This is a genomic window from Enterobacter cloacae complex sp. P42RS, assembly GCF_014930595.1.
GTDB lineage: Bacteria > Pseudomonadota > Gammaproteobacteria > Enterobacterales > Enterobacteriaceae > Enterobacter > Enterobacter bugandensis.
Genome location: NZ_JADBRK010000013.1, coordinates 1 through 115,343, shown reverse-complemented (window position 1 = coordinate 115,343; position 115,343 = coordinate 1). Strand labels below are relative to the sequence as shown.

Annotated in this window: 108 protein-coding genes and 1 pseudogene (1 of these 109 running past the window's edge); 70 read left to right on the top strand and 39 right to left on the bottom strand. The window is 56.0% G+C overall.

Translation table 11 applies throughout. The annotated features are described in order from the left end of the window. Both tag and IM314_RS15905 read left to right on the top strand, forming a co-directional pair. Positions 1–88 carry the 3' portion of a DNA-3-methyladenine glycosylase I gene (gene tag / locus IM314_RS15910; protein ID WP_047363377.1) on the top strand. The gene continues 494 nt to the left of window position 1, outside the view, so the window shows 88 of its 582 coding nt (coding positions 495–582); its start codon lies off the left edge, out of view; its stop codon occupies positions 86–88. Further along, on the top strand, positions 66–512 hold the full coding sequence (locus IM314_RS15905; RefSeq protein WP_193359159.1) for an N-acetyltransferase: 447 nt from the start codon (positions 66–68) through the stop codon (positions 510–512). Before tag ends, IM314_RS15905 begins: the two co-directional genes overlap by 23 nt. Here IM314_RS15905 and IM314_RS15900 read toward each other — a convergent pair. Continuing rightward, positions 475–2,754 (bottom strand): molybdopterin guanine dinucleotide-containing S/N-oxide reductase, encoded by a 2,280-nt coding sequence (locus IM314_RS15900; protein ID WP_060572559.1) that lies wholly within the window; start codon positions 2,752–2,754, stop codon positions 475–477. The genes IM314_RS15905 and IM314_RS15900 overlap by 38 nt on opposite strands. A 211-nt stretch (positions 2,755–2,965) precedes the next feature. Between IM314_RS15900 and IM314_RS15895 the strand changes: the two genes are divergently transcribed. The 6 genes from IM314_RS15895 (at position 2,966) to ghrB (ending at position 9,019) form a co-directional block, all read left to right on the top strand. After that, positions 2,966–3,628 carry an OmpA family lipoprotein gene (locus tag IM314_RS15895; RefSeq protein ID WP_041911604.1) on the top strand — a complete coding sequence of 221 codons (663 nt, stop codon included), beginning with the start codon at positions 2,966–2,968 and terminating at the stop codon, positions 3,626–3,628. Between the two features lie 179 nt (positions 3,629–3,807). After that, positions 3,808–4,824, top strand: coding sequence for a LacI family DNA-binding transcriptional regulator (locus IM314_RS15890; RefSeq protein ID WP_028015084.1), 1,017 nt, complete (start codon positions 3,808–3,810; stop codon positions 4,822–4,824). A 104-nt stretch (positions 4,825–4,928) separates the two neighbouring features. Beyond that, a complete protein-coding gene (locus tag IM314_RS15885) occupies positions 4,929–5,678 on the top strand; it encodes a sugar phosphate isomerase/epimerase (RefSeq protein ID WP_193359160.1) in 750 nt (249 codons plus the stop codon). A gap of 3 nt (positions 5,679–5,681) precedes the next feature. After that, the gene (locus tag IM314_RS15880; RefSeq protein ID WP_028015082.1) at positions 5,682–6,620 is read left to right on the top strand and encodes a sugar kinase; all 939 of its coding nucleotides are present in this window, start codon (positions 5,682–5,684) and stop codon (positions 6,618–6,620) included. 117 nt (positions 6,621–6,737) lie between these two features. Beyond that, positions 6,738–8,018: an MFS transporter gene (locus IM314_RS15875; protein WP_028015081.1), complete on the top strand. Its 1,281-nt coding sequence runs from the start codon at positions 6,738–6,740 to the stop codon at positions 8,016–8,018. A 26-nt stretch (positions 8,019–8,044) separates the two neighbouring features. Next, positions 8,045–9,019, top strand: a complete 975-nt coding sequence (ghrB, locus tag IM314_RS15870; protein ID WP_193359161.1) for a glyoxylate/hydroxypyruvate reductase GhrB — start codon at positions 8,045–8,047, stop codon at positions 9,017–9,019. Positions 9,020–9,077: 58 nt separating this feature from the next. Here the strand turns inward: ghrB and cspA are convergent, their stop codons facing one another. Both cspA and IM314_RS15860 read right to left on the bottom strand, forming a co-directional pair. Next, a complete protein-coding gene (cspA, locus tag IM314_RS15865) occupies positions 9,078–9,290 on the bottom strand; it encodes an RNA chaperone/antiterminator CspA (RefSeq protein ID WP_003860775.1) in 213 nt (70 codons plus the stop codon). Positions 9,291–9,536: 246 nt separating this feature from the next. Further along, complete coding sequence (locus IM314_RS15860; RefSeq protein ID WP_041911609.1) at positions 9,537–10,247, bottom strand: DUF3053 domain-containing protein; 711 nt, start codon at positions 10,245–10,247, stop codon at positions 9,537–9,539. 331 nt (positions 10,248–10,578) lie between these two features. Here IM314_RS15860 and IM314_RS15855 point away from each other — a divergent pair, with 331 nt between their 5' ends. Continuing rightward, the gene (locus IM314_RS15855) at positions 10,579–10,866 is read left to right on the top strand and encodes an HTH-type transcriptional regulator (RefSeq protein ID WP_028015078.1); all 288 of its coding nucleotides are present in this window, start codon (positions 10,579–10,581) and stop codon (positions 10,864–10,866) included. Positions 10,867–10,904: 38 nt separating this feature from the next. Here IM314_RS15855 and IM314_RS15850 read toward each other — a convergent pair whose 3' ends face one another. Next, positions 10,905–12,524 (bottom strand): ABC-F family ATP-binding cassette domain-containing protein, encoded by a 1,620-nt coding sequence (locus IM314_RS15850; RefSeq protein ID WP_193359162.1) that lies wholly within the window; start codon positions 12,522–12,524, stop codon positions 10,905–10,907. Between the two features lie 838 nt (positions 12,525–13,362). On the opposite strand from IM314_RS15850, the pseudogene IM314_RS22075 reads away from it, so the two are divergent. Both IM314_RS22075 and IM314_RS15840 read left to right on the top strand, forming a co-directional pair. Beyond that, a pseudogene (locus IM314_RS22075) lies at positions 13,363–13,545 on the top strand (hypothetical protein); the annotation flags it as partial. Continuing rightward, complete coding sequence (locus IM314_RS15840; RefSeq protein ID WP_286088285.1) at positions 13,473–13,883, top strand: hypothetical protein; 411 nt, start codon at positions 13,473–13,475, stop codon at positions 13,881–13,883. The pseudogene IM314_RS22075 and the gene IM314_RS15840, both read left to right, overlap by 73 nt. A gap of 93 nt (positions 13,884–13,976) precedes the next feature. On the opposite strand, the gene glyS is transcribed toward IM314_RS15840, so the two are convergent. The 3 genes from glyS to IM314_RS15825 form a co-directional block, all read right to left on the bottom strand. Then, the gene (glyS, locus tag IM314_RS15835) at positions 13,977–16,046 is read right to left on the bottom strand and encodes a glycine--tRNA ligase subunit beta (RefSeq protein WP_028015075.1); all 2,070 of its coding nucleotides are present in this window, start codon (positions 16,044–16,046) and stop codon (positions 13,977–13,979) included. 9 nt (positions 16,047–16,055) lie between these two features. After that, the gene (gene glyQ, locus IM314_RS15830; protein ID WP_003860141.1) at positions 16,056–16,967 is read right to left on the bottom strand and encodes a glycine--tRNA ligase subunit alpha; all 912 of its coding nucleotides are present in this window, start codon (positions 16,965–16,967) and stop codon (positions 16,056–16,058) included. A gap of 160 nt (positions 16,968–17,127) precedes the next feature. Next, a complete protein-coding gene (locus IM314_RS15825) occupies positions 17,128–17,433 on the bottom strand; it encodes a YsaB family lipoprotein (protein WP_060572020.1) in 306 nt (101 codons plus the stop codon). A 182-nt stretch (positions 17,434–17,615) separates the two neighbouring features. On the opposite strand from IM314_RS15825, the gene IM314_RS15820 reads away from it, so the two are divergent. Beyond that, entirely contained in the window at positions 17,616–18,611 is a 996-nt protein-coding gene (locus IM314_RS15820) for an acyltransferase (protein WP_060572019.1), read from the top strand. On the opposite strand, the gene IM314_RS15815 is transcribed toward IM314_RS15820, so the two are convergent. From IM314_RS15815 to xylA, 4 genes are all read right to left on the bottom strand, one after another. After that, a complete protein-coding gene (locus tag IM314_RS15815) occupies positions 18,604–19,524 on the bottom strand; it encodes a GlxA family transcriptional regulator (protein ID WP_045260023.1) in 921 nt (306 codons plus the stop codon). The genes IM314_RS15820 and IM314_RS15815 overlap by 8 nt on opposite strands. After that, positions 19,524–20,063 carry an isochorismatase family protein gene (locus IM314_RS15810; RefSeq protein ID WP_045630278.1) on the bottom strand — a complete coding sequence of 180 codons (540 nt, stop codon included), beginning with the start codon at positions 20,061–20,063 and terminating at the stop codon, positions 19,524–19,526. The genes IM314_RS15815 and IM314_RS15810 overlap by 1 nt, the downstream gene beginning before the upstream one ends. A gap of 103 nt (positions 20,064–20,166) precedes the next feature. Beyond that, positions 20,167–21,621 carry a xylulokinase gene (xylB, locus tag IM314_RS15805; RefSeq protein ID WP_193359163.1) on the bottom strand — a complete coding sequence of 485 codons (1,455 nt, stop codon included), beginning with the start codon at positions 21,619–21,621 and terminating at the stop codon, positions 20,167–20,169. 61 nt (positions 21,622–21,682) lie between these two features. Beyond that, on the bottom strand, positions 21,683–23,005 hold the full coding sequence (gene xylA, locus IM314_RS15800) for a xylose isomerase (protein ID WP_088204493.1): 1,323 nt from the start codon (positions 23,003–23,005) through the stop codon (positions 21,683–21,685). A 371-nt stretch (positions 23,006–23,376) separates the two neighbouring features. Between xylA and xylF the strand changes: the two genes are divergently transcribed. The 4 genes from xylF (at position 23,377) to xylR (ending at position 28,354) form a co-directional block, all read left to right on the top strand. Next, complete coding sequence (gene xylF, locus IM314_RS15795; RefSeq protein WP_041911619.1) at positions 23,377–24,369, top strand: D-xylose ABC transporter substrate-binding protein; 993 nt, start codon at positions 23,377–23,379, stop codon at positions 24,367–24,369. Between the two features lie 72 nt (positions 24,370–24,441). Next, positions 24,442–25,983 (top strand): xylose ABC transporter ATP-binding protein, encoded by a 1,542-nt coding sequence (locus IM314_RS15790; protein ID WP_193359164.1) that lies wholly within the window; start codon positions 24,442–24,444, stop codon positions 25,981–25,983. Next, a complete protein-coding gene (gene xylH, locus IM314_RS15785; RefSeq protein WP_193359165.1) occupies positions 25,961–27,142 on the top strand; it encodes a xylose ABC transporter permease XylH in 1,182 nt (393 codons plus the stop codon). Before IM314_RS15790 ends, xylH begins: the two co-directional genes overlap by 23 nt. A 33-nt stretch (positions 27,143–27,175) precedes the next feature. Next, the gene (gene xylR / locus IM314_RS15780; RefSeq protein WP_041911622.1) at positions 27,176–28,354 is read left to right on the top strand and encodes a D-xylose utilization transcriptional activator XylR; all 1,179 of its coding nucleotides are present in this window, start codon (positions 27,176–27,178) and stop codon (positions 28,352–28,354) included. Between the two features lie 38 nt (positions 28,355–28,392). Here the strand turns inward: xylR and IM314_RS15775 are convergent, their stop codons facing one another. Further along, positions 28,393–29,217, bottom strand: a complete 825-nt coding sequence (locus tag IM314_RS15775; RefSeq protein ID WP_045630274.1) for a protein bax — start codon at positions 29,215–29,217, stop codon at positions 28,393–28,395. 314 nt (positions 29,218–29,531) lie between these two features. On the opposite strand from IM314_RS15775, the gene IM314_RS15770 reads away from it, so the two are divergent. Further along, on the top strand, positions 29,532–31,562 hold the full coding sequence (locus IM314_RS15770) for an alpha-amylase (protein WP_193359166.1): 2,031 nt from the start codon (positions 29,532–29,534) through the stop codon (positions 31,560–31,562). Between the two features lie 201 nt (positions 31,563–31,763). After that, complete coding sequence (gene avtA / locus IM314_RS15765; RefSeq protein ID WP_045260029.1) at positions 31,764–33,020, top strand: valine--pyruvate transaminase; 1,257 nt, start codon at positions 31,764–31,766, stop codon at positions 33,018–33,020. 4 nt (positions 33,021–33,024) lie between these two features. Here the strand turns inward: avtA and yiaJ are convergent, their stop codons facing one another. Then, positions 33,025–33,843 carry an IclR family transcriptional regulator YiaJ gene (gene yiaJ, locus IM314_RS15760; RefSeq protein WP_041911625.1) on the bottom strand — a complete coding sequence of 273 codons (819 nt, stop codon included), beginning with the start codon at positions 33,841–33,843 and terminating at the stop codon, positions 33,025–33,027. A 224-nt stretch (positions 33,844–34,067) separates the two neighbouring features. Here yiaJ and yiaK point away from each other — a divergent pair, with 224 nt between their 5' ends. The 8 genes from yiaK (at position 34,068) to araD (ending at position 41,643) form a co-directional block, all read left to right on the top strand. Beyond that, positions 34,068–35,066, top strand: a complete 999-nt coding sequence (yiaK, locus tag IM314_RS15755; protein WP_193359167.1) for a 3-dehydro-L-gulonate 2-dehydrogenase — start codon at positions 34,068–34,070, stop codon at positions 35,064–35,066. Between the two features lie 10 nt (positions 35,067–35,076). After that, complete coding sequence (locus IM314_RS15750; RefSeq protein WP_041911627.1) at positions 35,077–35,544, top strand: YhcH/YjgK/YiaL family protein; 468 nt, start codon at positions 35,077–35,079, stop codon at positions 35,542–35,544. Positions 35,545–35,570: 26 nt separating this feature from the next. Then, positions 35,571–36,497, top strand: a complete 927-nt coding sequence (locus tag IM314_RS15745) for a DUF4862 family protein (protein ID WP_045260032.1) — start codon at positions 35,571–35,573, stop codon at positions 36,495–36,497. A 42-nt stretch (positions 36,498–36,539) separates the two neighbouring features. Further along, a complete protein-coding gene (locus IM314_RS15740) occupies positions 36,540–37,859 on the top strand; it encodes an MFS transporter (RefSeq protein WP_193359168.1) in 1,320 nt (439 codons plus the stop codon). A 76-nt stretch (positions 37,860–37,935) separates the two neighbouring features. Continuing rightward, positions 37,936–39,441, top strand: a complete 1,506-nt coding sequence (locus IM314_RS15735; RefSeq protein WP_193359169.1) for an FGGY-family carbohydrate kinase — start codon at positions 37,936–37,938, stop codon at positions 39,439–39,441. Next, positions 39,438–40,091 (top strand): 3-keto-L-gulonate-6-phosphate decarboxylase UlaD, encoded by a 654-nt coding sequence (ulaD, locus tag IM314_RS15730; RefSeq protein ID WP_063437280.1) that lies wholly within the window; start codon positions 39,438–39,440, stop codon positions 40,089–40,091. Before IM314_RS15735 ends, ulaD begins: the two co-directional genes overlap by 4 nt. A 2-nt stretch (positions 40,092–40,093) precedes the next feature. Next, a complete protein-coding gene (locus IM314_RS15725) occupies positions 40,094–40,954 on the top strand; it encodes an L-ribulose-5-phosphate 3-epimerase (protein WP_060572011.1) in 861 nt (286 codons plus the stop codon). Then, positions 40,948–41,643 carry an L-ribulose-5-phosphate 4-epimerase gene (gene araD, locus IM314_RS15720; protein ID WP_041911632.1) on the top strand — a complete coding sequence of 232 codons (696 nt, stop codon included), beginning with the start codon at positions 40,948–40,950 and terminating at the stop codon, positions 41,641–41,643. The genes IM314_RS15725 and araD overlap by 7 nt, the downstream gene beginning before the upstream one ends. Here araD and IM314_RS15715 read toward each other — a convergent pair whose 3' ends face one another. After that, positions 41,644–42,462, bottom strand: coding sequence for an AraC family transcriptional regulator (locus tag IM314_RS15715; protein WP_045260037.1), 819 nt, complete (start codon positions 42,460–42,462; stop codon positions 41,644–41,646). 225 nt (positions 42,463–42,687) lie between these two features. Here IM314_RS15715 and IM314_RS15710 point away from each other — a divergent pair, with 225 nt between their 5' ends. From IM314_RS15710 to IM314_RS15700, 3 genes are all read left to right on the top strand, one after another. Beyond that, positions 42,688–44,088 carry an MFS transporter gene (locus IM314_RS15710; protein WP_193359170.1) on the top strand — a complete coding sequence of 467 codons (1,401 nt, stop codon included), beginning with the start codon at positions 42,688–42,690 and terminating at the stop codon, positions 44,086–44,088. 10 nt (positions 44,089–44,098) lie between these two features. Beyond that, on the top strand, positions 44,099–46,048 hold the full coding sequence (locus tag IM314_RS15705) for a glycoside hydrolase family 127 protein (protein WP_193359171.1): 1,950 nt from the start codon (positions 44,099–44,101) through the stop codon (positions 46,046–46,048). Between the two features lie 206 nt (positions 46,049–46,254). After that, the gene (locus IM314_RS15700) at positions 46,255–47,331 is read left to right on the top strand and encodes a type I restriction endonuclease (protein WP_060572008.1); all 1,077 of its coding nucleotides are present in this window, start codon (positions 46,255–46,257) and stop codon (positions 47,329–47,331) included. 3 nt (positions 47,332–47,334) lie between these two features. Here the strand turns inward: IM314_RS15700 and IM314_RS15695 are convergent, their stop codons facing one another. The 3 genes from IM314_RS15695 to IM314_RS15685 form a co-directional block, all read right to left on the bottom strand. Further along, on the bottom strand, positions 47,335–47,742 hold the full coding sequence (locus tag IM314_RS15695) for a type II toxin-antitoxin system HicB family antitoxin (RefSeq protein WP_193359172.1): 408 nt from the start codon (positions 47,740–47,742) through the stop codon (positions 47,335–47,337). Positions 47,743–47,756: 14 nt separating this feature from the next. Further along, positions 47,757–47,942 (bottom strand): type II toxin-antitoxin system HicA family toxin, encoded by a 186-nt coding sequence (locus IM314_RS15690; protein ID WP_041911637.1) that lies wholly within the window; start codon positions 47,940–47,942, stop codon positions 47,757–47,759. A gap of 209 nt (positions 47,943–48,151) precedes the next feature. Then, positions 48,152–48,892 carry a MipA/OmpV family protein gene (locus tag IM314_RS15685; RefSeq protein ID WP_045630265.1) on the bottom strand — a complete coding sequence of 247 codons (741 nt, stop codon included), beginning with the start codon at positions 48,890–48,892 and terminating at the stop codon, positions 48,152–48,154. A gap of 117 nt (positions 48,893–49,009) precedes the next feature. Between IM314_RS15685 and IM314_RS15680 the strand changes: the two genes are divergently transcribed. Continuing rightward, positions 49,010–49,975 (top strand): LysR family transcriptional regulator, encoded by a 966-nt coding sequence (locus IM314_RS15680; protein WP_193359173.1) that lies wholly within the window; start codon positions 49,010–49,012, stop codon positions 49,973–49,975. Here IM314_RS15680 and aldB read toward each other — a convergent pair. Further along, on the bottom strand, positions 49,972–51,510 hold the full coding sequence (aldB, locus tag IM314_RS15675; RefSeq protein ID WP_041911639.1) for an aldehyde dehydrogenase AldB: 1,539 nt from the start codon (positions 51,508–51,510) through the stop codon (positions 49,972–49,974). The genes IM314_RS15680 and aldB overlap by 4 nt on opposite strands. Positions 51,511–51,675: 165 nt before the next feature. Between aldB and IM314_RS15670 the strand changes: the two genes are divergently transcribed. Beyond that, positions 51,676–52,560, top strand: coding sequence for an ROK family protein (locus tag IM314_RS15670; RefSeq protein ID WP_041911640.1), 885 nt, complete (start codon positions 51,676–51,678; stop codon positions 52,558–52,560). A 3-nt stretch (positions 52,561–52,563) separates the two neighbouring features. On the opposite strand, the gene selB is transcribed toward IM314_RS15670, so the two are convergent. The 5 genes from selB to IM314_RS15645 all read right to left on the bottom strand — a co-directional run bounded on the left by selB (position 52,564) and on the right by IM314_RS15645 (position 58,082). Beyond that, on the bottom strand, positions 52,564–54,402 hold the full coding sequence (selB, locus tag IM314_RS15665; protein WP_193359174.1) for a selenocysteine-specific translation elongation factor: 1,839 nt from the start codon (positions 54,400–54,402) through the stop codon (positions 52,564–52,566). Further along, entirely contained in the window at positions 54,399–55,784 is a 1,386-nt protein-coding gene (selA, locus tag IM314_RS15660; protein ID WP_193359175.1) for an L-seryl-tRNA(Sec) selenium transferase, read from the bottom strand. The genes selB and selA overlap by 4 nt, the downstream gene beginning before the upstream one ends. A 103-nt stretch (positions 55,785–55,887) precedes the next feature. Continuing rightward, positions 55,888–56,496, bottom strand: a complete 609-nt coding sequence (locus IM314_RS15655) for a glutathione S-transferase (RefSeq protein WP_045630259.1) — start codon at positions 56,494–56,496, stop codon at positions 55,888–55,890. Positions 56,497–56,586: 90 nt separating this feature from the next. Continuing rightward, on the bottom strand, positions 56,587–57,723 hold the full coding sequence (locus IM314_RS15650) for an HlyD family secretion protein (RefSeq protein ID WP_048958477.1): 1,137 nt from the start codon (positions 57,721–57,723) through the stop codon (positions 56,587–56,589). Positions 57,724–57,725: 2 nt separating this feature from the next. After that, positions 57,726–58,082 carry a DUF3302 domain-containing protein gene (locus IM314_RS15645; protein WP_062935823.1) on the bottom strand — a complete coding sequence of 119 codons (357 nt, stop codon included), beginning with the start codon at positions 58,080–58,082 and terminating at the stop codon, positions 57,726–57,728. Between the two features lie 634 nt (positions 58,083–58,716). On the opposite strand from IM314_RS15645, the gene IM314_RS15640 reads away from it, so the two are divergent. From IM314_RS15640 to trmL, 9 genes are all read left to right on the top strand, one after another. Further along, entirely contained in the window at positions 58,717–60,624 is a 1,908-nt protein-coding gene (locus IM314_RS15640) for a PTS mannitol transporter subunit IICBA (protein ID WP_028015047.1), read from the top strand. A gap of 102 nt (positions 60,625–60,726) precedes the next feature. Then, a complete protein-coding gene (gene mtlD, locus IM314_RS15635; RefSeq protein WP_032644949.1) occupies positions 60,727–61,875 on the top strand; it encodes a mannitol-1-phosphate 5-dehydrogenase in 1,149 nt (382 codons plus the stop codon). Next, positions 61,872–62,462: a mannitol operon repressor MtlR gene (gene mtlR, locus IM314_RS15630; RefSeq protein ID WP_041911645.1), complete on the top strand. Its 591-nt coding sequence runs from the start codon at positions 61,872–61,874 to the stop codon at positions 62,460–62,462. Before mtlD ends, mtlR begins: the two co-directional genes overlap by 4 nt. A gap of 57 nt (positions 62,463–62,519) precedes the next feature. Continuing rightward, positions 62,520–62,882, top strand: coding sequence for a YibL family ribosome-associated protein (locus IM314_RS15625; protein WP_015572767.1), 363 nt, complete (start codon positions 62,520–62,522; stop codon positions 62,880–62,882). Positions 62,883–63,153: 271 nt separating this feature from the next. Beyond that, positions 63,154–64,809 (top strand): L-lactate permease, encoded by a 1,656-nt coding sequence (gene lldP, locus IM314_RS15620; RefSeq protein ID WP_041911646.1) that lies wholly within the window; start codon positions 63,154–63,156, stop codon positions 64,807–64,809. Beyond that, the gene (gene lldR / locus IM314_RS15615; RefSeq protein ID WP_047363328.1) at positions 64,806–65,579 is read left to right on the top strand and encodes a transcriptional regulator LldR; all 774 of its coding nucleotides are present in this window, start codon (positions 64,806–64,808) and stop codon (positions 65,577–65,579) included. The genes lldP and lldR overlap by 4 nt, the downstream gene beginning before the upstream one ends. Then, a complete protein-coding gene (gene lldD, locus IM314_RS15610) occupies positions 65,576–66,763 on the top strand; it encodes an FMN-dependent L-lactate dehydrogenase LldD (RefSeq protein ID WP_047363326.1) in 1,188 nt (395 codons plus the stop codon). Before lldR ends, lldD begins: the two co-directional genes overlap by 4 nt. A gap of 181 nt (positions 66,764–66,944) precedes the next feature. Then, the gene (locus tag IM314_RS15605) at positions 66,945–68,285 is read left to right on the top strand and encodes an aromatic acid/H+ symport family MFS transporter (protein WP_193359176.1); all 1,341 of its coding nucleotides are present in this window, start codon (positions 66,945–66,947) and stop codon (positions 68,283–68,285) included. Positions 68,286–68,330: 45 nt separating this feature from the next. Continuing rightward, positions 68,331–68,804: a tRNA (uridine(34)/cytosine(34)/5-carboxymethylaminomethyluridine(34)-2'-O)-methyltransferase TrmL gene (gene trmL, locus IM314_RS15600; RefSeq protein WP_028015039.1), complete on the top strand. Its 474-nt coding sequence runs from the start codon at positions 68,331–68,333 to the stop codon at positions 68,802–68,804. Here the strand turns inward: trmL and cysE are convergent. The 5 genes from cysE to IM314_RS15575 form a co-directional block, all read right to left on the bottom strand. Beyond that, positions 68,801–69,622 (bottom strand): serine O-acetyltransferase, encoded by an 822-nt coding sequence (gene cysE, locus IM314_RS15595; RefSeq protein WP_008502718.1) that lies wholly within the window; start codon positions 69,620–69,622, stop codon positions 68,801–68,803. The two genes, trmL and cysE, sit on opposite strands and share 4 nt — an antisense overlap. A gap of 74 nt (positions 69,623–69,696) precedes the next feature. Beyond that, positions 69,697–70,716 carry an NAD(P)H-dependent glycerol-3-phosphate dehydrogenase gene (gene gpsA / locus IM314_RS15590; RefSeq protein ID WP_045630251.1) on the bottom strand — a complete coding sequence of 340 codons (1,020 nt, stop codon included), beginning with the start codon at positions 70,714–70,716 and terminating at the stop codon, positions 69,697–69,699. Further along, positions 70,716–71,183 (bottom strand): protein-export chaperone SecB, encoded by a 468-nt coding sequence (gene secB / locus IM314_RS15585; RefSeq protein WP_003860835.1) that lies wholly within the window; start codon positions 71,181–71,183, stop codon positions 70,716–70,718. Before secB ends, gpsA begins: the two co-directional genes overlap by 1 nt. Positions 71,184–71,215: 32 nt before the next feature. Next, entirely contained in the window at positions 71,216–71,467 is a 252-nt protein-coding gene (grxC, locus tag IM314_RS15580; protein WP_028015037.1) for a glutaredoxin 3, read from the bottom strand. Positions 71,468–71,478: 11 nt separating this feature from the next. Beyond that, positions 71,479–71,910, bottom strand: coding sequence for a rhodanese-like domain-containing protein (locus IM314_RS15575; RefSeq protein WP_014882007.1), 432 nt, complete (start codon positions 71,908–71,910; stop codon positions 71,479–71,481). 246 nt (positions 71,911–72,156) lie between these two features. Here IM314_RS15575 and gpmM point away from each other — a divergent pair, with 246 nt between their 5' ends. The 5 genes from gpmM to IM314_RS15550 are packed head-to-tail and all read left to right on the top strand — an operon-like array spanning position 72,157 to position 78,104. Then, positions 72,157–73,701 (top strand): 2,3-bisphosphoglycerate-independent phosphoglycerate mutase, encoded by a 1,545-nt coding sequence (gpmM, locus tag IM314_RS15570; RefSeq protein WP_048958487.1) that lies wholly within the window; start codon positions 72,157–72,159, stop codon positions 73,699–73,701. A 33-nt stretch (positions 73,702–73,734) separates the two neighbouring features. Then, the gene (envC, locus tag IM314_RS15565; RefSeq protein ID WP_231940812.1) at positions 73,735–74,994 is read left to right on the top strand and encodes a murein hydrolase activator EnvC; all 1,260 of its coding nucleotides are present in this window, start codon (positions 73,735–73,737) and stop codon (positions 74,992–74,994) included. A 3-nt stretch (positions 74,995–74,997) separates the two neighbouring features. Continuing rightward, the gene (locus tag IM314_RS15560) at positions 74,998–75,948 is read left to right on the top strand and encodes a divergent polysaccharide deacetylase family protein (RefSeq protein ID WP_047363321.1); all 951 of its coding nucleotides are present in this window, start codon (positions 74,998–75,000) and stop codon (positions 75,946–75,948) included. 20 nt (positions 75,949–75,968) lie between these two features. Beyond that, positions 75,969–77,174 carry a glycosyltransferase gene (locus tag IM314_RS15555; protein WP_193359177.1) on the top strand — a complete coding sequence of 402 codons (1,206 nt, stop codon included), beginning with the start codon at positions 75,969–75,971 and terminating at the stop codon, positions 77,172–77,174. Positions 77,175–77,189: 15 nt separating this feature from the next. Next, positions 77,190–78,104, top strand: a complete 915-nt coding sequence (locus tag IM314_RS15550; RefSeq protein WP_045260055.1) for a hypothetical protein — start codon at positions 77,190–77,192, stop codon at positions 78,102–78,104. A gap of 26 nt (positions 78,105–78,130) precedes the next feature. Here the strand turns inward: IM314_RS15550 and tdh are convergent, their stop codons facing one another. Further along, complete coding sequence (tdh, locus tag IM314_RS15545; protein ID WP_006812404.1) at positions 78,131–79,159, bottom strand: L-threonine 3-dehydrogenase; 1,029 nt, start codon at positions 79,157–79,159, stop codon at positions 78,131–78,133. A gap of 9 nt (positions 79,160–79,168) precedes the next feature. Beyond that, entirely contained in the window at positions 79,169–80,365 is a 1,197-nt protein-coding gene (kbl, locus tag IM314_RS15540; RefSeq protein WP_045260056.1) for a glycine C-acetyltransferase, read from the bottom strand. Positions 80,366–80,580: 215 nt separating this feature from the next. Here kbl and rfaD point away from each other — a divergent pair, with 215 nt between their 5' ends. The 6 genes from rfaD to IM314_RS15510 are packed head-to-tail and all read left to right on the top strand — an operon-like array spanning position 80,581 to position 86,769. Then, complete coding sequence (rfaD, locus tag IM314_RS15535; protein ID WP_041911658.1) at positions 80,581–81,513, top strand: ADP-glyceromanno-heptose 6-epimerase; 933 nt, start codon at positions 80,581–80,583, stop codon at positions 81,511–81,513. 2 nt (positions 81,514–81,515) lie between these two features. Further along, on the top strand, positions 81,516–82,562 hold the full coding sequence (gene rfaF / locus IM314_RS15530; protein ID WP_193359178.1) for an ADP-heptose--LPS heptosyltransferase RfaF: 1,047 nt from the start codon (positions 81,516–81,518) through the stop codon (positions 82,560–82,562). A gap of 3 nt (positions 82,563–82,565) precedes the next feature. Further along, positions 82,566–83,549: a lipopolysaccharide heptosyltransferase RfaC gene (gene rfaC / locus IM314_RS15525; RefSeq protein WP_047366919.1), complete on the top strand. Its 984-nt coding sequence runs from the start codon at positions 82,566–82,568 to the stop codon at positions 83,547–83,549. A gap of 3 nt (positions 83,550–83,552) precedes the next feature. Continuing rightward, positions 83,553–84,653 (top strand): glycosyltransferase family 9 protein, encoded by a 1,101-nt coding sequence (locus IM314_RS15520; protein ID WP_193359179.1) that lies wholly within the window; start codon positions 83,553–83,555, stop codon positions 84,651–84,653. A 5-nt stretch (positions 84,654–84,658) separates the two neighbouring features. Continuing rightward, positions 84,659–85,567: a glycosyltransferase family 2 protein gene (locus IM314_RS15515; protein WP_047363312.1), complete on the top strand. Its 909-nt coding sequence runs from the start codon at positions 84,659–84,661 to the stop codon at positions 85,565–85,567. Continuing rightward, entirely contained in the window at positions 85,555–86,769 is a 1,215-nt protein-coding gene (locus tag IM314_RS15510) for an O-antigen ligase (RefSeq protein ID WP_047363310.1), read from the top strand. Before IM314_RS15515 ends, IM314_RS15510 begins: the two co-directional genes overlap by 13 nt. Positions 86,770–86,793: 24 nt before the next feature. On the opposite strand, the gene IM314_RS15505 is transcribed toward IM314_RS15510, so the two are convergent. After that, a complete protein-coding gene (locus IM314_RS15505) occupies positions 86,794–87,750 on the bottom strand; it encodes a polysaccharide deacetylase family protein (RefSeq protein WP_193359183.1) in 957 nt (318 codons plus the stop codon). Positions 87,751–87,900: 150 nt separating this feature from the next. Between IM314_RS15505 and rfaQ the strand changes: the two genes are divergently transcribed. The 7 genes from rfaQ (at position 87,901) to coaD (ending at position 94,793) form a co-directional block, all read left to right on the top strand. Beyond that, complete coding sequence (gene rfaQ / locus IM314_RS15500) at positions 87,901–88,971, top strand: putative lipopolysaccharide heptosyltransferase III (protein WP_049001246.1); 1,071 nt, start codon at positions 87,901–87,903, stop codon at positions 88,969–88,971. Then, a complete protein-coding gene (locus IM314_RS15495) occupies positions 88,968–90,095 on the top strand; it encodes a glycosyltransferase family 4 protein (RefSeq protein ID WP_153656967.1) in 1,128 nt (375 codons plus the stop codon). The genes rfaQ and IM314_RS15495 overlap by 4 nt, the downstream gene beginning before the upstream one ends. Positions 90,096–90,097: 2 nt before the next feature. Next, complete coding sequence (locus tag IM314_RS15490; protein WP_041911667.1) at positions 90,098–91,198, top strand: glycosyltransferase; 1,101 nt, start codon at positions 90,098–90,100, stop codon at positions 91,196–91,198. A gap of 11 nt (positions 91,199–91,209) precedes the next feature. Beyond that, positions 91,210–92,199: a glycosyltransferase gene (locus tag IM314_RS15485; protein ID WP_193359180.1), complete on the top strand. Its 990-nt coding sequence runs from the start codon at positions 91,210–91,212 to the stop codon at positions 92,197–92,199. Positions 92,200–92,265: 66 nt separating this feature from the next. Continuing rightward, the gene (gene waaA, locus IM314_RS15480; protein ID WP_028015020.1) at positions 92,266–93,540 is read left to right on the top strand and encodes a lipid IV(A) 3-deoxy-D-manno-octulosonic acid transferase; all 1,275 of its coding nucleotides are present in this window, start codon (positions 92,266–92,268) and stop codon (positions 93,538–93,540) included. After that, positions 93,540–94,310, top strand: coding sequence for a glycosyltransferase family 2 protein (locus tag IM314_RS15475; RefSeq protein ID WP_193359181.1), 771 nt, complete (start codon positions 93,540–93,542; stop codon positions 94,308–94,310). The genes waaA and IM314_RS15475 overlap by 1 nt, the downstream gene beginning before the upstream one ends. 3 nt (positions 94,311–94,313) lie before the next feature. Further along, a complete protein-coding gene (gene coaD / locus IM314_RS15470) occupies positions 94,314–94,793 on the top strand; it encodes a pantetheine-phosphate adenylyltransferase (RefSeq protein WP_045260067.1) in 480 nt (159 codons plus the stop codon). Between the two features lie 2 nt (positions 94,794–94,795). On the opposite strand, the gene mutM is transcribed toward coaD, so the two are convergent. The 4 genes from mutM to radC form a co-directional block, all read right to left on the bottom strand. Next, positions 94,796–95,605: a bifunctional DNA-formamidopyrimidine glycosylase/DNA-(apurinic or apyrimidinic site) lyase gene (gene mutM, locus IM314_RS15465; RefSeq protein ID WP_028015018.1), complete on the bottom strand. Its 810-nt coding sequence runs from the start codon at positions 95,603–95,605 to the stop codon at positions 94,796–94,798. 72 nt (positions 95,606–95,677) lie between these two features. Then, positions 95,678–95,845 (bottom strand): 50S ribosomal protein L33, encoded by a 168-nt coding sequence (gene rpmG, locus IM314_RS15460; protein ID WP_003024094.1) that lies wholly within the window; start codon positions 95,843–95,845, stop codon positions 95,678–95,680. A 22-nt stretch (positions 95,846–95,867) separates the two neighbouring features. Then, positions 95,868–96,104 (bottom strand): 50S ribosomal protein L28, encoded by a 237-nt coding sequence (gene rpmB / locus IM314_RS15455; protein WP_002436699.1) that lies wholly within the window; start codon positions 96,102–96,104, stop codon positions 95,868–95,870. Positions 96,105–96,322: 218 nt separating this feature from the next. Beyond that, the gene (gene radC / locus IM314_RS15450) at positions 96,323–96,988 is read right to left on the bottom strand and encodes a DNA repair protein RadC (RefSeq protein WP_059353792.1); all 666 of its coding nucleotides are present in this window, start codon (positions 96,986–96,988) and stop codon (positions 96,323–96,325) included. Positions 96,989–97,161: 173 nt separating this feature from the next. Between radC and coaBC the strand changes: the two genes are divergently transcribed. From coaBC to slmA, 3 genes are all read left to right on the top strand, one after another. Beyond that, positions 97,162–98,373 carry a bifunctional phosphopantothenoylcysteine decarboxylase/phosphopantothenate--cysteine ligase CoaBC gene (gene coaBC, locus IM314_RS15445; protein ID WP_028015016.1) on the top strand — a complete coding sequence of 404 codons (1,212 nt, stop codon included), beginning with the start codon at positions 97,162–97,164 and terminating at the stop codon, positions 98,371–98,373. Beyond that, on the top strand, positions 98,351–98,809 hold the full coding sequence (gene dut, locus IM314_RS15440) for a dUTP diphosphatase (RefSeq protein ID WP_015570042.1): 459 nt from the start codon (positions 98,351–98,353) through the stop codon (positions 98,807–98,809). The genes coaBC and dut overlap by 23 nt, the downstream gene beginning before the upstream one ends. Positions 98,810–98,927: 118 nt before the next feature. Then, positions 98,928–99,524, top strand: a complete 597-nt coding sequence (gene slmA, locus IM314_RS15435) for a nucleoid occlusion factor SlmA (RefSeq protein WP_028015015.1) — start codon at positions 98,928–98,930, stop codon at positions 99,522–99,524. 41 nt (positions 99,525–99,565) lie between these two features. Here slmA and pyrE read toward each other — a convergent pair whose 3' ends face one another. Next, the gene (gene pyrE / locus IM314_RS15430) at positions 99,566–100,207 is read right to left on the bottom strand and encodes an orotate phosphoribosyltransferase (protein WP_041911672.1); all 642 of its coding nucleotides are present in this window, start codon (positions 100,205–100,207) and stop codon (positions 99,566–99,568) included. Positions 100,208–100,275: 68 nt separating this feature from the next. Continuing rightward, the gene (rph, locus tag IM314_RS15425) at positions 100,276–100,992 is read right to left on the bottom strand and encodes a ribonuclease PH (RefSeq protein WP_047366908.1); all 717 of its coding nucleotides are present in this window, start codon (positions 100,990–100,992) and stop codon (positions 100,276–100,278) included. Between the two features lie 125 nt (positions 100,993–101,117). Between rph and IM314_RS15420 the strand changes: the two genes are divergently transcribed. Next, entirely contained in the window at positions 101,118–101,981 is an 864-nt protein-coding gene (locus IM314_RS15420) for a YicC/YloC family endoribonuclease (protein ID WP_008502687.1), read from the top strand. 207 nt (positions 101,982–102,188) lie between these two features. After that, positions 102,189–102,806 (top strand): trimeric intracellular cation channel family protein, encoded by a 618-nt coding sequence (locus IM314_RS15415; protein ID WP_023334014.1) that lies wholly within the window; start codon positions 102,189–102,191, stop codon positions 102,804–102,806. 2 nt (positions 102,807–102,808) lie between these two features. Here the strand turns inward: IM314_RS15415 and ligB are convergent, their stop codons facing one another. Then, complete coding sequence (gene ligB, locus IM314_RS15410) at positions 102,809–104,479, bottom strand: NAD-dependent DNA ligase LigB (RefSeq protein ID WP_193359182.1); 1,671 nt, start codon at positions 104,477–104,479, stop codon at positions 102,809–102,811. Between the two features lie 251 nt (positions 104,480–104,730). On the opposite strand from ligB, the gene gmk reads away from it, so the two are divergent. The 5 genes from gmk to recG are packed head-to-tail and all read left to right on the top strand — an operon-like array spanning position 104,731 to position 110,597. After that, complete coding sequence (gene gmk / locus IM314_RS15405; RefSeq protein WP_010426438.1) at positions 104,731–105,354, top strand: guanylate kinase; 624 nt, start codon at positions 104,731–104,733, stop codon at positions 105,352–105,354. A gap of 54 nt (positions 105,355–105,408) precedes the next feature. Beyond that, entirely contained in the window at positions 105,409–105,684 is a 276-nt protein-coding gene (rpoZ, locus tag IM314_RS15400) for a DNA-directed RNA polymerase subunit omega (RefSeq protein ID WP_000135058.1), read from the top strand. Between the two features lie 19 nt (positions 105,685–105,703). Next, positions 105,704–107,818, top strand: a complete 2,115-nt coding sequence (gene spoT, locus IM314_RS15395) for a bifunctional GTP diphosphokinase/guanosine-3',5'-bis pyrophosphate 3'-pyrophosphohydrolase (protein WP_045630233.1) — start codon at positions 105,704–105,706, stop codon at positions 107,816–107,818. A gap of 4 nt (positions 107,819–107,822) precedes the next feature. Further along, positions 107,823–108,512, top strand: a complete 690-nt coding sequence (gene trmH, locus IM314_RS15390) for a tRNA (guanosine(18)-2'-O)-methyltransferase TrmH (RefSeq protein WP_041911675.1) — start codon at positions 107,823–107,825, stop codon at positions 108,510–108,512. A 3-nt stretch (positions 108,513–108,515) separates the two neighbouring features. Further along, positions 108,516–110,597: an ATP-dependent DNA helicase RecG gene (gene recG / locus IM314_RS15385; protein WP_041911676.1), complete on the top strand. Its 2,082-nt coding sequence runs from the start codon at positions 108,516–108,518 to the stop codon at positions 110,595–110,597. A gap of 2 nt (positions 110,598–110,599) precedes the next feature. Here the strand turns inward: recG and gltS are convergent, their stop codons facing one another. Then, on the bottom strand, positions 110,600–111,802 hold the full coding sequence (gltS, locus tag IM314_RS15380) for a sodium/glutamate symporter (protein ID WP_045630230.1): 1,203 nt from the start codon (positions 111,800–111,802) through the stop codon (positions 110,600–110,602). 225 nt (positions 111,803–112,027) lie between these two features. Between gltS and xanP the strand changes: the two genes are divergently transcribed. Continuing rightward, positions 112,028–113,419 (top strand): xanthine/proton symporter XanP, encoded by a 1,392-nt coding sequence (gene xanP / locus IM314_RS15375; protein WP_014881972.1) that lies wholly within the window; start codon positions 112,028–112,030, stop codon positions 113,417–113,419. A 119-nt stretch (positions 113,420–113,538) separates the two neighbouring features. Then, positions 113,539–115,227, top strand: coding sequence for an AsmA family protein (locus IM314_RS15370; RefSeq protein ID WP_047366904.1), 1,689 nt, complete (start codon positions 113,539–113,541; stop codon positions 115,225–115,227). The last annotated feature ends 116 nt before the right edge of the window (positions 115,228–115,343 follow it).

Here is a 115,343-nt window from a genome sequence, read left to right as displayed (position 1 = left end):
TATGCAAGCCTGCGGGCTGGTCAATGACCATATTACGGGCTGCATCTGCCACCCGGAGGGCAACCATGATCCGCAAATGGCACAGTGAGAATACCGCTCAGCTCCTGAGACTGTGGCTTGAGAGCACCACCGAGGCGCATCCGTTTATCGACGCCGCCTACTGGAAAGCGAACGAAGCGCTGGTGCGGGATGAATACCTTCCCGCCGCCGAAACCTGGGTCTGGGAGGAGAACGGCACGCCGCGCGGTTTTATCAGCGTCATACAGTCGCAGTTTGTGGGGGCGCTGTTCGTTACGCCAGCGTATATCGGAAAAGGCATCGGGCGCGCGCTGCTGAACCATGTTCAACAGCGCTTCCCGCACTTAACCCTGGAGGTGTATCAGAAAAACGTCCGGGCGGTGAATTTCTATCATGCTCAGGGCTTTCGCATTGAAGACTGCGCCTGGCAGGATGATACCCAGCACCCGACGTGGATCATGAGCTGGCAGGCGGATCAAACGCCGTTAAGGTAAGCTCGGGCCCTTCATATTTCTCGACCCAGGCCAGCGCCGTGTTCCCTGCGCAACCATTCCCCAGCTTCGAGCTGGGGAGATCTTTGGTCAGCACGTTAACCGCCCCGTTTTTACAGATCCCACCTTCGGTGGGCTCAAGGTCGGGCCAGGCTCCCTGATGAATACAGATCACGCCTGGCTTAATCCCGTCGCTGACCACCGCCCCTGCCAGCACCTGTCCACGCTGGTTCCAGACGCGCACCACGTCACCGTCCGCAATCCCACGCGCTTTGGCGTCTAAAGTATTCAGCGTAATTGGCTCCCGCCCGGCGACCGCATACTGCTCGCGCAGAGAGGTGTAGTTAAGCTGACTGTGCAGACGATGCGCCGGATGGGCAGACAGCACCTGCAGCTGCTCCGGCTGAGCGTTGCCGTGCCACTCGTCCGGCTCCAGCCACGAAGGGTGTGGCGGACAATCGACATATCCAAAGCTGGCGATGCGCTCGCTGTAGATCACAATCTTGCCGCTCTCGGTTTTCAGCGGATGGTTTTCCGGGTCGCGACGGAAATCGGCGAAACGGACAAATCGGGCGTTCTGTTCGCTTTCCGGCATTTCGAGAATCTGGTTCGCCTCCCAGAATTCAGCAAATGGCGGAAGCGTCACGCCCTGCGCCGCACCGCGCTGTCCGGCGATCTGGTAGAAACTCTCCAGCCACTGCAGGTCATTTTTCCCTTCGGTAAAGCGTTCGCGACCGCCCGCTTCCCAGAGCTCGCTCAGTTCAGCAAACACGTCAAAATCATCACGCGCTTCATCACGCGGGGCCACCACGCGCTTCATCGGCACCATATGCTGGTTGCTGTAATCGCCGGTCATGGTGAGATCGTTACGCTCAAACGACGTGGTCGCCGGCAGCACGATATCGGCATGTTTGGCCGAGGCGGTCCAGAAGCACTCGGAAATCACCACCAGCTCCGGCTTTTGCCAGGCGCGGATCAAGCGATTGGTATCCTGATGGTGCGTGAAGTTTGCCCCGCCCGCCCACCAGACAAACTTAATGTCCGGGAAGTGGCGGTCCAGACCGTTATGCTGATAAAAACCGCCCGGGTTTTCCAGGGCTTCAACGATTCGTGCCACCGGGATTTTATCCACGGCATCCACGCCGCCCTGCACCGAGCCTTGCAGGGACGCCAGCACCGCCGCTTTACGCGTTGGGTTACCGCCGTTCGCAAAGTGATAAGAAAGACCAAAACCGCCGCCCGGCGTACCGATCTGCCCAAGCATCGCGGCAAGGGTCACCAGCATCCAGTGTTTCTGCTCGCCGAACTGCTGGCGCTGCATCCCCCAGCCGGACATTAACATCGTGGTATTTTTATGGAACAGTGCCGCCAGTTCGCGGATTTTAGCGGCTGGAACGCCACAAATTTCCGCGGCCCACTCTGCCGTTTTCACTACCCCATCAGATTGGCCCGTCAGGTAGTCGGCGAATTTGTCGAAGCCGGAGGTGCACCGGGCGAGGAAATCGCGGTCGTGCCAGCCGTTCTCCACCAGCGTATGGGCGATACCCAGCATCATCGCCACGTCGGTGCCCATATGCGGAGCAATCCACTCGGCGCTGTCGCCGAAGAAGTCCATGGTTTCAGAACGCATCGGATCAATGCAGATGATGCGTTTGCCGCTTTTGCGCAGCGCGTCGAAATACCCCATCCCCTGCTCGTCGCTGGCATTCCAGGCAATTTTCAGCGTGTTCAGCGGGTTGGCGCTCCACAGCACCACCACGTCGGTGTGCTGCAGCACCAGCGGCCAGCTGGTCTGCTGCTGGTACACTTCGTTTCCTCCCACGACGTACGGCATGATCGCCTGCGCCGCGCCGGTCGAATAGTCTCCCAGATGACCGGTATAGCCCCCGGCCAGGCTCATGTAGCGCTGCAGTAGGGTCGAGGCCTTGTGCAGCACGCCGTTCGAGCGCCAGCCATAGGAGCCGGCAAAAATGGACGATGGGCCATAGCTGTCGCGAATGCGCTTATGCTGCGTATGGATCAGCGCCAGCGCATCGTCCCAGCTCACGCGAACAAACTCATCCTGACCACGGATCCCCTGCGGCTTATCCGGCGAGGCCAGAAAACCTTTGCGCACCATCGGCCAGCGCACGCGCGTTTTGCTGTGCACCTGATCGCGTACGACGGTCTGTAACGAATTGGGATGTTGTGTTGGCAGTGCCCCACGGGACGACAGAACATTTTCGCCATCGGTTTCGACCAGCATCGGCCCCCAGTGGGCGGCGGTCAGAATGGTTTTTGTTGAGGTGCTCAAGCGTGCGCTCCTGGTTGCGTGCAGGTTTACGGCCTTCTCGTTGAGGCCGTTTATGGTTTGTCACAAATTTCAGAGTTATACCCGGAATTTTCTCCGTATCTGGACGTCATAATCAACTGCCACGCTCGCCGTGGCAAAGAATAAAAAGGATTAAGGAAAGAAGATGAAAAAACGCGTACTCGTTATTGCCGCTCTGGTGAGCGGTGCACTGGCTGTTTCTGGCTGCACAACCAACCCTTACACCGGTGAGCGCGAAGCGGGTAAATCCGGCATCGGCGCAGGTATCGGCTCGCTGGTCGGCGCAGGCGTTGGGGCGCTCTCCTCCTCCAAGAAAGACCGCGGCAAAGGTGCGCTGATTGGCGCAGCGGCAGGCGCGGCGCTGGGCGGCGGCGTCGGTTATTACATGGACGTGCAGGAAGCGAAACTGCGCGACAAAATGAAGGGAACCGGCGTGAGCGTCACCCGCAGCGGCGATAACATCATCCTGAACATGCCGAACAACGTGACCTTTGACAGCAGCAGCGCCACGCTGAAACCTGCGGGCGCGAACACCCTGACCGGCGTGGCGATGGTGCTGAAAGAGTACAACAAGACCGCCGTGAACGTGATTGGCTACACCGACAGCACCGGCAGCCAGGATCTGAACATGCGTCTGTCTCAGCAGCGTGCCGATTCCGTGGCCAGCTCCCTGATAACCCAGGGCGTTGAAGCAAACCGCATCCGCACCAGCGGCATGGGCCCTGCCAATCCTATCGCCAGCAACAGCACGGCGGAAGGTAAAGCGCAAAACCGTCGCGTAGAGATTACGTTGAGTCCTGTGCAGTAGGTAAAAGCAAAACGGCAACCCCGTTGCCGTTTTTAGTGTCTGCGCCCTCTCCCGTGGGAGAGGGTTGGGGTGAGGGCATCAGACCGCAACCTCCGGTAAGCGCACCGCCACCCGGCAAAATGCTTGATTCGCCAGATTTTCCCGCTAAGGTATTCACACTAAATTCAGGGAAATCTGCGATGAGCAAACCAGCCCGGGCCACCATCAGCGACGTGGCGAAAGCCGCCAAAACCGGTAAAACCAGCATTTCGCGCTACCTTAACGGCGAGAAACACCTGCTGTCCGACGCATTGCTGGCGCGTATTGAACAGGCCATTGCCGATCTCGACTATCGTCCCAGCCTGATGGCGCGCGGGCTCAAACGCGGTCGCACCCGCTTGATCGGCCTTATTATCGCCGATATCACCAACCCCTACTCCGTCAACGTCCTCAGCGGTATCGAGGCCGCCTGCCGCGAGAAGGGCTTCACGCCGCTGGTCTGTAATACCAACAACGAAGTCGACCAGGAGCTGCACTACCTCGATCTGCTGCGCAGCTACCAGGTGGAAGGGATAGTGGTTAACGCAGTAGGCATGCGTGAAGAGGGCCTGAACCGCCTGCAGCAGTCCTCCCTGCCAATGGTCCTCATCGACCGTAAAATCCCGGAATTCGCCTGCGATGTCGTCGGGCTGGATAACACCCAGGCAGCCACAACCGCGACCGAGCACCTGATCGAACAGGGCTTCGAAGCGATTCTTTTTCTGAGCGAACCGCTGGGCATGGTAAATACCCGACGCGACCGCCTGGCGGCATTTCGCGCCACGCTTGCGCGTTATCCCGGTGCGATCGCCGAAAATGCCGAAACGCCGCTTCACGAAGCCGACCAGATCGACAATACCCTGCGCCAGTTCCATACCCGCCATCGCGGGATGCGCAAAGCCGTTATTTCCGCCAACGGGGCGCTGACGCTTCAGGTCGCCCGCTCGCTCAAGCGCATTGGCCTGCACTGGGGCAGCGATATCGGTCTGCTGGGCTTTGATGAGCTGGAGTGGGCGGAGCTGGCTGGCGTAGGTATTACGACCCTTAAACAACCCACCTGGCAGATTGGCTATGCCGCTGTAGAACAAGTGATTCGTCGTATTGAAGGCACCCGCGATGCCGTACGCGAGCAGGTCTTCTCCGGCGAGCTGATCGTTCGCGGCTCCACCGCCCGTTAATTCCCCCCTTGTGATAGCGATCATAAATTCGACATCCTGATCTTTTCTTTGGAACCGGTTCCATCTAGCGTAATAGTATTGATATGTTGCGATGGAGTCCGAAGATGGGCAGGAAAATCATGGTGGTCATCGCCGCGTATGGCGCGGAACAGGTGCGACAGGCAGGCGGTCAGCGGGCGATGCTCCCCGTTATTGCAGCCGCAGGGGCAGACGGCGTGGAGATCCGCCGCGAACTGTTTAACAGCGAAGAGCTGCTGGCGCTGCCTGCACTGAGCGAATCCATCGAGCTAATGGGTCTGCTGGCGTGCTACTCCGCACCCGCCGCCCTGTTTATGGCCGACGGCACCCTTAACCCGGACCTGCCCCGCTATCTCTCTGAGGCCAACACCCTTAACGCCCTGTGGCTGAAGGTTTCCCTGGGCCATTTCAGCGACACACAGCCTCTCGACGCCCTGCGCGCCCTGCTGAATGCCAGCGGTATGGCGCTTGTTGTGGAGAACGATCAGACCGACTGCGGGCAGCTCGCGCTCATGCGGCGCTTCCAGGCCTCCTGTCGGGAAATGGCGTTGCCCGTCACGCTGACCTTCGACATGGGCAACTGGCTGTGGGTCGGCGACTCCCCCGAAGAGGCCGCACGTCACCTGGCCCCTGCGGTGAGCTATATCCACGTTAAAGCCGCCGTTCCGCATAAAGATAACTTCCGCGCCGTGGCGCCGGACCGCGCAGACGCGCGCTGGCTGGATCTGCTCGGCCAGCTGCCTGCAGATGCTCCGCGCGGTATTGAGTTCCCGCTGGAAGGGGCGGATTTAACCGCCGTTACCCGTCATTACGTCAACCTGCTGCGCGAGGAGTAAATCATGCACAAAACGCTGGATGCCATCACGATCGGCGAGGCTATGGCGATGTTTGTCGCGACCGAAACGGGCGAACTGAGCGCGGTAGAGCACTTTATCAAACGCGTAGCGGGCGCAGAGCTGAACGTCGCGACCGGCCTGGCGCGTCTCGGTCTGAACGTCGGCTGGGTCAGCCGCGTGGGGGATGACAGCTTTGGCCATTTCGTTCTCGACTCGCTGAAAAAAGAGAATATTGATGCCGCAGGCGTCACCCTGGACGGACGCTTTCCTACCGGCTTTCAGCTTAAATCGAAGGTCGAAAATGGAACCGATCCCATTGTGGAGTATTTCCGCAAAGGTTCGGCGGCAAGCCATCTCTCAACGGAAGATTACCACGCCGGCTATTTTGCCTCCGCGCGCCATCTGCACCTGAGCGGCGTGGCGGCGGCGCTCTCTGACAGTTCCTATGAACTGCTGGACCATGCGGCAACGACCATGAAGTCGCTGGGCAAAACGATCTCTTTCGATCCGAATTTGCGCCCGGTGCTGTGGAAAAGCGAAGCGGAAATGGTCGAGAAGCTGAACCGCCTGGCGTTCCAGGCGGACTGGGTTCTGCCGGGCCTGAAAGAGGGGATGATTCTGACGGGTGAAAATACGCCGGAAGGCATTGCTGATTTCTATTTGAATCAAGGGGTAAAAGCGGTGGTGCTGAAGACCGGTGCCGATGGTGCATGGTTCAAAACGGCCGACGGCGAACAGGGCGCGGTCGCGGCGGTGAAGGTTGAGAACGTTGTCGACACCGTCGGCGCGGGCGATGGCTTTGCCGTAGGCGTCATTAGCGCCCTGCTGGAAGGCAAACCGCTGCAGCAGGCCGTCGCGCGGGGCAATAAGATTGGCTCGCTGGCGATTCAGGTGCAGGGCGACAGCGAAGGATTGCCAACGCGAGCAGAGCTCGGCGTTTAAATTCCCTCTCCCTGTGGGAGAGGGCCAGGGTGAGGGCAGCATGCCACACCAAATAATTAAGCCACCGCGTACCCTACAGACAACGGCGGTAACAACCTCAACAACAGAGGCAAGCCTATGAACAGTTCGACCAATGCAGTAAAACGCTGGTGGTACATCATGCCAATCGTGTTTATCACGTACAGCCTGGCGTACCTCGATCGTGCCAACTTCAGTTTCGCATCCGCAGCGGGGATCACCGAAGACCTCGGCATCACCAAAGGTATTTCATCCCTGCTGGGTGCCCTTTTCTTCCTGGGCTACTTCTTCTTCCAGATCCCCGGCGCGATTTACGCGGAACGCCGCAGCGTGCGTAAGCTGATCTTCATCTGTCTGATCCTGTGGGGCGCCTGCGCGTCACTGACCGGCGTGGTGAATAATATTCCTGCTCTGGCGGCCATTCGCTTTATCCTCGGCGTCGTTGAGGCAGCGGTCATGCCGGCGATGCTGATTTACATAAGCAACTGGTTTACCAAATCTGAACGTTCACGCGCGAATACCTTCCTGATCCTCGGTAACCCGGTCACCGTACTGTGGATGTCGGTCGTCTCCGGCTACCTGATCCAGTCCTTCGGCTGGCGCGAGATGTTTATCATCGAAGGGGTACCCGCAATTATCTGGGCATTCTGCTGGTGGGTGCTGGTAAAAGATAAGCCTGCCCAGGCGAAGTGGCTTTCCGAAGATGAAAAAGCCGCGCTGCAGGCGCAGCTGGATAAAGAGCAGCAGGGGCTGAAGGCGGTACGCAACTACGGCGAAGCGTTCCGCTCCCGCAACGTTATCCTGCTCTGCGCGCAGTACTTTACCTGGAGTATCGGCGTGTACGGGTTTGTGCTGTGGCTGCCGTCGATTATCCGCAGCGGCGGCGAGAACCTTGGCATGGTGGAAGTGGGCTGGCTCTCTTCCGTACCGTATCTCGCGGCGACCATCGCGATGATCGTTGTCTCCTGGGCGTCGGACAAGCTGCAAAACCGCAAGCTGTTTGTCTGGCCGCTGCTGCTGATTGCCGCTTTCGCCTTCATCGGCTCGTGGGCGGTGGGCGCGAATCACTTCTGGGCCTCTTATACCCTGCTGGTGATTGCCGGTGCCGCCATGTACGCCCCGTACGGTCCGTTTTTTGCCATCATCCCGGAAATGCTGCCGCGTAACGTCGCGGGCGGTGCAATGGCATTGATTAACAGTATGGGCGCGCTGGGGTCGTTCTGCGGATCCTGGTTCGTCGGCTATCTGAACGGTGTGACCGGCAGCCCATCCGCGTCGTACATCTTTATGGGGGTAGCGCTTTTCGCCTCCGTGTGGCTTACTTTGATTGTTAAGCCTGCTAATAATCAACAGCACCTCGTCGGCGCACGCCACGCCTGAATCCTTAAAAATCAACGGAGATTAGCATGAAGCCGTCCGTCATTTTGTATAAAGCTCTGCCGGAAGATCTGCAGAAACGCCTGGAAGAACACTTCACCGTTACGCAGGTGAAGAACCTGAGCCCGGAGACCGTGGCGCAGCACGCCGATGCGTTCGCCAGCGCCGAAGGCCTGCTGGGTTCAAGCGAAAAAGTGGATGTCGCCCTGCTGGAGAAAATGCCGAAGCTTCGTGCTACCTCAACCGTTTCCGTGGGTTATGACAATTTCGACGTGGATGCCCTGAACGCCCGTAAAATCCTGCTGATGCACACGCCGCATGCCCTGACGGAAACCGTGGCAGATACGCTGATGGCGCTGGTGCTCAGCACGGCCCGTCGCGTGGTGGAAGTGGCCGAGCGTGTGAAAGCCGGCGAATGGACTAAAAGCATTGGGCCGGACTGGTTCGGCGTGGATGTGCATGGCAAAACGCTGGGCATCGTGGGTATGGGGCGTATCGGGCTGGCGCTGGCGCAGCGCGCGCATTTCGGCTTCAACATGCCGATTCTGTATAACGCGCGCCGTCATCACAGTGAAGCAGAAGAACGCTTCAACGCGCGTTACTGCGAGCTGGATACGCTGCTGCAGGAAGCCGATTTTGTTTGCCTGATCCTGCCGCTGACGGATGAAACGCGCCATCTGATTGGCAAATCCGCGTTTGAAAAAATGAAGAAGTCCGCCATCTTCATCAACGCGGGTCGCGGCCCGGTGGTGGATGAGCAGGCGCTGATTGAAGCGCTGCAAAGCGGCGAGATCCACGCCGCGGGTCTGGACGTGTTTGAGCAGGAGCCGCTTCCGGTGGATTCCCCGCTGCTGAGCATGCCAAACGTCGTCGCCCTGCCACACATCGGCTCTGCTACCCACGAGACGCGCTACAATATGGCGGCGACGGCAGTAGATAACCTGATAGCCGCGCTTGCTGGAAAAGTAGACAGGAACTGCGTTAACCTGCAGATCCAACAGTAGAAACGAAAAAACCCGCCAGAAGGCGGGTTTTTGAATTTTGTGCTACTGGGTTGGAAGCTTACAGGCTTACAACGTTACCAGCTGCTGGGCCTTTAGCGCCGCTTTCGATGGTGAAGGAAACTTTCTGACCTTCGTCCAGAGATTTGTAGCCATCGTTCTGGATAGCAGAGAAGTGTACGAACACGTCTTTAGAGCCATCGTCAGGAGTGATGAAGCCGAAACCTTTATCAGCGTTGAACCATTTAACCAGACCAGTCATTTTAGCAGACATAGAAATTACCTTATTAACAAATATATTGTGCCTTCCGGCTTGATGGATTGCGTTACAGATTTTTAAGCGATGAAGGAAGGGTCACTACGAAGGGTATCTATGGATAACAATCTGGACTGCTTTACTAAACTGCTTTAGGTCTGTGTAACAAACCGACGAGAACAGTTATACCGATGTGGTAGAGGAATGACAAGCGTTATTTTCTGAATGCCGAAAAAAACCCCGACTGAGGCGGGGTTTTTCGGTTTATTCTGTGGCAGCGACTGCTGCGCTCCACGCCTGGCTAAAGGCCTGGTGCTGGGCGGCCAGCGGCCCAATCAGCGTATTGTACTGACTTGCCTGCTGCGAGGTTGGGAACTGAATGCCGTTGGCAACAAAGCTCACCTGTGTCCCCTGCTGCGAGATGAAATCCCCGACCTGAACCAGCTGCTGAGTGAAGACCTGCGCGGCCGGAATCAGCGGTTGTATCGCTTCAGACGGTTTCGTCACTACTTTCTCATACACTTTATCGAAGACCGGTTTGAGATCCTCGCCCTGCTTCAGCGCAGAACGTGACGCGTCAGCCTGCATTTTCGCATTTTGCAGCTGCTGGCTCAGCACGCCGAGCGCACCGTTGGACTGGCGCAGCGGCTCGCGCTGAGTCATATAATCCTGGGGAACACGGATGGCGTTCACGCTATCCACTACCGGGCGGATACCGGAGTCCATCGCCTGGCTCACCTGCTGTGAATACCCATAAAGAATGGCGTAATCGGACACAAATGGGCCAAACTGTTTTTTCTGATCCGCAGTCAGCGTCGGCAACCGCTCGCCGCTGCGCATCACTGTATTCTGCAGAAAATCGATAAACGCTTTGCGCTGATCGCCTTCTTTATCAAAACACCCACTCAGGCTAACAACCATCAACAACGCCGCAATAGGCGCAAACCAGCGAGAGCAGGACTTTCCTGTCGCCATTTTATTACTCCTTTCACCCAAAAAAGCGCACACCGGCACACGCGTGCCCGACGCTGACAAGGATAGTCCAGGTCAGCCTTGCAAGATACTCTTTTCATGTAAAACGACTATTGCCGATTTATTTCTTACTATTTACAAAAAAATACCTGGCGAAGCCGACATATGGTTAATCAGGGAATTAGCATAATTATCCAGATAGCTGAATCGCGTAAAGCGATCGTTACCGCACGATTAATCACAGCCGTGACGATCCTTGGTTTGTATTAGGGACTATTCTTAATTGGCTCTCTGATGTTCTTGATCACGATGTGAGATTTAAGAGGAGTTCTCAATGGAATATAAAGATCCTGAGTTTGAGCTGCTGAGCAGTCTGGAACAGATCGTTTTTAAAGATGTACCGCAGGCCATTACCCTGCAACAAAAATCCAACCCCTTTACAGAATATGAGCAATTGCGCAAAGGGACAGGACTGAAAACTGAAGAATTCGCCAGAGCGATGGGTGTCAGCGTAGCTATGGTGCTGGAGTGGGAGTCAAAACGAGAGAAACCCACCCCAACCGAGTTAAAGCTGATGCGCCTGATTCAGGCCAACCCTGCACTCAGCAAACAGATAGCGTAGTAAAGTTTGAACGCCCCCGCCTCTGCGGGGGCTTGTGTTTATAGGCTCTCGAAACGCCAGCCCGTCTCTTCGCACACCATCTCGTGCGTCAGCGTTAACCCTTTTAAAAACGCATCATCGTGTGACACCACCAGCAGCGCGCCGGGGAAACCAGCCAGCGCCGCTTCAATAGCCTGCACTGAAGCCAGATCCAGATGGTTGGTCGGTTCATCCAGCAACAGGAGCTGCGTGGCCTCCCCGCGCCAAAGCACGCAGGCCAGCGCAGCCTTCAGACGCTCACCGCCGCTCAGTTCCGCCAGCGGGAGCGAGACTTTGTCGGCCCCCAGCTGAAGCTGGGCTAAACGGGTGCGTAACATACCCTCTTCCAGGGGCGTATTGCCCAGGTTGAGGTGCATCATGACCGACTGCGACAGATCGAGCCGGGAAAGATGCTGATCGAGATAAGCACAGCTGACCGACACCTTGCAGGTTCCTGAGCGTGGACTAATGTCGCCGAGGATGGCTTTCAACAGCGTCGATTTCCCGCAGCCGTTCGGACCTTTTAGCGCCACGCGCATTGGCCCGTCCATCCGCCAGCTAAGCGGAGGAACAGGCACATGCGGAAGCACCAGATCTTCCAGCACCAGCACCTGTTTACCTTCCGGGATCTGACTCCCCGGCAGGGTAAACATCACCGGGTTATCTTCTTCAACCCGCTCACGCGCCTTGTTTACCGCGGCATTCAGGGCTTCATTTTGCTCGCTGTGCTGTTTTTTCCAGGCGCCGATACGTTCCTTTGCCGCGCCTTTGTATTTGACGCGTTCAAACGACGCGATATTCAGGGTATCGACGGTGCGTAATGTTTTCGCCGAGCGCCGCTGGCTGTCGTCATGCTCTTTTTGCATACGTGCGCGGGTGCGTTTGCGCTCCGTGGCCGCATGTTCCAGCGCCGCGCGGGCCGCCTGCTGTTCGGCATCGCGCTGGGTTTGATAATCCGCATAATTCCCACCGTAGCTGCGCAGCCCACCGCTGCTTAGCTCAAGAATACGCGGCACCTGCGCCAGCAGTTCACGGTCATGGGAGGCGACGAGCACGCCGCCCTGATAACGGGCAAGCTGGTCGTAGAACCACGCCCGTCCTTGTCGATCCAGATGGTTAGTCGGTTCGTCCAGCAGCAGGAAATCCGCTTCAGCCGTAAATGCCCCGCACAGCAGCGCGCGAATACGCTCGCCGCCGCTGAGCTCACCGGCTGGCTTATCTGGATCAAACGGCGGAAGTTTCGCCCTGGCAAACGCCTCGCCAAGACGTTCAGCTAAATCCCAGAATCCATCAAGCATTTCCAGATCGTCAGGCTGGTAATCGCCGCTGTCGATACGCGCTCGCGCCGCGAAGATGGCCTCGTACCCGAGCAGCTCAGCCAGCGTCGTGTGCGGCAAAATGTCCTGCTGCTGAGCCACATAGACATGTGTTCCGGTACGTTCAATATGCCCGCTTGCAGGCTCATCAAGCCCCGCCAGCAGACGCAGCAGACGCGTTTTCCCGCTGCCGTTACGGCCAACCAGAGCGCACAGAGACGGCTCCAGAGAAAAACTCAGCGGACCAAAAAGGGTATCGCCCGTCGCAAACTGACAGGTGACCTGATGCAAAATAAAAGAAGGGGACTGCGCAAAATGAGCCATAAGCACTCCTGAATGAAATCAAAACATCCCCTGCCCACGCGGTGGCGTTTAGCAAGGATCGAAATTCATCAGTCGTGTTTGTTCATTTTTGGGGGGCGCTCCAGAGCGAGAAATTTAACGGAGATAAGGATAGCGGTAATGGGTTGACCATTTCAAGGTTAAATTTTGGACGATTTGTACTCCCTCTCCCTTTGGGCTGAGGGATCCCCACCAAATATTGCTTGCACAGACGGCCCCCTCTCCCTTGAGGGAGAGGGCTGGGGTGAGGGGAAGCATACGACTCTGGTGGTCATTCCGTTCACTTTATGTTCCTTGCTACTCTGTAACGACAATACCCGTGAACGTGCCAGGGTGGCTCAGTCGCCACCACCCTGGCTACCCGGGCTCCCGGCGGTAAATCGCCGCTACGCGGTACCTTCGGCTTATTCCTTCCGGCTTATCGGGGACGGGCGGAGGTAACATCCCTGTAAAGCCCGCCCTCTCGGCGCATCCATGCGCCTCGCCCCGGCCGGAAGGCAAACGCCTCAGCGATTTACAGCCGGACCATAGCGTCGCTGTAAGACCTCTGCCCGCAGTATGCTTTTCATTGCGGTAATTTTGCGAGTCTCTTTCCAGAAATGGTAATATCCTCAGTGGCATAGCTCAAATCTATTGCCGCCTGTTTTGATGAGCAGTAAGTTCTCTTTGCACCTGCAAAATCAGGTGCCGGGTTTAGCATCCTGGCTTATCTTATCGGCGGCACATTATGTGCAGCATGCTTTGCTACATCTCAATGGTGGGCTGAGCAGGGGCATCGAAAGATGCGCCGGTATCCGATAAGGCCGGTAATGCTAACTCTGTTCAGTCCACCACCAGCGAAGTTAGCATTTCTGGTGGTGGAAGCTTTATCACTTATCGGAGGCTGCCAATATGGCTACTACCCCAACCCAAGCTCATTCTTTATTCACCCTGCCCTTCAACCACGCCACCGACTTCACCGAACTGGCGGATAACTGCGAACGTTTTACCGACGCACTGGTAGATTGCGAAGAACCCGCCCCAAAAATGGCGCTTTACGGCAGACTTTATGCCTGTCTGAATCTTCTGCAACCCACGCTTCTGGAACCTGTTCCGGACGCTTTAAAAGCCAGCCTGACCGTGAAGGAACTCCCGTCACGCGTTCCGGCTTTCGAACCCGAATGCGATCAGCTGGGGCGCTACTGTCAGGAGCTTACGCAGATGCTGATGAACGGCTCACTGTCGCGACAATCTGAAATCGTGATGGAAGATTTGCTGTGCGAGCTGGTCAGCTACTTTGCTGATACGCTGAAGGCACCGCGCTGGCTGCAGACAGACGAAGGCACAATCGCGATCGGCTAAACCTGCCGGATGGCGCTGCGCTTATCCGGTCTACAAAAGACCCATAAAAAAACCCGCCGAAGCGGGTTTTTAGCATTTGTTACAACGGGCACATTACTGCAACAGCGAAATATCCGCCACGCGCAGGAACAGCTCGCGCAGTTTTTCGAGCATGGAGAGACGGTTAATACGCAGTTCTTTATCTTCTACGTTCACCATCACTTTCTCGAAGAAGGCGTCGATCACGTCACGCAGCTCCGCCAGCTCAACCAGCGCTTCCTGGTAACGACCTTCCGCGAAGTACGGCTCGAGCTTGTCGCGCAGCACCACAACCTGCATCGCCAGAGCGATCTCTTCCGGCTCTTTCAGCGTCGCGGCGTTTACGCGCTCGTTCAGCGTCTCGTCGGATTTCGCGAGGATGTTGGATACACGCTTGTTGGCCGCCGCCAGGGCAGATGCCGCTTCCAGCGTACGGAAGTGGGAAACCGCCTTCATACGCGCATCGAAATCAGCAGGACGGGTTGGACGACGCGCCAGCACCGCCTGAATGGTGTCGACGGTGTAACCTTCGTCCTGATACCACGCGCGGAAACGGCCGAGCATAAAGTCGATCACGTCATCCACAACGTTCGCGTTGGTCAGCTTGTCGCCGTACAGACGCACCGCTTCTTCGGTCAGGGTCTGCAGATCAAGGTTCAGGTTCTTCTCAACGATGATGCGCAGCACGCCCAGCGCGGCACGACGCAGCGCAAACGGGTCTTTATCGCCTTTCGGATGCTGGCCGATGCCGAAGATACCCGCCAGGGTGTCCATCTTATCGGCAATCGCTACAGCGCAGGCAACCGGGTTGGACGGCAGATCGTCGCCCGCAAAGCGCGGCTGATACTGCTCGTTCAGAGCTACGGCCACGTCTTCCGCTTCGCCATCGTGACGCGCGTAGTGCATGCCCATTACGCCCTGGGTGTCGGTGAATTCGAACACCATGTTGGTCATCAGGTCGCATTTGGAGAGCAGGCCCGCGCGGGTCGCGTGGTTAACGTCGGCACCGATTTCACGGGCGATCCAGCCGGACAGCTCCGCGATACGGTCGGTTTTGTCGCGCAGCGTACCCAGCTGCTGCTGGAACAGCACGGTCTGCAGGCGCGGCAGGTTATCTTCCAGACGCTTTTTACGGTCGGTATTGAAGAAGAACTCGGCATCCGCCAGACGCGGGCGCACCACTTTCTCGTTACCGGAGATAATCTGGCTCGGATCTTTCGATTCGATGTTCGCCACGAAGATGAAGTTTGGCAGCAGCTTGCCGTCGTTGGCGTAAACCGGGAAGTACTTCTGGTCACCCTTCATGGTATAAACCAGCGCTTCTGCCGGAACGGCCAGGAATTTCTCTTCGAATTTTGCGGTCAGCACAACCGGCCATTCCACCAGAGAAGTGACCTCTTCCAGCAGGCTGTCGCTCAGGTCGGCATTACCGCCAATCTTACGCGCCGCTTCTTCCGCGTCCGCTTTAATTTTGGCTTTACGCTGTTCGTAGTCGGCAATCACTTTACCGCGTTCCAGCAGGATCTGCGGATACTGGTCGGCATTGTCGATGGTGAACTCTGGCTCGCCCATAAAGCGGTGGCCGCGGATCACGCGATCGGACGCCACGCCCAGAATGGTCGCCGGAATAACGGTGTCGCCCAGCAGCAGGGTCACGGTGTGTACCGGACGCACGAAGTGTACGTCAGACGCGCCCCAGCGCATCAGCTTAGGAATCGGCAGCTTCGCCAGAGAAGTGGCGATCATGTTTGGCAGCAGCGCTTCCGCGCTTTCGCCTTTCACGTGGGCACGATACAGCAGCCATTCGCCTTTATCCGTGGTCAGACGCTCGGCCTGATCAACGGTGATGCCGCAGCCGCGCGCCCAGCCTTCGGCAGCCTTGCTTGGCTTGCCTTCCGCGTCAAACGCCTGGGCAATCGCCGGGCCACGTTTTTCAACTTCACGATCCGGCTGAGACGCCGCCAGATTTGCCACTTTCAGCGCCAGACGACGCGGCGCGGCAAACCACTCAATTTTACCGTGCGCCAGGCCAGCGTTATCCAGCTCGGCGGTCACGTTCGCAGCAAAAGATTCAGCCAGGCTGCGCAGGGCTTTTGGTGGCAGCTCTTCGGTGCCGATTTCCACCAGGAAAGTTTTCTCAGACATGGCCGCCTCTTATTTGTTTCGGTTGCACATCGGGAAGCCAAGGGCTTCACGGGACGCGTAGTAAGCTTCTGCAACGGCTTTGGTCAGGGTACGAATACGCAGAATGTAGCGCTGACGTTCAGTTACGGAGATCGCTTTGCGGGCGTCCAGCAGGTTGAAGCTGTGGGCGGCCTTCAGAATACGCTCGTAAGCAGGCAGCGGCAGCGGAGTTTCCAGCGCCAGCAGCTGCTGAGCCTCTTTCTCGTACTGCTCGAAGCAGGTGAACAGGAAGTCCACGTCCGCGTATTCGAAGTTATAGGTGGATTGCTCCACTTCGTTCTGATGGAACACGTCGCCGTAGGTGGTTTTACCCAGCGGGCCGTCGCTCCAGACCAGGTCGTAAACGCTGTCTACGCCCTGAATGTACATGGCCAGACGTTCCAGACCGTAGGTGATTTCACCGGTGATCGGCTTACATTCCAGACCACCGACCTGCTGGAAGTAGGTGAACTGGGTCACTTCCATGCCGTTCAGCCACACTTCCCAACCGAGACCCCAGGCACCCAGCGTTGGGTTTTCCCAGTTGTCTTCCACGAAACGGATGTCGTGGATGGTTGGATCCATACCCAGCTCTTTCAGCGACCCGAGATACAGTTCCTGAATGTTGTCGGGTGATGGCTTAATCACCACCTGGAACTGATAGTAATGCTGCAGACGGTTCGGGTTTTCACCGTAACGACCATCGGTCGGACGACGGGAAGGCTGCACATACGCGGTCGCCATTGGCTCTGGGCCCAACGCGCGCAGGCTGGTCATCGGGTGTGAAGTGCCGGCGCCGACTTCCATGTCCAAAGGTTGAACAATGGTACAGCCCTGACGAGCCCAGTAATCCTGTAAGGTCAGGATCAGGCCCTGGAAGGTCTTGGTATCAAACTTTTGCATAGTATTTCGTGCTGGATACGTGTGGTTTTAAATGGAAGGGACCAGTATACCCGCTGGCTGCAAGATATACAGTACGAAACGGGGTTGTTTAGGGAAAATTGGGAAATAAGCCTTCCGGCCAGAACGCTGACGGCGTCTGGTTGTTGATTATGCGAGCAGGCTAGCGCATGGAGAGATGTAAAAACTGACCGTCCGCATCAAACGAGCAGACAAAGCCCTCTTTACGCGCAGTATACCCTCTAAGCTCATAGCTGCCCTGAAAGCGCTCGAATCCGATGACGTTAATTTTCTGAACGTCCGAGTTATAGCGCCGAGCGGCCCGCTCTTTACAGAGCGCTTCCATATTCAGCGAACGCTCCGGGCTTATTTTTCCCTGCTGCGCTTTTTGCACGGGGACTTCCTGTGACGTACTGCATCCTGCCAGCATGAATAGCAGAAAGAGTGATGCCACACGCTTCATCATCATTTTTATTACCGTCCTGGTCAGCGGCTGTTATTTTTAGTATCAACACTTTTATAGATTAAGGTCTGCCATTCTGCGAATCTCGCGGTCTCCCGGCAAGCCTGTGCATAAAACTCAGAATTTTCCAAACGAAGACTTTTGGACAATGGGAGTCCCACTCACTTTACAGGGAATAAGAGGAACTGATGCCGTCAAAAATTAACTGGATTGATAACCTGCGCGGAATAGCGTGTCTGATGGTGGTCATGATCCACACGACGACCTGGTATGTCACGAATGCCCACAGCATCAGCCCCGTTAACTGGGATATTGCCAATATCCTCAACTCCGCGTCGCGCGTCAGCGTGCCGCTGTTTTTTATGATTTCCGGCTTTCTCTTTTTTGGCGAGCGTAGCGCGCAGCCGAGGCACTTCATCCGCATCGCGGCCTGTCTGGGGTTCTACAGCGCCGTTGCCCTGCTCTATATCACCCTGTTTACCTCCATTAACGCCGGGTTATCCCTCAAATTTTTGCTGCAAAAACCGGTTTTCTACCACCTGTGGTTCTTCTTCGCCATCATCGTTATCTATCTGGTCTCTCCGCTCATTCAGGTGAAAAACGTCAGCGGGAAAATGCTTCTGGCCCTGATGGTGGTGATTGGCATCGTCGCCAACCCGAACACGGTTTCGCAGAAAATCGACGGTTTCGAATGGTTGCCGGTAAATCTCTATATCAACGGCGACACCTTCTACTACGTGCTTTACGGCATGCTGGGGCGCGCCATCGGGATGATGGATACGCAAAAGCGCGGTCTGAACTGGCTCTGCGGAGCGCTGTTTATCGCCGGCGTGGCGGTGATTTCACGCGGGACGCTACATGAGCTTCAGTGGCGCGGCAATTTTGCCGATACCTGGTATCTGTATTGCGGGCCGATGGTCTTTATCTGTGCCGTATCGCTGCTCACGCTCGTTAAAAACACCCTGAACGCGCGTCCCCTTCCCGTGCTGGGCTTTATCTCGCGGCACTCGCTGGGAATTTACGGTTTTCACGCGCTGGTGATCCACGCCCTGCGAACAAGGGGCGTTGAGCTCAAAAGCTGGCCGGTGCTGGATATCGTCTGGATTTTTGCCGCTACGCTGGTTATCAGCCTGCTGCTGTCGATGCTGCTGCAAAAAATCGACACGCGCCGCTTCGTCAGCTAACGCTGCGCTGCCGGGCGCGGTGGTACTGGCGCGGGGAGGAGAAGCCTGCCGCCAGCGAGGCCTGTTCCACGCCGCGCCCCTGCATCAACCACTGCTCCGCCACCGCCAGACGCAGCTGCTCCAGATAATCGCGGACGCTAATCCCTAAATGCGTCTGGAAAAGCCGGGTGAGATGGCGCGGGCTGACGTGCGCCAGTGCGGCGATATCAGGCAAGCTCCACGTTTTTTGCGGCTCGGCGGTGAGCGCATCCTGCGCCCGATGGATCGCCGGATGAAGATGGTTGCGGTAGCGCAGCCACGGTGAAAGCTGGGGATCGTCACCGGAACGGCGGAACCAGACCACCATCTCGCGCGCCACGGCCAGCGCCTTTTCGGGACCGCACAGGCGGTTAATCATATGCAGCGCCAGATCGATGCCCGACGTGATCCCCGCGCTGGTCCAGATATTCTCGTCCTGTACAAAGATGCGGTTTTCTTTAATCGTCGCCGTGGGAGCCACAGTGCGTAAACGACTGATAACGTCATGGTGGGTTGTGCACTGTTTGTTATTCAGCAGGCCCGATTTCGCCGCCAGCAGCGCACCAGAACAGACGCACATCACCGTGATATCCCGGCGCTGAATGACCGGCTGCAGGCGCATTAGCCAGTGCTGGATCTGCTGCGCCTGCGGCGTTGAGAACTGAACGCGGGAGTCACTCACCCCCGGCAGGACCAGCAGACTCCCCGGAGGCAGACTTTCCGGCAACGGCTGGATGCCGCCCATCGTCAGGCCTATCGACGTCGGCACGTCCGGTTGCGGCCCAATGTAATGCAGACGAAACGCGTCGCCAGCCAGCACAAAGGTCTCCGCCGGGCCTGACATATCCAGTGCCAGTACCCCGGGTAACATCACGAACCAGACGTCGATGCGCATTACAGTGACTCCAGCGTCTCCGCTACCGTTTTAATGTCGGCAAAACGCCCGGCCAGTACCGTCTCGGTACGGTGGCGAATTTCCGCTGCGCTCAGGGTAATGCCCCTGTACGTCATGGGAAACGTCAGCGTTGCCTCGCTCACAAACGTCACAGCATAACCCAGATCGGATGCTACCCGAGCGGTGGTTTCACAGCATTGTTCCGTGCGAATGCCGCAGATGATCAGCTGGTTGATATCACGCTCGCGCAGCCAGCGGTCAAGCCCGGTATCCGTGAAGGCATTATGGACGTGTTTCTGGAAAACCACATCCGGCTGATGACGCAAAAAGGCCATCGGTTTGACATAGCCGCTTTGCAGCGTGAAGGGGCCATCTTCATCCACATGAAAAATATCAACGACAGGAATACCGCGCGCCTGGCAGCCTTCAATCAGCCCCAGCATCGCCTGCTGAAAGGCAGGAATGTCGCCCTCCTGCCAGTAAGGGCGATGATGGAAGGACTGCTGAGTATCAATATTGATGAGTGCAATGCGTGACATGATAAATCTCCTCGCCAGTGGGTGTGTCACCATACTGGCAAGGAAAGAGAGGCACGCACAGACCAAAAAAGGACATCCTCGTGCCTCTGTCGGACAAGCGAGTTTATGACATCAGCGGCAGCAGCTGCTGATAGATTTTGCGGAACACCTCGCGCCTTTCTGCATAACGGGCATGTCCTGCCGCGTCAGGCACATGCGCCTGTTCAAGCGTAAGCTGCGGCAGCAGTTGCGAAAGCGGCTTTTCCGGGTTCATAGCGATCTGCGCCAGACGCGCGGCGCCGAGCGCGGGGCCAACATCCCCTCCCGTGCGGAAATCCAGCTGCAACCCGCTGATATCCGCCAGCATCTGTCGCCAGTAAGGGCTTCGCGCGCCGCCGCCAATCAGGGTGACGCTCGCCGGTTTCAGGCCGCAGTCGTGCACCACATCCATTCCGTCGGCCAGCGCATACCCCACACCTTCCAGAACCGCACGCGCCAGCTCTGCCGGGCCGTGCTGATGGGTTAGGCCAAAGAATACCCCTTTCGCTTCCGGGTTGTTGTGCGGCGTACGCTCGCCAGAAAGATAGGGTAAAAACCAGACGGTACTCGCCGCGTCATCCGCTTGCTGCGCTGCCGCAATGAGTGCCGGAACGTCCGCCATGCCGGTAAGCTTCGCCGCCCAGTCCAGGCAGGATGCCGCGCTCAGCATCACCGACATCAAATGCCATTTTCCCGGAAGCGCATGACAGAAACTGTGCACAGCGCTTTCGGGATTGCTGCGATAGCCGTCGCTGACGGCAAAATAGACCCCAGAGGTTCCCAGCGACAGCATCGCCTGCCCCGCCTCAACCATCCCGACACCCACGGCACCCGCCGCGTTATCACCGCCCCCGGCCACCACCGGTACGGCAGGCATATTCCAGCGTTCCGCAACGTCTGGCAGCAGCGTACCCGTCACCTCACAGCCTTCGAACAGCGCGGGCATATGTTCCCGGGTCAGATGGCAGGCATCCAGCATCGCCTCGCTCCAGTCGCGTTTCGCCACGTCGAGCCACATCGTGCCGGCGGCATCGGACATGTCGCTGGCGAAATCGCCTGTCATGCGAAAACGCAGATAGTCTTTTGGCAGCAGGACTTTCGCCACCTGACGGAAAATCTCCGGCTCGTGGCGCTGTACCCACAAAAGTTTTGGTGCGGTGAAACCCGGCATCATCAGGTTGCCCGTAATCTCGCGGGACGTGGGCACACGCGCTTCAAGGATTGCGCACTCTTCCGCACAGCGGCCATCGTTCCAGAGAATAGCCGGGCGCAGAACGCGATGCTGGCTATCCAGCAACGTTGCACCATGCATTTGTCCGGCAATGCCCAGCGCTTTCACGTCGCGCAGGCTGTGCTGCTCGCCTAAGGCTTTCATCGCGCGATCCGTCGCCTGCCACCACTGCTCCGGGTCTTGCTCCGACCACAGCGGATGCGGGCGTGAAACCTGCAGCTTTTCAGTCTGCGTTGCTAAAACGTCGCCCTGCTCGCTTAACAGGATGGCTTTCACACCCGATGTGCCAAGATCGATCCCGATATACATTGTGGTGACTCCTTTGACAGAAATGCCCGGTGGCGCTTCCGCTTACCGGGCCTGGATGCTGTTATTTATCGAACAGGTAGTGATTAACCAGGTTTTCCAGCAATTCCTGATGCCCGCTCTGGTGCTGCGGCGCCAGCTGCTGTTGTTCAGCGTACTTCGCGATGTCCGCAAGCGATAACTGACCCTTCAAAATTTGCTGGCCCAGCTCACTGTTCCAGCCGCTGTAGCGCTTCGCCACGCGCTTATCCAGCTCGCCGTCTTCAATCATACGCGCCGCCACTTTCAGCGCCAGCGCCATGGTGTCCATCGCGCCAATGTGGCCGTAGAACAGATCGTATTTGTCGGTGCTCTGGCGACGCACCTTGGCGTCAAAGTTAAGGCCGCCGGTGGTGAAACCGCCCGCTTTGACGATCTCGTACATCACCAGCGCATTCTCTTCCACGCTGTTCGGGAACTGGTCGGTATCCCAGCCCAGCTGCGGATCGCCGCGGTTCGCATCTACCGATCCGAAGATGCCCAGCGCAATCGCAGAGGCAATTTCGTGGTGGAATGAGTGGCCCGCCAGAGTAGCGTGGTTAGCCTCAATATTCACTTTGATCTCTTTTTCCAGACCAAACTGCTTCAGGAAGCCATACACGGTGGCGACATCATAGTCGTACTGATGCTTGGTTGGTTCCTGCGGTTTAGGCTCGATCAGCAGCGTGCCGCGGAAGCCGATTTTGTGCTTATGGTCGACAACCATCTGCATAAAGCGGCCAATCTGCTCGCGCTCCTGGCGCAGGTCGGTATTGAGCAGGGTTTCATAGCCTTCTCGGCCGCCCCACAGGACATAGTTTTCGCCGCCCAGCTGATGCGTAGCGTTCATTGCCGTCACCACCTGCGTAGCCGCCCAGCTAAACACTTCCGGATCCGGGTTGGTGGCCGCACCCGCACCGTAGCGTGGGTTGGTGAAGCAGTTTGCCGTACCCCAGAGCAGCTTCACGCCGCTTTGCTGCTGTTTTTCTGCCAGCACGTCCACCATCTGCGCAAAATTGTTCAGGTACTCTTTCAGCGACGCCCCTTCCGGCGATACGTCAACATCATGGAAGCAGTAGTACGGCACGTTCAGCTTGTGGAAGAACTCAAACGCCACGTCGGCTTTGCGTTTCGCCAGCTCGATGGCCTCACCCGGCTGTTGCCACGGACGGTCAAAGGAACCCACGCCGAACATATCGGCGCCGTTCCAGCAGAAGGTATGCCAGTAACAGGCGGCAAAGCGCAGATGATCTTCCATGCGCTTACCCAGCACCAGCTCATCCGGATTGTAGTGACGAAATGCTAAAGGATTGGTCGTTTTTGGGCCTTCGTAACGAACGCGATCGAGTTGGTCGAAATAAGCTTGCATATTGAGCTCCATAATCAGGGTATGCGGCGAGTCGTTGATTCAGGAGTAATAGTGAATAGACATTTTGGGTTGCTCAATTACGTTATTTCACACTGCTATTGAGAGAATGCACAACTGTGCGCTGGCTCGCAAAATAATGCGCAGACAAACTATTTTTCGGCGCACATTCCAGAATCAAATGTAATTAAGGCGTTACGAATTTTAAAATCCGATCGCGGTCATAAATTCAGAAATAAACCAAATATCGTAATGAGAAGATAAAAATCTGTAATTGCCAGCCCGCCTTTCCGCGTTAAAAATTTGCTGCGACCCAGCAGTGAATGTTTCTTTTATCTCAGCAACACATACCCCTACAAAAAGGCCTAATAATTATGAAGATAAAGAACCTGACCCTAACGCTCTGCACTACGCTCCTCCTTGTAAGCTTTGCAGGACATGCCAAGGAGGTCAAAATTGGTATGGCGATTGATGACCTGCGTCTGGAGCGCTGGCAAAAAGATCGCGATATTTTTGTGAAAAAAGCGGAATCACTCGGTGCGAATGTGTTTGTTCAGTCGGCTAACGGCAATGAAGAAACGCAAATGTCGCAGATCGAGAATATGATCAACCGGGGAGTCGATGTTCTGGTCATTATCCCTTATAACGGCCAGGTATTAAGTAACGTGGTGAAAGAGGCGAAGCAGGAAGGCATAAAAGTTCTCGCTTATGACCGCATGATTAATAACGCCGATATTGATTATTATATTTCCTTCGACAATGAAAAAGTGGGCGAATTACAGGCGCAAAGCCTGATCGACAAAGTGCCTCAAGGCAATTATTTCCTGATGGGCGGTTCGCCGGTGGATAACAACGCCAAACTGTTCCGCGAAGGGCAAATGAAGGTCCTTAAGCCGTACATCGACAGCGGCAAAATTAAGGTGGTCGGCGATCAGTGGGCCGACGGATGGTTACCAGAAAATGCCCTGAAGATTATGGAAAATGCGCTGACGGCCAATAACAACAAAATTGATGCTGTCGTGGCCTCCAACGATGCCACAGCAGGCGGGGCTATTCAGGCTCTGAGTGCCCAGGGACTGGCCGGTAAAGTCGCGATTTCTGGTCAGGATGCCGACCTGGCGGGCGTAAAACGCATTATCGCAGGTACTCAGACCATGACGGTCTACAAACCGATTACTGAGCTTGCCAATACGGCGGCGGAAATTGCCGTTGAGCTGGGCAACGGTAAGCAACCTAAAGCAGATGCAACGCTGAATAACGGCCTGAAAGACGTTCCGGCTCGCCTGCTCACGCCAATTGAAGTCAATAAAGAGAACATTGACGCCACCGTTATTAAAGACGGTTTCCACAAGAAGAGCGAACTGTAATCCGGCGCTGCCCCTGCTCTGCGGGGGCGCATCACGTTGTACTGTTCTTCCCTCGGGTTATGTGGAGCAGTTATGCCTTATTTACTTGAAATGAAAAGCATCACCAAGCGCTTCGGCGCGGTGAAAGCCGTCGACAACGTCAGTCTCCGGTTGAACCCCGGCGAAGTGGTTTCGCTGTGTGGCGAGAATGGTTCGGGCAAATCAACGCTGATGAAAGTCCTGTGTGGGATCTACCCGCACGGCAGTTACGAAGGCGAAATTGTCTTTGCTGGTGAAGTCATCCAGGCGACGCACATTCGCGACACCGAACGTAAAGGCATCGCCATCATCCACCAGGAGCTGGCGCTGGTGAAACATCTCACCGTGCTGGAGAACATCTTCCTCGGAGCCGAGATTTCTCGCCACGGCGTGCTGGATTACGACACCATGACGCTCCGCTGTGAAAAGCTGCTGGCGCAGGTGAGCCTCAACATTTCACCGGATACCCGCGTGGGCGATCTGGGCCTGGGGCAACAGCAACTGGTCGAAATTGCGAAGGCGCTGAATAAACAGGTCAGGCTGCTGATCCTCGATGAGCCAACGGCGTCGCTCACCGAACAGGAAACTGCGGTTCTGCTCAATATCATCCGCGATCTGCAAAACCACGGTATCGCCTGCATCTACATTTCGCACAAGCTGAACGAGGTAAAAGCCATTTCGGACACCATCTGCGTGATCCGCGACGGGCAACACATCGGCACGCGTGAAGCTGCGGGCATGAGTGAAGATGACATCATCACCATGATGGTGGGCCGCGAGCTGACCGCGCTCTACCCGGATGAGCCCCACACTACGGGCGGTGAAGTGCTGCGCGTGGAAAACCTGACCGCGTGGCACCCCGTTAACCGCCACATTAAGCGGGTCAATAACGTTTCGTTTTCCCTTCACAGCGGCGAAATTCTTGGGATTGCTGGGCTCGTCGGTGCCGGGCGCACCGAAGCCGTGCAGTGCCTGTTTGGCGTGTGGCCAGGGCGCTGGGAGGGCACGATATATATAGACGGCCAGCCCGTGAGAATCGACAACTGCCAGCAGGCGATTGCCCGCGGCATTGCCATGGTTCCGGAAGACCGCAAAAAAGACGGCATCGTACCGGTCATGGCGGTGGGTAAAAACATCACCCTTGCGGCACTCGATCGGTTCTCCGGCGCGCTGAGCAGCCTGGATGATGCCGCCGAGCAGCAGTGCATCCTTCAGTCACTTGCCCGGCTGAAGGTCAAAACCTCCTCGCCGGAACTGGCGATTGGCCGACTGAGCGGCGGTAACCAGCAGAAGGCGATTCTGGCGCGCTGTCTGCTCCTCAATCCACGCATATTAATCCTTGATGAGCCGACGCGCGGGATCGATATCGGTGCCAAATACGAAATCTACAAACTGATTAATCAGCTTGTACAGCAAGGGATTGCCGTCATTGTCATCTCGTCTGAGTTACCCGAAGTGCTCGGCCTGAGCGACCGCGTGCTGGTCATGCACGAGGGGAAACTGAAAGCCAACCTGATTAACCAGAACCTGACGCAGGAGCAGGTGATGGAAGCCGCTTTAAGGAGCGAACGTCATGTCGAAAAGCAATCCGTCTGATATCAAAGTCGCTGTTCCGACGCCCGGCGCGTTCGCGGGCCTAAAAGCGCTGAACCTGCAGGTTTTCGTGATGATCGCGGCGATTATCGTCATCATGCTGTTCTTCACGTGGATGACGGATGGCTCGTACTTAAGCGCGCGTAACGTCTCAAACCTGCTCCGCCAGACCGCCATCACCGGCATCCTGGCCGTGGGCATGGTGTTCGTGATCATCTCTGCGGAAATCGACCTGTCGGTCGGGTCGATGATGGGTCTTCTCGGCGGCGTGGCGGCCATTTTTGACGTCTGGCTCGGCTGGCCGCTGCCGCTGACCGTGGCGGTGACGCTGGTACTGGGGCTGGTTTTAGGGGCCTGGAACGGCTGGTGGGTTGCCTATCGGAAGGTGCCATCGTTCATCGTCACCCTTGCGGGAATGCTGGCCTTCCGCGGGATCCTGATCGGTATCACCAACGGCACGACCGTCTCCCCGACCAGCGCGACGATGTCGCAAATTGGCCAGAGTTACCTCTCGGACAGCATAGGCTTTACTATCGGCGTGGTGGGACTGCTGGCGTTTGTCGCGTGGCAGTGGCGTGGACGTATGCGCCGTCAGGCGCTGGGTCTTGCGTCGCCAGCGTCAACGTCCGTGGTAGGACGTCAGGCGCTGACGGCGGTCATTGTGCTGGGCGCCATCTGGCTTCTTAACGACTATCGCGGCGTTCCGACGCCGGTACTGCTGCTGGCGTTGTTACTGCTCGGCGGCATGTTTATGGCGACGCGCACCGCGTTTGGCCGTCGTATTTATGCCATCGGCGGCAACCTTGAAGCTGCTCGCCTGTCGGGTATTAACGTCGAACGTACCAAGCTGGCGGTTTTCGCCATTAACGGCCTGATGGTCGCTATCGCCGGGTTGATCCTCAGCTCGCGTCTGGGGGCAGGCTCTCCTTCCGCCGGTAACATCGCCGAGCTGGATGCTATCGCTGCCTGCGTCATCGGTGGCACCAGCCTCGCAGGTGGTATCGGTAGCGTGGCGGGCGCGGTCATGGGGGCATTTATCATGGCGTCGTTGGATAACGGGATGAGTATGATGGACGTCCCGACGTTTTGGCAGTATATCGTCAAGGGGGCCATTCTTTTACTGGCAGTCTGGATGGACTCTGCCACCAAGCGACGAGCCTGATAACCGCATTGTGACTTAACTGGGAAGCGAGCCATGTTTGAAAAGCGTCACCGCATTACGTTGTTATTCAATGCCAACAAAGCCTACGACCGTCAGGTGGTAGAAGGCGTGGGTGAATATTTGCAGGCGTCGCAATCCGAATGGGATATTTTTATTGAAGAAGATTTCCGCACCCGTCTGGAGAACATCAAAGACTGGCTGGGTGATGGCGTTATCGCCGACTATGACGATCCCATCATCGAGCAGCTGCTAACCGACGTCGACGTGCCGATTGTGGGCGTCGGCGGCTCGTATCATTCACCCGAACACTACCCGCCGGTCCACTACATCGCCACCGATAACCATGCCCTGGTCGAGGCCGCCTTTCTCCATTTAAAGGAGAAAGGCGTCCATCGCTTCGCGTTTTATGGTTTACCCGCCACCAGCGGCAAGCGCTGGGCCGTGGAGCGTGAACATGCGTTTTGCCAGCTGGTCGCGCAGGAGAAGTACCGTGGCGTGGTCTATCAGGGGCTGGAAACCGCACCGGAAAACTGGCAGCACGCGCAAAACCGCCTGGCGGACTGGCTGCAAACGCTGCCACCGCAAACCGGCATTATTGCCGTGACGGACGCCCGGGCCCGACACGTGCTGCAGGTCTGCGAACATTTGCATATCCCGGTGCCCGAAAAACTGTGCGTGATTGGCATTGATAACGAAGAACTGACCCGCTACCTGTCCCGCGTGGCGCTCTCCTCCGTAGCTCAGGGCACACGTCAGATGGGCTATCAGGCGGCAAAGCTGTTGCACCGTCTGCTGGATAAAGAGGCTCTGCCGCTTCAGCGCCTGCTGGTTCCCCCCGTCCGCGTCGTTGAGCGTCGCTCAACCGATTATCGCTCCCTAAGCGACCCGGCCGTCATTCAGGCCATGCACTATATCCGCAACCACGCCTGCAAAGGGATTAAGGTCGATCAGGTCCTGGACTCGGTGGGCATTTCCCGCTCGAATCTGGAGAAGCGATTCAAAGAAGAGGTGGGCGAAACCATTCATGCCGTCATTCATGCGGAGAAGCTGGAGAAGGCCCGCAGCCTGCTTGTCTCTACGTCACTGTCGATCAACGAAATCTCGCAGATGTGCGGCTATCCGTCGCTGCAGTATTTCTATTCGGTGTTTCGCAAAGAGTATGACACCACGCCGAAAGAGTACCGGGATCGCCACAGCGAGGTGCTGATATAGAAAAGGAAACGCCTTCCAGTGGAAGGCGTTTTTTGAGATTACATATGGGCGGCAATTAAGCGCTGGTTATCCTGGTACATAGCGAACAGATAGTTGTTATAGCTATTTCCCTTCGTCGAATACCCTTTTAGCTTGTGAATCATTGCGCTGGCCGTTACTTCCTGATCCGCTTTACGCAACTGAGCGCGTGATTTACGGAACGATGAGTAGGCCGGGTGCGTATTAAGATTTACCGCGTAAGCATTCACGGAATCTTTTACTGATTCAAACTGAGAATAGCCCTTCACTTTGCCGGGCGCATTATTACAACGCCCTTTCGCACATTTCATGCCGAACAGGTTGTTGTTATTACGCGCCAGCTTAGACGTTCCCCAGCCGCTTTCGGCTGCTGCCATGGTCGCTACCATGCTGCCTGGGATAATGTCCACACGCTCAAGGAGAGCATTCCACGGTACGCGACGCGTGTTACCGTTCCAGCTCAGTTTGTAGCGCTTCGTGATGTCTTTCAGACGCGCGCGTTCAGACGGCGACCATCGGCTATCGTACTGTTTTGAAATTAACCAGTTACGATCCGCCGTAATCGCGGCATTTTGACTTGTTATGTAAGGCATTACCGTCCGGAGAAACGCTTTTTTTCTTGGTGTTCCGGAAGGGTATTTTCGCAAATCAGGAAGTGAACTACTCTTTGCACTATTGCGAGAATACTCTTGTTTACTGCTAACCTTACTACTTGTCGTCTTTATTACGTGGGCTTTCTTACTCGTTGTATCCGTGTGCGTCTTCGCAAGCACCCCACCCGAAAATGTCGTGGTGAGTAACATGAGTATCGCGGCCCCATATCGTCGAATGGGAGTCGATATCATTAGGTCTCCTGGTCGGATGTAATCATCCCAACACCTTATTTTTTTCACAAATTTGAGAGCGGAATCTCAAATCATATCAAAAATAGACTTCAAGAGCACGTATAGAAATAGTCCAAATCCGAAACTATGTCACCTGAAACTTGCTCATAAAAACATCATTCCTGAAAAAATGTGTGCGATATCGCAGATAACTGTCTCATTTCGCGCGGGATCACTCATCCTCACAGATCCTCCCGACAGAAAGCGATGGGGGATGAGTTTTTAACCACAACCTGATGGCACACTGGTCAAAAATGCCGCGACAGGAAAATGGAATGAAACGCACCGCATTAGCTTTTCTGATGTTACCCGCTCTGGCACATGCCGACTGGTCATCGCCGGGGTTTAACACATTTCGCGCCGAAGGCACCGGTGTTTTCACCAGCCAGGCAAAGCTTACGAAGGGTACGCGTCCTCTGACGCTGGGTTTTGACAAGACGTGCTGGCAGCCTTCGGAGGCGATAAAACTCAATGAGATGCTGTCGCTCAAGCCCTGCGACGGGTCTCCGCCGCAGTGGCGCCTTTTCCGCGACGGTGAATACCAGATGCGGATTGATACCCGATCCGGCACGCCAACTCTGCTGCTAACAATTCAGAGCACCGCAGAACAGCCGGTTGCAAGCGTTATCCGCCAGTGCCCGAAGTGGGACGGTAAACCGCTGACGCTGGACGTCAGCCATACCTTCCCGGAAGGCACCGTGGTGCGTGATTTCTACAGCAAACAGACCGCGACGGTGCAGAACGGAAACATAACCCTGCAGCCAGCCGCCAGCAGTGGTGGCCTGCTGCTGCTTGAGCGCGCCGAAACCGACAAACCAGCGCCGTTTAGCTGGCAGAACGCCACCGTCTATTTTGTGCTAACCGACCGCTTTGTGAATGGCGACCCGGGCAACGACAACAGCTACGGTCGCCACAAAGACGGCATGCAGGAAATTGGCACCTTCCACGGTGGCGATCTCAAAGGGCTCGCCAGCAGGCTCGACTATTTACAGCAGCTGGGGGTGAACGCGCTCTGGATAAGTTCCCCGCTTGAGCAGATCCACGGCTGGGTAGGCGGTGGCACCAAAGGGGACTTCTCACACTACGCCTATCACGGCTACTACACCCAGGACTGGACGAAGCTCGATGCCAACATGGGCACCGAGGATGATCTGCGCCATCTTGTTGATGAAGCGCACAGGCGCGGCATTCGCATCCTGTTCGATATCGTCATGAACCACGCGGGCTACGCGACGCTTGCGGACATGCAGGAGTACCAGTTTGGCGCGCTGTATCTGCAGGGTGATGAGCTGAAAAAGACCCTGGGCGACCGCTGGACGGACTGGAAGCCGGGCGCGGGCCAAAGCTGGCATAGCTTCAACGATTACATCAACTTTAGCGACAAAGCCGCATGGGAAAAATGGTGGGGCAAGAAATGGATCCGCACCGACATTGGTGATTACGACAACCCCGGCTTCGACGATTTAACCATGTCGCTGGCGTTCCTACCGGATCTGAAAACGGAATCCACCGCCCCTTCCGGATTACCCAACTTTTATCAGCACAAGCCCGATACCCACGCGAAAGCCATCCCGGGATATACCCCGCGCGACTATCTCACCCACTGGCTCAGCCAGTGGGTGCGCGACTACGGCATTGACGGTTTCCGGGTGGATACCGCGAAGCACGTCGAGCTTGCGGCCTGGCAACAGTTAAAGGACCAGGCTAGTCAGGCGCTGGCCGCGTGGAAAGGGGCCAACCCGGACAAAAAGCTCGATAACGCACCGTTCTGGATGACCGGCGAGTCCTGGGGCCACGGAGTGATGCAAAGCGACTATTACCGCCACGGTTTCGACGCAATGATCAACTTTGATTATCAGGAGCAGGCGGCAAAAGCGGTGAATTGCCTGGCCGATATGGATCTCACCTGGCAGCAAATGGCGGAAAAGCTGCAAAGCTTCAACGTGCTGAGCTATCTCTCCTCCCATGATACACGCCTGTTCCGCGAAGGAGGCCAGCGCGCTGCGGAGCTGCTCCTGCTGGCACCGGGCAGCGTACAAATCTATTACGGTGATGAATCCGAGCGTCCGTTTGGCCCGACGGGGTCTGACCCGCTGCAGGGTACCCGCTCGGATATGAACTGGCAGGACGTGACGGGCAAGCAGGCCTTAACCGTCGCCCACTGGCAAACGCTGGGCCAGTTCCGCGCCCGCCATCCGGCGATCGGTGAAGGCAAGCAAACCACGCTTTCGCTGAAAGAGGCGTACGGCTTCGTACGCGAGCACAAGGACGATAAGGTGATGGTGGTATGGGCGGGTAATCAATAATTATCCCCCCCTCACCCTGGCCCTTTTCCCGCATGGGGAGTGAGTCGGGGGTGAGGGGTGAAACCCACCAGAACTATTCACTACACAAATCCCTCTCGGCCATACAAAACAACAAATCCGACCACATCTCCCGATTTGCACCAGCACAGTGCTAGCGTTATGGTTACCCACTTTCAAAATAAGCTCGATAGAACACCTGCTATGACGTTTTCACTTTTTGGCGACAAATTCACCCGCCATTCAGGCATTACTCGCCTGATGGAGGACCTCAACGACGGGCTGCGCACACCGGGCGCCATCATGCTCGGCGGCGGAAACCCGGCGCAAATTCCGGAGATGACAACCTATTTCCAGACGCTGCTCGCGCAGATGCTGGAAAACGGCAAAGCGACCGATGCGCTCTGCAATTACGACGGTCCGCAGGGTAAAACCGAGCTACTGACTCTCCTTGCCAAAATGCTGCGTGAAGAGCTGGGCTGGGATATCGAACCACAGAATATTGCACTAACAAACGGCAGCCAGAGCGCGTTTTTCTACTTGTTTAACCTCTTCGCAGGGCGTCGTGCCGACGGCACCACCAAAAAGGTGCTGTTCCCGCTGGCACCGGAGTATATCGGCTATGCTGATTCCGGCCTGGAAGAGGATCTGTTCGTCTCCGCGCGCCCGAACATCGAGCTGCTGCCGGAAGGCCAGTTCAAATATCACGTCGATTTTGAACACCTGCATATTGGTGAAGAGACGGGGATGATCTGCGTATCACGCCCGACGAACCCAACGGGCAACGTGATTACCGACGACGAACTGATGAAGCTGGATGTCCTGGCGAACCAGCACGGCATCCCGCTGGTGATCGACAATGCCTACGGCGTGCCGTTCCCGGGCATTATCTTCAGCGAAGCACGTCCGCTGTGGAACCCGAACATTGTCCTGTGCATGAGCCTCTCCAAGCTGGGTCTGCCGGGCAGCCGCTGCGGCATCATCATCGCCAACGAGAAAATCATCACCGCCATTACCAATATGAACGGCATTATCAGCCTTTCACCGGGCGGTATCGGCCCGGCGATGATGTGCGAAATGATCAAGCGCAACGACCTGCTGCGTCTGTCTAATGAAGTCATCAAACCGTTCTATTACCAGCGCGTTCAGGAGACGATTGCGACGCTTCGCCGCTACTTACCGGAAGAACGCTGCCTGATCCACAAACCTGAAGGAGCGATTTTCCTGTGGCTGTGGTTTAAGGATTTGCCGATCACTACAGAACTGCTCTATCAGCGACTGAAAAAGCGTGGCGTGCTGATGGTGCCGGGCGATTACTTCTTCCCGGGTCTGGATAAGCCGTGGCCGCACACGCACCAGTGCATGCGCATGAACTACGTGCCCGATCCGGCAAAAATCGAAGCGGGCGTCAAAATTCTCGCCGAAGAAATTGAAAAAGCGTGGCACGAAGGCAGCCAGTAACACGCTACCCCTCACGCACGTTAAAACCCAGCTCTTTTGATATCGCCTCTGCCGTTTCGCGCAGAGGCTTGAGCAGGTTTTTCTCGCCAACCTGCTTCATGCGGGACGTCGACAGCGAAATGGAGATCGCATACGGCACGCGACCATGAATATCAAACACCGGCACGGCGATACAGGAGACACCCAGCTCGTTCTCTTCTTTATCCATTGCCATGCTGCGATCGCGAATTTCCGCCAGCTCATCGTACATAGCACTCAGTTCAGTGATGGTATTGCGCGTCAGCGGTTGAATCTGTTCCTGATGGCTTTGCCAGTAACTGGCCACGTAATCCTGATGACCAAAGGCCATATAGATCTTGCCCATTGCAGAACAATAGAGCGGCATATGCTGTCCGATGTAAGCACGCGTACGCAGCATACCGGTTGTCGGCTCGAGCTTATAAATTAGGATCGCGTGGTCATCTTCCCGACTGGAAAAGTTCACCGTTTCGCCAGTGGCAATGTTCAGCGCCTCAAGATGCGGGGCCGCCACGTGAATAATGTTGAGCGATGAAAGCGCCTTTTGCCCGACAGCAATGAATTTAGTGGTCAGACGATAGCTGCCCGCCGCTGGCGCCGGGGTAACGTACCCGCACGACTGCAGTCCCTGGAGTAACCGGTGGACGGTGCTCTTATTCAAACCTGCCAGTTCCGATAAATGCGCAAGCGGACACCCGTTCGGGTAGTTGCTGAGGATCTCAATCAGCATCAGGCCGCGAAACAGGCTCTGGCTGCCCGCTGGCCTCTCTTTTTCCTGCGTTATTTCGCTCTCTTTCATGCTCATCAAATCGCTCCTTTTTATCGCGCTCCTGATGGTAGCGCAAAGTGTGGTTTAGTTCACGATCTCAACAGAAAAAACACAACCAGTTGATTTTAATGATTTTTGAAAAACGTGAATGTCGTTGATCTGACAAAAATTGATCGCTATATTTGAAATCAGATTTCGCATAGTGAAATTTAACGATAAAAAAGCGTTCGCACTTGCCCCTAAAAAACAGGAGAACAGGGATGAAAGTGACCTTCGAAGAGTTGAAAGCGGCGTTCAATCGGGTTCTGCTCGATCGCGGCATAAAAGTGGAGACTGCCGATGCCTGCGCAGAGATGTTTGCCCGCACCACCGAGTCCGGTGTCTACTCGCATGGCGTAAACCGCTTCCCGCGTTTTATTCAGCAACTGGATGCGGGTGACATCATCCCTGATGCCCAGCCACAACGGGTGACCTCATTGGGTGCCATCGAACAGTGGGATGCCCGACGCTCCATCGGCAACCTGACGGCGAAAAAGATGATGGATCGCGCCACCGAACTGGCATCCGACCACGGTATCGGCCTGGTGGCGCTGCGTAACGCCAACCACTGGATGCGCGGCGGCAGTTACGGCTGGCAGGCGGCTGAGAAAGGTTACATTGGAATTTGCTGGACCAACTCCATTGCAGTAATGCCTGCGTGGGGATCAAAAGAATGCTGCATCGGCACAAACCCACTGATTGTCGCTATCCCGTCGAATCCTATCACCATGGTCGACATGTCGATGTCGATGTTCTCCTACGGCATGCTGGAAGTGAACCGCCTGGCCGGGCGCGAGTTGCCTGTAGATGGCGGCTTTGACGACGAGGGCAATCTCACCCGGGAGCCTGGCGTGATTGAGAAAAACCGCCGTATTCTGCCGATGGGCTACTGGAAAGGTTCAGGCTTATCCATCGTGCTCGACATGATCGCTACCCTGCTCTCTAACGGCTCTTCCGTCGCAGAAGTGACCCAGGACAACAGCGACGAATATGGCGTATCGCAGATCTTTATCGCTATTGAAGTGGATCGCCTGATCGACGGGCCAACCCGCGATGCCAAACTGCAACGCATCATGGACTTCATCACTACCGCCGAACGCGCTGATGAGAATGTTGCCGTTCGTTTGCCGGGACATGAATTCACGCGTCTGCAGGAAGAGAACCGTCGCAACGGCATAGCCATTGACGACAGCGTATGGGCGAAAATCCAGTCTCTGTAAGGAGGGGATGATGATATTCGGACATATTTCGCAGCCCAATCCGTGTCGCCTGCCGCTGGCGATTGAAAAAGCGCTTCATTTTCTGCGCACCACGGATTTCACTACCCTGGAGCCAGGCGTGGTGGAAATTGAAGGCCGCACTATTTTTGCCCAGGTGCTCGACCTCACCACAAAGGATCAACACGAAAACCGTCCTGAAGTGCACCGCCGCTATCTGGATATTCAGTTTCTGGCCTGGGGTGAAGAGAAAATCGGTATCGCTATTGATACCGGCAATAACAAAATAAGCGAATCATTACTGGAACAGCGAGATATTATTTTTTATCACGACAGCGAAAATGAGTCGTTTATAGAAATGGTACCTGGCAGTTATGCCATATTTTTCCCGCAGGATGTTCATCGTCCTGCCTGTATTAAAAACAAGGAAACGGTAATTCGTAAAATTGTGGTGAAAGTGGCAATCAGCGAATTATTGTAATTTTCTGACGAATACAGGAACGCGAAATGACCAACACCGGTTTTATTATTGGTGCGTACCCCTGCGCACCCTCGTTTCACCAGAAAGGGGAACAAGAAGAACAATCCTTCTGGCGGGAACTTTCCGACACACCGTACATACGCGGGCTGGAACAACCTTGCCTGGAAAACCTTCATCCTTTCGGTGACGAGTGGCTGTTCCGTCATACGCCGGACGAGTGGCAAATCGTGGTCACGGCGGTGATGGAAACCATGCGCCGTCGTGGCACGAACGGCGCATTTGGTCTGGCATCAGCAGACGAAGAACAACGTAAAGCATGCGTTGAATTTTACCGGCATCTGCACCAGAAAATTGACGCTGTAAATGTGCGTTTTCCGGGAAAAGTCATAGCCCTGGAGATGCAGGCGGCGCCGCAGGCCGGGAATGCATCCGTCGAACAGGCCACCGAGGCATTCTCCCGCTCAATCCGCGAAATTGTGAGCTGGAACTGGTCCTGCGATCTGGTGCTGGAACACTGCGATGCCATGACCGGACCTGCACCGCGTAAAGGGTTTTTACCCTTAGAACAGGTGCTGGAGGTGGTAAACGGAACCGACATCAGCGTCTGCATCAACTGGGCACGGTCGGCCATTGAAGGCCGTAATTCCACCGTTCCGCTTGAACACGTTCAGGCCGCATGTAAAGCCGGAAAATTGGGCGCGCTGATGTTCTCTGGCACCACCACACGCGGTGAATATGGCGAGTGGCAGGATCTGCACGCGCCGTTTTCTTCGTTCTGTGCCGACAGTTTAATGACGACTGAACAGGCTACATCACTCTTTACTGCGGCGAGCGCCGCAACATTGAAATTCTCCGGTATTAAATTACTGGAAATAAATGCTAATGCTGATGTCAGCCATCGCATCGCCATTTTGCGTGACGGCATTAGCGCTATGAATAAAGCGACACAATAAAAATAAAAACATATTCCGATTACATTCACAGAGACATTAACTATGAATATTTCAACGAATGCTCTACATGCGGATATTCCGCGCCAGCGCTGGCTAAGAATCATTCCACCTATTCTTATCGCCTGCATTATTTCTTACATGGACCGCGTAAATATCGCCTTTGCGATGCCCGGAGGTATGGATGAAGAACTGGGTATTTCCGCCACCATGGCAGGCCTGGCAGGCGGGATCTTCTTTATCGGCTATCTGTTCCTGCAGGTTCCCGGCGGCAAGATTGCTGTTCATGGTAGCGGCAAGAAGTTTATCGGTTGGTCCCTGGTCGCCTGGGCAGTCATCTCAGTCCTGACCGGTATTGTCACTAACCAGTATCAGTTGCTGGTGCTGCGCTTCTTACTCGGCGTGGCGGAAGGCGGGATGCTGCCCGTTGTGCTAACGATGATAAGCAACTGGTTCCCGGATGCCGAACGTGGCCGCGCCAACGCGATTGTGATCATGTTCGTGCCGATTGCCGGGATCATCACCGCGCCACTTTCCGGCTGGATTATCACCGCGCTCGACTGGCGCTGGCTTTTTATCATTGAAGGTTTGATGTCCATAGTGGTGCTGGTGCTGTGGGCGTTCACCGTTTACGACCGTCCGCAGGAAGCACGCTGGATCTCAGAGGCCGAGAAAAACTATCTGGTGCAAACGCTGGCCGCTGAACAGCAGGCCATCGCCGGAAAAGAGGTGAAAAATGCCTCATTGAGCGCCGTACTTTCCGATAAAACCATGTGGCAATTAATCGCCCTGAACTTCTTCTACCAGACCGGGATTTACGGTTATACCCTTTGGCTACCCACCATCCTGAAAGAGCTGACGCACACCAGCATCGGCCAGGTCGGGGTGCTCGCCATTCTGCCTTACATCGGTGCCATTGCGGGGATGTTCCTGTTCTCTACGCTTTCTGACCGCACCGGCAAGCGCAAGCTGTTTGTCTCCCTGCCGCTGATTGGCTTCGCACTTTGCATGTTCCTCTCCGTGGTGCTGAAGGCAAACACCTGGCTGGCCTATGCCGCGTTGGTCGGCTGCGGATTCTTCCTGCAGTCCGCCGCTGGGGTGTTCTGGACGATTCCTGCACGTCTGTTTAGCGCCGAGATGGCAGGCGGTGCGCGCGGTGTGATCAATGCGCTTGGTAACCTCGGCGGATTCTGCGGCCCTTATGCGGTAGGCGTACTGATAACGCTGTACAGCAAAGATGCGGGAGTTTACTGCCTGGCGATTTCTCTGGCACTGGCGGCGCTGCTGGCACTGCTGTTACCAGCGAAATGTGATGCCGGAGCAGAACCCAATCCCACGGTGAATCCGCATAAACGTGCGGCCTGATGCCCTCACCCAACCCACTAAACCGAACCGTAGGCCGGGTAAGCGAAGCGCCACCCGGCGAATAAGTGAGATGAAGATGAGTGAAAAAGAGCCCTTCTGGCTGGGTATCGATTGTGGCGGTACTTATCTGAAAGCCGGATTATACAACCGCCAGGGAAAGGAAATGTGTATCGAACGTCGCTCAGTGGCCACGCTCAGCCCACGCGCAGGCTATGCGGAGCGGGATATGCACCAGCTCTGGCAGCACTGCCACGCTACCGTCGCCACGCTGCTCAAACATTCAGGCGTAGACGGAGAGCAGATCAAAGGCGTCGGCATTTCTGCTCAGGGCAAAGGACTGTTTCTACTCGATAAACAGGATCGGCCCCTGGGCAACGCCATGCTCTCTTCTGACCGCCGGGCGCTGGAGATTGTGCAACGCTGGCAGCAGGACGGCATTCCAGAAAAACTCTATCCGCATACGCGCCAGACGCTGTGGACCGGGCATCCGGCCTCGCTTCTGCGCTGGGTAAAAGAGAATGAGCCTCAGCGCTTCGAGAAAATTGGCTGCGTGATGATGGCGCACGATTATCTTCGCTGGTGCCTCACCGGCACCAAAGCCTGCGAAGAGAGCAACATTTCGGAGTCCAATCTCTACAATATGAATACCGGCCAGTACGACCCACAGCTCACACGCTGGCTCGGTATCAGCGAAATTGACGGCGCCCTGCCGCCGATTGTCGGTTCAGCAGAAATTTGCGGGGAAATCACCGCTCAGGCAGCCGCCCTGACCGGTCTCGCGGCGGGTACGCCCGTCGTTGGTGGACTGTTTGACGTGGTTTCCACCGCGATCTGCGCCGGGCTACACGACGAACACACGTTGAATGCCGTAATGGGCACCTGGGCCGTCACCAGCGGGATTGCGCATGGCATCCGCGACAGCGAGCCGTTCCCCTACGTCTATGGCCGCTACGTTCATCCGCAGCAGTACATCGTTCACGAAGCCAGCCCGACTTCCTCCGGCAATCTTGAGTGGCTCACCGCGCAGTGGGGCGATATGTCATTCGATGAAATCAACCATGCCGTCACCGGTCTGCCAAAAGCCGGAAGCGATCTGATTTTCCTGCCATTCCTCTACGGCAGCAACGCGGGCCTGGAGATGACCAGCGGTTTCTACGGCATGCAGGCGCTACACACCCGCGCGCACCTGCTGCAGGCGGTTTACGAAGGCGTGGTATTCAGCCACATGACCCATCTTAACCGCATGCTTGAGCGCTTTACCGAGGTGCAGGCACTGCGCGTCACGGGTGGCCCGGCCCATTCGGACGTGTGGATGCAGATGCTTGCGGACGTCAGCGGTCTGACAATTCAATTACCCCAGGTAGAAGAGACTGGCTGTTCCGGTGCCGCGCTGGCCGCACTGGTCGGTACAGGCATCTATCCCGATTTCCACACGGCGCAACGCGCCCTTAAACATGACATCCGGGTGATTGAACCCGACATGAACGCCCATGCGGCCTATCAACGCAAATATCACCGCTATCAGTTACTGATTTCAGCATTACAGGGCTATCACGCCCAGGTTAAGGAGCACGACCTATGAGCCGACCATTACTGCAGCTGGCGCTCGATCACACCTCACTTCAGGCCGCGCAGCGCGATGTTGCCCTGCTTGTGGATCACGTCGATATCGTCGAAGCCGGTACCCTTTTATGTCTGACCGAAGGACTAAGCGCCGTCCGCGCGCTGCGCAAACAGTGCCCGGAGAAAATTATCGTGGCGGACTGGAAAGTGGCCGATGCCGGGGAGACGCTGGCAGAACAGGCGTTTGGCGCGGGCGCGAACTGGATGACCATTATCTGCGCCGCTCCGCTGGCCACCGTTGAGCGAGGCCACGAGGTGGCACTGCGCTGCGGGGGAGAAATCCAGATAGAGCTCTTTGGTAACTGGACGCTGGACGACGCGCGCGCATGGCAACGTATCGGCGTAAAACAGGCGATATACCACCGGGGAAGAGACGCGCAGGCCAGCGGTCAGCAGTGGGGCGAGGCGGATCTCGCCAGAATGAAAGCCCTCTCAGATATCGGTTTACAGCTTTCGATTACCGGCGGCATCACGCCTGCCGATCTCCCCCTGTTTAAGCAAATCAACGTCAAAGCGTTTATCGCCGGGCGCGCGCTGGCGGGCGCGGATAATCCGCCACAGGTGGCACAGGCATTCCATTCGCAAATCCGCGATATCTGGGGAGCGTAACCATGCGTCAGCATCCGTTAGGTATTTATGAAAAAGCGCTGCCGAAAGATCTCTCCTGGCCGGAACGCCTGGTCCTGGCGAAGAGCTGCGGATTCGATTTCGTTGAGATGTCGGTTGATGAAACCGACGAGCGTTTATCGCGCCTTGAGTGGAGTACCACGCAGCGCGCCTCTCTGGTTGAAGCGATGCTGGAAACCGGGGTGTCTATCCCTTCTATGTGCTTGTCTGCCCACCGTCGCTTCCCGTTCGGCAGCCGCGACGAAACGGTGCGCCAGCGCGCCCGTGAGATCATGACCAAAGCCATCAGGCTGGCACGCGACTTAGGTATTCGCACCATTCAGCTTGCGGGTTATGACGTCTATTACGAAGAGCACGATGAAGGTACTCAACAACGTTTTGCCGAAGGACTGGCATGGGCCGTCGAGCAGGCCGCCGCCGCACAGGTGATGCTGGCGGTCGAGATCATGGATACCGCATTTATGAATTCCATCAGCAAGTGGAAAAAGTGGGACAGCATGCTCGCCTCGCCGTGGTTCAGCGTTTACCCGGACGTTGGCAACCTGAGCGCGTGGGGTAACGACGTTACCGCCGAACTGACGCTGGGCATTGACCGCATTGCGGCTATTCACCTGAAAGATACCCAACCCGTTACCGCGCAAAGCCCCGGACAGTTCCGCGATGTATCGTTTGGCGATGGCTGCGTCGATTTTGTCGGCGTGTTTAACACGTTGAATAAGCTGAACTATCGCGGCGCGTTTCTGATTGAAATGTGGACCGAAAAAGCCAAAGAGCCGGTGCTGGAGATTATCCAGGCACGCCGCTGGATTGAAGCCCGTATGCAGGAAGGAGGCATGACATGTTAGAACAACTCAAAACCGAGGTACTGGCGGCAAACCTGGCGCTGCCAGCCCACCAGCTGGTGACCTTTACCTGGGGCAACGTCAGCGCAATAGATCGCGAAAGCGGCATGATGGTCATCAAGCCGTCCGGCGTGGAGTACGACGTGATGACGGCAGAGGATATGGTGGTGGTGAACATTGCCACCGGCCTGGTGGTCGAAGGCAGTAAAAAACCCTCCTCTGACACACCAACCCATCTGGCACTGTATCGCCGTTATCCGGAGATTGGCGGCATCGTACATACCCATTCCCGCCACGCCACCATCTGGTCGCAGGCGGGACAGGATTTACCCGCCTGGGGCACGACGCACGCAGACTATTTCTACGGAGCGATCCCCTGCACGCGGCTGATGACCACGGCAGAAATTGCCGGGGAATACGAATACCAGACGGGCGAAGTGATCATTAAAACCTTCGAGGAGCGCGATCTCAGCCCAATGCAGGTCCCGGCGGTACTGGTTCACTCCCACGGCCCGTTCGCCTGGGGCAAAGACGCTGCCGATGCGGTCCACAATGCCGTCGTGCTGGAAGAGTGCGCCTATATGGGCCTGTTCTCACGCCAGCTCGCACCACAGTTACCGGCTATGCAGCAGGCGCTGCTGGACAAGCATTATCTGCGCAAGCACGGGGCGAACGCCTATTACGGGCAGTAATCAACCGGAATTAATATGCTCCTTACAGTACCGCCGTTTCCAGACGGCGGGGGTTAACCCGGTATGCTTCGAGAATATCTGCCGGAAATATCCCACGTCGTTAAAGCCGCAGCGCGCTGCGACCTCGGTTAATGACGCAGCGTCGTTGAGCAGGAGTTTTTCCGCCGCCCTGACGCGCTGGCGATGTATCGCCTCCGTCAGGGTTAAATGGAAAGTCCGGCGAAAGACGCGCCCGAGATAATCTGCATTACAGTGCAACGCTTTTGCCAGCTGCGAGGTGGATATCGGTAAATGAAACTGCGTGCGAATAAGTTGTTTTGCCTTCCATGCCATCGCCGCGCCGGCCTGATCTGCGCTGTCTTCATATCCTGAAGAGTTCGACACCTGCTGTAAAATCAATAATAAAATCATCTCCAGCGCCAGGCTACGCCGTAATTTCTCCTGCTCGCTGAGGAATTGACGAAAGAGCGCAATCACATATTCCGCATCCCTTACGCGGCAGTGTTGTTCTATTGCCAGAGGAGCAGCGTTGGGTAACGTTGGATCTTGCGGCTCCACCTCAAAATGCAGCCAGTAAAAGCGCAGGTCCGCCGGGAAATCCTCCACGCCCACATGCCGACGCTGCGGCCAGAGCAACAAACTCTCTCCCGCATTGACATCAAAAACATGATTTTCTTCCTGGATCGTTAAAGTCCCTTTTTCGACAAAAATAATCTCCCACGATGTTAATTTTCGCGCAGGGTGGCGGCCCACTCCGCGGGAGATAAATAGCCCGCCATTTTGAACCTTAACCGGAAGCGCTATGGATAATTCGAGCATGGATATTCACCATTCCGCTTTTATTGTCGTTAATATTCGACTTACCCGTTGATTATTAATCAATATTAAAATATCTGTCCGATCGGAATCACATTTTTATCATCAGGTCGGAATCGTCACCTTTTTATACTTTTCCCTTCCCTTGTTGGCCTTCCCGTTCGATGCAGAATAAAGAGGTACCCAGCATAAATACGATAATAAATTCGATCTCCGAGGAGTTACTTCATGACTTCCACACCGATTACAGACGCAGACGCTGCAAAACAGAAAGTCGATGACCGGCTGTCCGTCCGCGAGAAAATGGGCTACGGCCTGGGCGATGCGGGCGGCACGGTGATTACCTGCCTGATCATGAACTTTCTGACCTTTTTCTATACCGATGTATTTGGCCTCACCCCTGCGCTGGTGGGCACGCTGTTTATTGCCCTTCGCGTGTTTGACGCCATTTCCGATCCGGTGATGGGCGTCATTGCTGACCGCACGCAGAGCCGCTGGGGCCGATTTCGTCCCTGGCAGCTGTGGGTCGCCGTCCCGATAGGCATTATCGGCGTAATGACCTTCACCGTTCCGGAAGCCAGCATGGGCGTGAAAATCGCCTGGGCGTTCGGCACCTATTTGTTGTTATCCGTGGGCTATACCGCCATCAACGTGCCCTACTGCGCGCTGATTAACACCATGACCACCCGCCACAACGAGGTGATCGCCTGCCAGTCCTGGCGCTTTGTGCTGTGCGGCGTGGCGGGCTTTCTGGTCTCCGTTGGCCTGCCGTGGCTGGTAGCGGAGCTGGGTCAGGGCGATGCCGCGAAGGGTTATCAACTGGGCGTTGGCGTGCTGTGCGCTATCGCCGTGGTGATGTTCTTGTGCTGCTTCTTCTGGGTTCGTGAACGCGTTCCGCTGGCGCTGATGGGCAAATTCACCCTGCGCGAGCACCTGGCGGGCCTGCGTAAAAACGATCAGCTGCTGCTGATGTTGTTGATGTCGTTTCTGCTGATCAACGTCTTCAACATTCGCGGCGGTGGATATATGTACTTTATCACCTACGTGCTTCAGGGCAGCACGGCGTACACCTCGCTGTTTTTCACCATGGTGACCTTTGCCGCTATTCTGGGCGCAGTGATCGTCAGCCCGCTGTCGCGCCGTATTGATACCGTCAAACTCTACTACTACACCAACCTGGCGCTCGCTGCGCTTGCGGTGGGCATGTGGTTTCTGCCGGGTGGTCCGGCGCACCAGACGCTATGGCTGATCGTCATTTTAAGCAACGGCGTGATCCTGGGCTTCACCCTGCCGCTGCACTTCTCGCTAATGGCCTTTGCCGATGACTACGGCGAGTGGAAAACCGGCGTGCGTTCGTCGGGCATGAACTTCGCCTTCAACCTGTTTTTCATCAAGCTTGCGTGGGCGTCCAGCGCCGGGATTATCAGCCTGGTGTTTATTGCCGTGGCCTATCAGCCAGGCACGGGCAACCAGACGCCAGCCTCACTGCAGGGCATTACCGCCATGGAGACGCTGCTGCCTGCCCTTTTCCACCTGCTGCTGGCGGTCGCTATCCGCTGGTGCAGGCTTAATAACCCAATGATGTCGCGCATTTCCACCGACCTGCGCCAGCGTCACGTACCGTCCTGAGGAGAACGCTATGTCCATAATGGAACCCGACCTGCACCAGCTGAAAATCAACGATCCGTTTCTCGGGCAATATCAACGGCTGGTCCGTGACGTGGTGATCCCTTACCAGTGGGATGCGCTTAACGACCGCGTGGCGGAGGCCGAACCCAGCCACGCCATCGCCAACTTCCGCATCGCGGCCGGGCTGGAACAGGGGGAGTTTTACGGGATGGTATTTCAGGACAGCGACGTGGCGAAATGGCTCGAAGCCGTGGCGTGGTCGCTGTGCCAGAAGCCGGATGCAGCACTGGAAAAAACCGCCGACGAGGTGATTGAGCTGGTCGCGGCGGCGCAGTGTGAAGATGGCTACCTCAACACCTACTTCACGGTAAAAGCCCCCGAGGAACGCTGGACGAATCTGGCCGAATGCCACGAGCTGTACTGCGCCGGGCATATGATTGAAGCGGGCGTGGCGTATTTCCAGGGAACCGGAAAACGTCGCCTGCTGGACGTGGTGTGCAGGCTGGCGGACCATATCGACAGCGTGTTTGGCCCGGGAGAAACACAGCTACACGGTTACCCTGGTCACCCGGAAATCGAGCTGGCGCTGATGAGGCTGTACGACGTCACGCAGGAGCCACGCTATCTCAATCTGGTGAAATACTTTATCGAAGAACGCGGCGCGCAGCCTCACTTCTACGATAGCGAATACGAGAAGCGCGGCAAAACATCTTACTGGAATACCTATGGCCCGGCGTGGATGGTCAAGGACAAAGCCTACAGCCAGGCGCATCAGCCGCTTGCCGAGCAGCAAACGGCCATCGGCCACGCCGTGCGTTTCGTCTACCTGATGGCGGGCATGGCGCATCTGGCGCGCCTGAGCAACGACGAGGGGAAACGCCGGGACTGTCTGCGTCTGTGGAACAACATGGCGCAGCGCCAGCTGTACATTACCGGCGGGATTGGCTCGCAGAGCAGCGGGGAGGCGTTCAGCAGCGATTACGATCTGCCCAACGATACGGTGTACGCCGAAAGCTGCGCCTCAATCGGCCTGATGATGTTCGCCCGCCGGATGCTGGAGATGGAGGCAGACGGCCACTACGCCGACGTGATGGAGCGCGCGCTGTACAACACGGTGCTGGGCGGGATGGCGCTGGACGGTAAGCATTTCTTTTATGTCAATCCACTGGAAGTGCATCCGAAAACGCTGGCCTTTAACCATATCTATGACCACGTGAAGCCGGTGCGTCAGCGCTGGTTCGGCTGCGCCTGCTGCCCGCCGAATATCGCCCGCGTGCTGACCTCGCTGGGGCACTACATTTATACCGTTCGCCCGGATGCGCTGCTGATAAACCTGTACGTGGGGAACGACGTCGCCATTCCGGTGGGCGATAACGCCCTACAGCTGCGCATTAGCGGTAACTATCCGTGGCAGGAGCAGGTGAAGATCGAAATCACCTCGCCGGTTCCGGTCACCCACACGCTGGCACTCAGGCTGCCGGACTGGTGCGCGGAGCCTGCCGTTTCGCTGAATGGCGAAGCCATGACCGGTGAAGCGTCACGCGGATACCTCTACCTCAACCGCCGCTGGCAGGAAGGCGACACCCTGACCCTGACGCTACCGATGCCGGTCCGCCGCGTGTACGGTAACCCCCAGGTGCGCCAGCAGGCGGGTAAAGTCGCGCTACAGCGCGGGCCGCTGGTTTACTGCCTGGAAGAAGCTGATAACGGCGCCAACCTGCATAACCTCTCCCTGCCCCGAGATAGCGAGTTCCGGGTGTATGAAGGCAAAGGCATTTTCGCGCATAAGATGCTGATACAGACAGAAGGGATTGGGTGTCACATGAAGGAAACGGATGCGCTGTGGCAGTACGACCGCTCGCCGGTACTGCGCCAGCCCCGTACGTTGACCTTTATTCCGTGGTTTAGCTGGGCTAACCGGGGAGAAGGGGAAATGCGGGTATGGGTGGATGAAGCATAAATAAGGGTAATACTAATTTTCATAATATATAATATTTTTATCGAGCTCGGTGATGCCGAGCTCTGTGATTTATTATCAATCGAAAGACAATGTGATCTAACCCTCGGTATTGTTTTTTTTGGTGTCCATCATCTCAGCATACCATTGTCTAGTACACATTTTAGTGTTATTCCATAAAGACACACAGCTAAAAATAAGGATATCCCATGGAATTCACTGAAAGATTAAATGCCTTATCAAATAAAATAAAACAACAAATTGATGTAATAAATACTGAAGAAGGAACAAAAACTGCATTTGTAATGCCATTCATTCATAATGTCCTGGGCTACGATGTTTTTGATCCTTCAGAGGTAACACCTGAATTTGTCTGTGATATTGGCACAAAAAAAGGAGAAAAAATCGATTACGCCATAATGAAAAACAATGACGTACAAATACTTATTGAATGTAAAAAAATTGGCGAACCATTAAATATAAATCATGCGTCGCAGTTATTCAGATATTTTCACGTAACAAACGCAAGGATTTCAATTCTTACCAATGGTCAAAATTATAAATTTTTCACTGACCTTGACGCACCAAACAAAATGGACGAAAAACCATTTTTGGAAGTCGATCTACTTGATATTGACGAAAATATAATACCTGAATTAAAGAAACTAACTAAATCTTCATTTGATCTCGAATCAATTATCAATGCTGCTGGTGAGTTAAAATATGTTAGCCAAATCAAAAAAATCCTTCACTCTCAGCTTAATAATCCCGAAGATGATTTTGTGAAATTTTTTGCATCCAGGGTTTATGATGGAATTCTGACGCAAAAAGTCAGAGATTCATTTTTAAATTTAACTAAAAAGGCTGCAAGTCAGTACATAAATGATCAAGTTAATGAGCGACTTAAGTCTGCCATTACGGGTATAACCCCAGCGATTACCGAAACATCAAATGAGCCATCGCATATTGAAGAAGATGACCATAAAGATGAAAGCGATGTGATAACAACGCTAGAGGAACTTGAGGGATATCATATTGTTAAAGCAATTACCAGAGCAGTACTAGAGGCACCACGTATCACTCACAGAGATACCAAAAGCTATTTTGGCATTCTTGTGGATGATAACAACCGCAAACCAATTTGCCGATTGCATTTTAATCGTACGCAAAAATACATCGGACTTTTCGACATAGAAAAAAACGAAACACGTCACCCTATATCGACAGTCGATGATATCTATTCCTTTGCAGATATCCTTAAAGCAACAGCGGCTCTATATAATTAATTTTTACCCAGGCAGCACGCGACGTGCTGCCTCAGCCAGAAATGCGCTTCGATTACCGAACTGAGGATGCTCGCTGACAAAGGAATCAATCTGTACCAGCAAACGTCGAGGCATCGTGATGTTGATACGCTCGGCTCTGCCGTCAAACTGCTTCATATTAATATCCACCAGCAACCATTGCCCGCCCGTGAAGTCGTCAGGGTGATTTTCAAGGTGCACTTCGACATTTCCCGGAAGAGGCAATGCTTCATCCATTTCAAACAGCGCTTCGAAGTGCGCGGTGAGCGCCTCACGTGCATCCTGAAAAGCGTCGTCCAGGGAATCACCTGCAAAAAAACAGCCTGGAACGTCAGGAAAAAAGCCGCTGGCGCTACCGTCGGTGTCAGAATGAATGTAAGCCGGATAAAACATAACTACTCCTGATATCAGTGTTTAATTCCCGCCTGCCGCCATATCTGCGCGAGCGTGCCCGGTTTAATATCCTTCTTAGGATGTGGGACAGTAACCAGCCCTTTCTGTTCGGGATGGCGAAACTGATGATGGCTTCCTTTCGTTCTGACACATTTCCAGCCGTGGCCGATCAGAACGGTAATGACATCCGCACTTTTCACATCCCAGTCCTTCCATGATTATACACATGATACACACCATTACTATCGGGTCGAATCACATTAGCGCATAAGGAACATCAGTGCAGCCGTGTTTTGGCGGAACAGGAAGAAGCATCGAAAAATGAAAAAGGAATACGTTGTATTGCAGATAAAAATGCAGGCAAGATCGTAGGCCGGGCAAGGCAACGCCGTCGCCCGGCTTTACCGCATCAGAAGCGCCAGGTCAGGCCGGTCATTAGCGCGAAGCTATCATCGCGGTCGATCATCGGGCTGTTCTTCACGTCATCAGGCAACACGGTGTAGACCGCGCTGGCGTTGAGGTACAGCTTCTGGGTTAACTGATATTTAGCTGCCAGACCAACGTAGGGCGTCCAGCTGTCGCCGGCGGTGTATTGATCCAGCCCTGAGCGGCGTGACTCGCTGCCGGATACGCCGTAGTAGTAGTCGTTATAGCTCTCGTCGCTGTAAAAAACACCGACAGAAGGCGTCAGGGTCAAACGCTCCATCCTGATTGGACGGAAGTAGGATACCTCGCCCACCACGCCGCCGCTTTCATCCGTGGCATCGCCTGAGACCGCCACTTTCAGAGAACCCCAGCTTTCGTGGCGGTAGTACGCACCGCCGAGGAACGCAGAGGCTTTACGCTCATCAAGCTGCTTCATCTGGTGGTCGTCGTTATCATCCGGATCAAAATGCAGCGGCATCCAGGATGCGGTCAGGCTGAGTTCATTTTTTGCGTCTTTCCACAGGATCCATCCGCCCGTGGTCTGACGAACATAGAAGCGATCGCTCTCATAGCTAATTAACGGCACCGCAGTGGTATTTTCGTTATAGCCTTTATAAGGAGACTCATTAAATACGGCCCCCGCGCCAAGTGAAAAATCACCGGCCATTGCAGAAGAGGTTGCAAATAACGTGGCAGCAATCAGTAAATTGTATTTAATAGTCATGTGAAGCAATCCATTTATACGCCAAATAAGCGGGGCGAATAATAATGGTTACAAATTTGCCGGTGCAACGCTGCAGTTTATATAATATTATATATAAAACCATATAGATGGGTGCGCATGATGAATAAATTACAGCTAAAGCCACGCGAGTTAAAAATAATCTCCGTCATCGCAGCCACCCACAGCATTGGTGATGCCGCCGCCCTGCTGGGCATGGCGCAGGCCAACGTCAGTAAATATCTCTCGGATTTTGAAACGCGGGTTGGGCTTAAGGTTTTTGAGCGCACGACCCGCCAGCTCGCTCTGACGCAGTTCGGTGAGGCGTTGCTCCCTTATATCGACGCCACGCTGGACAAAAACACGCAACTTATTAATTTCATTGCCGATTATAAGCATGAAAAGCGTGGAAAAGTCACGATTTACGCCCCAACGGGCATTGTGACCTATCTCGCGCGCCACGTGATCCACCAGATAAAGGACATCGGGGACATTCGCATTTCCCTGAAAACCTACAACCTGGACCGCAACGAATATTCAGAAGGTGTGTCCTTCCCGGATGACTGTGATATTTTAATTACCTATGCTCAGCCAAAAGATGAAAGTCTGGTCGCCAGCGTATTAACAAAATATTCCGTCACTGCATTCGCAACCCAGGAATATTTAAATAAACATCCTTTAACCGGACCTGAAGATTTAATTAATCACTCCTGTATTCTGATCGACTCCATGCTGGTCTATGACGCCAACATCTGGCGTTTTCGCATGCATGGCAGTGATGATGTGCATGATTATCGGGTAACCGGAAACTATATTTGCGACAATACCCAGACGGCCCTGGAGCTGGCAAGAAATAATCTTGGCATTGTGTTCGCGCCGAAAGAAAGCCTGAAGAAAGAATTAACGCAAGGCACGCTGGTCCCCTGTTTCCCGCATCAGGAAGAGTGGTGGCTCGATCTGACCGCCATCTTCCGCAAGCGCGAATATCAGCCCTGGCGCGTACAATATGTTCTGGATGGTGTCCTCAACTGCCTGCGCCAGCAAATTGCTCAGGCCGTCCATGGACGGCCTGAACTGGGTGGTTAGAATAGCCCCAGCGGTTTATCGGAGTAACTGACAAGCAGACATTTCGTCTGCTGGTAATGCTCCAGCATCATCTTGTGCGTTTCACGCCCGATGCCCGACTGCTTATACCCGCCAAATGCCGCGTGAGCCGGATAGGCGTGGTAGCAGTTGGTCCATACGCGTCCCGCCTGTATACCCCTGCCCATTTTATAGGCCAGATTACCGTTACGGCTCCAGACTCCCGCCCCCAGGCCATACGGCGTGTCGTTGGCAATCTCCAGCGCCTCCTCCATCGTTTTGAAGGTAGTCACCGCCAGCACCGGTCCGAAGATCTCCTCCTGGAAGACGCGCATGTTGTTCTGCCCGAACAGGATCGTCGGCTCAAGGTAATACCCTTCCTGCAGATCTCCGCCGAGCACCTTACGGCGACCGCCGGTCAGGATATCCGCCCCTTCCTTCTTGCCGATATCGATGTAGTTGAGGATAGTCTCCAGCTGGCCATGCGAGACCTGCGCCCCCATCTGCGTAACGTTATCGAGCGGGTTACCGCTGCGGATAGACTCGACGCGGCGAATGGCCCGCTCCATAAAGCGCTCGTAGATGGACTCCTGCACCAGCGCGCGGCTTGGGCAGGTGCAGACTTCGCCCTGGTTAAAGGCAAACAGCGCAAACCCTTCCAGCGCCTTGTCGAAGAAAGCGTCCTCTTCCTCCATCACGTCCGCGAAGAAGATGTTCGGGGACTTCCCGCCCAGCTCCAGGGTCACCGGAATAATGTTTTGCGTGGCGTACTGCATAATCTGCTGGCCCACTTCCGTCGACCCGGTAAACGCCACTTTAGCGATCCGTTTTGAAGTGGCCAGATATTCCCCTATCTCACCGCCCGCGCCGTTCACCACGTTAATCACCCCCGGCGGCAGAAGATCGGCAACAATTTCCATCAGCAGCAGGACAGAGAGCGGGGTTAAACGCGCCGGTTTAAGCACAATGCAGTTCCCGGCGGCCAGCGCGGGTGCCATTTTCCAGCTCGCCATCAGCAGCGGGAAGTTCCACGGAATAATTTGCCCGACGACCCCCAGCGGCTCGTGGAAGTGGTACGCCACGGTGTCGCTATCTACCTCGCTTATTCCGCCCTCCTGCGCGCGAATACAGGAGGCAAAATAGCGGAAGTGGTCGATAGCCAGCGGCACGTCTGCCGCCATCGTTTCCCGGATCGGCTTGCCGTTATCCCAGGTTTCCGCCGTCGCCAGCAGCTCCAGGTTCTGCTCCATCCGGTCGGCGATTTTGAACAAAATGGCCGCGCGCTCCTGAACGGAGGTATGGCCCCATTTATCTTTCGCTTTGTGTGCCGCATCCAGCGCCAGATCGATATCCCGCTTGCCGGAGCTGGCAATCTCGCACAGCGGCTGGCCGGTAACGGGCGTCAGGTTGGAATAGTATTCGCCGTCGACGGGGGCCACCCAGTCGCCGCCGATAAAATTGTCATAACGGGGCTTCAGCTTGAGGGGAAAACCATACTCGCCGGGCTGGATTCGCGAAGAGGGAGGATTGTTTGTCATGACCGTCTCCTTGCTGTTGGTGTACAACAAGGGTAGTCCCGGCTGGCGGTTTTCTCGCCAGTGGGTGACGGGTTTACGAGCCGTATCACGGATTACCGTACTTTACGTTTCGTTCCTGCCACTGAGCCATACTTAACAGCTCAAGGGCTCATGAGGAACAATGCGATGCAGCTGTTTATCGGTTTTGACGTAGGCGGAACCCACATCAAACACGGCGTGATTGATGAAAATGGCAAGGAGCTGACGACGGACGAGTACGATACTCCTGAGGATAAAAACACCTTCAAAAAGAAGTGGAAAGCGGTAGTTGAAGCGTATCAGGACGAACACGACATCGTCGGTATCGGCGTGAGCTTTCCCGGCCATATTAACCACCACAGCGGCGAAGCGGCAAAAGCGGGCGCGCTCGACTATCTCGACGGCGAAAACCTGTGCGAACTCTTCGCCGGGCTGACCGATCTTCCCGTCACCGTGGAAAACGACGCCAACTGTGCGGCGCTGGGCGAGCGCTGGCAGGGCGCGGGTAAGGACTACGAGCATTTCGTCTGCATCACCATCGGCACGGGCATCGGAGGCGGGATTGTGATGGAAGGCGATCTTTATCGCGGGTCGCATTACCGCGCCGGCGAATTTGGCGTGCTGCCCGTGGGTAATAACGGCGAACCCATGCATGACGTGGCGTCGGCCAGCGGCCTGATGAAAGCCTGCCGCCGCGCGCTGGCCGTATCAGAAGAAGAGATGCCTGACGGCGAGGAGCTATTTAAACGCATGGAGAGCGACGTGCATCTGCGTGAGGCCATTGAGGAGTGGGCCCATTGCCTCTCGCGCGGCGTTTACAGCGTAATCTCGATGTTCGATCCACAGGCAGTGCTGATTGGCGGCGGGGTAAGCGAGCAGGAGAAAATCTATCTCCTGCTCGATAAGAACCTGCAGCGATTCGAAGAGTGGGAGGCGCTCAAGGTGCCCATTCTGCCCTGCGAGCTGGGTAACCAGGCGGGGAGGCTGGGCGCGGTATGGCTGGCAAAACAAAAACTCTCCCGCCGCACGTAGCGCTCAGGGGAACAGCTGCGCGTCGCGAAGCAGATGGTCATTACCCCGGCGACGCGTAAAACCGATGCGGTTGAAATATTCCAGGATCTGGATCGCCAGCTTGCGGCCAACGTTCAGCCGGTCGCGGAAATCGGCTGCGCAGGTGGAGCCGCGCGCCTGATCCAGTTCGCGGATCAGGTTAGCAAACGCCACAATGCGATCGTTACGGTAATAACGATCTTTCACGATCGCGACTATCAGCCCCTGCTGCGCCGCATGGCGCAATACCTGGCGCATCATCTGCTCGTCGGTATTCGTTTCACGCGCCAGATCGCGAACCCACCAGGGTTCATCGCCAAACAGCGAGGCCACTTTTTGCCAGATTGCCTCCTGCTCTGCGGTGAACCCGGCTTTGTGATCCGGCAGGTGCAGCCAGCCGTGATGGCTTTTAATCACCCCGCTTTCGCGCATGTTTTCAATCAGCAGCAGCACCAGCGCATCGTCTTCCATCGGCAGCGCCATGCGTCGCAAGCGCTCACGACCAGGACCGGGTTCATCCTGATGCTGTTCATGGTAAGTGGCGAGCGTGTTCAGGATCTTACGCTGCCAGTTTGCCGCAACTGGCGCATCGAGCAGGCTGTTGCCGGCCTGAATAAAGCCCGGCTGTTGGGTCAGCTGATGCAACCCTTCGCCGCTCAGCTGGCGTGCCCATGCAAAATCACTCAGGCTCACGGCCCCGCGCTCAAGATGCACCCGCAGCGCGGCGTTATCATCCTGAGCCTGCGCAAGCGCAGCCAGCCATTGCAGGTATTCAGGCTTACGCTTGCCGCGTCGCGGCGGGTTCAGCGTCACCACCCGCGCCCCGGCCAGCGTTTCCCGTGCGGAAATGTCCCGCAGTACCAGACGGTCGTCATCCGCCAGCCAGAGCGGCGAATCAAAAACCAGTTCGGCAAGATCGTTTTCCAGCAGGGACACGCGCCCGGTGATATGGCTGGCCGCGTGGTGAATATGCAGCGGCTGCCATTGAGTCAGCGGGACGTTTGTCTGCAGGGAGACGATGACGCGTTCAGACGGCTCGGGCGGGGCGTCGGCCAGCAGCCAGTCGCCGCGGTTAAGCTGCTCTTTTTCCGCATCCCCGGCAATGTTGAGCGCGATCCGCTGCCCGGCGTGGGCGTGCTCCGCAGGCTGATTTTGCGCATGTAAGCCGCGCACGCGCATCGGTTTATTAACGCCCGTCAGCCAGAGGCTATCGCCCACCTTCACTTCACCGCTTAACGCCGTACCGGTGACCACCAGCCCCGCGCCTTTGACGGTAAACGCCCGGTCAATCGCCAGACGGAAGCGGTGATGGCTGGCGTGGTCTCGCGACGAAAGCTGCTGCAAATGGTGGCGAAGTTCGCCGATACCGCGCCCTTCTGTCGCTACGGTGACAAAAAGCGGTGCATCGGCAAAACCATATTCCCGTAAGGTCGCCTGCACCGCTTCGCGCACCTCGCTGACGCGCGCGTCGTCAACGCGATCGGCTTTCGTCAGCGCCACGGTCAGCTGCGGGTTGCCTGTCAGCTGGAGGATCGCCAGATGCTCACGGGTTTGCGCCATCACGCCGTCATCGCAGGCCACCACAAGCAGGGCATGATCGATGCCCCCCACGCCCGCCAGCATGTTGGAAAGAAATTTTTCATGCCCCGGAACATCAATAAAGCCCAGCACGCGGCCATCGGGCTGGGGCCAGTAGGCATAGCCAAGATCGATGGTCATGCCGCGCTTTTTCTCTTCCGGCAGACGATCGGCGTTTATGCCGGTAATTGCCTGCAGTAACGTGGTTTTTCCGTGGTCGACGTGACCGGCGGTGGCAATAATCATTTCAACAACGTCTCCAGAAATCGCTCTTCATCTTCAAGGCAGCGCAGATCCAGCCACATGCGGCCGTCGTAAATCCGTCCGATAACCGGCGTCGGCAGGCCACGCCAGCGCAACGACAGAGCCTCAAGGCGGCTACCGCGCCCGTCACGCGGGGTGAAGGTGAGCGCTTGACTCGGCAGCCTGTCTACCGGCAGCGAACCGCTGCCAATTTGCGACTGGCAGGGCTCAATGCGAACGTCAAAATCGGGGTAGTGCGGGGCAACGCGCGGCAGCAGCCGTTCGGCCTGAGCGCGAATCGAGGCGGCATCCCGGCTTAACAGACGCAGCGTGGGCAGGCGGTCAGCCAGTTTTTCCGGATGGAGATAGAGCCGCAGCGTCGCCTCCAGCGCGGCAAGCGTCATTTTATCGGCGCGCAGGGCGCGTTTGAGCGGGTGCTGCTGCAGCTGCGCAATCAGCTCGCGCTTGCCGACGATAATTCCGGCCTGCGGCCCGCCCAGTAGTTTGTCGCCGGAAAAGCTGACCAGGCTCACGCCCGCGGCAATCATCTGTTGCGGCATCGGCTCTTCAGGCAGCCCGTACTGGCTGAGATCCACCAGCGAACCGCTGCCGAGATCGGCAATCACCGGAATATTCAGCTCGCGCCCAATCGCCGCCAGCTCGGCCTCTTCAACCGTTTTGGTGAAGCCTTCAATATGATAATTGCTGGTGTGGACCTTCATCAGCAGGGCGGTGTTTTCATTCACCGCCGCGCGATAATCTTTCGCATGGGTACGGTTAGTCGTACCCACTTCATGCAGCGTGCAGCCCGCCTGGCGCATCACGTCCGGGATGCGAAACGCCCCGCCAATCTCCACCAGCTCGCCGCGGGACACCACCACCTCTCTGCCGCTCGCGGTCGCCGCCAGCATCAGCAGCACCGCCGCCGCGTTGTTATTCACAATGCAGGCATCTTCCGCACCGGTTAGCTGGCTGAGCAGATCCGCCAGCGCGCGATCGCGATGCCCGCGCCCGGCGCCGTCCAGATCGTACTCCAGCGTCACCGGCGAGCGCATGGCCTGCACGACCGCAGCCACCGCCTCTTCCGCCTGCTGGGCGCGTCCCAGGTTGGTGTGCAACACGGTCCCCGTCAGGTTGACCACCGGGCGTAACGCGCTTTGCGCCTTCTCACCCAGCCGATACTCAACTTCCTGCTCCCACGCAGCACACCAGTCGGGCAAGGTGTTTTCGGCCTGGATATGGCCTCGGGCTTCATCCTGAAGCAGACGTAACATCTCCACCGTCGCGGTATGGCCGAAGCGCTCAACGGCAGCGTGAATGCGGGGCTCGCGAAGAAGTCGGTCGGTCGCGGGGATCTGGCTGTACAGCGAATGATGAGTAGTCATGAAAGCGCCTGGCGAGTAAATATCTTCCCCCCTCCCGACGGGAGAGGGAGTTAACATGTGGAGGGATTGTACCGCCTCCGACGCCGAAGTGTTATAACCCGCGTCAAGCCTTTGGCGGTTCGGTGCGGGCAAAGCTCTCGCGGCTAAAGAGCGTTTCTGCGAGTTTCACCAGCAGCGGACGGTCAACGCACCAGCCAGGGGACACCCGGCGGAAGTTGAGATAGCCGATGGCGCAGGCGATGGCGATGGTTGCCAGGTCCAGGCTGTCGGTGTGGATCTTGCCCTCCCGGATAAGCTTTTCACACATATCCAGACTGCGGCTGATTTTTTCCCGCTGGCGCAGCAGCTCGCTTTCTGACTGCTGGGCGGCGGGCCTTGCCTGCTCGCGAACGGAGGTGAGTGCTGCATCCATAATGCCGTCGGCCAGGGCTTCAATTTGCTTCACCGCCAGCGCCGCTTTAGGGTCAGACGGCAGCATTGCCGGGGCAATGCCCAGCAGCTCGATATACTCCGCAATAATGGGGGAATCGAACCAGTATTCGCCCTCGTCCGTCACCAGCGCCGGAACTTTCCCCAGCGGGTTATACTGCGCGACGCCGTTTTCGGCGTTGTAGGGCTGTTCATTAACGAATTCAAATTCAATCCCTTTCTCCAGCAGGAGAATCGAGATTTTTCGCACGAAGGGACTGGTGTAGCTACCGATGAGTTTCATTGCCTGATCCTTGATGCCGGGAAAAAGTCAGTATGGATCAAGCGATGAAAAAAGGGCAGATATGCGTGTCGCATTCCCGCCCCGGAAGGATTAGTGATCGAGATAGAGGTAGTGCATCCAGCTGGTCATACGCAGCAGCACTTTACGCATCACCGAGACGTGGGCGAAATGATCCGAATAGACCGCCACCTGGGCATAAATACCGTCCGGCAAAGCATCGACGTCGGCGTTAGGCTCCAGTTCAATCAGCGCCTGTACCCCATCCGTACCCGGCGCAACGGTCAGTGCCTGCAAGGCACCCTGCGCCTGATACGACCCGCCCGGCACCACAGGCAGAACGCTGGTGAGCTTACCGGTGAACACCTGGCCCGGCAGCGCGTTAAATACCACTTCCGCTTCATCGCCCGGCTTCAGACGCAGCAGCGAGTTCTGACGGAACTGGGCCACAATCTGGCGCTTCTGTTCAGGAATGAAGACCATCACCGGGCGCAGCGGCAGCGCGGCGGCATAGGTTCCCGGACGAATCAGCACCTGGGTGATATAGCCATTGCTCGGCGCGCGCACCACGGTCTGATCGAGGTTGTATTTTGCTTCTGCAAGCTGGGCGCGTAACGAGGCAATCTGCGACTGCTCGCCGTTCACCATGCTGTCCAGCTGGCTTTGAATCTGCGTCTGTTCAGCAACAGAGCCTTTCACCATGGCATCCTGCGCCAGATAGTTCTGCCGCGCGTTATCAATATCGCTTTCAGAGAACGGATTCACCTTCGCCTGGCTGCCTTTGAGGTAGCGCTGATAATCTTTATATAGTCGATCGCGCTCAGCGGAGACGCGTGTCGTATTGGCAACCGCTTCCGAAAGCTGCGCTTTCAGAGTGTCGATATTGTGCGTCGCTGTCACCAGGTCCGCCTTCAGTCTGTCGACGCGCGCCTGATAACGGCCCGGATCCAGTTTAAATAACACTTCGCCTTTTTTAATGAGCTGGTTATTTTTATCGGTCACTTCACTAACCACCCCCGTGACCTGCGGCGTAATCGGAATAGAAATAACCGCTTTTTGCGCCGTAAAGGTATACGGATGGTTATAGTTCATTAGCAGAATGAGTCCGGCAACAATAAACACCCCGCCTAACGTCGCGGTAGCAAGCGTCCACTGATTTACCGGAATACGGAATATTTTAAAGATTGCCCAGGCAAATGCCACATAGGTCAGAATAATCAACAGATCCATGATTAGCGCTCCAGCGTGTTTTTATCATCAGAGGGCTGAACCGCTGCCAGCTTGTGTTCTAACTCGGCCACGCGTTTGGCCAGCGCATCCATCCCCGGAACCTCCTCAGGCTTAGTGATGTGGTTCTGCATGCCCCAGCCGCGATCTTCGCGGTACAGCGTGGCCCAAATCCACAGAAACGGCCAGATGGCATGGAGCGTAAACAGGCTGATCCAGCCTGCCGTATGAATAGCATCGGCATGGGGATGATTACGCTTTTTAGCCATATTATAGGGGATGTCATGGATGGCGATGATTCCGTAAAAAAGAACCAGAAATACAAAAATCAACACGCCCAGCGCGAAATAGTTGAGAAACATAGTCTGCTCACTTAAACAACGTCAACTCATTACATTAATAAAACAGCACGCAGCCTAATTAATTTATTTTTAAATTTAAAAGGCACACTGATTATTTCAGAGCCGGGGAGTATCGGTTTTTATAATATCTCCACGCAAGTTTATAAGCGTGTCAAAATATATCCTGAATAATAATATACTCAACCTTACATTATGAGCGTCATTCAGGTTTCAACTTTCCGCCATACTACATATGAAAACTGTTTTATTAGCTTTCCGTGTTACTCGAGGCCGTCCTGACGCCGATCGCAGTCGGAGAAATCCGCATAAAAATATTTTGTGAAACCAGTCACAATCCAGAAACAAACCCGCAAAAACAAAATGTGATATCAATCACATAAAGAGGTGGTTTTTGCTCTATTTTTCGCCATCGTATTTTTTTTACCCACCTGTTTTGTGACTCAGATCACTTCATTCAACGCCATACCCCCTACATTTACGTGACATACATCACACAAAATTCCGCTATCTGGACAGTTGAACGATTCAGTGCCAGATTTCACAGCATCAGAACAGGGTCCGGCTACCTCTGCCGCCTCATTAACAATAAACCTCGGGCCGCAAGCCTAAGCGTAAACAGAAGAAGGGGTGTTTTATGTCATCCGATTTCAAGATCAAAGTTCAAAGCTTTGGTCGTTTCCTCAGCAACATGGTGATGCCAAATATCGGCGCGTTTATCGCGTGGGGTATTATCACCGCATTGTTCATTCCGACAGGGTGGTTGCCTAACGAAACGCTGGCGAAACTTGTTGGCCCAATGATTACCTATCTCCTGCCGCTGCTCATCGGTTATACCGGTGGTCGTCTGGTGGGCGGTGACCGTGGTGGCGTCGTGGGTGCCATCACAACCATGGGCGTGATCGTCGGTGCGGATATGCCGATGTTCCTCGGTGCGATGATTGCCGGTCCTCTGGGCGGCTGGGCGATTAAGAAATTCGACGTCTGGGTTGATGGCAAGATCAAGTCCGGCTTCGAAATGCTGGTGAACAACTTCTCTGCGGGCATCATCGGGATGATCCTCGCGATTCTGGCGTTCCTCGGCATTGGTCCGGCTGTTGAAGTGCTGTCCAAACTGCTGGCGGCGGGCGTTAACTTCATGGTGGCGCACGACATGCTGCCGCTGGCGTCTATCTTCGTTGAACCGGCGAAAATCCTGTTCCTGAACAACGCCATTAACCACGGTATCTTCTCGCCGCTGGGTATTCAGCAGTCTCACGATCTCGGCAAGTCCATCTTCTTCCTGATTGAAGCGAACCCGGGTCCGGGTATGGGCGTTCTGCTGGCGTACATGTTCTTTGGTCGCGGCAGCGCGAAGCAGTCTGCTGGCGGCGCGGCTATCATCCACTTCCTGGGCGGTATCCACGAAATTTACTTCCCGTACGTGCTGATGAACCCACGTCTGATCCTGGCCGTTATCCTCGGCGGTATGACTGGTGTGTTCACCCTGAGCGTGCTGGGCGGCGGTCTGGTCTCCCCTGCTTCTCCAGGCTCTATCCTGGCGGTGCTGGCGATGACGCCGAAAGGCGCGTACTTCGCGAACATCGCGGCGATCTGTGCGGCGATGGCGGTCTCCTTCGTGGTCTCTTCTATCCTGCTGAAAACCAGCAAGGTGAAAGAAGACGACGATATCGAAGCGGCAACCCGTCGTATGCACGACATGAAAGCCGAATCCAAAGGTGCGACCCCACTGGCGGCTGGCGATGTTTCTAACGACCTGAGCCACGTGCGTAAAATCATCGTTGCCTGCGACGCCGGTATGGGTTCCAGCGCAATGGGTGCCGGCGTGCTGCGTAAGAAAGTGCAGGATGCGGGCCTGACCAACATCTCCGTAACCAACAGCGCGATTAACAACCTGCCGCCGGACGTTGACCTGGTCATCACGCACCGCGATCTGACCGAGCGCGCTATGCGTCAGGTACCGCAGGCACAGCACATCTCGCTGACCAACTTCCTGGACAGCGGCCTGTACACCAGCCTGACCGAACGTCTGGTTGCCGCGCAGCGCCACGAAGACAACGAAGTGAAAGTGCGCACCAGCCTGCAGGACAGCTTTGACGAGAGCAACGCTCACCTGTTTAAGCTGGGCGCGGAGAACATCTTCCTCGGCCGTACCGCGAGCACCAAAGAAGAGGCGATTCGCTTTGCCGGTGAACAGCTGGTGAAGGGCGGCTACGTTCAGCCAGAATACGTTGACGCGATGCTGGAACGTGAAAAACTGACGCCAACCTACCTGGGTGAATCCATCGCGGTTCCGCACGGTACGGTTGAAGCGAAAGACCGCGTGCTGAAAACCGGCGTGGTGTTCTGTCAGTATCCTGACGGCGTGCGCTTCGGTGAAGAAGAGGACGACATCGCCCGTCTGGTGATTGGTATCGCAGCTCGCAACAACGAGCATATTCAGGTGATTACCAGCCTGACCAACGCGCTGGATGATGAGTCCGTCATCGAGCGCCTGGCACAAACTGAAAGCGTTGAAGAAGTTCTGGCCCTGCTCAACAAATAGCAGCGCCTCTTCCCTCTCCCCTTCGGGGAGAGGGCTAGGGTGAGGGGGAAACGTTCCTCACCCCAGCCCTCTCGGGTAAAAACATTGATGAAGGTTAACACTATGAAAGCATTACATTTTGGCGCAGGTAATATCGGTCGTGGCTTTATCGGTAAACTGCTGGCAGACGCGGGCATTACCCTGACATTCGCCGATGTGAATCAGGTGGTTCTGGATGCCCTGAATGCCCGTCATAGCTATCAGGTTCATGTGGTGGGTGAAAACGAACAGGTTGAAACCGTCTCTGGCGTCAACGCGGTCAGCAGCATCGGCGACGACGTGATTGACCTGATCGCCAGCGTTGATCTGGTAACCACCGCCGTGGGTCCGGTGGTGCTTGAACGTATTGCTCCTGCGGTCGCGAAAGGCCTGACGAAGCGTAAAGCACAGGGCATTGAAACACCGCTGAACATCATCGCCTGTGAAAACATGGTGCGCGGCACCACGCAGCTGAAAGGTCACGTTATGGCGGCCGTGGCTGAGGAAGATAAAGCCTGGGTTGAAGCGCACGTCGGGTTTGTGGATTCCGCTGTTGACCGTATCGTTCCGCCGTCCGAATCCGCCACCAACGATCCGCTGGAAGTCACTGTTGAAACCTTCAGCGAGTGGATCGTCGATAAAACTCAGTTCAAGGGCGCGCTGCCGACCATTCCGGGTATGGAACTCACTGATAACCTGATGGCATTTGTCGAACGCAAACTCTTCACGCTGAACACCGGGCATGCTATAACCGCGTACCTCGGAAAGTTGGCCGGTCATCAGACCATTCGCGACGCGATCCTCGATGAGCAGATCCGCGCGGTGGTGAAAGGGGCAATGGAAGAGAGCGGCGCGGTGCTGATCAAACGCTACGGTTTTGATGCTGATAAACACGCAGCATACATCCAGAAAATCCTCGGTCGTTTTGAAAACCCGTATCTGAAAGATGACGTTGAGCGCGTGGGCCGTCAGCCGCTGCGTAAGCTGAGCGCGGGCGACCGCCTGATTAAGCCGCTGCTGGGCACGCTGGAATACGGTCTGCCGCACGCCAACCTGGTGAAAGGAATTGCTGCCGCGATGCACTACCGCAGCGAGCAGGACCCGCAGGCGATTGAGCTGGCTCAGCTGATTGATGACAAAGGCGCGCAGGCTGCGCTGGCGCAGATTTCCGGTCTGGACGCCAGCAGCGACGTGGTTGCGGAGGCGGTTAACGCATACAACGCAACCAAATGATTCAGAATCCGGCGCAGGTAAGCCTGCGCCCGAATAACAGATTGTCAGATATGCAGGCAATAATGGAACAAACCCAGGCCTTTGAAAATCGTGTGCTTGAGCGTCTGAATGCTGGCAAAACCGTACGAAGTTTCCTGATTGCCGCCGTCGAGCTGTTAACCGAGGCGGTGAACATTCTGGTGCTTCAGGTGTTTCGCAAAGACGACTACGCGGTAAAGTACGCTGTAGAACCGTTACTGGACGGAGACGGACCGCTGGGCGATCTGTCGGTGCGTCTGAAGCTGATTTATGGTCTTGGCGTGCTCAACCGCCAGGAGTATGAAGACGCTGAACTGTTAATGGCGCTGCGCGAAGAGCTCAATCATGACGGTAATGAGTACACTTTTACCGATGATGAGATCCTGGGGCCCTTCGGCGAGTTGCACTGCGTGGCCGCCCTGCCCCCTGCTCCTCATTTTGATAACAGCGACCCTGAGCTGTACGCTATGCAAAAGCTGCGTTATCAACAGGTTGTCCGTTCCACTATGGTCCTCTCCCTGACTGAGCTGATTTCTAAAATCAGCTTAAAAAAAGCGTTTCAGAAGTAAGCCCGTTCACATTGGTGTATCCTTCCCTGTAATTCCCCCGATTTAGAGTCAATTGTCATGAAAGAAGTCGAAAAGAACGAAATTAAACGCCTGAGCGACCGTCTGGATCTGATCCGTCACCAGATGGCTGGCCTGTCTCTGGTTGATTCCGCCGAGAAATATGCCGAACTGGAAAAAGAGTCCGTGAAGCTGGAAGCGGAGATTGAGCGCCTGCGCGAAGTGAAAGGCCAGAAGTTGAGCAAAGAAGCGCAGAAGCTGATGAACATGCCGCACCGCCGCGCGATCACCAAAAAAGAGCAGGCTGACATGGGCAAGCTGAAGAAAAGCGTCCGTGGTCTGGTGGTGGTGCACCCGATGACCGAGCTTGGCCGCGAAATGGGCCTCAAAGAGATGACGGGTTTTTGTAAGACCGCATTCTGATTTCATGCCGGGTGGCGCTGCGCTTACCCGGCCTGTTCTTTTCCCCTTCGCGTGAATTGGTCCAACCAATAGCGCAATCAATCCTCCCCCGGTTCACAATTCCATTATTTGCGCTCACAAAACCATTGCCACTCCATAACATCTGGTTAACCATTCATTGTCATTAACCCTACAACACAATATTGGCAGGACCACTCTTACACAGTTTGTGACGCAGAGTTGAGCGGAGACTCACCCGCAGCACAGGCTGTCTGGTCCCCAGGAGACCTGCATGAGCCTCTGGCAACAAAACTACGACCCGGCCGGCAATATCTGGCTGTCGAGCCTGATCGCATCGCTACCGATCCTGTTCTTCTTCTTTGCGCTGATTAAGCTCAAGCTGAAGGGCTACCTTGCCGCGACGTACACCGTCGCCATCGCCCTGCTGGTGGCGCTGTTCTTCTACAAGATGCCGGTCGACCGCGCGCTGGCCTCCGTTGTCTACGGTTTCTTCTACGGCCTGTGGCCGATTGCGTGGATCATCATCGCCGCGGTCTTTGTCTATAAAATCTCGGTAAAGACCGGGCAGTTCGACATCATTCGTTCGTCGATTCTCTCCATCACCCCGGACCAGCGTCTGCAGATGCTGATTGTCGGCTTCTCCTTCGGGGCGTTTCTGGAAGGCGCGGCAGGATTCGGCGCACCGGTGGCGATCACCGCCGCGCTGCTGGTCGGGTTGGGCTTTAACCCGCTGTACGCCGCTGGCCTGTGCCTGATTGTGAACACCGCACCGGTGGCGTTTGGCGCGATGGGGATTCCGATTTTGGTCGCGGGTCAGGTGACCGGTCTGGACAGCTTCGAGATTGGTCAGATGGTTGGCCGCCAGCTGCCGTTCCTGACCATTATCGTGCTGTTCTGGATCATGGCGATTATGGACGGCTGGCGCGGCGTGAAGGAGACCTGGCCTGCGGTGATGGTGGCGGGCGGTTCGTTCGCGATTGCCCAGTATCTCAGCTCAAACTTCCTTGGCCCGGAACTGCCGGACATCATCTCTTCCCTGGTGTCGCTGGTCTGTCTGACGCTGTTCCTGAAACGCTGGCAGCCGGTGCGTATCTTCCGCTTTGCCGACATGGGCGCATCACACGTAGATCAGACCCTCGCCCGCACCGGCTATACCGCAGGACAGATCGTCCGCGCCTGGTCGCCGTTCCTGTTCCTGACCGCTACCGTGACGCTGTGGAGCATACCGCCGTTTAAGGCGCTGTTCGCCCCGGGCGGCGCGCTGTACGACATGGTGATTAACATCTCCGTGCCGTTCCTCGACAAGATGGTTGCCCGTATGCCGCCGGTCGTGCACGCCGCCACCCCGTATGCGGCAGTGTTTAAGTTTGACTGGTTCTCCGCCACCGGTACGGCCATCCTGTTTGCGGCACTCCTTTCCGTGGTGTGGCTGCGCATGAAGCCTGCCGCCGCGGTACAGACTTTTGCGGCAACGATTAAAGAGCTGTTGCTGCCGATCTACTCCATCGGCATGGTGCTGGCGTTCGCGTTTATCTCGAACTACTCCGGCCTGTCGTCGACGCTGGCGTTAGCGCTGGCGCACACCGGCCACGCGTTCACCTTCTTCTCGCCGTTCCTCGGCTGGCTGGGGGTGTTCCTGACGGGTTCAGATACCTCGTCTAACGCCCTGTTTGCCGCCCTGCAGGCGACGGCTGCGCAGCAGATTGGCGTGTCGGACGTGCTGCTGGTCGCCGCGAACACCACCGGCGGCGTGACCGGCAAAATGATCTCCCCGCAGTCCATCGCCATTGCCTGTGCCGCGGTGGGACTGGTAGGCAAAGAGTCGGACCTGTTCCGCTTTACCGTTAAACACAGCCTGATATTCACCTGCATGGTGGGCGTGATCACCACCCTGCAGGCCTATGTCTTAACCTGGATGATCCCATGATAGTGATGCCCAGACGCCTGTCCGACGAGATTGCCTCTCGCGTGCGGGCGCTGATTGAAGAACAACAACTGGAAGCGGGCATGAAATTGCCCGCCGAGCGCCAGCTTGCCGCCCGGCTTGGCGTATCGCGTAACTCATTGCGCGAGGCGCTGGCGACGCTGGTCAGCGAAGGCGTACTGGTGAGCCGTCGCGGCGGCGGCACCTTTGTGCGCTGGCAGCATGATGACTGGTCCGAGCAAAACATCGTGCAGCCGCTGAAGACGCTGCTGGAAAACGACCCGGACTACAGCTTCGACATTCTTGAAGCGCGTCACGCTATCGAAACCAGTACCGCATGGCACGCAGCGATGCGGGCAACCGACGCCGACAAAGAGAAACTCATCGCCTGCTTTGAGGCCACGCAAAGCAGCGACCCGGACATCGCCTCCCAGGCGGACGTGCGTTTCCATCTGGCAATCGCCGAGGCGTCGCACAACGTGGTGCTGCTCCAGACCATGCGCGGGTTCTTCGACCTGCTGCAATCCTCCGTGAAGCAGAGCCGCCAGCGCATGTATCTGGTCCCACCGGTCTTTGCCCAACTGACCGAACAGCACGAGGCGGTGCTCAACGCCATTCTGGCCGGCGATGCCGAAGCCGCGCGCAAGGCGATGATGGCGCATCTCGGCTTCGTGCACACCACCATTAAACGATTTGATGAAGACCAGGCCCGACAGGCGCGTATTACCCGTCTGCCTGGCGAAAGTGATATTTCCAGGGAGAACAAAGCATGATTATTTCAGCAGCCAGTGACTACCGCGCCGCGGCGCAGCGCATTTTGCCGCCGTTCCTGTTCCACTACATCGACGGTGGGGCGTATGCCGAATACACCCTGCGCCGCAACGTGGAGGATCTGTCAGAAGTGGCCCTGCGCCAGCGCGTGCTGAAGAATATGTCTGACCTGAGCCTTGAGACGAAACTGTTCAACGAAACGCTTTCCATGCCGGTAGCGCTCGCACCTGTCGGCTTATGCGGCATGTATGCCCGCCGGGGCGAAGTGCAGGCCGCCGCCGCGGCAGATGCTAAAGGCATTCCGTTTACCCTCTCTACCGTCTCGGTCTGTCCGATTGAAGAGGTCGCCCCGACCCTCAAGCGCCCGATGTGGTTCCAGCTGTACGTCCTGCGCGATCGCGGCTTTATGCGTAACGCCCTGGAGCGCGCTAAAGCGGCGGGCTGCTCCACGCTGGTCTTTACCGTTGATATGCCGACCCCCGGCGCGCGCTACCGCGATGCGCACTCCGGCATGAGCGGCCCGAACGCTGCCCTGCGCCGCTACTGGCAGGCGGTAACGCATCCGCAGTGGGCGTGGGATGTGGGTCTGAACGGCCGACCGCACGATCTGGGGAACATCTCGGCCTACCTTGGCAAACCGACCGGGCTGGAGGATTACATCGGCTGGCTGGCGAACAACTTCGATCCGTCGATCTCCTGGAAAGACCTGGAGTGGATCCGCGAATTCTGGGACGGCCCGATGGTGATCAAAGGGATCCTCGACCCGGAAGATGCCCGCGATGCGGTACGCTTTGGTGCAGACGGGATTGTGGTCTCTAACCACGGCGGACGTCAGCTCGACGGCGTGCTCTCTTCCGCCCGCGCCCTGCCGGCCATTGCCGATGCGGTAAAAGGGGATATCGCGATACTGGCCGACAGCGGCATTCGCAACGGCCTGGACGTAGTGCGCATGATTGCGCTGGGTGCCGACAGCGTGCTGCTGGGACGCGCATATCTTTACGCCCTGGCGACGGCCGGTCAGGCAGGTGTGGCAAACCTGCTGAACCTGATCGAGAAAGAGATGAAGGTGGCGATGACCCTGACCGGCGCGAAGTCGATCAGTGAAATCAGCAAGGATTCGCTGGTTCAGGAGCTGAGTAAACTGCCGGCGGCGCTGGCTCCGCTGTCACATGGCGACGCGGCCTGATCCTCTCCCGTTACCCCACCTTTTCCATGCGTCCGATTTCCCCCTCGGGCGCTTTTTTTTGTCGAAAATAACACCTGCGTAACATTCTGGATAAGAAAATTTGACACATCCCTCCCGTTCGCAATTGTATAGACAAGCAAATACAAGAACACAAAAATAACATCACATCGGAGGGGAGCGTATGACCTATTCAGGTAAGGTGGATATTCAGCAGGTGATCGACGAGAGTCCTTTTTCAGGGTTTCACTGGCTTCTTATCGTGCTGGGCTTTCTGGTTCTGGCGATCGATGGTTTTGATACGGCAGCGATGGGCTACATCGCGCCTACGCTGTCGGCGGAGTGGGGAATACACAAACAGGATTTGGGGCCGGTGCTGAGTGCGGCGCTGCTGGGGCTGTCGCTGGGAGCCCTTATTGCAGGTCCGGTATCGGACCGGATGGGACGCAAGCGCGTGCTGGTCTTTTCGTGCCTGTTCTTCGGCCTGGCGAGCCTGGGGACGGCCTGGGCGCAAAGCCTGAATACCCTGACGCTGTGGCGCTTTCTGACGGGTCTCGGGCTCGGCGCCGCCATGCCAAACGCCATCACGCTGATCTCAGAGTTCGCCCCCCAGCGCTGCCGCGCCATGGCGATTAATACCATGTACTGCGGCTTCCCTCTGGGTGCAGCGGGCGGCGGGGCGATCTCTTCCTGGCTTATTCCCCACCACGGTTGGCGAAGCGTGCTGCTGACCGGCGCGATTGCGCCGCTGATTTTAACCGTGCTGCTGGCGCTGCTGCTGCCGGAATCGGTGAAGTTTCTGGTGCAGCGCGGGAAAGACGTCGCGCAGGTTCGCCGCATTGCCAGCCGGTTCAGCCGCAGCACGCTGGAGAGCGTTACGGGCTTTTTCCTGGCGGAAGAGAAAGCCGCGTCTAAAAAAGGAAGCGTGGGGCAGCTGTTTTCCATGCCCTGGCTACCCGGCACCCTGATGCTGTGGGTGACTTATTTTATGGGGCTGGTGATTTACTACGTCCTGCTTAGCTGGATGCCGACGCTGATGCAGGGCATGGGTTATGCCCTGGCGGAATCCGCCTGGCTCACCTCGCTGTTTACCTTTGGCGGCACCGCAGGCATTCTGCTCGCGGGCTGGATGATGGACCGCTGGGAAGCGCACAAGGTGGTCGCAGGTGGTTTTGTGCTGACGATGGGCCTGATTCTTTTGCTTGGCCTTGAGCATAACCATATCGCCCTGTTTGGCGGGCTGATTTTCCTGATGGGGATCGCGATGAACGGCGCGCAGTCGGGCATGCAAACCCTGGCCGCCACCTTTTACCCTACCGAGTGCCGCGCGACGGGCATCGCCTGGATGCAGGGCATCGGCCGCTTTGGCGGCGTGGCGGGAACCATGACCAGCGCCCAGCTTCTTTCCCTGCAGTGGCAGGCAGACAGTATTTTAATGATCCTCAGCGTGCCCGCCCTGCTAGCCGCGGCGGCAACCGTCTACAAAATGCTGTACAGCCGCTCGCAGGAACCCGGCGTCGCGTAGTTCCTCTCTTTTCTGCTATTCTGCCCCCGCAATTAAGGGGGCAGCATGCTTAACATCGTTTTATTCGAACCAGAAATTCCGCCGAACACCGGCAATATCATCCGCCTGTGCGCCAACACCGGTTTTCGTCTGCACATCATCGAGCCGATGGGCTTTACGTGGGACGACAAACGCCTGCGCCGCGCGGGGCTGGATTACCATGAATTTACCGCCGTGGTTCGCCATCACGATTACGCCGCGTTTCTGGAAGCAGAGAAGCCGCAGCGCATGTTCGCCCTTACCACCAAAGGCACGCCAGCGCACAGCGCCGTGAGCTATCAGGAGGGTGACTATCTGATGTTTGGCCCGGAAACCCGCGGTCTACCGGCCACGATCCTGGATGCCCTGCCCGCTGAGCAGAAAATCCGTATTCCGATGATGCCGGACAGCCGCAGCATGAATCTGTCGAACGCGGTGTCGGTGGTGGTGTATGAAGCCTGGCGCCAGCTGGGTTACCCGGGCGCCATTCTCAGAAGTTAAATGCCGTCACCATACTCGAAGGTATGGTGAATGCCGTTGAAGTGCTGATCCATATCCATCGACGGCTTATCGCTGTCTGGCTTACCAACGATGCGCGCCGGTACGCCAGCGGCGGTGGTGTGCGGCGGCACGGGCTGGAGCACAACCGACCCCGCGCCGATCTTCGCGCCGCGCCCGACTTCGATATTGCCGAGGATTTTAGCCCCCGCGCCAATCATCACCCCTTCACGAATTTTCGGGTGGCGATCGCCGCTGGTTTTCCCGGTACCGCCCAGGGTAACCGACTGCAGGATCGAGACGTCGTCTTCAATCACCGCCGTTTCCCCGACAACGATCCCGGTGGCGTGGTCGAGCATGATCCCGCGGCCAATCTTTGCCGCCGGGTGAATATCAACCTGAAACGTCACGGAAACCTGGTTTTGCAGGAAGATCGCCAGCGCGCGGCGGCCTTCATTCCACAGCCAGTGGCCAATGCGGTACGCCTGCAGCGCGTGGAAGCCTTTCAGGTAGAGAAGCGGCGTAGAATATTTATCCACCGCCGGATCGCGCGTGCGTACGGCCTGAATGTCGCAGGCGGCAGACGCAATCATTTCCGGGTCAGCGGCGTAAGCCTCTTCCACCACCTCACGAATCGCAATCGCGGGCATGATCGAGGAAGCCAGCTTATTGGCGAGCATATAGCTCAGGGCGCTGCCGAGGTTTTCGTGCTTGAGTAGCGTCGCGTGATAGAAACTGGCCAGCATAGGCTCACAGTCGGCCAAAGCGCGGGCTTCGGCTTTAATATTATTCCAGACGATATCCAGTTCTTCACACGGCATTGCTAACTCCAGACGATAGTTAATGACCAGCCAGTTCTGCGCTGGCTGGGTCATTCAGGTGACAACGGTTCCGACTAGTTACTGCTGCGCTCGTCCTTGCGCGCACGACCTAATAGGGTCAATGCTGCCTCGCGCGCATTTTTTCCGCAATACAATACCTGATAAATTTCCTCGGTTATTGGCATTTCGACACCAAACCGGTGCGCCAATTCGCGGACTTCTTTGGTATTGCGGTAGCCTTCCACCACCTGTCCAATCTTCTCCTGCGCGCTTTTTACATCGCTGCCCTGTCCGAGCATCATGCCAAAGCGGCGGTTACGAGACTGGTTATCGGTACAGGTCAGCACCAGATCCCCCAGACCCGCCATCCCCATAAAGGTGGCCGGATCGGCACCCAGCGCTTCGCCCAGACGGGACATCTCGGTTAAGCCGCGGGTAATCAACGCCGTACGCGCGTTGGCGCCAAATCCAATACCGTCAGACATCCCGGCCCCGATGGCAATCACGTTCTTCACCGCGCCACCCAACTGCACGCCGATAAAATCGGGGTTGCTGTAGACGCGGAAGCTCTTGCCGCAGTGCAGCAATTGCTGGAGATCGTCGGAGAAGGCCTGATCGGTGGATGCCAGCGAGATCGCCGTCGGCAGGCCCGCAGCCAGCTCTTTGGCAAAGGTCGGCCCGGAGATGACCGCCAGCGGGATCTCATCCCCCAGCGCTTCGCGGGCAACGTCCTGCAGCAGACGTCCGGTTTCCGCTTCCAGCCCTTTGGTCGCCCAGACGATACGCGCATCCGGGCGCATCAGCGGCTTGATTTGATTCAGCACGTCGCCAAAGACATGGCTTGGCACCACAATCAAAATGTTGCGGCTGGCCGCCAGCGCGGTTGCAAGATCGCTTTCCAGGTGCAGGGTGTCAGGGAACGGAACGTCCGGGAGAAACGCCACATTGCAACGGTCGCGCTGCAGCGTGGCGATATGTTTTGGATCGTGGCCCCACAGGACCACGTCGTGACCATTTCTTGCCAGCGTGATGGCAAGAGCGGTGCCGTATGAGCCGGCACCGATCACAGTCATTGACGCATTAACAGTGCTCATCAGGCATCCTGATGTTGTTCGGCACCTTCGCCAGCCTGCTGCTGCAGATAGTTCATGAACAGCGCATCAAAGTTCACTGGCGCAAGGTTCAGTTGCGGGAATGTACCGCGAGAAACCAGGCTGGTGATGCATTCACGGGCATACGGGAACAGGATGTTCGGGCAGTATGCACCCAGGCAATGCGCCATCTGGTTGCCTTCGATGCCGCCGATGGAGAAGATACCGCCCTGCTGTACTTCGCACAGGAATGCAGTTTCTTCGCCCAGAGAGGCGGTCACGGTCACACGCAGTACGACTTCATACACGTCATCCGCCAGCTGGGTGGATGCGGTATCCAGATCAAGTTTAACCTCTGGCTGCCAGTCTTTCTGGAAAACGTGCGGCGCATTTGGCGCTTCGAAAGAGACATCCTTGGTGTAGATACGCTGGATCTGGAAAGTCATTTCGGTGTTGTTTTGTTCTGACATGGAAATACCCTTTTTAATTGTCCTAAAGTCTCTTAGCTCAGCAGCGGATCGAGTCCACCACGGGCGTCGAGCGCATACAAGTCATCACAGCCGCCAATGTGCTGCGCATCAATAAAAATCTGCGGAACCGTCGTACGACCACTACGTTGGATCATCTCTTCGCGTTTGATCGCGTCACCGTCGATCGGCAGTTCCTGGAACGTGACGCCTTTGCTGCTCAGCAGCGCTTTCGCACGGTGGCAGAACGGGCACGTCGCTTTGGTGTAGATCTCAATATTGGCCATGACTGAACTCCTTATTTACCGCGTACCAAAGGAAGATTTTCCCCGCTCCAGCCGGAAATCCCTTCTTTCAGTACCGTTACGTTTTCGAAGCCCGCTTTGTAAAGCGCGCTGGCAGATTCCTGCGCCTGCATACCGGTCGCATCCACAACGATAATGGGCTGGGCTTTGTGTTTCTCAAGCTCACCAACGTTGTTGGCTTTGATTTCAGCTGGCAACAGGTTGATTGCGCCGGCAATGTGACCTTTACGGAAATCGTCACGCTGACGCAGATCGACAACGACGGCATCTTCTTTGTTAATCAGACGCGTCGCTTCACCACGGGTGATAACCTTAATCTTAGACGTCAGGCTCTTAAATGTGGTGAACAGCACAGCAGCCAGCAGGCCAATCCACGCGATGCTCAGTACCGGATGGCGGCTAACGAATTGCATAATTTCTTGCATGGAGGGTAACTACTCCCGACTAAGTGATAAAAAAACCAGGACAGGAGTATACCTGTGCGTTCTGGCAAATACAGCCAGCGACCATAACCTAATCCATTTTCTGCGGCATGCCACCTAAAAAAATGCCTCAAAATGGTCCGGTCAGCATCTTGCCCCCGCGTTTTCTTTGATCTTCTGCGGCTATTTGATCGATTCAGCTGTAGTAAAATTACGCAAATTTTGACTCTTGAGCATGAGGTTGTTGCAATGTCGGTTTCTAAAAAACCTATGGTACTGGTGATTCTGGATGGCTATGGCTACCGTGAAGATAGCCAGGATAACGCTATTTTCAACGCAAAAACCCCGGTCATGGATGCACTGTGGGCAAAACGTCCGCATACCCTGATTGACGCATCCGGTCTGGAAGTGGGCCTGCCTGATCGCCAGATGGGCAACTCCGAAGTTGGCCACGTTAACCTCGGCGCGGGTCGTATCGTGTATCAGGATCTGACCCGTCTGGACGTCGAAATCAAAGAACGCACCTTCTTCGCTAACCCGGTTCTCTGCGGTGCGGTTGATAAAGCCGTTGCGGCAGGTAAAGCGGTACACATCATGGGTCTGCTCTCCGCAGGCGGCGTGCACAGCCACGAAGATCACATCATGGCGATGGTTGAACTGGCCGCTGAACGCGGTGCGGAAAAAATCTACCTGCACGCCTTCCTGGACGGTCGCGACACGCCACCGCGCAGCGCAGAAGGGTCCCTGAAAGCTTTCGAAGACAAATTCGCTGCGCTGGGCAAAGGCCGCGTGGCCTCCATCATTGGCCGTTACTACGCTATGGACCGCGACAACCGCTGGGATCGCGTTGAACAGGCCTATGACCTGATGACTCTGGCAAAAGGGGAATTCCTGTTCCCGACTGCGGTTGAAGCGCTGGAAGCCGCTTACGCGCGTGATGAAAACGATGAATTCGTAAAAGCGTCCGTGATTCGCGCCGAAGGCCAGGCCGATGCCGCAATGGAAGATGGCGACGCGCTGATCTTCATGAACTTCCGCGCTGACCGCGCGCGCGAAATCACCCGTGCGTTCGTCAACAGCGACTTCGACGGTTTTGCCCGTAAGAAAGTGGTGAACATTGACTTCATCCAGCTGACCGAATACGCAGCAGATATCAACGCGCCTTGCGCTTACCCACCAGCCTCGCTGGCTAACACCTTCGGTGAGTGGATGGCGAAGAACGACAAAACGCAGCTGCGTATTTCCGAAACGGAAAAATACGCGCACGTGACCTTCTTCTTTAACGGCGGCGTTGAAGAGCCGTTCAAAGGCGAAGAGCGCATTCTGATCAACTCGCCGAAAGTCGCGACTTACGATCTGCAGCCAGAGATGAGCTCTGCGGAATTGACTGAAAAACTGGTCGCGGCCATCGAAAGCGGCAAGTACGACACCATCATCTGTAACTACCCGAACGGCGACATGGTCGGCCATACCGGCGTGATGGAAGCGGCCGTGAAGGCGGTTGAAGCGCTGGACCACTGCGTTGAGCAGGTTGCGAAAGCGGTTGAGTCCGTTGGCGGCCAGCTGCTGATCACCGCTGACCACGGTAACGCCGAGCAGATGCGCGACCCGGCAACCGGTCAGGCGCATACGGCCCATACCAACCTGCCTGTTCCGCTGATTTATGTGGGTGATAAATCAGTGAAAGCAGTAGAAGGCGGCAAGCTTTCCGACATCGCGCCAACCATGTTGTCGCTGATGGGTATGCCGATCCCTGAAGAGATGACTGGTAAGCCGCTGTTCATCGTGGAATAATCGCTCCCCATGAGGGGAAAGGCGATTTTTTCAATCACATGGGTCGTGAAGCCGCTTAGGCTATCAGTCAGACCTCTGCTTTGCGCCAGCGCACTCAGCGCTGGCGTATTGCTGTGCGCCGCATCCGCACACGCGGATGACCGCGACCAGCTGAAATCCATTCAGGCCGATATCGCCGCCAAAGAGCGTGCGGTACGCCAGCAGCAACAGCAGCGCGCCACCCTGCTCGCCCAGCTTAAGCAGCAGGAAGAGGCCATCTCCGCTGCCGCACGTAAACTCCGTGAAACGCAAAACACCCTCACCCAGTTGAACAAACAGATCGACGAGATGAATGCGTCGATTGCCAAACTGGAGCGCCAGCGTGATGCGCAGGAGCGCAACCTCGCAGCACAGCTGGATGCCGCATTCCGCCAGGGTGAGCATACCGGACTCCAGCTGATCCTCAGCGGTGAAGAGAGCCAGCGCGGCCAGCGTCTGCAGGCCTATTTCGGCTATCTGAACCAGGCGCGTCAGGAGACCATTGCACAGCTGAAGCAGACGCGTGAAGAGGTTTCCACCCAAAAAGCGGAGCTGGAAGAGAAGCAGAGCCAGCAGCAGACGTTGCTCTACGAACAAAAAGCGCAGCAGGCGAAACTTGAGCAGGCCCGTAACGAACGCAAGAAAACGCTGTCGGGTCTTGAGTCCTCCATTCAGGCAGGACAGAGCCAGCTGAGCGAAATGCGCGCCAACGAATCAAAACTGCGTAACAGCATTGCCCGTGCGGAAGCCGCAGCGAAGGCGCGCGCCGAAAAAGAGGCCCGCGAGGCGCAGGCGGTTCGCGACAAGCAGCAGGAAGCCTCCCGCAAAGGGACCACCTACAAGCCAAGCGAAAGCGAACGCTCCCTGATGTCGCGTACCGGCGGTCTGGGTTCCCCGCGCGGTCAGGCCTACTGGCCCGTTCGCGGCACTATTCTGCATCGCTATGGCGAACAGCTGCAGGGTGAGCTACGTTGGAAAGGGATCGTTATCGGTGCGTCTGAAGGTAGCGAAGTGAAAGCTATCGCCGATGGCCGCGTGATCCTGGCCGACTGGCTGCAGGGTTACGGGCTGGTGGTGGTGGTCGAGCATGGTAAAGGCGACATGAGTCTTTACGGCTACAACCAGAGCGCGCTGGTCAGCGTCGGCACCCAGGTGCGCGCCGGCCAACCCATCGCCCTTGTGGGCAGCAGTGGCGGTCAGGGCCGCCCGTCACTCTATTTCGAAATTCGTCGTCAGGGTCAGGCGGTCAATCCACAGCCGTGGTTGGGAAGATAAGTTTTGCTTCAATTTCGTCGAATGGTTCTCTCCGTCGTCAGCGCACTGGCGCTGGCTGCACCGGTATATGCAGGTAAACTCGCCATCGTGATTGATGACTTCGGTTATCGACCACACTATGAAAATCAGGTGCTGGCGATGCCATCAGCCATCTCCGTCGCCGTCCTGCCGAATGCGCCTCACGCGCATGAAATGGCGACCAAAGCGCACAATAGCGGCCACCAGGTCCTCATCCATCTTCCGATGGCACCGCTCAGCAAGCAGCCGCTGGAAAAAGACACCCTGCGCCCGGATATGAGCAGCGATGAGATCGAACGCATCATCCGCGACGCCTACAACAAGGTGCCGTATGCCGTGGGTCTGAACAACCATATGGGTAGCGCGATGACCTCCAGCCTGTACGGTATGCTGAAAGTGATGCAGGCGCTGGAGCGTTACAATCTCTATTTCCTCGACAGCATGACCATTGGCAACAGCCAGGCGATGCGTGCCGCTCAGGGTACGGGGGTGAAGGTCATCAAGCGCAAAGTCTTCCTGGACGACTCCCAGAACGAAGCGGATATCCGCGTGCAGTTCAACCGCGCGGTAGCGCTTGCGCGCCGTAACGGTTCGGCGATTGCCATCGGGCACCCGCATCCGTCTACCGTTCGCGTTTTGCAGCAAATGCTGCCGACCTTACCCGCCGATATCACGCTGGTACGCCCGAGCGATCTGCTCAATGAACCGCAGGTTGACACGTCTCGTCCGGAAAGCGCTCAACCTCCGGCAACGCAGCCGCGTAATCCGTTCCGCGGCGTGAAGAACTGCGCGCTGAAAAAGCCGCTCGAGCCGGTGCATGCAACCCGCTTCTTTGCGGTCATCAGCGAAAGCGTAGGCCAGAGTACGCTGGTGCAGTACTTCCAGCACCAGTGGCAGGGATGGGGTAAAAAAGTCTCAGCGAACCAATCCCAGTGACAGGCGATTAAGGTAGAAAGATGCCACAGCGACACAAAATTCTGCTCCTCGATACCGGTAAAGAGTGGGGAGGAGGCACCAACAGCATGCTCGAGCTTCTGAAGCGGATTAACCGCGAGAAGTTCGATATTACCTGTTGTTTTTACAGTGATTACAGCCGGGCCGAAGGACAAACCATCGGCCAGGTGTTGAACGGCATTGGCATCCCGTTAATTGTCATTCCGCAGCAAAAGCAGCCCGGATGGGCGAAGGTTGCGAAAGAGCTGGGCCGCAGCCTGCTGTTTTTCTCGCGCAGCGCCCGCAAGGCATTTACCCGACATATTGATACGCTCTGGCGCATCCGGCCCAACGTCAGCAAGATCGAGACGATTTTCAGGGAAGGCGGTTTCGATACGCTGTACATGAACAATCAGCCGGGCTCTAACGAAGAGGGTTATCTGGCGGGCGCGAACCTGCATGCGCGGATAATTCAGCATTGCCGGATTGAACCGGTGCTGACCCCACCGCTGGTGAAGCTGGTCAACGCACATGCCACAAAAATCATTGCGGTTTCGCACGGCGTTGAACGCGTGCTTCTTCAGCATGGCGTCCGGCCAGAGCTGTGTACCACGGTCAACAACGCCATCGACATCCACCAGACTTTGCCCGACCGACGCGCCATGCGCCAGCGTCTGAACATCGATGACGACACCTTTGTGTTCGGTAGCATTGGGTCGCTTATCCCTCGCAAGTCCAACCACCATACTCTGGAGGCGCTGGCCCAGTTCAGCCAGAAGCACCCGCAGGCAAAATGGAAGATGGTGCTGGTCGGTGAAGGGGCTGAACGCGGCGCGCTGACGGCGCAGGCTGACGCGCTGGGGATTGCTGAGCACATCATTTTTACCGGTTTCCAGAACACGCCTTTTGACTATCTCGCCACCTTTGACGCGTTTATTCTGGCTTCGAAGAGCGAAGGTTTGCCCCGCGTCGTGCTGGAGGCAATGCTGCTGAATATCCCGGTGATTGGCTCAAAGGTAACCGGCACGGCAGAATTGATCGACCATGAGTCGACCGGGCTGCTGTTCCCGTGGAGCGATGTGTCGCAACTTGCTCAACATCTGGATAATATCTGGCAGGATCCTGCTCTGCGCGCCCGGCTCGCCGCAGCCGCGCACCAGAATGTCTGCAACGTGTATGCCATTGAAAGCTATGTTAACGGTGTCGAGGCCGTTCTTGGCGCGCAATAACCAAACGAGAAGAACATGTTTAAATTCCTGAATGCTCGCTACCGCCACATTACCGGGCGTCATAACATTCCGTACGCTTCCCTTCCGGTCACGCGCGATCTCGTTGCGGTTGATTCCATCGTGATCCCTTGTACGGGCGCGGATTTCGTCGAAGAGGCGTTATTATCAGCGACCTTTGCAGAGCGTTACGCCACCGACGTCAGCGAGATTGTTATCGTCAGCGATCAGCCTGAATCCGCTTTCGGCGAGCTGCCGCCAAAAACCCGCGTTGTGACCCTCACGCTGCCAAAACGTGAAGAGGGGTACCGCTATAAGCAGATCTACCTCAGCCGTCTGGTGAAGCTTAACGCTCCGCTTCAGGCGCGCGGAGAAGGCGTATTGATGATCGACTCCGATCTCAACCTGCTCAAGATGCCCCAGATCAACATGGCGGATATGCACATCTACTCCAGCTTCCGTCAGGGCAAAATGATTGCCAAGCTGGACGGCGCACCCGCGGAAAAAGTGCCGGCATATTACAAAGAAACGGTGCGCCCGTATCTGGTCGATCACGTTAACGGCGCGTTTCTTGCCGCAACCAAAAAGACCTGGCGTCGCATTTGCCCGCTGTGGCTGACGCTGTTCCAGGATACCTGGGAGCTGATGGACGACACGCAGCCGCCGACCGATCAGTTGCCGCTCGCTGCGCTGCTGGACATGCTGGATGTTAAAACGGTTAACCTGGGCGACTGGATGAACTGGCCGGTATCCAAGAAGATCGGCGGTCAGGAAGCCGTTGTGCCGAAAGAGGTGATTGGCGCGCACGGGGGGTTCCCGCTTTCCGAATGGCAGAAGTATCTGGAATCGCCGGATAACAAATTGCTGTTCAAAGGGCAGGATTATACCCGCAAGGTGCGCTACCTGACGGACGAAGAGAAAAAGAATCAGTAAAAAAGGGGCCTGAGGCCCCTTTTTGTTTACTTATCCCAGCTCAGGATCACTTTCCCTGACTGGCCGGAACGCATCGCGTCGAAGCCCTGCTGGAACTCATCGATGGAGAAACGGTGAGTGATAATCGGGGACAGATCCAGGCCGGACTGGATCAGCGCAGCCATCTTGTACCAGGTTTCGAACATCTCGCGGCCATAGATGCCTTTGATGAACAGCCCTTTGAAGATGACTTTGTTCCAGTCGATGGACATATCTGACGGCGGAATGCCCAGCATCGCGATACGGCCACCGTGGTTCATGGTGTCCAGCATGGTGCGGAACGCCGGCGGCGCGCCGGACATCTCCAGACCTACGTCAAAGCCTTCGGTCATACCCAACTCTTCCATCACGTCGGTCAGGCTCTCTTTCGAGACATCCACCGCGCGGGTGACGCCCATTTTGCGCGCCAGCGACAGGCGGTATTCATTCACGTCGGTGATCACCACGTTGCGCGCACCCACGTGCTTCGCCACGGCTGCCGCCATAATGCCGATTGGGCCGGCGCCGGAAACCAGCACGTCTTCACCGACCAGGTCGAAGGAGAGCGCAGTGTGTACCGCGTTGCCGAACGGGTCGAAGATAGAGGCCAAATCGTCAGAGATATTGTCCGGGATTTTGAAGGCGTTAAACGCCGGGATCACCAGGTATTCCGCGAAGCAGCCCGGACGGTTTACGCCCACGCCGACGGTGTTGCGGCACAGGTGCGTACGGCCACCGCGACAGTTACGGCAGTGACCGCAGGTAATATGGCCTTCACCAGAGACGCGATCGCCAATGCTAAAGCCTTTGACTTCCTGGCCGATGCCGACCACTTCACCAACATATTCGTGACCGACAACCATTGGGACAGGAATGGTTTTTTGCGACCACTGATCCCAGTTATAGATGTGAACGTCAGTACCGCAGATGGCGGTTTTACGAATTTTGATCAGCAGATCGTTATGACCGACTTCCGGCTCCGGCACGTCGGTCATCCAAATCCCTTCTTCCGCTTTCAGTTTGGATAACGCTTTCATCACACGTCCTCAGGCAATTACGCCCAGCTGTTTGCCGATGCGGGTAAAGGCTTCCACCGCACGCTCAATTTGTTCAGGCGAATGCGCCGCAGACATCTGGGTGCGGATACGCGCCTGACCTTTTGGCACCACCGGGAAGAAGAACCCGGTGACGTAAATCCCTTCTTTCTGCAGCTCACGGGCAAACTGCTGCGCCACAACTGCGTCGCCCAGCATCACAGGAATGATCGCGTGGTCAGCGCCGGCCAGGGTGAACCCTGCGGCGCTCATTTTTTCGCGGAACAGACGGGCGTTTGCCCACAGTCGGTCGCGCAGCTCGGCGCCGGACTCCACCATCTCCAGCACTTTGATGGAGGCGGCCACAATGGCCGGTGCCAGGGAGTTGGAGAACAGGTACGGGCGGGAGCGCTGACGCAGCCACTCAACCACCTCTTTACGCGCAGCGGTATAACCGCCGGACGCGCCGCCGAGCGCTTTGCCCAGGGTACCGGTGATGATGTCCACGCGGCCCATCACGTCACAGTATTCATGGGAGCCGCGGCCGTTTTCACCGACAAAACCGACCGCGTGGGAGTCATCGACCATCACCAGCGCGTCGTATTTATCCGCCAGGTCGCACACGCCCTTCAGGTTGGCGATCACGCCGTCCATGGAGAATACCCCGTCGGTCGCGATCAGCACGTGGCGGGCACCCGCTTCGCGTGCCTCTTTGAGCCGCGCTTCCAGCTCAACCATGTCGTTGTTGGCGTAGCGGAAACGCTTCGCTTTACACAGGCGAACACCGTCGATGATGGAGGCGTGGTTCAGGGCGTCGGAGATAATCGCATCTTCTGCGCCGAGCAGGGTTTCAAACAGACCGCCGTTTGCGTCGAAGCAGGAGGAGTACAGAATCGCGTCTTCCATGCCGAGGAAGTTTGCCAGCTTTTGCTCAAGCTGCTTGTGGCTATCCTGGGTGCCGCAGATGAAGCGCACGGAGGCCATGCCGAAGCCGTGGGTGTCCATGCCGTTTTTCGCGGCGGCAATCAGCTCAGGGTGATTCGCAAGACCTAAGTAGTTGTTCGCGCAAAAGTTGATCACATGGCTGCCGTCGGCAACGGTGATATCCGCCTGCTGGGCAGACGTGATAATACGCTCTTCTTTGAACAACCCTTCCGCACGTGCGGTGTCGAGGTCGCTGTTTAACTGTTTGTAAAAATCACCACGCATTGCAATTCTCCAGACTCGGCAAATTTTGGCACATATTACCCAAACCTATAGTTCATGACGAGATGACGCCGTATCTCTTCTCGTTTTTGCAGCATAAATCACGTGTACCCCTGCTGCATATCGGTGAATGGCTGAAGACCGGGCATTGTGATGATATGATATGAATATTAGCGTCCGGGATTGTCCCCGGGCTCAACACTTCAAAGGTTACAGTTATGATCATCGTTACCGGCGGCGCGGGCTTTATCGGCAGCAACATTATCAAGGCCCTCAATGATAAGGGCATCACCGACATTCTGGTGGTGGACAACCTGAAAGACGGCACCAAGTTCGTTAACCTGGTGGATCTGAACATCGCTGACTACATGGATAAAGAAGACTTCCTTATCCAGATTATGGCGGGTGAAGAGTTCGGCGAGATCGAAGCCATCTTCCACGAAGGTGCGTGCTCTTCCACCACCGAGTGGGACGGCAAGTACATGATGGATAACAACTATCAGTACTCTAAAGAGATCCTGCACTACTGCCTGGAGCGTGAAATTCCGTTCCTGTATGCCTCTTCCGCGGCAACCTACGGCGGGCGCACCTCGGACTTCATTGAATCCCGCGAATACGAGCAGCCGCTGAACGTCTACGGCTACTCCAAGTTCCTGTTTGACGAGTACGTGCGTCAGATCCTGCCGGAAGCGAACTCGCAGATTGTCGGCTTCCGCTACTTCAACGTTTACGGGCCGCGCGAAGGCCACAAAGGCAGCATGGCGAGCGTGGCGTTCCACCTGAACACCCAGCTGAATAACGGTGAAAGTCCAAAACTGTTCGAAGGCAGCGACGGCTTCAAGCGTGACTTCGTCTACGTAGGCGACGTGGCGGCCGTTAACCTGTGGTTCCTGGAAAACGGCGTCTCCGGCATTTTCAACCTGGGCACGGGCCGCGCGGAATCCTTCCAGGCGGTGGCAGACGCGACGCTGGCATATCATAAGAAAGGCAGCATCGAGTACATTCCGTTCCCGGACAAGCTGAAGGGCCGTTACCAGGCGTTCACGCAGGCCGACCTGACCAACCTGCGCGCAGCGGGTTATGACAAGCCGTTCAAGACCGTTGCCGAAGGCGTAACGGAATATATGGCCTGGCTGAACCGCGACGCATAAGCATGAAGATTCTGGTGATCGGCCCGTCATGGGTGGGCGACATGATGATGTCGCAAAGTCTCTATCGCACGCTCAAGGCGCGTTATCCCCAGGCGATAATCGACGTGATGGCACCCGCATGGTGCCGTCCGCTGTTGTCGCGTATGCCGGAAGTGAACGAGGCGATCCCGATGCCGCTCGGCCACGGGGCGCTGGAAATCGGCGAGCGCCGCAAGCTCGGCCATAGCCTGCGTGAGAAGCGCTACGATCGCGCGTACGTGCTGCCTAACTCCTTCAAATCCGCCCTTGTGCCCTTCTTTGCGGGCATCCCGCACCGTACCGGCTGGCGCGGCGAAATGCGCTACGGCCTGCTGAACGATGCCCGGGTGCTGGATAAAGAAGCCTGGCCGCTGATGGTGGAGCGCTACGTGGCGCTGGCCTACGACAAAGGCGTCATGCGCAGCGCGAAAGACCTGCCGCAGCCGCTGCTGTGGCCGCAGCTTCAGGTGAACGAGGGGGAGAAATCCCACACCTGCAACGCGTTTGGCCTTTCGTCCGAACGCCCAATGATTGGCTTCTGCCCCGGCGCAGAATTTGGCCCGGCAAAACGCTGGCCGCACTACCACTACGCCGAACTGGCGAAACAGCTGATCGACGAAGGCTACCAGATTGTGCTGTTTGGCTCGGCGAAGGATCACGAGGCGGGCAACGAAATTCTCGCCACACTCAGTAATGAACAGCAGGCCTGGTGCCGTAACCTGGCTGGAGAAACGCAGCTTGAGCAGGCCGTTATCCTGATTGCCGCCTGTAAGGCCGTGGTCAGCAATGACTCTGGCCTGATGCACGTCGCCGCCGCGCTGGACCGTCCGCTGGTCGCGCTGTATGGCCCAAGCAGCCCGGACTTCACGCCGCCGCTGTCGCACAAAGCGCGCGTAATCCGTTTGATCACCGGCTACCACAAGGTACGCAAAGGCGATGCCGCTGAAGGTTACCATCAGAGCCTGATCGACATTACCCCAGAGCGCGTTCTCGAAGAGCTCAACGAACTGCTGTTGAGCGAAGAAGGATAACGGATGCGGGTATTGATCGTTAAAACCTCCTCAATGGGCGATGTGCTGCATACGCTACCGTCGCTGACGGACGCCATGCGGGCCATTCCCGGCATCCGTTTTGACTGGGTGGTAGAAGAAGGCTTCGCGCAGATCCCCACCTGGCATGAAGCGGTTGACCGCGTGATCCCGGTCGCGATTCGCCGCTGGCGCAAAGCGTGGTTCTCCGCGCCGATTAAAGCCGAGCGTAAAGCCTTCCGTGAAACGGTGCAGGCGCAGCGTTACGACGCGATTATCGACGCGCAGGGGCTGGTGAAAAGCGCGGCGCTGGTCACGCGTCTGGCGCACGGCGTAAAGCACGGCATGGACTGGCACACCGCCCGCGAACCGCTGGCGAGTCTGTTCTATAACCGCCGCCACCACATCGCAAAGCAGCAGCACGCCGTAGAACGCACCCGCGAGCTGTTTGCGAAAAGCCTCGGCTATGCGAAACCGGAAGCGCAGGGCGACTACGCCATTGCGCAGCACTTTTTGCGCAATACAGATCCCTGTGCTCAGCCTTATCTTGTCTTTCTGCATGCCACAACGCGCGACGATAAGCACTGGCCGGAAACGCACTGGCGAAGGCTGATTGAACTAATGCAACCCTCCGGTATCCATATTAAACTCCCGTGGGGCGCTGAGCATGAGCGGCAGCGTGCGGCGCGTCTGGCAGCAGGCTTTTCCCACGTCGAGGTGTTACCCAAACTCACGCTGGCGCAGGTTGCCGCAGAGCTGGCAGGCGCTAACGCCGTTGTTTCCGTGGATACGGGTTTAAGCCATTTAACCGCGGCGCTGGATCGCCCAAATATCACCCTTTTTGGCCCGACCGATCCCGGCCTGATCGGGGGCTATGGCAAAAACCAGCATCAGATGGTCAGCCCGACTCAGCAAACGAAGGATATCAGCGCAGATGCGATTTTTTCATTTTTACAGGGCAGCCGTTGGCTTTCCAACAGGGATATTTAACCCATGAGTTACGTATTTCTGCTGATTTTACTCTTTCCGGTGAAGCTTATCCGCAAGCTGTTGCGCAAAGAGACAGGGAAAAACCTGGTCATTCAGACAGCCAAAATCGGTGATTTTGTTAATGCAACGCCTCTTCTGGCCTGGCTGCAAAAAAGCGACGTGCTCATCAGCCGCAGCGTGGGTGCGCTGGCGAAGCATGACGAGACGGTCGAAGAGATTTATTTTATTGAGCAGCATAAGCGTAACCTGTGGCGTAAGCTCTGTTTCGCCTGCAGGATCATGAACCGCTATGACAACGTCTACCTTCTGCAGCCTAACAGCGTGAACCTCTTTTTCGCCTCCGTTTGTAACGCCAAAAATAAGCAATTCTTAAGCACTTACACGCGCAGGTGGTATCACGGGATTTTCTATTCAACGGCCGATGGTACGGTTGACCACGGTAGAAAAACGTTAACAGTCACTAACTATCTTAAGCTGGCCGACCGTGCTCTGACCTGGCAAGACTCTCCAAAGCACGCCACAAAGCCACTGTTTAAACCCGCGACTTATCCGGCGATCCTTGATAAACCCGGCGCGGTCCGCATTGGCATCAGTATCGCCGCCGGGAATAAAGCCAAAACCGTTCCGCCTGTCATCTGGAAGCAAATTGCCGATCGTCTCGCCGACCTGCCCTGCGAGTTTTATGTCTTTGGCGCCCCGAATGAACAGTCCTGGATGGATGACATCACCCGCGCTTACGGTGAACTGCCCAACTTTATTAATCTGATTGGCAAGATCTCGCTTGAAGAGCTTCCGTGGGCAATTTCTAAAATGGATTGTTATATCGCCTCCGACTCGGGGAATGTCTACATCGCCGATGCGGTTGGCGTGCCGGTCGTCTTACTGTTCGGTCCGTGCTGTCACTACGAGCAGCGCCCGCTTGGCAACGTGTTGCTGATTGGCAACGATGACAATATTTGTTCGTATGTTTTTGAAACTCGTTATTATTTCTCGCAAGGCCGGGAAGAACTCTTCGCGGTAACAGATGAATCGCTGGACGAACTCAAACATTTCATTTGCGGGCTACAAACAGCAAAATCTGCCTTTGATGCTCAGGGAAACTAATTAATATGGCTTTTCTCAGCATCATTATTGCCGCACATAATGCCGAAAACACGCTTCACGCCACGCTGGAAAGTCTGCAAAACGCGGTTGAGAATGCAGGCGATGATGTAGAAGTTATTATCATTAATGACAGTTCCAACGATTCCACACAGGATATTATTGAGGCGTGGTTGCCAAAGCTTCCGCATGCGCAATGCCAATACGTTGAGTACCGTAACGTAGGGCATGTTCGAAACAGCGCAGTCTCGCTGGCGTCAGGCGATTACATCACGATGCTTGATAGCGACGATCTGTTAAAGCCGGGTAGCATCCGGGATGCCGTCGCCTTCCTGAAAGCAAAGCGCCCTGATATGTTGCTGACGCGCCTGCTGGAAATACGCGATATGCGGAAAATCACCTCCGCCTGGCAGGGATTCACGCCCGTCTCATTATCGCAAAATGATGCAATAAAGCGTTTCCTGCAGCACAAAGATTTTCAGGCGCATCTCATCGGGCAATTCGTACACCGCAGGCTATACGCAACCAACCCTATCCCTTCTATGGTCTGCTATGAAGATTTCGCGGTATTTCCCGGCATGCTGATGCAATCGCGTAAAATCTTCTTTCAGCGTCAGGGACACTATTTTTACATCAAACGCAGCGACAGTTTGTCGAGCCGTCTTGACGCCAGTAAAATCGCTACGCTGATTGAATGTACACTACAGATGGAAAATACATTCCCGCAATCATTTAAGCATCTTATTAATTGCCACTGGTTTGATATTTACAGCAATCACCGACAATATCTGACCGACCTGCAGCTCAAACTGGTTAAGGCGCGGGTAAATGCACTTTATTCTTTCTCTTTTTTCTTCTCCAGAGATGTACGTTTCAGCTACAAAAAAAGGGTCATTGAGGCATTATGGAAAAAGTAAAACTGCGGCTCTATCAGCTGACGCTGATTTTGAGCCTCATTTCGTTTGCACTGGCGCTGCTGAGCTCAGGTAAACAACGCGAATTTTTCTATATTGCGGTTTATGCCAGCATTATCGGCTTAGCTTGCGAATATAAAAAAATCACCCTGCGCCCCTTTTCAATCGCGCTCCCCATATTGCTGATTGGGCTACTCAATCTTGTCTGGTATATGGTGTACGAATATCATAGCGAAGGTTTAAACGCTTACAGCGATTATCTGGGTGCCAGTAAGAAACTGATATTAGCGAGCATTCTCGTTTTCTATCTTGACCGGTTTAAAACTTACGTCGATAAAAGCGCTTTCCAGAAGCACTTCCTGTACGCGGCAAGTACAGGGTTTGTCCTCGCCACGGGATATGGCTTATGGCAGGCGACGCAGGGTATGGCACGTATAGAGATGGCCATCAATCGCGCCACCGTGTCTGCCTATGTTTACTCCGTACTGTCACTGGCGCTGGTATACAGCCTTTATCTTCAAAAAAACAGAAAACTGTATATAGTCGCGGGTCTTACCATCTTAATATCTTACTTCGTTATTCTTTTAACGGGGACGCGTGCTGCAATGGGATTATATTTGCTCCTTGCGATTGTACTCACGCTCTACCACTTCAGAAGAATTCATCTGAAATCAACGCTGATTTTTTTATGTATTGTGGCAGGTGTAGTTGTCGTTAGTTACAAACCATTAATTTCGCCCAAGATTATGCAAGTACAGGCTGAGCTTGAGAAATATGAAAGCGGAGTAGACGGCACCTCACTTGGCTCTCGTTTTACCATGTGGAATGTAGGTATTCAAAACGGGCTTGCACATCCACTAGGGCAATCATTAGAAGAAAGGTATTTCTGGACGCAACATTATATTAATGATGGACATCCTAATCTAATCACTGCACTTGGCTATTTAAAAATACACCTACACAATGAATTTATCGAAAAATACTCTCTGCAAGGGCTTCCGGGTCTGGCGATATTACTCTTTTTCTTCGTTTCGATGATCGCTTACGCGCTTAAAAACCGAAATGGCCTACTGCTGACAACAATGCTTCTTTTATTACTCTATGGCCTGACAGACGTCATTTTATTGAGCTCAGAAGCCCTAATATTCTTTGTTACTCTGTTTGCATTGAGTACTCCTTTATCGCAAACCAGACAACATCAATAAGAGATAATGCCCGCCAGCCGGGCATTATTTTTTCTTGTATTGATAAAACTCCGCCAGCGTCATCCCCACCGTCTTATCGGATAGCCAGCTAAAAAGCGCTTCTAAATCCTGATATAACCCTTCAATCGCCGCCTCACCTTTAAAGGTCGGACTTCCGCCGGGCATAAATTCTGACGAATGAAGCATAAACTCCACATAGTCATTTCCCTGCGACAGGCATTGCTGCGCGACCTGAATCATCTGCGACGCATTGCCACCGGTCGGTCGTAGCCAGTTCACGGAAGGCGAGCGATATTTACCGCGAAGCCGATCGTATCCCTGTTTGATCGTGTTCAACCAGGCCGGATGTTTATACTGAATGCTCATCGGCACTTCGAGTAAGGGGCTATTTCCCGCCCGGGAAATAGTATCTAAATCCATAAAATAGGCGTGGTCGGGGAAATGCTGATAATCCGTTCCACCATTGCCCTGCGGAGCACCTTTCGCATTGCGCCAGTTCACGCGTGGCGTCACGGAGCAATCAACCTGGTAGCCCAGTTCAACGAGCAATTTTGCATAGCGGCTATCAAATGCCCAACGCCCGGCGCGGTGGCTCAGCATTTTGGTCTGGAATGTCTCTTCCAGCAGACGGGTCATGAACAGCACTTTCTCACGCATCACCTCGTCTGAAAATTCAATCAGATACGGTTGCCAGCGCCAGTCATCTCCCGTGAGATCGTGCTCAGGTGGGCTATTCCATGCGTGAAGGTGCATTCCCACCTCCCCCTGACCGCGAGCGATCGCGTCCCTGGCGAATTCAATGAAAACGGGCTCGATTGCCATCTCATAGTTTGTCAGCCATACGGGCTTAAAACCAAAACGCTCACAGAGGGCCTGGAACCGGGCCAGATAGCGCGCATTTTCCGTTTTAATGACGCGGTGATTCTGCCAGAGATTATCGCCCTCAGTATCGATCGTGATGATAAACGCTGGTTTTTTCATAATGAGTCCGCATGACAGGGAAGTTAGCGCTATGTTACGCACTCTCCAAAGCCTGAGTAAACCCTTCCTGGGAAATTCCTGAGATTATGGAGAAAGAGTGCAAGTCGCTACCAGGTCTATTAGAATTGCCAACAGTACAACGCCGATAAGATGATGATGAATAACTTACCTGACACGCCTGATTTGCGCATTCTACTGATCAAACTCCGCCATCATGGCGATATGTTATTGACCACCCCCGTCATTGATTCATTACGTCAAAAATGGCCACAAGCGCAAATTGACGTGCTGTTGTATGAAGAAACGCGCGATATGCTCGCCGCGCACCCGACGATTGGCACTATTTATGGAATCGATCGTAAATGGAAGCAGCTGGGCACGCTAAAGCACCTTCAAAAGGAGTGGCAGTTACTCTGCGCGTTACGAAAGCAACATTATCATCTGGTGATAAATCTTGCCGATCAGTGGCGTAGCGCTATCGTCACCCGTTTCACTGGTGCGCCGGTTCGCCTCGGATTCGCCTTTAACAAACGCAACAATCCATTCTGGCGTTTCTGTCATAGCGATTTAGTCTCTGTTGCAAATCACAAATCCCTGCACACTGTCGAACAAAATCTCTCCATTCTGTCACCATTACAGGTCGCGCCTGAGCCAGCTGTTACCATGGCCTACAGCGCAGAAGACTGGCACCACGCCCGCCAGCAGCTGGTGCAAAAAGGAGTGGGCGATAACTACATCGTCATTCAGCCGACATCACGCTGGTTCTTCAAATGCTGGGATGAAAGCAAAATGGCGCAAACCATCACCGCGCTGCAGCAGGATGGGCATACCGTTGTACTCACGGCCGGGCCGGATAAAAAAGAGCTGGCGATGATAGATCGCATACTCGCCGCCTCACCGAAAACGGGGGTCGTCTCGCTGGCGGGACAGCTAACGTTGCGCCAGCTGGCCTCACTCATCGATCACGCGTGTCTTTTTATTGGCGTTGACTCCGTTCCGATGCATATGGCCGCCGCGCTGCAGACGCCCTGCGTGGCGCTGTTTGGCCCTTCCAAACTGACGTTTTGGTCTCCATGGCAAGTCAACGGTGAAGTCATCTGGGCTGGCGACTACGGTCCCCTTCCCGATCCCGACGCTATTGATACCAAAACGAAAGAACGCTATCTCGACGCCATTCCTGTTGATGCTGTCGTCTCCGCTGCAAGGAGATATTTGTCATGAAACACCATCGTCTGGCGATTGTTCGCCAAAAGTATCGCCCTGATGGCGGAGCGGAGCGCTTCGTTTCACGTGCGCTCACCGCGCTGAGCAAACAGAATCTTGAACTCAACGTCATTACGCGTGAATGGCAGGGTGAGAGACAGGACGACTGGCATATCCATATTTGCGACCCGCGCAAATGGGGCCGAATTAGCCGCGAACGCGGGTTTGCCCATGCTGCCCGCGCGCTGTGGCAGCAACAGCAGTTTGATATTGTGCAAAGCCACGAGCGGATTCCGGGCTGTGATATCTACCGCGCTGGCGATGGCGTTCATCGCCGCTGGCTGCTACAGCGTGCGCGCATCCTGCCCGCCTGGCGCGCGAAAATGCTAATGGTCGACCGCTATCACCGCTACGTGATGCACGCCGAGCGTGAAATGTACCAGGCGCCAGAGCTGAAAGCGGTTATCTGTAATGCGGAGATGATCAAACGCGAAATCGTTGAAGACTTTGATATTGACGCAAAAAAGATACATGTGATTTATAATTCAATTGATTCCAGCCGCTTCGTTCCGGCCCAGGAAGCACAGCGTGCCGCGTTGCGTCAGCAATTTGGTTTGCCAGCCGATGCCGTGGTGTTCTGTTTTGTAGGATCGGGTTTTGAACGAAAAGGATTGGCCAGCGCCATACGCGCTATCGCAGGAACTTCAGCCTGGCTGATTGTGGTTGGACAGGATAAAGCAGAACATCGTTATCGTGACCTCGCCCGTTCATTGGGCTGCGAAGGGCAAATCCGTTTCCTGGGGATGCAGAAAGAAACGCTGCCTTTTTATCAGCTATCCGATGGTTTACTGTTGCCAACGCTGTATGATCCCTTTCCAAACGTCATTCTTGAAGCGATGGCCTGCGGCTTGCCCGTCATTACTTCAGAGAGTTGCGGAGGCGCTGAATTTATTCAGCAAGGCCAGAACGGATTTTATTGTGACGCCCTGGATATCAACACATTGAAGGAGGCAATTGCAGCCACTCCTTCTCTGGGAAAAAATAACACGATGGGGCAAGCGGCACGTGAACGGGTAAAAGACGCCACCCCCGAAAAACTGTCAAGTCAGCTTATTTCGCTTTATCAAAAATTACTGGATTAAAAATGCGCATCCTAATGATTATTGATGGTTTACCCGGTGGGGGAGCTGAAAAAACAGTTCTTACACTTTCCAGCGGATTAACGGAAATGGGGCATCAGGTCTCCCTTTTCTCTCTGCGGAAAGTGTGTGATTACGCCATCCCGGAAGGCATTGATTATCAGGTGGTCCAGGATACCTGCAAAAAACCGTGGCGCAAGCTGACGGAGATCCCACGCCGAGCCCGCCTGCTGGATCAGGCAATTGAGCGGGCTGAGCGCAGCGGAAAATTTGACGTTGTGTTCTCTCATCTGCACAAAACTGACCGCATTGTGGCGCACTGCCGCGCGCTGGAGCGTGAAAAAGTCTGGTTCTGCGTGCATGGCATGTTCTCTTTCTCCTATCTTCGCCATCGCAGCGGGCTGTCGCGCTGGTTTAAGCATCTTAAAATTCGTCATACCTATGAAAACCGAAACGTTGTCGCCGTCTCAGGCGCCGTGCTGAAAGACCTTTCCGAGACCCTGGCTCTGAAACTCCGGCGTAAAGCGGTTATCCACAATCCTTTTGATATCCCTGAAATTCAGCGTCTGGCGGATGCCCCCTTCGAGATGCAAGGGAAGGATTACATCATCCATGTCGGCCGCTTCCATGAACACAAACGCCACGACCGTCTTTTACGCGCGTTCGCACAGAGCCAGCTCGACACTACGCTTGTCATGATGGGCAATGGTTCCGAAGCCAAAATTCAAAAGCTCAAACAGCTTGCCCGCGACCTGGGTATTGAAGACAAGACGGTTTTCCGTCCCTTCGACTCCAATCCCTACCCCTGGATTAAAGGGGCACGCCTCTTAGTGTTAAGTTCTGACTGCGAAGGTTTTGGTAATGTGCTGGTGGAATCCATTATCTGCCAGACGCCACCGGTCAGTACCAATTGTCCGGGTGGCCCCGCAGAAATCCTCACCGGCGCCTTAGCGCGCGGGCTGGCAGAGCTAAATGACGCGTCACTGGCAAAAACCCTGGTCGATATTTATACCGCCCCGCCGGTCGTTGGCGATGCAACGATTGCGTCGTTCGGTATCAATGCCATTTGCCAGCAGTACATTGCTTTGGTCGACAATCAAAAATAATCAGGTTTCTTATGCAAAATTCAGCGCCATTGTTAAGCGTGGTGGTTGCCGTTTATAACGGCGAAGCTTTTCTGGATCAGTTCTTTACCTGCCTTGTGAATCAACACATCGACAGCATGGAAGTCATTATTGTCAATGATGGCTCGACTGACCGCTCGATGCAGATCGTCGAAAGCTGGCGTGAAAAACTGCCGCAGATGCAGGTGATTGAACAGCAAAACCAGGGCGTTTCCATTGCGCGGAATACCGGCCTGGCCGTTGCAACGGGTCAGTATCTCTCTTTCCCGGATATTGATGACGTCTTCAAACCTGGCATGTACCAGCGTCTGCTGGATATGGCCGTCACGCAGGATCTGGATGTCGCCACCTGCAACGGCAACTACGTCTGGGAAAATGATAAGAAACCGTCTCGACCTATCTTCCCCGAGGATAAACTCGCCTCAACGGATGTTATGACGGGCCCGGCATGGTTAAAGATGGCGCTGGATTCACGTAAGTTCCTGCACGTGACCTGGCTTAATATCTATCGCCACGATTTTATTCGTAAACACAGTTTCCATTTCGAACCCGGGCTGCGCCATCAGGATATCCCGTGGACCACCGAGGTGCTGCTTGCCGCAGAGCGCGTTCAGTACACCAGTGAACGCTTTTATGACTACTACATTCACTCTGCCTCGGTATCGCATACGCCGGATAATGACGACACGCTGATCCGCTCCGCGCGCCACTACATGAAAATCCTGCAGATGCTTGATGCCATTAACCAGCGTTACCCGGATAAAGTGAAAAATATCCCCGCCTGCCACTGGCAAATCGCCAAAGAGGGGCTGGGGATCATTCATACCTTCGACAACATGAAGGATGAGACAAAGAAAACAATGATTATCAAAGAGTTCTTCGACACCGGGATCTGGAAGCTTATCTGGAAAAGTGCCAAAAGCCCGCGTTTGCGCTGGCGCCTGGGCCGACGCTACTTCCGTTTAAAACGGTATCTGGCATAAGAGATAGCTTTACCTGGCTTAAATGCTTAGAATTTGCCCGCCGAAACTAAAAAGACGGATAATCGCTTGGAATTGTTGTATACCGCCCTGCTCTATATCATTCAGCCACTGGTGTGGCTGAGACTGTTGCTTCGTAGCCGTAAAGCGCCTGCGTATCGTAAACGCTGGGCTGAACGCTATGGCTTTTGCCGCAATAAAGTCGCCCCGGACGGTATTTTGCTGCATTCCGTTTCTGTCGGTGAAACGCTGGCGGCGATCCCGCTGGTTCGCGCTCTGCGCCACCGCTACCCGTCTCTGCCGATTACCGTCACCACCATGACGCCAACCGGCTCAGAGCGCGCGTTATCCGCGTTTGGCAAAGACGTTCATCACGTCTACCTCCCTTACGATCTGCCCTGCGCTATGAATCGTTTCCTGAACACCGTTCGCCCGAAGCTGGTGATCGTGATGGAAACCGAGCTGTGGCCGAACATGATTTCCGCTCTGCACGCCCGTAAAATTCCGCTGGTGATTGCCAACGCGCGCCTGTCAGAGCGCTCGGCGAAAGGCTACGGCAAGCTGGGCAAATTTATGCGCCGCCTGTTGAGCAAAATCACGCTGATTGCCGCGCAGAACGAAGAAGACGCGGCGCGCTTTATCTCCCTGGGCCTGAAGCGCAACCAGCTTGCCGTGACCGGCAGCCTGAAATTCGATATTTCCGTTACCCCTGAACTGGCCGCCCGCGCCATCACGCTGCGCCGCCAGTGGGCTCCGCGTCGCCAGGTCTGGATAGCGACCAGTACTCATGAGGGCGAAGAGGCGATTATCCTGCAGGCGCACCGTAAGCTGCTGGAAACCTTCCCGGACCTACTGCTGATTCTGGTGCCTCGTCACCCCGAACGTTTTAAAGATGCCCGCGAAATGGTGCAGAAAGGCGGCTTCAGCTTCACCCTGCGCAGCAGCGGAGAGATCCCTTCCGGCAGCACTCAGGTGGTGATTGGCGATACGATGGGCGAACTGATGCTGCTCTACGGCATTGCTGACCTCGCCTTTGTTGGCGGCAGCCTTGTCGAGCGCGGCGGTCATAACCCGCTGGAACCCGCAGCGCACGCCATTCCGGTGCTGATGGGCCCACACACGTTTAACTTCAAAGATATCTGCGCTAAATTGCAGCAGGCCGATGGTTTAATTACCGTGACAGATGCGGACTCGGTGGTCAAAGAGGTTTCAACCCTTCTGACGGACGAAGATTACCGCCTGTGGTACGGTCGCCACGCCGTCGAAGTGCTGCACCAGAACCAGGGCGCACTCACCCGTCTGCTGCAGCTTCTGCAACCTTATCTGCCTCAGCGGAGCCACTAATGTCTACGCGTCTGTCGGTCGTCATGATCGCCAAAAACGCCGCCGATCTGCTTCCGGACTGCCTGGCCTCCGTCGCCTGGGCTGACGAAATTGTTATCCTCGACTCCGGAAGCACGGACAACACGGTGGACATCGCCCGGACCGCGGGTGCAAAAGTCTTTACCGATACCGACTGGCAGGGCTACGGCATTCAGCGCCAGCGAGCGCAGGGTCACGCCACGGGCGATTATGTGCTGATGATCGACACCGACGAGCGCGTCACCCCGGAACTCCAGCAGGCCATTCAGGCGGTGCTTTCCTCACCCCTGCCTGGCGCCGTATACAGCATCGCGCGTCGCAACTACTTCCTTGGCCGCTTCATGCGCCACAGCGGCTGGTATCCGGATCGCGTAATGCGCCTCTACGAGCGCGGGCGCTTTCAGTACAACGACAATCTTGTCCATGAGTCACTGGCCTGCGACGGCGCCCAGGTCATCCCCCTGACGGGTGATTTGCTGCATCTGACCTGCCGTGATTTCGCCAGCTTCCAGCAAAAGCAGCTCAACTATGCCACCGCATGGGCGCAGGAACGCCATCAGCGCGGCAAGAAGGCCTCGTTGACAGGAATCTTCACCCACACGCTGGGCGCGTTTCTGAAAACGCTGCTGCTGCGCGGCGGCGTGCTGGATGGTAAGCAGGGCTGGTTACTGGCGGTAGTGAATGCCCAGTATACTTTCAACAAATACACCGAGCTGTGGGCGCTCTGCCGCGGCTACTCAGAGAAAACGTGAGCCATGAGCACAAAAGCGATTTATCCGGGTACCTTCGATCCGATCACTAACGGTCATCTTGACATCATTACCCGTGCAGCGTGCATGTTCGACAAGGTGATCCTGGCGATTGCCGCCAGCCCCAGCAAAAAGCCGATGTTTGATCTCAACGAGCGCGTGCAACTTGCCACCGACGCCATTTCGCACCTGCCGAATGTTGAAGTTGTCGGGTTCAGCGATCTGATGGCGAACTTCGCCCGCGCCCAGCAGGCCAATATTCTGATTCGTGGCCTGCGCGCGGTGGCAGACTTCGAGTATGAGATGCAGCTGGCGCACATGAACCGCCACCTGATGCCGGAGCTGGAAAGCGTATTCCTGATGCCGTCAAAAGAGTGGTCGTTTATCTCGTCCACGCTGGTAAAAGAGGTGGCGCGCCATCACGGGGACGTTACCCATTTCCTGCCGGATAACGTCCACCTGGCACTGATGGAAAAGCTAAAGTAGTTCTATTTCTGACACTGGCGGCAGTAGAACGTGGCGCGTTGGGCGTGCTTCGTGGCAATAATCGGCGTCCCGCATGCCCTGCATGGCTCGCCCTTACGGCCATACACCTGCAGCTCCTGGGCAAAATAGCCTGGTTTACCGTCGCTTTGCAGAAAATCCTTCAGGGTGGTCCCGCCTTGCTCAATCGAGCGCAGCAGCACTGCTTTAATGACCCGAACCAGCAGCTCACACTCCTGCGCGGACAGCGACGAGGCCAGCCGATCGGGATGGATCCCGGCCGCGAACAGCGATTCACTGGCGTAAATATTCCCCACGCCGACCACCAGCTTGTTATCCATCAGCCAGGGCTTGATCGGGGTCTTTTTCTTCGCGCACTTCTCTTTCAGGTAGTCCGCATTAAACGCGTCTGAAAGCGGCTCAGGGCCCAGATGCGCCAGCACGTTGTGTCCTTCCAGCTCCTTCGTCCACAGCCACGCGCCAAAGCGCCGCGGATCGGTGTAGCGGAGCACTTTGCCGTTGCTCATTACCAGGTCAACGTGATCGTGTTTTTCCGCAGGCAATTCTTCGGTCAGGATGCGCAGGCTCCCGGACATCCCAAGATGGATAATGATCCAGCCGTCAGGCAGCTCCAGCAACAGGTATTTCGCGCGGCGCTGCACGCTAAGGACGGGTTTGTCGCTTAACGCGTGGATCTCATCGGACACCGGCCAGCGCAGTCGTCCATTGCGAACGACGGCATGAAGAATAGTCGCGCCGACCAGATGGGGCTCAATGCCGCGACGGCTGGTCTCTACCTCAGGTAATTCAGGCATGGTTCCTCCGTTGAGATGCAGAATGCAAAAAACCCCGCAGTTGCGGGGTTTTTCAATACAAGGAGGCTAAAATTATTTGATTTTAGCTTCTTTGTACAGTACGTGCTGGCGTACAACTGGATCGAATTTTTTCAGTTCCAGTTTTTCCGGCTTAGTACGTTTGTTCTTCGTGGTGGTGTAGAAGTGACCTGTACCAGCAGAAGAAACCAGCTTGATTTTCTCGCGAATACCTTTAGCCATGATTTATTTCCTCTTTAAGTACTTAGTACTTTTCGCCACGGGCACGCAGTTCAGACAGAACTGTATCGATGCCTTTCTTATCGATTACACGCATACCTTTAGCAGATACACGCAGGGTGACAAAACGCTTCTCGCTCTCAACCCAGAAACGGTGAGAGTGCAGGTTCGGCAGGAAACGGCGTTTAGTCGCGTTCAGTGCGTGGGAACGGTTGTTACCGGTCACCGGACGCTTGCCAGTAACTTGGCAGACTCGGGACATGTCTATTCTCCAAAAATCAAATTAGCTCGAGCTTCGTATGGGGTATCGGCGCCTCGTCAGGCTTTACAGCCCGGTCATCGCGTAGTTCTAAGTGAACTCTCGATTGCCAGGCCCAAATGCCAAACCCGAGATTCTCAAAGGTGGCGTAGTATACGCTGACTCGGCGGTGTGCTCAAGTCCCGAACAGACAAAGATCCCGATGGATCGCGAGAAATAGCCTAAATCCAGCCATGTTCTGCAAAAGAAATGTACTCTCCGCGGCCAATTATCAGATGGTCCAGAACACGAATGTCCATGAATTGACAGCATTTGATAATGCGTTCGGTGATTTCTTTGTCAGCTCTGCTCGGTTCTGCACAGCCAGAGGGGTGATTATGCGCGAGGATCACCCCCGCTGCATTCACTTTTATCGCTTCACGCACAATTTCACGCGGATGTACCTCAACGTGGCTCAGTGTACCCGAAAACAGGCGGCTGTGCTTCAGTACCCGGTTCCTGTTGTCGAGAAAGATCACCATAAAGATCTCCCGCTCCAGACCAGATAGCTGGCTTTGCAAAAATTCGCGGGTCATGTCAGGGGTAAGGATCGGATCTTGCTCCTCCATCTGTACGTTATAAAATCGCCGGGCAAGTTCAGCAATACCCCGTAACTGGGCATACTTCGCGACGCCAATGCCTTCTACGTGCGTAAACGCCTCCAGTTCGGCTGTCAGCAAACCATGTAGTGAACCAAAATGGTCTATCAGATTTTTCGCCAGCGTAAATACCGTTTTTCCCTTCGTACCTGTACGTAAAAAGAGCGCCAGCAGTTCCTCGTCTTTTAATAACGCGATGCCATGACGCAGCATTTTTTCGCGCGGTAGCAGCAGTTCAGTCTCTTCCATGCCCGGCCTCCTTCTGTTTGCCATTATGCTGCCACAGGCAAATCCGGGGCTCGATGCTGAGGTTTCGTTCTTGCGTAGCGCCTCGCAAAGTGCATAAAGGACTTCATCACCCCCTATTTGGGATTGTGGTAAAATGCCCGCTCTCTGGTGAAACCCAACAGGAAAGAATCATGATGAGCCTGGCCGGTAAAAAAATCGTTCTTGGCGTGAGCGGCGGCATTGCTGCCTATAAAGCGCCGGAGCTGGTGCGTCGTCTGCGCGAGCGCGGGGCGGACGTGCGGGTCGCGATAACCGAAGGCGGTAAAGCCTTTATCACCCCTCTGAGCCTGCAGGCGGTTTCAGGATACCCGGTATCTGACAGCCTGCTCGATCCGGCCGCCGAAGCCGCGATGGGGCATATTGAGCTTGGGAAATGGGCCGATCTGGTGATTCTTGCCCCTGCCACGGCAGATTTAATTGCCCGCGTGGCGGCCGGTATGGCGAACGATCTGGTTTCGACCATTTGCCTCGCGACGCCTGCCCCCGTCGCCGTTGTGCCCGCCATGAACCAGCAGATGTACCGCAATGCCGCCACCCAGCATAATCTGGAGACGCTGGCTTCGCGCGGCCTGCTTGTCTGGGGCCCGGACAGCGGCAGCCAGGCCTGCGGCGACGTTGGCCCGGGGCGTATGCTCGACCCGCTGACGATTGTGGATATGGCCGCCGCCCATTTTTCACCTGTCAACGACCTGCAACATCTCAACATCATGATTACCGCGGGCCCGACGCGCGAGCCGCTGGACCCGGTGCGTTACATCACCAACCACAGCTCCGGTAAAATGGGCTTTGCGATTGCTGCCGCAGCGGCAAAACGCGGTGCTAACGTCACGCTGGTCAGCGGCCCGGTCTCGTTACCTACGCCACCTTTTGTACAGCGTATTAATGTTACCACCGCGCTGGAGATGGAAGCCGCCGTGCAGGCTCATGCGCAACGCCAGCAGATTTTTATCGGCTGTGCGGCCGTGGCAGACTATCGCGCCGAGACTATCGCCGAGTCTAAAATCAAAAAGCAAGGCGATGAATTAACACTGAAAATGGTGAAAAACCCGGACATTGTTGCCGGTGTCGCCGCATTAAAAAGCCATCGTCCTTACGTTGTTGGATTTGCCGCAGAAACGAATAATGTGGAAGAATATGCCCGGCAAAAACGTACCCGCAAAAACCTCGATTTAATTTGCGCGAACGACGTATCGCTGGCCACGCAAGGATTTAATAGCGACAGCAACGCACTGCACCTTTTCTGGCAGGATGGAGATAAAATCTTACCGCTTGAGCGCAAGGAACTCCTGGGCCAACAATTACTGGACGAGATCGTTACCCGTTATGATGAAAAAAATCGACGTTAAGATTCTGGACCCGCGTGTTGGCGAGCAATTCCCGCTGCCAACCTATGCCACCTCCGGCTCTGCCGGACTTGACCTGCGCGCCTGTCTCGATGACGCCGTAGAACTGGCTCCCGGTGCCACTACCCTGATCCCGACTGGCCTGGCGATCCACATTGCAGACCCGTCTCTGGCGGCAGTGATCCTGCCGCGCTCGGGTCTGGGCCATAAGCACGGCGTAGTGCTGGGTAACCTGGTCGGCCTGATCGACTCCGACTACCAGGGTCAGCTGATGGTGTCCGTCTGGAACCGTGGTCAGGACAGCTTCACCATTGAACCTGGCGAGCGTATCGCGCAGATGGTTTTTGTACCGGTGGTACAGGCAGAATTTAACCTGGTGGCAGATTTTGATGCCACCGACCGTGGCGAAGGCGGCTTCGGCCATTCCGGGCGCAAATAACCGCCCGACACACGTATCTCGCAGCGCCATAACGCAATAACAAACCGCAAACGTCAGTTTGCGGTCGCTGTGTGGATGCCAGCCTGGCAAGTGCTTATTTTCAGGGGTATTTTGTAACATGGCAGAAAAACAAACCGCGAAAAGGAATCGTCGCGAAGAAATACTTCAATCTCTGGCTCTGATGCTTGAATCCAGCGATGGCAGTCAACGCATCACCACCGCCAAACTGGCCGCCTCTGTGGGCGTGTCTGAGGCGGCGCTGTATCGTCATTTCCCCAGCAAAACAAAAATGTTCGACAGCCTGATCGAGTTTATTGAAGACAGTCTGATCACGCGCATTAACCTGATTCTGAAAGATGAAAAAGATACCACCGCGCGTCTTCGTCTGATTGTGCTGTTAATTCTGGGCTTTGGGGAGCGCAATCCGGGTTTAACCCGTATCCTGACCGGCCACGCGCTGATGTTTGAGCAGGACAGGCTGCAGGGCCGCATCAATCAGCTTTTTGAGCGTATTGAAGCGCAGCTGCGCCAGGTGCTGCGCGAGAAGAAAATGCGTGAAGGCGAAGGATACAATACGGATGAGACATTGCTGGCAAGCCAGATACTGGCGTTTTGTGAAGGCATGCTCTCCCGCTTTGTGCGCAGCGAATTCAAATACCGACCAACGGACGATTTTGACGCCCGCTGGCCGTTAGTGGCAGCGCAGCTGCAGTAGCACCGCAGGCCCGGTAAGCGTAGCGCCGCCGGGCAATTTAATTACACGCCAAACTCTTCGCGATACGCCCGCACCGCCGCCAGGTGATCCGCCATCTCTGGCTTCTCTTCCAGATACGCAATCAGGTCTTTCAGAGTGATGATAGAGGTCACTTTGCAGCTGTAATCACGCTCTACTTCCTGGATAGCAGAGATATCGCCGCGACCACGCTCCTGACGATCAAGAGAAATCAGCACGCCAGCCAGCGTCGCACCGTTGGCCTGGATAATCTCCATAGATTCACGGATCGCGGTGCCTGCGGTAATTACGTCGTCGACCAGCATCACGCGGCCCTGCAGCGCGCTGCCCACAAGATTGCCGCCTTCACCGTGGGTTTTGGCCTCTTTGCGGTTAAAGCAGTACGGCACATCACGGTCATGGTGCTCCGCCAGCGCCACCGCCGTGGTAGTTGCAATCGGAATGCCCTTGTACGCAGGGCCAAACAGCAGGTCGAAATCAATCCCGGAATCCACCAGCGCTTCGGCATAGAAGCGGCCTAACAGTGCCAGATCGCGCCCGGTATTAAACAGCCCGGCGTTGAAGAAATACGGGCTCTTACGCCCGGATTTCAGCGTAAATTCGCCAAACTTAAGTACCTGTTTATTAATCGCAAACTCAATAAACTGGCGCTGATACGATTTCATGGATTCGCTCCTTTGGTTTTTTCTGTCTTACAGGCAAAAAAAAGGCGACTCATTGGTCGCCTTTAAAATCAATTGTCTAACGCCGCTTTTTGCGTCGTTACAATGGATTCGATTCCCCCTCGGGCCAACGCCAGCAGGGAGAGAAGTTCTTCATGGGTGAACGGCTCACCTTCCGCCGTCCCCTGCACCTCAATGATGCGACCATCTTCGGTCATCACCACGTTCATGTCGGTCTCGGCGGCAGAATCTTCAACATATTCCAGATCGCAAAGCGCTTCACCGTTAACGATCCCCACGGAAACCGCCGCGACCATCCCTTTCATAGGGTTGGTTTTCAGCTTACCGGCTGCAACCAGCTTGTTCAGGGCATCGGCCAGCGCCACACAGGCACCGGTAATGGACGCGGTACGCGTGCCGCCATCTGCCTGAATCACGTCGCAGTCCAGGGTAATAGTGAATTCACCGAGGATTTTCAGGTCAACGGCGGCGCGCAGCGCACGTGCGATCAGGCGCTGGATTTCCATGGTACGTCCACCCTGCTTACCCTTTGCCGCTTCACGGGCGTTACGGGTATGGGTCGCGCGCGGCAGCATGCCGTACTCGGCGGTGATCCAGCCCTGGCCCTGACCTTTCAGAAAGCGCGGAACACCTTCTTCGATGGACGCGGTGCAAAGCACTTTGGTGTCACCAAACTCAACCAGCACGGAGCCTTCAGCGTGTTTTGTATAGTTACGGGTCAGGGTGACGGGACGCACCTGATTGGCGCTACGACCTGATGGACGCATGATGGATTCTCCGGCTTGAAACGAATGTGGCTGCGCATTATACGGATAAAGGACGCTTATTCCTATCCTGAGAAGCCCCCGAAAGCTATAATCCCCCCATCTCTCCTTTAAAAACGGGAATGTCTATGATCCGCAGTATGACCGCCTACGCCCGGCGTGAAATCAAGGGTAGCTGGGGTAGCGCTACCTGGGAAATGCGTTCGGTAAACCAGCGCTATCTGGAAACATATTTCCGTATGCCGGAACAGTTCCGCAGCCTTGAACCTGTAGTGCGCGAGCGTATCCGTACGCGTCTGACCCGCGGGAAAGTGGAATGCAACCTGCGCTTTGAGCCCGATGCCAGCGCGCAGGGCGAGCTGATCCTCAACGAAAAACTGGCGAAACAGCTAGTGAATGCGGCGAACTGGGTCAAAATGCAGAGCGATGAAGGCGAAATCAACCCGGTTGATATTCTGCGCTGGCCTGGCGTCATGGCCGCCGGCGAGCAGGATCTGGACGCGATTGCCGCAGAAATTCTGGCAGCCCTCGACGGCACGCTGGATGACTTTATCGTTGCCCGCGAAACTGAAGGTCAGGCGCTAAAAGCGATGATTGAGCAGCGCCTTGAAGGCGTCAGCGCTGAAGTAGCCAAAGTCCGCACCCACATGCCGGAAGTGCTGCAATGGCAGCGCGAGCGTCTGGTCGCCAAGCTGGAAGAAGCGGAAGTTCAGCTGGAAAACACCCGTCTGGAACAAGAGCTGGTGCTGATGGCGCAGCGTATCGATGTTGCCGAAGAGCTGGATCGTCTGGAAGCGCACGTGAAAGAGACCTATAACATCCTGAAGAAGAAGGAAGCTGTAGGCCGCCGCCTGGACTTTATGATGCAGGAGTTCAACCGCGAGTCGAACACTTTGGCGTCTAAGTCTATCAACGCTGAAGTGACCAACTCAGCGATTGAACTCAAGGTTCTGATTGAGCAGATGCGCGAGCAGATCCAGAATATCGAGTAATCGCTTTTTTGGATGGCGTCGGCTGACGCCATTCATTATTATTTCTAATCCGAATTATCACCTCTTTTCTAATTCAGCAGCCAAGTATCAAAGATATTCAACATGTATTGATTAAATTTTATAGGTGAAACCCAATCGCCTTAGAAAATCTCAATCGTGATCTTGCGCACAAATCGCTAACCTTTCCGCGTTCACACCGGAGGGTATATGCTGCTTCACATTCTTTATCTTATTGGTATCACCGCTGAAGCCATGACTGGTGCTCTCGCCGCCGGGCGTCGCCGGATGGACACCTTCGGCGTGATCATTATTGCTACAGCGACCGCCCTGGGCGGCGGTTCCGTGCGCGACATCCTGCTTGGTCATTACCCGCTCGGCTGGGTGAAGCATCCTGAGTATGTGATTATCGTCGCAACGGCTGCCGTATTAACCACCATCGTGGCACCCGTTATGCCGCACCTTCGCCGCCTGTTCCTGGTGCTTGACGCGCTGGGGCTGATCGTCTTTTCGATCATCGGTGCACAAATCGCGCTCGATATGGGGGAAGGCCCGGTTATCGCCACCATTGCTGCCGTGGTGACGGGCGTTTTCGGCGGCGTGCTGCGCGATATGTTCTGCAAACGCATTCCTCTGGTCTTCCAAAAAGAGCTGTATGCCGGTATCTCCTTCGCCGCAGCGGTGCTCTACATTGCCCTGCAGCATTACGTTTCAAACCACGACGTGGTGGTCATCTCCACGCTGCTGTTTGGCTTTACGGCCCGCATGCTGGCGCTGCGTCTGAAGCTCGGATTGCCCGTGTTTCACTATAAGCACAGCGCCCACTGATCTCAGAACCCATTGATGTGCTGCTGAGCAAGCCACCTGACCAGCACATCGATCTCTGGCGCGTGCAGCCAGGCAACGATTTGCCGCGCCGTCTCCGCTCCCGTCCCCGGCAAGGCCTGCCAGGCCTTTTCACTGCGTTCGCTCATCTTCTGCCACGACACATCTTCCAACGCCTTCAGCGAGGCCTGTGGCAGCGGAACACCCAGCGCCATAATCCAGCGGATAAAAGGCTGCTCATGCACCTGATTAAAGCGATGCCAGAGCGCCAGCCCGCGTGCGGCAGAGAATCCCGGCGTCGACTGCAGTTGCTCCTGCGTTAATAGCAGCCACGAAAAGAGATGTTCAAAATGATGCGCCTGCCAGAGTGTGCGCCAGCCTGACTCACCTAATCCTTCAATGTTGAATACCTGCTTTGAACTGAGCCACGTCAGCCGGGCAAAGAACTGTTCCATACACTCCGGCGAGGCATAAAAGCAACTCAGGGAGTGATAACGCGAGGCCGGAGGCTCTGGTTTTTGTCTGTCCGCCCCTCGCCAGACCACCTTATCAAACCGGGGGATACCCTGCCCTGCCAGGCTGACCTGGATCTGATCGCCCGGGGCAATATCCAGCCTCTGCCAGCGCCCAACCGAACCGAGACTCACTCGCTGCACCCGTTTATCGTCCAACTGCACAGGCTCAAGTGCCGCCACGACAGAAATTTTGCCCGTGCGCCCCACGGAAAAAAGAATATTCCTGACCTCTGCGACCTGTGCCGCAGGCGAATATTTCCACGCGATAATCCAGTTGCCTTCGCCGGGCCGCCAACTCTCCCCTGTAGGCGGCTCCGCAGACCGAACCACTATGCCATCCGTAGCAAAGGGCAATGCCGTGTTTTGCCAGGCCAAACGCTGTTTTTCAACAGCATCAACCGCTTGTACGGGCAACGTATAGCGCGCCGTCAGGGAAAAACCTGCGCTGGACAGCTCAGACAGCCTGTTTTCCATTCCCTTCGGTCCATCCGGCCAGGCCCAGATAAATATTCCTGTCTGGCTCAGAAGCGCGTTGTCCTTTTGTCGCATCATCGCGCCCGCCACTTTTGCGCGAGCATTCATTCCGCCCATCTGCCGCTGGACGTGGTTTTCGCGTAGCCAGAAAAGCTCCCCCTGTAAGACGCTGTTTGCAAGCGCGCCGGATACCTCCTTGGGCACGGACGGGATCAAACGCACGCGGGCCGTCCAGTCCTCGCCTTTTAGCCCATTACCACGGCTGATGGCCCGCGCTAGCTTTCCGTTGCGATACACCAGCGTCACCGCCACGCCATCAACTTTTGGCTGCATCCAGAGATTTTTCCGGCCGTGCATCCAGTGACCCAGCGCTTCTTTGCTGGCTGCTTTACGTACCCCCGTATGGGCAACAGGATGTTTTACGTTTCCCTCCAGCGCAGGAAGGGCGCTCTCAGCAAAATCGTTGCCGAAACAGCGCTGCCACTGGGTTAAACGGCCGTTGAGCTGGTCATACACTTCGTCACTGACCTCGCTCACCCCCAGCTTCCAGTAAGCCTCATCCCAGCGTTTGATTTGTGCACTTAATGACGCAATCTCTTTTTCGGCTTTTGCCTGTGACCACACCGGGCACACCGCCGCCCCGTAACCACACCACAACAGCATTAACCCGCTTATCCACTGCCACATCGCTATCCCTCCTTTGCAATGCAGGAGGTATAACCTGACGTGAGAAACGACGCTAATAGCAACCTTTCACGTTGCGAGGCGCTATCCAGCGTTAATTTTTATTGCGGCAAACCGCAGGTAAAACCTGAAAACGGTACGCAAAATTCAATAATCCAGGGGAAAAAGTGTGACAAAGGCTACGTCACACAGCGGCGACGTGTATAATAAGCCCGTATGTAGGACTTCTTCGTTAACACATACAAAAGACTCTCATGGCTCAAGGCACGCTTTATATTGTTTCTGCCCCTAGCGGCGCGGGTAAATCCAGCCTTATTCAGGCACTGTTAAAAACCCAACCGTTGTACGACACACAGGTTTCTGTTTCTCACACCACGCGAGCGCCGCGTCCGGGTGAAGTGCACGGTGAACACTATTTCTTTGTGGATCACGACGAGTTCAGAGCGATGATCGGCAGAGATGCGTTTCTTGAACACGCAGAAGTGTTCGGTAACTACTACGGCACCTCGCGTGAAACCATTGAGCAGGTTCTGGCGACGGGCGTGAATGTGTTCCTCGACATCGACTGGCAGGGCGCACAGCAAATTCGCAAGAAAATGCCTGACTCGCGCAGTATCTTTATTTTACCGCCGTCGAAGGATGAGCTGGATCGCCGCCTGCGTGGCCGCGGTCAGGACAGTGAAGAAGTCATCGCAAAGCGTATGGAACAGGCAGTTGCAGAAATGAGCCATTACGCGGAATATGATTACCTTATTGTGAATGATGATTTTGATGCCGCGCTGAGCGATCTCAAAACCATTCTTCGCGCAGAACGACTGCGTATGAGCCGCCAGAAGCAGCGACATGACGCATTAATCACCAAACTGTTGGCAGACTGAACCCACTTTCAGTATCATGCCCAGTCATTTCTTCACCTGTGGAGCATTTTAAGTATGGCACGCGTAACTGTTCAGGACGCTGTAGAGAAAATTGGTAACCGTTTTGACCTGGTGCTGGTCGCCGCGCGTCGCGCTCGTCAGATGCAGGTAGGCGGTAAAGATCCGCTGGTACCGGAAGAAAACGATAAAACCACCGTTATTGCACTTCGCGAAATCGAAGAAGGTCTGATCAACAACCAGATCCTCGACGTGCGTGAGCGCCAGGAGCAGCAAGAGCAGGAAGCCGCAGAACTGCAGGCCGTAACCGCCATTGCTGAAGGTCGTCGTTAATTAAACCTGCGGGTCGCCCTTGTATCTGTTTGAAAGCCTGAATCAACTGATTCAAATCTACCTGCCTGAAGACCAGATTAAGCGTCTTCAGCAGGCGTATCTCGTTGCACGTGACGCTCACGAGGGCCAGACACGTTCAAGCGGTGAACCCTACATCACGCACCCGGTTGCGGTAGCCTGTATTCTGGCCGAGATGAAACTCGACTACGAAACGCTGATGGCTGCCCTGCTGCACGACGTGATCGAAGATACCCCTGCCACCTACCAGGATATGGAACAGCTGTTTGGCAAAAGCGTTGCCGAGCTGGTGGAAGGGGTCTCTAAGCTTGATAAGCTGAAATTCCGCGACAAGAAAGAGGCGCAAGCCGAAAACTTCCGCAAGATGATTATGGCGATGGTGCAGGATATCCGCGTCATTCTCATCAAACTCGCTGACCGTACCCACAACATGCGCACGCTGGGCTCACTTCGCCCGGATAAACGTCGCCGCATTGCCCGTGAAACCCTCGAAATTTACAGTCCGCTGGCGCACCGTTTAGGTATCCACCACATCAAAACCGAGCTGGAAGAGCTGGGCTTTGAAGCGTTGTACCCGAACCGCTATCGCGTGATTAAAGAGGTGGTGAAAGCCGCACGCGGTAACCGTAAAGAGATGATTCAAAAGATCCTCTCTGAAATTGAAGGGCGTTTGCAGGAAGCGGGAATCCCGTGCCGCGTCAGCGGTCGCGAAAAACATCTTTACTCCATCTACTGCAAAATGGTGCTCAAAGAGCAGCGTTTTCACTCGATCATGGATATCTACGCGTTCCGCGTAATCGTCCACGACTCTGACACCTGCTACCGCGTGCTGGGGCAGATGCACAGCCTCTATAAACCGCGCCCGGGGCGCATGAAAGATTACATCGCCATTCCGAAAGCGAACGGCTATCAATCTTTGCATACCTCGATGATCGGTCCGCACGGCGTGCCTGTTGAAGTGCAGATCCGCACCGAAGACATGGACCAGATGGCAGAGATGGGTGTAGCCGCACACTGGGCTTACAAAGAGCACGGTGGCGAAAGCAGCACCACTGCGCAAATCCGCGCCCAGCGCTGGATGCAGAGCCTGCTGGAGCTTCAGCAGAGTGCGGGTAGCTCGTTCGAATTTATCGAGAGCGTTAAATCCGATCTCTTCCCGGATGAGATTTACGTTTTCACCCCAGAAGGCCGCATTGTCGAACTGCCTGCGGGCGCAACGCCGGTCGACTTCGCCTACGCCGTGCATACCGATATCGGGCACGCCTGCGTGGGCGCGCGCGTCGACAGACAGCCTTACCCGCTGTCTCAGCCGCTCTCCAGCGGACAGACGGTCGAAATTATTACCGCGCCGGGCGCACGTCCGAACGCGGCCTGGCTGAACTTTGTCGTGAGTTCCAAAGCGCGTGCCAAAATTCGTCAGCTGTTGAAAAACCTCAAGCGCGATGACTCCGTCAGCCTGGGGCGTCGCCTGCTCAACCACGCGTTGGGCGGCAGCCGCAAGCTGGCTGAGATCCCACCGGAGCATATTCAGCGTGAACTCGACCGTATGAAGCTCACGTCTCTGGACGATCTGCTGGCGGAAATTGGTCTGGGTAACGCGATGAGCGTCGTGGTGGCGAAAAACCTGCAGCAGGGCGAAGCGACGCCATCTGCTCCAGGCGCATCCGGCCATGCTCATCTGCCGATCAAAGGCGCGGACGGGGTGCTAATCACCTTCGCAAAATGTTGCCGTCCAATCCCTGGCGACCCGATTATTGCGCACGTCAGTCCGGGCAAAGGGCTGGTTATCCACCATGAATCCTGTCGTAACATTCGCGGCTACCAGAAAGAAGCCGAGAAGTTTATGGCGGTCGAGTGGGATAAAGAGACGGCGCAGGAATTTATCACCGAAATTAAGGTGGATATGTTCAACCACCAGGGTGCCCTGGCGAACCTGACGGCAGCCATCAACACGGCCTCGTCCAACATTCAGAGCCTGAATACGGAAGAAAAAGACGGCCGCGTCTATAGCGCCTTTATTCGTCTGACCGCTCGCGACCGCGTGCATCTGGCGAACATTATGCGCAAGATCCGCGTCATGCCGGACGTGATTAAAGTCACCCGAAACCGAAACTAGGTTTATGAATTCACAACGTTATGCCCGTATCTGCGAAATGCTTGCCAGACGCCAGCCTGACCTGACGGTCTGCATGGAGCAGGTGCATAAACCTCATAACGTCTCTGCCATCGTCCGTACCGCAGATGCCGTCGGCGTGCATGAAGTGCACGCCGTCTGGCCGGGTCACCGGATGCGAACCATGGTCTCTGCTGCGGCAGGCAGTAACAGCTGGGTATCCGTCAAATCTCACCAGACGATTGGCGATGCCGTATCGCATCTGAAAGGACGCGGGATGCAGATCCTGGCGACAAACCTGTCCGATAAGGCCGTGGATTTCCGCGAGATCGACTACACCCGTCCGACCTGCATTTTGATGGGTCAGGAGAAAACCGGGATCTCCCATGAAGCGCTGGATCTGGCGGATCGGGACATCATCATTCCGATGATCGGCATGGTCCAGTCCCTTAACGTCTCCGTGGCGTCCGCGCTCATTCTGTATGAAGCGCAGCGCCAGCGTCAGAACGCCGGGATGTACGAACGCAGCAACAGTATGCTGCCGGAAGAAGAACAGCAGCGCCTGCTGTTTGAAGGTGGCTATCCGGTGCTGGCACGCGTTGCGAAGCAGAAAAAATTGCCTTACCCCCACGTCAACGCGCAGGGCGAAATTGAAGCCGATGCCGAGTGGTGGGCCACTATGCAGTACGCCGGGTAACCGATGAAAGGCCGCCTGCTGGATGCTATCCCGCTCAACAGCCTGACGGGCGTGGGCGCGGCGCAAAGCAATAAGCTGGCAAAAATTGGCCTGCACACCGTGCAGGATCTCCTGCTTCATCTCCCCCTGCGTTACGAAGACCGCACTCAGCTCTACAAGATTGGCGATCTGCTTCCCGCCATTTACGCCACCGTTGAAGGCGAAGTCCTGAACTGCAATATCACTTTCGGCGGACGCCGGATGATGACCTGTCAGATCAGCGACGGCACCGGCATCCTCACCATGCGTTTCTTCAACTTCAGCGCTGCAATGAAAAACAGCCTGGCGACCGGCCGTAGGGTGCTGGCCTATGGCGAAGCTAAACGCGGGAAATACGGCGCAGAGATGATCCACCCGGAGTACCGCGTGCAGGGCGATCTCAGCACGCCGGAGCTGCAGGAGACTCTCACCCCGGTTTACCCGACGACCGAAGGCATCAAGCAGGCGACGCTGCGTAAGCTCACGGATCAGGCCCTGGAACTGCTGGATACCTGCGCCATTACCGAACTGCTGCCGCCAGAACTGGCTCAGGGGATGATGAGCCTGCCCGAGGCGCTGCGCACCCTGCACCGCCCGCCGCCAACGCTGCAGCTCAGCGATTTAGAAAGCGGTAAACACCCCGCCCAACGGCGTCTTATCCTTGAGGAATTACTGGCGCATAACCTGAGCATGCTGGCGCTGCGCGCTGGCGCGCAGCGTTTCCACGCTCAGCCGTTAAGCCCGAATGATGTGCTCAAAGATAAGCTGCTGGCCTCGCTACCCTTTAAGCCCACCGGCGCGCAGGCGCGCGTCACCGCCGAGATTGAGCGCGACATGGCGCTCGACGTGCCGATGATGCGCCTGGTGCAGGGCGACGTAGGTTCAGGTAAAACGCTGGTTGCCGCCCTGGCCGCGTTACGCGCCATCGCCCACGGCAAACAGGTCGCGCTGATGGCACCAACCGAGCTGCTGGCTGAACAGCACGCCAACAATTTCCGCGCCTGGTTCGCACCGCTCGGGATTGAGGTGGGCTGGCTCGCCGGAAAGCAAAAAGGCAAAGCGCGTCTTGCGCAGCAGGAAGCCATCGCCAGCGGCCAGGTGCAGATGATTGTCGGCACACACGCTATCTTTCAGGAGCAGGTGCAGTTTAACGGCCTCGCGCTGGTGATTATCGACGAGCAGCACCGCTTCGGCGTGCATCAGCGTCTGGCGCTGTGGGAAAAAGGGCTGCAGCAGGGCTTCCACCCGCACCAGCTGATCATGACCGCCACGCCGATCCCGCGTACCCTGGCGATGACCGCCTACGCCGATCTGGATACCTCTACCATCGACGAACTGCCGCCGGGCCGAACGCCGGTGACGACGGTCGCCATACCGGATACGCGCCGCAGCGACATCATTGACCGGGTGCGCAATGCCTGCACCCATGAAGGGCGCCAGGCCTACTGGGTCTGTACCCTGATTGAAGAGTCTGAACTGCTGGAAGCCCAGGCCGCCGAAGCGACGTGGGAAGAGCTCAGGCTGGCACTGCCCGAGCTGAACGTTGGCCTGGTTCACGGCCGCATGAAGCCTGCCGAGAAGCAGGCGGTGATGCAATCCTTCAAACAGGGGGAACTGCATTTGCTGGTCGCGACGACGGTCATCGAAGTGGGCGTTGACGTCCCCAACTCCAGTTTGATGATCATCGAAAACCCGGAACGTCTGGGGCTTGCCCAGCTCCACCAGCTGCGCGGGCGCGTTGGCCGCGGCGCGGTAGCGTCTCACTGCGTGCTGCTTTACAAAGCTCCGCTTTCAAAAACCGCCCAGATGCGACTGCAGGTGCTGCGCGACAGCAACGACGGCTTTGTGATTGCGCAAAAAGACCTGGAGATACGCGGCCCGGGCGAACTACTGGGCACGCGCCAGACGGGAAATGCTGAATTCAAAGTGGCGGATTTACTGCGCGATCAGGCCATGATCCCCGAAGTTCAGCGCCTTGCGCGCCATATTCATGAACGCTACCCCGAACAGGCGGCAGCGTTAATTGAGCGCTGGATGCCGGAAACCGAACGGTATTCCAACGCCTGATCTCAGGCAAATATCGGCAGCATCAGGTACAGCTTGATCACCAGCGCGTTGACGATATCAATGAAGAATGCGCCGACCATCGGGACCACCAGAAACGCCATATGCGATGGCCCGAATCGTTCGGTGATCGCCTGCATGTTGGCGATAGCCGTTGGGGTAGCCCCCAGACCAAACCCGCAGTGACCGGCCGCCAGCACCGCCGCATCATAGTTTTTCCCCATCATGCGCCAGGTCACGAACATGGCATAAAGCGCCATAAACAGCGCCTGCACCGCCAGAATCGCCACCATCGGCAGCGCCAGCGAGGCCAGCTCCCACAGCTTCAGGCTCATCAGCGCCATCGCCAGGAACAGCGACAGACAGACGTTGCCAAGCACCGATACCGCACGGTCAAACACGCGATAGAAGCCCATCAGCGCCAGACCGTTGCTCAGGATCACCCCGATAAACAGCACGCAGACAAAGGTCGGCAGTTCAAACGCCGTTCCCGCCAGCCATTGCGCAACCACTTTGCCCACGGTCAGGCAGATGGCAATCATCGCGATGGTTTCAATCATCACCAGCGAGGTGATGCTGCGGCCAACGTCCGGTTTTTCAAACGCGGTCGGCACCATTTCATCGTCCGGTCTGCCATTCGGCGTGGTGGAGTGCTTCACCAGATAACGCGCTACCGGGCCGCCAATCAGGCCACCCAGTACCAGGCCAAAGGTCGCGCAGGCCATCGCCACTTCCGTCGCGTTTTCAAAACCGTAGCGTTCGACGAACAGCTTGCTCCACGCCGCGCCGGTGCCGTGACCGCCCGAAAGGGTAATCGACCCCGCCAGCAGCCCCATCAGCGGATCCAGCCCCAGCAGCGTTGCCATACCGATGCCAATCGCGTTTTGCATCAGCAACAGCCCCACCACCACAATCAGAAACACGCCGAGCACCTTACCGCCCGAGCGCAGGCTTGCCAGATTAGCGTTCAGGCCGATGGTGGCAAAGAAAGCCAGCATTAGCGGGTCTTTCAGGGACATATCAAAATCAATTTCCCAGCCCATGCTTTTTTTCAGTATCAGCAAGGCCAGCGCCACCAGCAGACCGCCGGCGACGGGTTCAGGGATAGTGTATTTTTTCAGAAAGGAAACGCTGTGGACCAGCTTGCGACCAAGCAGAAGAACCAGCGTTGCGGCAACAAGGGTCGACAACGTATCGAGATGAATCATAAAAGGCTCCTGTTATGCGCGTATTCCATACACACGCGGCGTTATCCTGGGCCGGTTTGCGCTCGTCATGAGCCCCCGGCGCAAAAAGTGTAATTTTTTTTTCCGATAGGATGTAAAAAACCTGCTCACAGCGGCAGATTTTCTTCCTTTTTTTTGCTGGCAATCGTTTGCTTTTACCAGGTGGTCAGATAAAATGCCCGCTTTTCCACCGTGGGATTGCCGCCGATGTCCGTTAACACCATAGAATCGCCAGATGCGCAACCGATTGCGCAGAAGCAAAATAGCGAACTGATTTACCGCCTTGAAGACCGACCGCCGCTGCCGCAGACGCTTTTTGCCGCCTGCCAGCATCTTCTGGCAATGTTTGTTGCGGTGATCACCCCGGCGCTGCTGATTTGCCAGGCGCTCGGTTTACCGGCGCAGGACACGCAGCACATTATCAGTATGTCTCTGTTCGCCTCCGGCGTGGCCTCCATTATTCAAATTAAAGCCTGGGGCCCGGTGGGGTCTGGGCTACTGTCGATTCAGGGCACCAGCTTTAACTTCGTGGCGCCGCTGATCATGGGCGGTACGGCGCTGAAAACCGGCGGTGCGGATGTTCCGACCATGATGGCGGCGCTGTTCGGCACCCTGATGCTGGCAAGCTGCACGGAGATGGTCATCTCCCGCGTGCTGCACCTGGCACGCCGTGTGATCACCCCGCTGGTTTCCGGCGTGGTGGTGATGATTATCGGCCTGTCGCTGATTCAGGTGGGCCTCACCTCCATCGGTGGCGGCTACGCGGCAATGAGCGACCACACTTTCGGCGCGCCGAAAAACCTGCTGCTGGCGGGCGTGGTGCTGGCGATCATTATTTTGCTTAACCGTCAGCGTAACCCTTACCTGCGCGTGGCCTCGCTGGTGATCGCCATGGCGGCGGGCTATCTGCTGGCGTGGGCGCTGGGGATGCTGCCGGAGAACACCGCGCCGACCAACAGCGCGCTGATCACCGTCCCAACGCCGCTTTATTACGGCCTGGGCATAGACTGGGGTCTGCTCCTGCCGCTGATGCTGGTCTTTATGATTACTTCTCTGGAGACCATCGGTGATATCACCGCCACCTCCGATGTCTCTGAGCAGCCGGTTTCCGGCCCGCTGTACATGAAGCGTCTGAAAGGCGGCGTGCTGGCGAACGGCCTGAACTCGTTTGTCTCTGCGGTATTCAACACCTTCCCGAACTCCTGCTTCGGCCAGAACAACGGTGTGATCCAGCTGACCGGCGTGGCCAGCCGCTACGTTGGTTTCGTGGTGGCGCTGATGCTGATCGTCCTCGGCCTGTTCCCGGCGGTGAGCGGCTTTGTGCAGCACATTCCTGAGCCGGTGCTGGGCGGCGCAACGCTGGTGATGTTTGGGACTATCGCGGCCTCCGGCGTGCGTATCGTCTCCCGCGAGCCGCTGAACCGCCGCGCAATCATGATTATCGCGCTGTCGCTGGCCGTTGGTCTGGGTGTTTCCCAGCAGCCGCTGATCCTGCAGTTTGCGCCGGACTGGGTGAAAAACCTGCTCTCTTCCGGCATTGCCGCGGGCGGTATCACCGCTATCGTACTGAACCTCGTTTTCCCGCCTGAGAAGAATTGATCTCCCTCACGGCAGGCAGTCAATGCCTGCCGTGACATCTAATTACATCATTCCCGCCTTGAGCATTGCGCATAAATCGTGCATAACTCCCTTATGTTCGTTTCGCGGGATGGAAGACCATGAAATTTATTGGAAAGCTACTCGTCTATCTTCTGGTAGCCCTGCTTATTGTGCTGCTGGCGCTCTATATTTTGCTCCAGACCCGCTGGGGCGCGGCGCAGGTCAGCAGCTGGATTACGGTGAATACCGACTACGAACTCAGTTTCGACAAGATGAATCACCGCTTTTCATCGCCTTCCCACCTCATTCTGGAAAATGTCACCTTTGGGCGGGACGGTAAACCCGCCACATTAGTTGCCAAAAAAGTCGATATTGGCCTGAGCAGCCGTCAGATCACCGCTCCGCTGCACATGGGCACTATCACCCTGTTCGACGGCACGCTGAATCTCTCGCCTCAAACAGCGCCGCTGCCCTTCCAGGCCGATCGTCTGCAGCTGAACAACATGGCCTTTAACAGCCCGAATACTGAATGGGATCTGAGCGCACAGAAGGTCACGGGCGGCGTCAGCCCATGGCAGCCAGAAGCCGGGAACGTGCTGGGTAAAAACGCGAAGATTCAGATGAGCGCCGGCTCGCTGACCCTGAACGGCGTACCGGCCACCAACGTGCTAATCGACGGCCAGTTGAACGGCAAGGAGGTGGTGCTGAACACTATTGGTGCCGATATGGCCCGTGGCTCGCTCACCGGCTCCGCCCTGCGTAACGCCGACGGGAGCTGGATAATCGACACCATGCGCCTGAACGAGATCCGCCTGCAGAGCGACAAAACGCTGAAAGCGTTCTTCGCGCCGCTGGCTACCATCCCCTCCCTGCAAATTGGCCGTCTGGAGGTCACCGATGCCCGCCTGCAGGGCCCGGACTGGGCGGTGACCGATCTCGACTTAAGCCTGCGCAACCTGACTCTCAGCAAAGGCGACTGGCAGAGCCAGGAAGGTCGCCTGTCCATGAACGCCAGCGAGTTTATTTTCGGCTCGCTGCATCTGTTTGACCCGATCCTGAATGCGGAGTTTTCCCCGCAGGGCATAGCGCTGCGTCAGTTCACCTCCCGCTGGGAAGGCGGTATGGTGCGCACGTCCGGCAACTGGCTGCGCGACGGTAAAGCGCTGGTTCTGGACGATGTTGCCATCGCCGGGCTGGAGTACACCCTTCCTGAAAACTGGAAAACGCTGTGGATGGAGCCGCTGCCGGAATGGCTGAACAGCGTCACGCTGCAAAAATTCGGCCTGAGCCGCAACCTGGTGATCGACATCGATCCCGCCTTCCCGTGGCAGATCACCTCCCTGGACGGCTACGGCGCAAACCTGCAGCTGGCGAAAGATCGCCAGTGGGGCGTCTGGGGCGGCAGCGCAACATTAAACGGCGCGGCGGCGACCTTTAACCGCGTCGACGTGCGCCGTCCGTCGCTGGCGCTGAATGCCAACGCCGCCACGGTGAACATTAGCGACCTGAGCGCCTTTACAGAGAAAGGGATCCTGGAAGCGACCGCCACCGTGTCACAGCTGCCACAGCGGCAAACCACGGTGAGCCTGAACGGGCGCGGCGTACCGCTCAACGTGCTGCAGCAGTGGGGCTGGCCTGCGTTACCGATTACGGGCGACGGCAATATTCAGATGACCGCCAGCGGCAGCGTGCAGGCGAATGCGCCATTGAAGCCAACGGTGAATGGGAAGCTGAGCGCGGTAAATATGGATAAGCAGCAGGTTGAGCAGACGATGACGGGCGGCGTGGTTGCAACGCCTGTGCAATAAAGTTTTTGATGTTTGTTCCCTCTCCCTGTGGGTGTACAGTTCGGGGACATGGTAGACAGGTGTTCGGGGACATGGTGAACACTTTTTAACATCCTTTACCCATGGTGATCGACTTT

Coding starts and splice junctions, on each gene's coding strand:
- radC (WP_059353792.1), bottom strand. CDS start 96,988: ATGGAAGAGACTGAACTGCTGCTACCGCGCGAAAAAATGCTGCGTCAT.
- araD (WP_041911632.1), top strand. CDS start 40,948: ATGTTAGAACAACTCAAAACCGAGGTACTGGCGGCAAACCTGGCGCTG.
- cysE (WP_008502718.1), bottom strand. CDS start 69,622: ATGCCGTGTGAAGAACTGGATATCGTCTGGAATAATATTAAAGCCGAA.
- IM314_RS15790 (WP_193359164.1), top strand. CDS start 24,442: ATGCCTTATTTACTTGAAATGAAAAGCATCACCAAGCGCTTCGGCGCG.
- selB (WP_193359174.1), bottom strand. CDS start 54,402: ATGATTATTGCCACCGCCGGTCACGTCGACCACGGAAAAACCACGTTA.
- IM314_RS15750 (WP_041911627.1), top strand. CDS start 35,077: ATGATATTCGGACATATTTCGCAGCCCAATCCGTGTCGCCTGCCGCTG.
- IM314_RS15850 (WP_193359162.1), bottom strand. CDS start 12,524: ATGGCTCATTTTGCGCAGTCCCCTTCTTTTATTTTGCATCAGGTCACC.
- grxC (WP_028015037.1), bottom strand. CDS start 71,467: ATGGCCAATATTGAGATCTACACCAAAGCGACGTGCCCGTTCTGCCAC.
- gpmM (WP_048958487.1), top strand. CDS start 72,157: ATGTCGGTTTCTAAAAAACCTATGGTACTGGTGATTCTGGATGGCTAT.
- IM314_RS15510 (WP_047363310.1), top strand. CDS start 85,555: ATGGAAAAAGTAAAACTGCGGCTCTATCAGCTGACGCTGATTTTGAGC.
- ligB (WP_193359182.1), bottom strand. CDS start 104,479: ATGTGGCAGTGGATAAGCGGGTTAATGCTGTTGTGGTGTGGTTACGGG.
- IM314_RS15370 (WP_047366904.1), top strand. CDS start 113,539: ATGAAATTTATTGGAAAGCTACTCGTCTATCTTCTGGTAGCCCTGCTT.
- IM314_RS15520 (WP_193359179.1), top strand. CDS start 83,553: ATGAGTTACGTATTTCTGCTGATTTTACTCTTTCCGGTGAAGCTTATC.
- IM314_RS15485 (WP_193359180.1), top strand. CDS start 91,210: ATGCAAAATTCAGCGCCATTGTTAAGCGTGGTGGTTGCCGTTTATAAC.
- IM314_RS15640 (WP_028015047.1), top strand. CDS start 58,717: ATGTCATCCGATTTCAAGATCAAAGTTCAAAGCTTTGGTCGTTTCCTC.
- IM314_RS15885 (WP_193359160.1), top strand. CDS start 4,929: ATGGGCAGGAAAATCATGGTGGTCATCGCCGCGTATGGCGCGGAACAG.
- IM314_RS15745 (WP_045260032.1), top strand. CDS start 35,571: ATGACCAACACCGGTTTTATTATTGGTGCGTACCCCTGCGCACCCTCG.
- IM314_RS15420 (WP_008502687.1), top strand. CDS start 101,118: ATGATCCGCAGTATGACCGCCTACGCCCGGCGTGAAATCAAGGGTAGC.
- tdh (WP_006812404.1), bottom strand. CDS start 79,159: ATGAAAGCGTTATCCAAACTGAAAGCGGAAGAAGGGATTTGGATGACC.
- IM314_RS15415 (WP_023334014.1), top strand. CDS start 102,189: ATGCTGCTTCACATTCTTTATCTTATTGGTATCACCGCTGAAGCCATG.
- coaD (WP_045260067.1), top strand. CDS start 94,314: ATGAGCACAAAAGCGATTTATCCGGGTACCTTCGATCCGATCACTAAC.
- rpmG (WP_003024094.1), bottom strand. CDS start 95,845: ATGGCTAAAGGTATTCGCGAGAAAATCAAGCTGGTTTCTTCTGCTGGT.
- IM314_RS15685 (WP_045630265.1), bottom strand. CDS start 48,892: ATGACTATTAAATACAATTTACTGATTGCTGCCACGTTATTTGCAACC.
- rfaC (WP_047366919.1), top strand. CDS start 82,566: ATGCGGGTATTGATCGTTAAAACCTCCTCAATGGGCGATGTGCTGCAT.
- recG (WP_041911676.1), top strand. CDS start 108,516: ATGAAAGGCCGCCTGCTGGATGCTATCCCGCTCAACAGCCTGACGGGC.
- aldB (WP_041911639.1), bottom strand. CDS start 51,510: ATGACAAACAATCCTCCCTCTTCGCGAATCCAGCCCGGCGAGTATGGT.
- IM314_RS15855 (WP_028015078.1), top strand. CDS start 10,579: ATGGAATATAAAGATCCTGAGTTTGAGCTGCTGAGCAGTCTGGAACAG.
- IM314_RS15815 (WP_045260023.1), bottom strand. CDS start 19,524: ATGCGCATCGACGTCTGGTTCGTGATGTTACCCGGGGTACTGGCACTG.
- IM314_RS15505 (WP_193359183.1), bottom strand. CDS start 87,750: ATGAAAAAACCAGCGTTTATCATCACGATCGATACTGAGGGCGATAAT.
- IM314_RS15515 (WP_047363312.1), top strand. CDS start 84,659: ATGGCTTTTCTCAGCATCATTATTGCCGCACATAATGCCGAAAACACG.
- glyS (WP_028015075.1), bottom strand. CDS start 16,046: ATGTCTGAGAAAACTTTCCTGGTGGAAATCGGCACCGAAGAGCTGCCA.
- IM314_RS15770 (WP_193359166.1), top strand. CDS start 29,532: ATGAAACGCACCGCATTAGCTTTTCTGATGTTACCCGCTCTGGCACAT.
- xylA (WP_088204493.1), bottom strand. CDS start 23,005: ATGCAAGCTTATTTCGACCAACTCGATCGCGTTCGTTACGAAGGCCCA.
- pyrE (WP_041911672.1), bottom strand. CDS start 100,207: ATGAAATCGTATCAGCGCCAGTTTATTGAGTTTGCGATTAATAAACAG.
- IM314_RS15645 (WP_062935823.1), bottom strand. CDS start 58,082: ATGTTTCTCAACTATTTCGCGCTGGGCGTGTTGATTTTTGTATTTCTG.
- IM314_RS15495 (WP_153656967.1), top strand. CDS start 88,968: ATGAAACACCATCGTCTGGCGATTGTTCGCCAAAAGTATCGCCCTGAT.
- IM314_RS15705 (WP_193359171.1), top strand. CDS start 44,099: ATGTCCATAATGGAACCCGACCTGCACCAGCTGAAAATCAACGATCCG.
- lldP (WP_041911646.1), top strand. CDS start 63,154: ATGAGCCTCTGGCAACAAAACTACGACCCGGCCGGCAATATCTGGCTG.
- IM314_RS15900 (WP_060572559.1), bottom strand. CDS start 2,754: ATGCTGGTCGAAACCGATGGCGAAAATGTTCTGTCGTCCCGTGGGGCA.
- secB (WP_003860835.1), bottom strand. CDS start 71,183: ATGTCAGAACAAAACAACACCGAAATGACTTTCCAGATCCAGCGTATC.
- IM314_RS15650 (WP_048958477.1), bottom strand. CDS start 57,723: ATGGATCTGTTGATTATTCTGACCTATGTGGCATTTGCCTGGGCAATC.
- xanP (WP_014881972.1), top strand. CDS start 112,028: ATGTCCGTTAACACCATAGAATCGCCAGATGCGCAACCGATTGCGCAG.
- IM314_RS15880 (WP_028015082.1), top strand. CDS start 5,682: ATGCACAAAACGCTGGATGCCATCACGATCGGCGAGGCTATGGCGATG.
- rpoZ (WP_000135058.1), top strand. CDS start 105,409: ATGGCACGCGTAACTGTTCAGGACGCTGTAGAGAAAATTGGTAACCGT.
- glyQ (WP_003860141.1), bottom strand. CDS start 16,967: ATGCAAAAGTTTGATACCAAGACCTTCCAGGGCCTGATCCTGACCTTA.
- rfaF (WP_193359178.1), top strand. CDS start 81,516: ATGAAGATTCTGGTGATCGGCCCGTCATGGGTGGGCGACATGATGATG.
- IM314_RS15875 (WP_028015081.1), top strand. CDS start 6,738: ATGAACAGTTCGACCAATGCAGTAAAACGCTGGTGGTACATCATGCCA.
- yiaK (WP_193359167.1), top strand. CDS start 34,068: ATGAAAGTGACCTTCGAAGAGTTGAAAGCGGCGTTCAATCGGGTTCTG.
- rfaQ (WP_049001246.1), top strand. CDS start 87,901: ATGATGATGAATAACTTACCTGACACGCCTGATTTGCGCATTCTACTG.
- IM314_RS15725 (WP_060572011.1), top strand. CDS start 40,094: ATGCGTCAGCATCCGTTAGGTATTTATGAAAAAGCGCTGCCGAAAGAT.
- selA (WP_193359175.1), bottom strand. CDS start 55,784: ATGACTACTCATCATTCGCTGTACAGCCAGATCCCCGCGACCGACCGA.
- IM314_RS15575 (WP_014882007.1), bottom strand. CDS start 71,910: ATGCAAGAAATTATGCAATTCGTTAGCCGCCATCCGGTACTGAGCATC.
- ghrB (WP_193359161.1), top strand. CDS start 8,045: ATGAAGCCGTCCGTCATTTTGTATAAAGCTCTGCCGGAAGATCTGCAG.
- yiaJ (WP_041911625.1), bottom strand. CDS start 33,843: ATGAGCATGAAAGAGAGCGAAATAACGCAGGAAAAAGAGAGGCCAGCG.
- xylH (WP_193359165.1), top strand. CDS start 25,961: ATGTCGAAAAGCAATCCGTCTGATATCAAAGTCGCTGTTCCGACGCCC.
- mtlR (WP_041911645.1), top strand. CDS start 61,872: ATGATTCAGAATCCGGCGCAGGTAAGCCTGCGCCCGAATAACAGATTG.
- rpmB (WP_002436699.1), bottom strand. CDS start 96,104: ATGTCCCGAGTCTGCCAAGTTACTGGCAAGCGTCCGGTGACCGGTAAC.
- trmL (WP_028015039.1), top strand. CDS start 68,331: ATGCTTAACATCGTTTTATTCGAACCAGAAATTCCGCCGAACACCGGC.
- IM314_RS15820 (WP_060572019.1), top strand. CDS start 17,616: ATGCCGTCAAAAATTAACTGGATTGATAACCTGCGCGGAATAGCGTGT.
- IM314_RS15550 (WP_045260055.1), top strand. CDS start 77,190: ATGTTTAAATTCCTGAATGCTCGCTACCGCCACATTACCGGGCGTCAT.
- kbl (WP_045260056.1), bottom strand. CDS start 80,365: ATGCGTGGTGATTTTTACAAACAGTTAAACAGCGACCTCGACACCGCA.
- rph (WP_047366908.1), bottom strand. CDS start 100,992: ATGCGTCCATCAGGTCGTAGCGCCAATCAGGTGCGTCCCGTCACCCTG.
- IM314_RS15895 (WP_041911604.1), top strand. CDS start 2,966: ATGAAAAAACGCGTACTCGTTATTGCCGCTCTGGTGAGCGGTGCACTG.
- IM314_RS15775 (WP_045630274.1), bottom strand. CDS start 29,217: ATGATATCGACTCCCATTCGACGATATGGGGCCGCGATACTCATGTTA.
- IM314_RS15490 (WP_041911667.1), top strand. CDS start 90,098: ATGCGCATCCTAATGATTATTGATGGTTTACCCGGTGGGGGAGCTGAA.
- trmH (WP_041911675.1), top strand. CDS start 107,823: ATGAATTCACAACGTTATGCCCGTATCTGCGAAATGCTTGCCAGACGC.
- IM314_RS15810 (WP_045630278.1), bottom strand. CDS start 20,063: ATGTCACGCATTGCACTCATCAATATTGATACTCAGCAGTCCTTCCAT.
- IM314_RS15905 (WP_193359159.1), top strand. CDS start 66: ATGATCCGCAAATGGCACAGTGAGAATACCGCTCAGCTCCTGAGACTG.
- lldD (WP_047363326.1), top strand. CDS start 65,576: ATGATTATTTCAGCAGCCAGTGACTACCGCGCCGCGGCGCAGCGCATT.
- xylR (WP_041911622.1), top strand. CDS start 27,176: ATGTTTGAAAAGCGTCACCGCATTACGTTGTTATTCAATGCCAACAAA.
- IM314_RS15475 (WP_193359181.1), top strand. CDS start 93,540: ATGTCTACGCGTCTGTCGGTCGTCATGATCGCCAAAAACGCCGCCGAT.
- IM314_RS15655 (WP_045630259.1), bottom strand. CDS start 56,496: ATGAAACTCATCGGTAGCTACACCAGTCCCTTCGTGCGAAAAATCTCG.
- gpsA (WP_045630251.1), bottom strand. CDS start 70,716: ATGAGCACTGTTAATGCGTCAATGACTGTGATCGGTGCCGGCTCATAC.
- rfaD (WP_041911658.1), top strand. CDS start 80,581: ATGATCATCGTTACCGGCGGCGCGGGCTTTATCGGCAGCAACATTATC.
- slmA (WP_028015015.1), top strand. CDS start 98,928: ATGGCAGAAAAACAAACCGCGAAAAGGAATCGTCGCGAAGAAATACTT.
- IM314_RS15680 (WP_193359173.1), top strand. CDS start 49,010: ATGATGAATAAATTACAGCTAAAGCCACGCGAGTTAAAAATAATCTCC.
- IM314_RS15605 (WP_193359176.1), top strand. CDS start 66,945: ATGACCTATTCAGGTAAGGTGGATATTCAGCAGGTGATCGACGAGAGT.
- avtA (WP_045260029.1), top strand. CDS start 31,764: ATGACGTTTTCACTTTTTGGCGACAAATTCACCCGCCATTCAGGCATT.
- mtlD (WP_032644949.1), top strand. CDS start 60,727: ATGAAAGCATTACATTTTGGCGCAGGTAATATCGGTCGTGGCTTTATC.
- IM314_RS15700 (WP_060572008.1), top strand. CDS start 46,255: ATGGAATTCACTGAAAGATTAAATGCCTTATCAAATAAAATAAAACAA.
- xylB (WP_193359163.1), bottom strand. CDS start 21,621: ATGTATATCGGGATCGATCTTGGCACATCGGGTGTGAAAGCCATCCTG.
- mutM (WP_028015018.1), bottom strand. CDS start 95,605: ATGCCTGAATTACCTGAGGTAGAGACCAGCCGTCGCGGCATTGAGCCC.
- IM314_RS15715 (WP_045260037.1), bottom strand. CDS start 42,462: ATGCTCGAATTATCCATAGCGCTTCCGGTTAAGGTTCAAAATGGCGGG.
- cspA (WP_003860775.1), bottom strand. CDS start 9,290: ATGTCTGCTAAAATGACTGGTCTGGTTAAATGGTTCAACGCTGATAAA.
- IM314_RS15710 (WP_193359170.1), top strand. CDS start 42,688: ATGACTTCCACACCGATTACAGACGCAGACGCTGCAAAACAGAAAGTC.
- IM314_RS15625 (WP_015572767.1), top strand. CDS start 62,520: ATGAAAGAAGTCGAAAAGAACGAAATTAAACGCCTGAGCGACCGTCTG.
- dut (WP_015570042.1), top strand. CDS start 98,351: ATGATGAAAAAAATCGACGTTAAGATTCTGGACCCGCGTGTTGGCGAG.
- IM314_RS15890 (WP_028015084.1), top strand. CDS start 3,808: ATGAGCAAACCAGCCCGGGCCACCATCAGCGACGTGGCGAAAGCCGCC.
- IM314_RS15825 (WP_060572020.1), bottom strand. CDS start 17,433: ATGATGATGAAGCGTGTGGCATCACTCTTTCTGCTATTCATGCTGGCA.
- IM314_RS15735 (WP_193359169.1), top strand. CDS start 37,936: ATGAGTGAAAAAGAGCCCTTCTGGCTGGGTATCGATTGTGGCGGTACT.
- gmk (WP_010426438.1), top strand. CDS start 104,731: ATGGCTCAAGGCACGCTTTATATTGTTTCTGCCCCTAGCGGCGCGGGT.
- ulaD (WP_063437280.1), top strand. CDS start 39,438: ATGAGCCGACCATTACTGCAGCTGGCGCTCGATCACACCTCACTTCAG.
- IM314_RS15555 (WP_193359177.1), top strand. CDS start 75,969: ATGCCACAGCGACACAAAATTCTGCTCCTCGATACCGGTAAAGAGTGG.
- gltS (WP_045630230.1), bottom strand. CDS start 111,802: ATGATTCATCTCGATACGTTGTCGACCCTTGTTGCCGCAACGCTGGTT.
- xylF (WP_041911619.1), top strand. CDS start 23,377: ATGAAGATAAAGAACCTGACCCTAACGCTCTGCACTACGCTCCTCCTT.
- IM314_RS15695 (WP_193359172.1), bottom strand. CDS start 47,742: ATGTTTTATCCGGCTTACATTCATTCTGACACCGACGGTAGCGCCAGC.
- IM314_RS15740 (WP_193359168.1), top strand. CDS start 36,540: ATGAATATTTCAACGAATGCTCTACATGCGGATATTCCGCGCCAGCGC.
- lldR (WP_047363328.1), top strand. CDS start 64,806: ATGATAGTGATGCCCAGACGCCTGTCCGACGAGATTGCCTCTCGCGTG.
- IM314_RS15670 (WP_041911640.1), top strand. CDS start 51,676: ATGCAGCTGTTTATCGGTTTTGACGTAGGCGGAACCCACATCAAACAC.
- IM314_RS15860 (WP_041911609.1), bottom strand. CDS start 10,247: ATGGCGACAGGAAAGTCCTGCTCTCGCTGGTTTGCGCCTATTGCGGCG.
- coaBC (WP_028015016.1), top strand. CDS start 97,162: ATGAGCCTGGCCGGTAAAAAAATCGTTCTTGGCGTGAGCGGCGGCATT.